Origin of the sequence: Mesorhizobium sp. BR1-1-6 (assembly GCF_020165355.1) — a bacterium.
Taxonomy (GTDB): domain Bacteria; phylum Pseudomonadota; class Alphaproteobacteria; order Rhizobiales; family Rhizobiaceae; genus Mesorhizobium.
The window spans coordinates 1-115,343 of the sequence record NZ_JAIUHZ010000004.1 but is presented as its reverse complement, the minus strand read 5'-3'; the positions used below and the strand labels follow the sequence as shown (position 1 = coordinate 115,343).

At 64.6% G+C, this 115,343-nt stretch carries 96 protein-coding genes and 1 riboswitch (1 of these 97 running past the window's edge); of the genes, 48 read left to right on the top strand and 48 right to left on the bottom strand.

Annotated elements, in window-relative coordinates; genetic code table 11:
- The 8 genes from LB545_RS10510 to LB545_RS10475 form a co-directional block, all read left to right on the top strand.
- Positions 1–1,042 carry the 3' portion of an FMN-binding glutamate synthase family protein gene (locus LB545_RS10510; protein ID WP_140514697.1) on the top strand. It extends 287 nt beyond the left edge of the window, so only the last 1,042 of its 1,329 coding nucleotides appear in the window; the start codon falls outside the window, past its left edge; the stop codon is at positions 1,040–1,042.
- A gap of 63 nt (positions 1,043–1,105) precedes the next feature.
- Positions 1,106–2,413, top strand: coding sequence for a type III glutamate--ammonia ligase (gene glnT, locus LB545_RS10505; protein WP_140497861.1), 1,308 nt, complete (start codon positions 1,106–1,108; stop codon positions 2,411–2,413).
- A 35-nt stretch (positions 2,414–2,448) separates the two neighbouring features.
- Positions 2,449–3,702: a sarcosine oxidase subunit beta family protein gene (locus tag LB545_RS10500; RefSeq protein ID WP_224704999.1), complete on the top strand. Its 1,254-nt coding sequence runs from the start codon at positions 2,449–2,451 to the stop codon at positions 3,700–3,702.
- A gap of 10 nt (positions 3,703–3,712) precedes the next feature.
- Positions 3,713–3,988 carry a sarcosine oxidase subunit delta gene (locus LB545_RS10495; protein ID WP_140520863.1) on the top strand — a complete coding sequence of 92 codons (276 nt, stop codon included), beginning with the start codon at positions 3,713–3,715 and terminating at the stop codon, positions 3,986–3,988.
- A 235-nt stretch (positions 3,989–4,223) separates the two neighbouring features.
- The gene (locus LB545_RS10490; protein ID WP_411971079.1) at positions 4,224–7,202 is read left to right on the top strand and encodes a sarcosine oxidase subunit alpha; all 2,979 of its coding nucleotides are present in this window, start codon (positions 4,224–4,226) and stop codon (positions 7,200–7,202) included.
- Positions 7,195–7,821, top strand: coding sequence for a sarcosine oxidase subunit gamma (locus LB545_RS10485; protein ID WP_224704997.1), 627 nt, complete (start codon positions 7,195–7,197; stop codon positions 7,819–7,821). Before LB545_RS10490 ends, LB545_RS10485 begins: the two co-directional genes overlap by 8 nt.
- Positions 7,822–8,128: 307 nt before the next feature.
- On the top strand, positions 8,129–10,498 hold the full coding sequence (locus LB545_RS10480; protein ID WP_224704996.1) for a DUF1989 domain-containing protein: 2,370 nt from the start codon (positions 8,129–8,131) through the stop codon (positions 10,496–10,498).
- A 251-nt stretch (positions 10,499–10,749) separates the two neighbouring features.
- A complete protein-coding gene (locus LB545_RS10475; protein WP_224704995.1) occupies positions 10,750–12,459 on the top strand; it encodes an APC family permease in 1,710 nt (569 codons plus the stop codon).
- A gap of 77 nt (positions 12,460–12,536) precedes the next feature.
- Here the strand turns inward: LB545_RS10475 and LB545_RS10470 are convergent, their stop codons facing one another.
- From LB545_RS10470 to LB545_RS10455, 4 genes are all read right to left on the bottom strand, one after another.
- The gene (locus LB545_RS10470; RefSeq protein ID WP_224704993.1) at positions 12,537–15,686 is read right to left on the bottom strand and encodes an efflux RND transporter permease subunit; all 3,150 of its coding nucleotides are present in this window, start codon (positions 15,684–15,686) and stop codon (positions 12,537–12,539) included.
- A 248-nt stretch (positions 15,687–15,934) separates the two neighbouring features.
- Positions 15,935–17,080, bottom strand: a complete 1,146-nt coding sequence (locus LB545_RS10465) for an efflux RND transporter periplasmic adaptor subunit (protein ID WP_224704989.1) — start codon at positions 17,078–17,080, stop codon at positions 15,935–15,937.
- A 56-nt stretch (positions 17,081–17,136) separates the two neighbouring features.
- Positions 17,137–17,745, bottom strand: coding sequence for a TetR family transcriptional regulator (locus tag LB545_RS10460; RefSeq protein ID WP_140497843.1), 609 nt, complete (start codon positions 17,743–17,745; stop codon positions 17,137–17,139).
- Between the two features lie 413 nt (positions 17,746–18,158).
- Entirely contained in the window at positions 18,159–19,811 is a 1,653-nt protein-coding gene (locus LB545_RS10455) for an acyl-CoA synthetase (RefSeq protein ID WP_140672580.1), read from the bottom strand.
- Between the two features lie 193 nt (positions 19,812–20,004).
- Here LB545_RS10455 and LB545_RS10450 point away from each other — a divergent pair, with 193 nt between their 5' ends.
- The 4 genes from LB545_RS10450 to LB545_RS10435 all read left to right on the top strand — a co-directional run bounded on the left by LB545_RS10450 (position 20,005) and on the right by LB545_RS10435 (position 23,715).
- Positions 20,005–20,970 carry a sugar-binding transcriptional regulator gene (locus tag LB545_RS10450; RefSeq protein ID WP_224704987.1) on the top strand — a complete coding sequence of 322 codons (966 nt, stop codon included), beginning with the start codon at positions 20,005–20,007 and terminating at the stop codon, positions 20,968–20,970.
- Between the two features lie 79 nt (positions 20,971–21,049).
- The gene (locus LB545_RS10445; protein ID WP_224705078.1) at positions 21,050–23,104 is read left to right on the top strand and encodes a bifunctional aldolase/short-chain dehydrogenase; all 2,055 of its coding nucleotides are present in this window, start codon (positions 21,050–21,052) and stop codon (positions 23,102–23,104) included.
- An 84-nt stretch (positions 23,105–23,188) separates the two neighbouring features.
- Complete coding sequence (locus tag LB545_RS10440) at positions 23,189–23,446, top strand: type II toxin-antitoxin system RelB/DinJ family antitoxin (protein WP_140497837.1); 258 nt, start codon at positions 23,189–23,191, stop codon at positions 23,444–23,446.
- A gap of 59 nt (positions 23,447–23,505) precedes the next feature.
- Positions 23,506–23,715 (top strand): type II toxin-antitoxin system YafQ family toxin, encoded by a 210-nt coding sequence (locus tag LB545_RS10435; RefSeq protein ID WP_404926805.1) that lies wholly within the window; start codon positions 23,506–23,508, stop codon positions 23,713–23,715.
- A 74-nt stretch (positions 23,716–23,789) separates the two neighbouring features.
- On the opposite strand, the gene LB545_RS10430 is transcribed toward LB545_RS10435, so the two are convergent.
- The 3 genes from LB545_RS10430 to LB545_RS10420 all read right to left on the bottom strand — a co-directional run bounded on the left by LB545_RS10430 (position 23,790) and on the right by LB545_RS10420 (position 27,482).
- Entirely contained in the window at positions 23,790–24,842 is a 1,053-nt protein-coding gene (locus LB545_RS10430) for a substrate-binding domain-containing protein (RefSeq protein WP_140555459.1), read from the bottom strand.
- Between the two features lie 40 nt (positions 24,843–24,882).
- Complete coding sequence (locus LB545_RS10425) at positions 24,883–25,878, bottom strand: ABC transporter permease (protein WP_140520875.1); 996 nt, start codon at positions 25,876–25,878, stop codon at positions 24,883–24,885.
- A gap of 92 nt (positions 25,879–25,970) precedes the next feature.
- A complete protein-coding gene (locus LB545_RS10420) occupies positions 25,971–27,482 on the bottom strand; it encodes a sugar ABC transporter ATP-binding protein (protein WP_140520876.1) in 1,512 nt (503 codons plus the stop codon).
- A 135-nt stretch (positions 27,483–27,617) separates the two neighbouring features.
- On the opposite strand from LB545_RS10420, the gene mtnK reads away from it, so the two are divergent.
- Both mtnK and mtnA read left to right on the top strand, forming a co-directional pair.
- Positions 27,618–28,889, top strand: a complete 1,272-nt coding sequence (mtnK, locus tag LB545_RS10415; RefSeq protein WP_224680868.1) for an S-methyl-5-thioribose kinase — start codon at positions 27,618–27,620, stop codon at positions 28,887–28,889.
- Positions 28,886–29,980 (top strand): S-methyl-5-thioribose-1-phosphate isomerase, encoded by a 1,095-nt coding sequence (gene mtnA, locus LB545_RS10410; protein WP_224704985.1) that lies wholly within the window; start codon positions 28,886–28,888, stop codon positions 29,978–29,980. The genes mtnK and mtnA overlap by 4 nt, the downstream gene beginning before the upstream one ends.
- A gap of 36 nt (positions 29,981–30,016) precedes the next feature.
- Here mtnA and LB545_RS10405 read toward each other — a convergent pair whose 3' ends face one another.
- The 4 genes from LB545_RS10405 to nanR form a co-directional block, all read right to left on the bottom strand.
- Entirely contained in the window at positions 30,017–30,817 is an 801-nt protein-coding gene (locus LB545_RS10405; protein ID WP_140555467.1) for a sugar phosphate isomerase/epimerase family protein, read from the bottom strand.
- 57 nt (positions 30,818–30,874) lie between these two features.
- Entirely contained in the window at positions 30,875–31,720 is an 846-nt protein-coding gene (locus tag LB545_RS10400) for a phosphogluconate dehydrogenase C-terminal domain-containing protein (RefSeq protein ID WP_140655663.1), read from the bottom strand.
- 46 nt (positions 31,721–31,766) lie between these two features.
- On the bottom strand, positions 31,767–33,029 hold the full coding sequence (locus LB545_RS10395; RefSeq protein ID WP_181169532.1) for a ribulose-bisphosphate carboxylase large subunit family protein: 1,263 nt from the start codon (positions 33,027–33,029) through the stop codon (positions 31,767–31,769).
- Positions 33,030–33,133: 104 nt separating this feature from the next.
- Positions 33,134–33,847: a transcriptional regulator NanR gene (gene nanR, locus LB545_RS10390; RefSeq protein ID WP_140497819.1), complete on the bottom strand. Its 714-nt coding sequence runs from the start codon at positions 33,845–33,847 to the stop codon at positions 33,134–33,136.
- A gap of 360 nt (positions 33,848–34,207) precedes the next feature.
- On the opposite strand from nanR, the gene LB545_RS10385 reads away from it, so the two are divergent.
- From LB545_RS10385 to LB545_RS10340, 10 genes are all read left to right on the top strand, one after another.
- Complete coding sequence (locus LB545_RS10385; RefSeq protein WP_140520883.1) at positions 34,208–35,230, top strand: ABC transporter substrate-binding protein; 1,023 nt, start codon at positions 34,208–34,210, stop codon at positions 35,228–35,230.
- A gap of 74 nt (positions 35,231–35,304) precedes the next feature.
- Complete coding sequence (locus LB545_RS10380; RefSeq protein WP_224617727.1) at positions 35,305–37,788, top strand: ATP-binding cassette domain-containing protein; 2,484 nt, start codon at positions 35,305–35,307, stop codon at positions 37,786–37,788.
- The gene (locus tag LB545_RS10375; protein ID WP_140663145.1) at positions 37,785–38,849 is read left to right on the top strand and encodes an ABC transporter permease; all 1,065 of its coding nucleotides are present in this window, start codon (positions 37,785–37,787) and stop codon (positions 38,847–38,849) included. The genes LB545_RS10380 and LB545_RS10375 overlap by 4 nt, the downstream gene beginning before the upstream one ends.
- Before the next feature lie 95 nt (positions 38,850–38,944).
- On the top strand, positions 38,945–39,772 hold the full coding sequence (locus LB545_RS10370) for a phosphogluconate dehydrogenase C-terminal domain-containing protein (RefSeq protein WP_140663148.1): 828 nt from the start codon (positions 38,945–38,947) through the stop codon (positions 39,770–39,772).
- Positions 39,773–40,048: 276 nt separating this feature from the next.
- Positions 40,049–40,990, top strand: coding sequence for a D-ribose ABC transporter substrate-binding protein (locus LB545_RS10365; RefSeq protein WP_140497809.1), 942 nt, complete (start codon positions 40,049–40,051; stop codon positions 40,988–40,990).
- A gap of 78 nt (positions 40,991–41,068) precedes the next feature.
- Entirely contained in the window at positions 41,069–41,713 is a 645-nt protein-coding gene (locus LB545_RS10360; protein WP_224704983.1) for a DUF2291 family protein, read from the top strand.
- A complete protein-coding gene (locus tag LB545_RS10355) occupies positions 41,710–43,257 on the top strand; it encodes a sugar ABC transporter ATP-binding protein (RefSeq protein ID WP_224704981.1) in 1,548 nt (515 codons plus the stop codon). The genes LB545_RS10360 and LB545_RS10355 overlap by 4 nt, the downstream gene beginning before the upstream one ends.
- Positions 43,257–44,321 carry an ABC transporter permease gene (locus tag LB545_RS10350; protein ID WP_140497803.1) on the top strand — a complete coding sequence of 355 codons (1,065 nt, stop codon included), beginning with the start codon at positions 43,257–43,259 and terminating at the stop codon, positions 44,319–44,321. Before LB545_RS10355 ends, LB545_RS10350 begins: the two co-directional genes overlap by 1 nt.
- A 2-nt stretch (positions 44,322–44,323) precedes the next feature.
- Positions 44,324–45,358 carry a Gfo/Idh/MocA family protein gene (locus tag LB545_RS10345; RefSeq protein ID WP_224704979.1) on the top strand — a complete coding sequence of 345 codons (1,035 nt, stop codon included), beginning with the start codon at positions 44,324–44,326 and terminating at the stop codon, positions 45,356–45,358.
- On the top strand, positions 45,355–47,193 hold the full coding sequence (locus LB545_RS10340; protein ID WP_140555482.1) for a hypothetical protein: 1,839 nt from the start codon (positions 45,355–45,357) through the stop codon (positions 47,191–47,193). The genes LB545_RS10345 and LB545_RS10340 overlap by 4 nt, the downstream gene beginning before the upstream one ends.
- 2 nt (positions 47,194–47,195) lie before the next feature.
- Here the strand turns inward: LB545_RS10340 and LB545_RS10335 are convergent, their stop codons facing one another.
- Positions 47,196–47,909, bottom strand: coding sequence for a transcriptional regulator NanR (locus LB545_RS10335; RefSeq protein ID WP_140514647.1), 714 nt, complete (start codon positions 47,907–47,909; stop codon positions 47,196–47,198).
- A gap of 282 nt (positions 47,910–48,191) precedes the next feature.
- Here LB545_RS10335 and oiaX point away from each other — a divergent pair, with 282 nt between their 5' ends.
- Together oiaX and LB545_RS10325 are read left to right on the top strand one after the other, a co-directional pair.
- Positions 48,192–49,442 carry a 3-oxo-isoapionate-4-phosphate decarboxylase OiaX gene (gene oiaX / locus LB545_RS10330; RefSeq protein WP_224704977.1) on the top strand — a complete coding sequence of 417 codons (1,251 nt, stop codon included), beginning with the start codon at positions 48,192–48,194 and terminating at the stop codon, positions 49,440–49,442.
- Positions 49,443–49,450: 8 nt separating this feature from the next.
- Positions 49,451–50,773 carry a four-carbon acid sugar kinase family protein gene (locus LB545_RS10325; RefSeq protein WP_140739396.1) on the top strand — a complete coding sequence of 441 codons (1,323 nt, stop codon included), beginning with the start codon at positions 49,451–49,453 and terminating at the stop codon, positions 50,771–50,773.
- Positions 50,774–50,831: 58 nt separating this feature from the next.
- Here the strand turns inward: LB545_RS10325 and LB545_RS10320 are convergent, their stop codons facing one another.
- Together LB545_RS10320 and LB545_RS10315 are read right to left on the bottom strand one after the other, a co-directional pair.
- Complete coding sequence (locus LB545_RS10320) at positions 50,832–51,644, bottom strand: class I SAM-dependent methyltransferase (RefSeq protein WP_140555490.1); 813 nt, start codon at positions 51,642–51,644, stop codon at positions 50,832–50,834.
- Positions 51,645–51,798: 154 nt separating this feature from the next.
- Positions 51,799–52,338 (bottom strand): Lrp/AsnC family transcriptional regulator, encoded by a 540-nt coding sequence (locus LB545_RS10315; RefSeq protein ID WP_140514639.1) that lies wholly within the window; start codon positions 52,336–52,338, stop codon positions 51,799–51,801.
- A 49-nt stretch (positions 52,339–52,387) separates the two neighbouring features.
- Here LB545_RS10315 and LB545_RS10310 point away from each other — a divergent pair, with 49 nt between their 5' ends.
- The 4 genes from LB545_RS10310 (at position 52,388) to dhaL (ending at position 56,121) form a co-directional block, all read left to right on the top strand.
- Complete coding sequence (locus LB545_RS10310) at positions 52,388–53,578, top strand: MFS transporter (RefSeq protein ID WP_140555492.1); 1,191 nt, start codon at positions 52,388–52,390, stop codon at positions 53,576–53,578.
- Positions 53,579–53,637: 59 nt separating this feature from the next.
- Positions 53,638–53,840: riboswitch (FMN riboswitch) on the top strand.
- A 76-nt stretch (positions 53,841–53,916) separates the two neighbouring features.
- On the top strand, positions 53,917–54,390 hold the full coding sequence (locus LB545_RS10305) for a 6,7-dimethyl-8-ribityllumazine synthase (protein WP_224704975.1): 474 nt from the start codon (positions 53,917–53,919) through the stop codon (positions 54,388–54,390).
- Positions 54,391–54,467: 77 nt separating this feature from the next.
- Positions 54,468–55,475: a dihydroxyacetone kinase subunit DhaK gene (locus LB545_RS10300; protein WP_140555496.1), complete on the top strand. Its 1,008-nt coding sequence runs from the start codon at positions 54,468–54,470 to the stop codon at positions 55,473–55,475.
- Positions 55,476–55,485: 10 nt separating this feature from the next.
- Positions 55,486–56,121: a dihydroxyacetone kinase subunit DhaL gene (gene dhaL, locus LB545_RS10295; RefSeq protein ID WP_181170887.1), complete on the top strand. Its 636-nt coding sequence runs from the start codon at positions 55,486–55,488 to the stop codon at positions 56,119–56,121.
- Here the strand turns inward: dhaL and LB545_RS10290 are convergent.
- From LB545_RS10290 to LB545_RS10280, 3 genes are read right to left on the bottom strand one after another with little or no spacing between them, the layout of a single operon-like run.
- A complete protein-coding gene (locus tag LB545_RS10290) occupies positions 56,118–56,561 on the bottom strand; it encodes an RpiB/LacA/LacB family sugar-phosphate isomerase (RefSeq protein ID WP_140497783.1) in 444 nt (147 codons plus the stop codon). The two genes, dhaL and LB545_RS10290, sit on opposite strands and share 4 nt — an antisense overlap.
- A 34-nt stretch (positions 56,562–56,595) precedes the next feature.
- The gene (locus LB545_RS10285; RefSeq protein ID WP_140555498.1) at positions 56,596–57,354 is read right to left on the bottom strand and encodes a triose-phosphate isomerase; all 759 of its coding nucleotides are present in this window, start codon (positions 57,352–57,354) and stop codon (positions 56,596–56,598) included.
- 18 nt (positions 57,355–57,372) lie between these two features.
- The gene (locus LB545_RS10280) at positions 57,373–58,143 is read right to left on the bottom strand and encodes a DeoR/GlpR family DNA-binding transcription regulator (protein WP_140555500.1); all 771 of its coding nucleotides are present in this window, start codon (positions 58,141–58,143) and stop codon (positions 57,373–57,375) included.
- 263 nt (positions 58,144–58,406) lie between these two features.
- On the opposite strand from LB545_RS10280, the gene fba reads away from it, so the two are divergent.
- Positions 58,407–59,471: a class II fructose-bisphosphate aldolase gene (gene fba, locus LB545_RS10275; protein WP_140497777.1), complete on the top strand. Its 1,065-nt coding sequence runs from the start codon at positions 58,407–58,409 to the stop codon at positions 59,469–59,471.
- 21 nt (positions 59,472–59,492) lie between these two features.
- Here fba and LB545_RS10270 read toward each other — a convergent pair whose 3' ends face one another.
- The 14 genes from LB545_RS10270 to ftsZ all read right to left on the bottom strand — a co-directional run bounded on the left by LB545_RS10270 (position 59,493) and on the right by ftsZ (position 75,924).
- A complete protein-coding gene (locus tag LB545_RS10270) occupies positions 59,493–60,284 on the bottom strand; it encodes an aspartate/glutamate racemase family protein (protein WP_140555502.1) in 792 nt (263 codons plus the stop codon).
- Positions 60,281–61,642, bottom strand: a complete 1,362-nt coding sequence (locus LB545_RS10265; RefSeq protein ID WP_224704974.1) for a dicarboxylate/amino acid:cation symporter — start codon at positions 61,640–61,642, stop codon at positions 60,281–60,283. The genes LB545_RS10270 and LB545_RS10265 overlap by 4 nt, the downstream gene beginning before the upstream one ends.
- 2 nt (positions 61,643–61,644) lie before the next feature.
- Positions 61,645–62,478, bottom strand: coding sequence for a substrate-binding periplasmic protein (locus LB545_RS10260; RefSeq protein ID WP_181167654.1), 834 nt, complete (start codon positions 62,476–62,478; stop codon positions 61,645–61,647).
- Positions 62,479–62,705: 227 nt separating this feature from the next.
- Entirely contained in the window at positions 62,706–63,647 is a 942-nt protein-coding gene (locus LB545_RS10255) for a sugar phosphate isomerase/epimerase family protein (protein WP_140555506.1), read from the bottom strand.
- Positions 63,648–63,695: 48 nt separating this feature from the next.
- Complete coding sequence (locus LB545_RS10250; RefSeq protein WP_224704973.1) at positions 63,696–65,213, bottom strand: glycerol-3-phosphate dehydrogenase; 1,518 nt, start codon at positions 65,211–65,213, stop codon at positions 63,696–63,698.
- Positions 65,214–65,259: 46 nt separating this feature from the next.
- A complete protein-coding gene (locus LB545_RS10245) occupies positions 65,260–66,300 on the bottom strand; it encodes a 2-hydroxyacid dehydrogenase (protein WP_224704972.1) in 1,041 nt (346 codons plus the stop codon).
- Between the two features lie 10 nt (positions 66,301–66,310).
- Positions 66,311–67,864 (bottom strand): FGGY-family carbohydrate kinase, encoded by a 1,554-nt coding sequence (locus LB545_RS10240; RefSeq protein WP_224704971.1) that lies wholly within the window; start codon positions 67,862–67,864, stop codon positions 66,311–66,313.
- Positions 67,864–68,988: an ABC transporter ATP-binding protein gene (locus LB545_RS10235; protein WP_140497763.1), complete on the bottom strand. Its 1,125-nt coding sequence runs from the start codon at positions 68,986–68,988 to the stop codon at positions 67,864–67,866. Before LB545_RS10235 ends, LB545_RS10240 begins: the two co-directional genes overlap by 1 nt.
- On the bottom strand, positions 68,985–70,103 hold the full coding sequence (locus LB545_RS10230) for an ABC transporter ATP-binding protein (RefSeq protein ID WP_140497761.1): 1,119 nt from the start codon (positions 70,101–70,103) through the stop codon (positions 68,985–68,987). The genes LB545_RS10235 and LB545_RS10230 overlap by 4 nt, the downstream gene beginning before the upstream one ends.
- Before the next feature lie 4 nt (positions 70,104–70,107).
- A complete protein-coding gene (locus LB545_RS10225) occupies positions 70,108–70,965 on the bottom strand; it encodes a carbohydrate ABC transporter permease (RefSeq protein WP_140497759.1) in 858 nt (285 codons plus the stop codon).
- A 12-nt stretch (positions 70,966–70,977) separates the two neighbouring features.
- Positions 70,978–71,901 carry a carbohydrate ABC transporter permease gene (locus LB545_RS10220; RefSeq protein ID WP_013896837.1) on the bottom strand — a complete coding sequence of 308 codons (924 nt, stop codon included), beginning with the start codon at positions 71,899–71,901 and terminating at the stop codon, positions 70,978–70,980.
- Between the two features lie 160 nt (positions 71,902–72,061).
- On the bottom strand, positions 72,062–73,507 hold the full coding sequence (locus LB545_RS10215; RefSeq protein WP_140497757.1) for an ABC transporter substrate-binding protein: 1,446 nt from the start codon (positions 73,505–73,507) through the stop codon (positions 72,062–72,064).
- Between the two features lie 45 nt (positions 73,508–73,552).
- Positions 73,553–74,527 carry a sugar-binding transcriptional regulator gene (locus LB545_RS10210; protein ID WP_181165158.1) on the bottom strand — a complete coding sequence of 325 codons (975 nt, stop codon included), beginning with the start codon at positions 74,525–74,527 and terminating at the stop codon, positions 73,553–73,555.
- Positions 74,528–74,886: 359 nt separating this feature from the next.
- Positions 74,887–75,924, bottom strand: a complete 1,038-nt coding sequence (ftsZ, locus tag LB545_RS10205; protein ID WP_140497755.1) for a cell division protein FtsZ — start codon at positions 75,922–75,924, stop codon at positions 74,887–74,889.
- Between the two features lie 474 nt (positions 75,925–76,398).
- Between ftsZ and LB545_RS10200 the strand changes: the two genes are divergently transcribed.
- From LB545_RS10200 to fhuB, 5 genes are all read left to right on the top strand, one after another.
- Entirely contained in the window at positions 76,399–77,754 is a 1,356-nt protein-coding gene (locus LB545_RS10200) for a glutamine synthetase family protein (protein WP_140514618.1), read from the top strand.
- Between the two features lie 124 nt (positions 77,755–77,878).
- Positions 77,879–78,763 (top strand): helix-turn-helix domain-containing protein, encoded by an 885-nt coding sequence (locus LB545_RS10195; RefSeq protein WP_181169536.1) that lies wholly within the window; start codon positions 77,879–77,881, stop codon positions 78,761–78,763.
- A gap of 137 nt (positions 78,764–78,900) precedes the next feature.
- Positions 78,901–81,090 (top strand): TonB-dependent siderophore receptor, encoded by a 2,190-nt coding sequence (locus tag LB545_RS10190; protein WP_224704970.1) that lies wholly within the window; start codon positions 78,901–78,903, stop codon positions 81,088–81,090.
- A gap of 22 nt (positions 81,091–81,112) precedes the next feature.
- Positions 81,113–81,988 (top strand): iron-siderophore ABC transporter substrate-binding protein, encoded by an 876-nt coding sequence (locus LB545_RS10185; protein ID WP_263493816.1) that lies wholly within the window; start codon positions 81,113–81,115, stop codon positions 81,986–81,988.
- An 11-nt stretch (positions 81,989–81,999) separates the two neighbouring features.
- On the top strand, positions 82,000–83,994 hold the full coding sequence (fhuB, locus tag LB545_RS10180; protein ID WP_224704967.1) for a Fe(3+)-hydroxamate ABC transporter permease FhuB: 1,995 nt from the start codon (positions 82,000–82,002) through the stop codon (positions 83,992–83,994).
- Between the two features lie 15 nt (positions 83,995–84,009).
- Here the strand turns inward: fhuB and LB545_RS10175 are convergent, their stop codons facing one another.
- A complete protein-coding gene (locus LB545_RS10175; protein WP_140497745.1) occupies positions 84,010–84,870 on the bottom strand; it encodes a MurR/RpiR family transcriptional regulator in 861 nt (286 codons plus the stop codon).
- Positions 84,871–85,039: 169 nt separating this feature from the next.
- On the opposite strand from LB545_RS10175, the gene murA reads away from it, so the two are divergent.
- From murA to LB545_RS10130, 9 genes are all read left to right on the top strand, one after another.
- Positions 85,040–86,296: a UDP-N-acetylglucosamine 1-carboxyvinyltransferase gene (gene murA, locus LB545_RS10170; RefSeq protein ID WP_140520902.1), complete on the top strand. Its 1,257-nt coding sequence runs from the start codon at positions 85,040–85,042 to the stop codon at positions 86,294–86,296.
- A complete protein-coding gene (locus tag LB545_RS10165; protein ID WP_140520903.1) occupies positions 86,293–87,177 on the top strand; it encodes an N-acetylglucosamine kinase in 885 nt (294 codons plus the stop codon). The genes murA and LB545_RS10165 overlap by 4 nt, the downstream gene beginning before the upstream one ends.
- A gap of 174 nt (positions 87,178–87,351) precedes the next feature.
- Positions 87,352–88,284: an N-acetylmuramic acid 6-phosphate etherase gene (murQ, locus tag LB545_RS10160; protein WP_140520904.1), complete on the top strand. Its 933-nt coding sequence runs from the start codon at positions 87,352–87,354 to the stop codon at positions 88,282–88,284.
- A 140-nt stretch (positions 88,285–88,424) separates the two neighbouring features.
- Positions 88,425–89,939, top strand: a complete 1,515-nt coding sequence (locus LB545_RS10155; RefSeq protein ID WP_140818409.1) for an ABC transporter substrate-binding protein — start codon at positions 88,425–88,427, stop codon at positions 89,937–89,939.
- A gap of 145 nt (positions 89,940–90,084) precedes the next feature.
- Complete coding sequence (locus LB545_RS10150) at positions 90,085–91,044, top strand: ABC transporter permease (RefSeq protein WP_140555522.1); 960 nt, start codon at positions 90,085–90,087, stop codon at positions 91,042–91,044.
- A complete protein-coding gene (locus tag LB545_RS10145) occupies positions 91,044–91,883 on the top strand; it encodes an ABC transporter permease (RefSeq protein WP_140623654.1) in 840 nt (279 codons plus the stop codon). Before LB545_RS10150 ends, LB545_RS10145 begins: the two co-directional genes overlap by 1 nt.
- Positions 91,880–93,628: an ABC transporter ATP-binding protein gene (locus LB545_RS10140; RefSeq protein WP_224704965.1), complete on the top strand. Its 1,749-nt coding sequence runs from the start codon at positions 91,880–91,882 to the stop codon at positions 93,626–93,628. The genes LB545_RS10145 and LB545_RS10140 overlap by 4 nt, the downstream gene beginning before the upstream one ends.
- Before the next feature lie 220 nt (positions 93,629–93,848).
- Positions 93,849–94,850, top strand: a complete 1,002-nt coding sequence (locus LB545_RS10135; RefSeq protein ID WP_224704963.1) for a serine hydrolase domain-containing protein — start codon at positions 93,849–93,851, stop codon at positions 94,848–94,850.
- A complete protein-coding gene (locus LB545_RS10130) occupies positions 94,850–95,965 on the top strand; it encodes an anhydro-N-acetylmuramic acid kinase (protein ID WP_140649018.1) in 1,116 nt (371 codons plus the stop codon). Before LB545_RS10135 ends, LB545_RS10130 begins: the two co-directional genes overlap by 1 nt.
- Here the strand turns inward: LB545_RS10130 and LB545_RS10125 are convergent, their stop codons facing one another.
- From LB545_RS10125 to LB545_RS10115, 3 genes are all read right to left on the bottom strand, one after another.
- Entirely contained in the window at positions 95,966–96,394 is a 429-nt protein-coding gene (locus tag LB545_RS10125) for a GNAT family N-acetyltransferase (RefSeq protein WP_140555529.1), read from the bottom strand.
- 65 nt (positions 96,395–96,459) lie between these two features.
- Complete coding sequence (locus tag LB545_RS10120; RefSeq protein WP_224704961.1) at positions 96,460–97,851, bottom strand: sigma-54-dependent transcriptional regulator; 1,392 nt, start codon at positions 97,849–97,851, stop codon at positions 96,460–96,462.
- On the bottom strand, positions 97,848–99,653 hold the full coding sequence (locus LB545_RS10115) for a sensor histidine kinase (protein WP_224704959.1): 1,806 nt from the start codon (positions 99,651–99,653) through the stop codon (positions 97,848–97,850). Before LB545_RS10115 ends, LB545_RS10120 begins: the two co-directional genes overlap by 4 nt.
- A gap of 323 nt (positions 99,654–99,976) precedes the next feature.
- Between LB545_RS10115 and LB545_RS10110 the strand changes: the two genes are divergently transcribed.
- Positions 99,977–101,305, top strand: a complete 1,329-nt coding sequence (locus LB545_RS10110) for a dicarboxylate/amino acid:cation symporter (RefSeq protein ID WP_140497716.1) — start codon at positions 99,977–99,979, stop codon at positions 101,303–101,305.
- A gap of 120 nt (positions 101,306–101,425) precedes the next feature.
- Here LB545_RS10110 and LB545_RS10105 read toward each other — a convergent pair whose 3' ends face one another.
- The 6 genes from LB545_RS10105 to LB545_RS10080 are packed head-to-tail and all read right to left on the bottom strand — an operon-like array spanning position 101,426 to position 106,705.
- On the bottom strand, positions 101,426–102,436 hold the full coding sequence (locus tag LB545_RS10105; protein WP_224704947.1) for an ROK family protein: 1,011 nt from the start codon (positions 102,434–102,436) through the stop codon (positions 101,426–101,428).
- Positions 102,433–103,155: a ribulose-phosphate 3-epimerase gene (locus LB545_RS10100; RefSeq protein ID WP_224704946.1), complete on the bottom strand. Its 723-nt coding sequence runs from the start codon at positions 103,153–103,155 to the stop codon at positions 102,433–102,435. The genes LB545_RS10105 and LB545_RS10100 overlap by 4 nt, the downstream gene beginning before the upstream one ends.
- Positions 103,152–103,985, bottom strand: coding sequence for an alpha/beta fold hydrolase (locus tag LB545_RS10095; RefSeq protein ID WP_140878810.1), 834 nt, complete (start codon positions 103,983–103,985; stop codon positions 103,152–103,154). Before LB545_RS10095 ends, LB545_RS10100 begins: the two co-directional genes overlap by 4 nt.
- Positions 103,982–104,803: a sugar phosphate isomerase/epimerase family protein gene (locus tag LB545_RS10090; protein WP_224704945.1), complete on the bottom strand. Its 822-nt coding sequence runs from the start codon at positions 104,801–104,803 to the stop codon at positions 103,982–103,984. Before LB545_RS10090 ends, LB545_RS10095 begins: the two co-directional genes overlap by 4 nt.
- The gene (locus tag LB545_RS10085) at positions 104,803–105,879 is read right to left on the bottom strand and encodes a Gfo/Idh/MocA family protein (RefSeq protein ID WP_140675127.1); all 1,077 of its coding nucleotides are present in this window, start codon (positions 105,877–105,879) and stop codon (positions 104,803–104,805) included. The genes LB545_RS10090 and LB545_RS10085 overlap by 1 nt, the downstream gene beginning before the upstream one ends.
- Before the next feature lie 4 nt (positions 105,880–105,883).
- Positions 105,884–106,705 (bottom strand): sugar phosphate isomerase/epimerase family protein, encoded by an 822-nt coding sequence (locus LB545_RS10080; RefSeq protein ID WP_140497704.1) that lies wholly within the window; start codon positions 106,703–106,705, stop codon positions 105,884–105,886.
- 175 nt (positions 106,706–106,880) lie between these two features.
- On the opposite strand from LB545_RS10080, the gene LB545_RS10075 reads away from it, so the two are divergent.
- Together LB545_RS10075 and LB545_RS10070 are read left to right on the top strand one after the other, a co-directional pair.
- A complete protein-coding gene (locus LB545_RS10075) occupies positions 106,881–108,029 on the top strand; it encodes a Gfo/Idh/MocA family protein (RefSeq protein ID WP_224704944.1) in 1,149 nt (382 codons plus the stop codon).
- Between the two features lie 8 nt (positions 108,030–108,037).
- Positions 108,038–109,003 carry an alpha/beta hydrolase gene (locus tag LB545_RS10070; protein ID WP_411971078.1) on the top strand — a complete coding sequence of 322 codons (966 nt, stop codon included), beginning with the start codon at positions 108,038–108,040 and terminating at the stop codon, positions 109,001–109,003.
- On the opposite strand, the gene LB545_RS10065 is transcribed toward LB545_RS10070, so the two are convergent.
- The 7 genes from LB545_RS10065 to LB545_RS10035 form a co-directional block, all read right to left on the bottom strand.
- Positions 108,991–110,025 carry a LacI family DNA-binding transcriptional regulator gene (locus LB545_RS10065; RefSeq protein ID WP_224704942.1) on the bottom strand — a complete coding sequence of 345 codons (1,035 nt, stop codon included), beginning with the start codon at positions 110,023–110,025 and terminating at the stop codon, positions 108,991–108,993. The genes LB545_RS10070 and LB545_RS10065 overlap by 13 nt on opposite strands.
- A 288-nt stretch (positions 110,026–110,313) precedes the next feature.
- Positions 110,314–111,105, bottom strand: a complete 792-nt coding sequence (locus tag LB545_RS10060) for a sugar isomerase domain-containing protein (RefSeq protein ID WP_140520921.1) — start codon at positions 111,103–111,105, stop codon at positions 110,314–110,316.
- 40 nt (positions 111,106–111,145) lie between these two features.
- Complete coding sequence (locus tag LB545_RS10055) at positions 111,146–111,916, bottom strand: GntR family transcriptional regulator (RefSeq protein WP_140520922.1); 771 nt, start codon at positions 111,914–111,916, stop codon at positions 111,146–111,148.
- The gene (locus LB545_RS10050) at positions 111,913–112,788 is read right to left on the bottom strand and encodes an ROK family protein (protein ID WP_140497694.1); all 876 of its coding nucleotides are present in this window, start codon (positions 112,786–112,788) and stop codon (positions 111,913–111,915) included. The genes LB545_RS10055 and LB545_RS10050 overlap by 4 nt, the downstream gene beginning before the upstream one ends.
- On the bottom strand, positions 112,785–113,522 hold the full coding sequence (locus LB545_RS10045; protein ID WP_140497691.1) for a PIG-L deacetylase family protein: 738 nt from the start codon (positions 113,520–113,522) through the stop codon (positions 112,785–112,787). The genes LB545_RS10050 and LB545_RS10045 overlap by 4 nt, the downstream gene beginning before the upstream one ends.
- Positions 113,519–114,376, bottom strand: a complete 858-nt coding sequence (locus LB545_RS10040; protein ID WP_140781611.1) for a carbohydrate ABC transporter permease — start codon at positions 114,374–114,376, stop codon at positions 113,519–113,521. The genes LB545_RS10045 and LB545_RS10040 overlap by 4 nt, the downstream gene beginning before the upstream one ends.
- The coding region (locus tag LB545_RS10035) for a carbohydrate ABC transporter permease (protein WP_224671972.1) at positions 114,373–115,343 on the bottom strand (971 nt) is incomplete at its 5' end. The genes LB545_RS10040 and LB545_RS10035, both read right to left, overlap by 4 nt.

Here is a 115,343-nt window from a genome sequence, read left to right as displayed (position 1 = left end):
CTTCGGCTCGCTGTCGGGCCCGGCCAAGGAAGCGCTCGGGCGCGGCGCGACGCTGTCGGGCACCTCGACCACGACCGGCGACGGCGGCATGACCGAGGAAGAGCGCGGCCATTCCAAGCAGCTCGTCTATCAATATCTGCCGTCGCGCTATGGCATGAATCTGCGCGACCTGCGCCGCGCTGATGCCATCGAGGTCGTCGTCGGCCAGGGCGCCAAGCCCGGCGGCGGCGGCATGCTGCTCGGCCAGAAGATCTCCGATCGCGTCGCCGAGATGCGCACGCTGCCCAAGGGCATCGACCAGCGCTCGGCCTCGCGCCATCCCGACTGGACCGGGCCGGACGATCTCGAGATCAAGATTCTCGAACTGCGCGAAATCACCGACTGGGAAAAGCCGATTTACGTCAAGGTCGGCGGCGCCCGCCCCTATTACGACACAGCGCTGGCGGTGAAGGCCGGCGCCGACGTCGTCGTCGTCGACGGCATGCAGGGCGGCACGGCGGCGACGCAGGAAGTGTTCATCGAGAATGTCGGCCAGCCGACGCTCGCTTGCATCAGGCCGGCGGTGCAGGCGCTGCAGGATCTCGGCATGCATCGCAAGGTGCAGCTGATCGTCTCGGGCGGCATCCGCAACGGCGCCGATGTCGCCAAGGCGCTGGCGCTCGGCGTCGACGCGGTCTCCATCGGCACGGCTGCCCTTGTCGCGCTCGGCGACAACGATCCCCGCTGGGAGGCGGAGTACAACGAGCTCGGCACCACATCAGGCGCCTATGACGATTGGCACGAGGGCCGCGACCCGGCCGGCATCACCACGCAGGATCCCGAACTGATGAAGCGGGTCGATCCGGTGGCCGCCGGCCGCCGGCTGGCGAACTATCTCAAGGTGATGACGCTGGAGGCGCAGACCATCGCCCGCGCTTGCGGCAAGAACAGCCTGCACAATCTCGAACCCGAGGATCTCGTCGCGCTCACGATCGAGGCCGCCGCGATGGCCGGCGTGCCGCTGGCCGGCACCAACTGGATACCGGGGAAGAACGGCTTCTGATCAACAAAGGGCCGAAGGCCATATGCTCTAGGGCCAACAATCGACAAAAAATGGGGAACTTCCGTGACAGTTGATCTTGCAGAGTTCGCAAGGGCGAAAAACGTCAAATATTTCATGATCTCCTACACCGACCTGTTCAGCGGGCAACGCGCCAAGCTGGTGCCGGCGCAGGCGATATCAGATATGCAGAAGGATGGCGCCGGCTTCGCCGGTTTCGCTACCTCGCTCGACCTCACGCCGGCACATCCCGACATGCTGGCGGTGCCGGATCCGAATTCGGTTATCCAGCTGCCCTGGAAGCCTGACGTCGCCTGGGTCGCCGCCAACTGCATCATGGACGACAAGGAGGTCGACCAGGCACCGCGCAACACGCTTAAGCGACTGATCGCGGAAGCCGCTAACGACGGCATGCATGTCAAGACCGGCGTCGAGGCGGAATTCTTCCTGATCTCGCCCGACGGCAAAACGATCTCCGACGAATATGATACGGCGGCGAAACCATGCTACGACCAGCAAGCGTTGATGCGCCGCTACGACGTCATCGCCGAGATCTGCGACCACATGCTGGCGCTCGGCTGGGGCGCCTACCAGAACGACCACGAGGATGCCAACGGCCAGTTCGAGATGAACTGGGCCTTCGACGATGCGCTGGCGACCGCCGATAAGCATTCTTTCTTCAAGTTCATGGTCAAGTCGATCGCAGAGAAACACGGCCTGCGCGCCACCTTCATGCCCAAGCCCTTCCAGGGACTGACCGGCAATGGCTGCCATGCGCACATCTCGGTGTGGGACAAAACAGGCAAGACCAATGTCTTTGCCGACAATTCGATGGAGCTCGGCCTGTCGGCCAAGGGCAAGAACTTTCTTGGCGGCATCATGAAACATGCCTCGGCTCTCGCCGCCATCACCAACCCGACCGTCAACTCCTACAAGCGCATCAACGCCCCGCGCACCATTTCAGGCGCCACCTGGGCGCCAAACACGGTGACCTGGACCGGCAACAACCGCACCCACATGGTGCGCGTGCCCGGCCCCGGCCGTTTCGAGCTGCGGCTGCCTGATGGCGCGGCCAACCCTTATCTGCTGCAAGCCGTCATCATCGCCGCCGGCCTCGACGGCATCCGCTCCAAGGCCGACCCCGGCAGGCGCTACGACATCGATATGTACCAGCACGGTCACACGGTGGAGGGCGCGCCGAAATTGCCGCTCAACCTGCTCGACGCGTTGCGCGAATTCGACAATGACAAATCGCTCAAGACGGCGCTGGGTGAGGAATTCTCGTCGGCTTATCTAAAGCTGAAGCACCAGGAATGGAATTCCTATGCTTCGCACTTCACGCAATGGGAGCGCGACCACACGCTGGACATCTGACCGGCGCAGCGTGCGAGCGACCTCGGAATGAACGTATGAAATATTCGATCTTCTCGCTCGCCCGCGCCGCCTTCTCCGGCCACAAGAACTGGCAGCGCACCTGGCGCGACGCCAGCCCGAAGGACCGCTACGACGTGGTGATCATCGGCGGCGGCGGCCATGGCCTGGCCACCGCCTGGTTCCTCGCCAGCGAGTACGGCATCAGGAATGTGGCCGTGCTGGAAAAGGGCTGGATCGGCTCCGGCAATGCCGGCCGTAACACCACCATCATCCGTTCCAATTACGGCCTGCCCGGCAACACCGGCTTCTACGAATTATCGATGAAGCTGTGGGAGCGGATGGAGCAGGACCTCAACTACAACACGATGGTCAGCCAGCGCGGCGTCATAAACCTCTATCACTCCGACGCGCAGCGCGACGCCTATGCGCGGCGCGGCAACACGATGCGCATCAACGGCATCGATGCCGAATTGCTCGACCTTGCCGCGGTCAAGAAGATGATGCCGTTCCTGAATTTCGACAATGCGCGCTTTCCCGTGCAAGGTGGGCTCTTGCAGCGGCGCGGCGGCACGGCGCGGCACGACGCGGTGGTCTGGGGCTACGCCCATGCGGCGAGCGCGCTCGGCGTCGACATCATCCAGAATTGCGAAGTGACGGGCTTCGTGCGCGACGCCAACGGCAAGGTGACCGGCGTCGAGACCTCGCGCGGCAAGGTCGGCGCCGGGAAAGTCGGCATGGCCGTCGCGGGCTCCTCCTCGCGCGTCGCCGCGATGGCGGGCCTGCGCCTCCCGATCGAAAGCCATGTGCTGCAGGCCTTCGTCTCCGAGGCGATCAAGCCGCTCATCCCCAATGTGATGACGTTCGGCGCCGGCCATTTCTACGTCAGCCAGTCGGACAAGGGCGGCCTGGTCTTCGGCGGCGACATAGACGGCTACAATTCCTACGCCCAGCGCGGCAATTTGCCTGTGATGGAAGACGTCTGCGAAGGCGGCATGGCGCTGATGCCGATGATCGGCCGCGTGCGCCTGCTGCGCCAGTGGGGCGGCATCATGGACATGTCGATGGACGGTTCGCCGATCATCGACAAGACGCCGGTCGACGGGCTCTACCTCAATGCCGGCTGGTGCTATGGCGGCTTCAAGGCGACGCCGGGCTCAGGCCTCGTCTTTGCCCACCTGCTGGCCCGCGACCAATCCCACAAGGAGGCCGCCCGCTTTCGCCTCGACCGGTTCCGGTCTGGTGCGATGATAGACGAAAAGGGCCAGGGCGCCCAACCGAACCTGCACTGAAGGCCCTGCCATGCGCATCACCTGTCCCTTCTGCGGCGAACGCGACCTCGGCGAGTTCACCTATCTCGGCGACGCCAAGCCGATGCGTCCGGAGGCTGGCGCTTCGGAGGACGACGTCTTCGACTACGTTTACCTGCGCGACAATGTCGCCGGCGTGATGGACGAGAATTGGTACCACGGCGGCGGCTGCCGAGCGTGGCTGAAGGTCACCCGCAACACGCTGACGCACGAAATTTCGGCCGTGGAGCCGGCGGCGGGCGCCGGGGCGAGGCAGGTTGCGAAATGAATTTTTCTGTCCAGCTCAGCGCCGCGGTGAAGGCCGGTACGTCTTTACCTCCCCCTTGTGGGGAGGTCGGACCGCAAGTCCGGGTGGGGGTCGGCGCCGCGGGGGGGGGCGGGGGGGGGGGCGGCGCCGCCCCCCCACCCCGCTGCTTCGCAGCGACCCTCCCCACCAGGGGGAGGGTAAGAAGCGGCAGGGCGATGAGGGGCAGCGCGACGCCAGTGCATGGGGCTGCATCGTGATTTCCTCCCAGTCCAATCGTCTCTCCACTGGCGGCCTCGTCGATCGTTCGTCACCGCTGAGCTTCCGCTTCGATGGCAAGACGTTCTTCGGCTTCGAGGGCGACACGCTGGCGTCGGCGCTGATCGCCAACGGCGTCAAGCTGGTCGGCCGCTCGTTCAAATACCACCGTCCGCGCGGCATTCTGACCGCCGGCTCGGAAGAGCCCAACGCGCTGGTCGAACTGCGCACCGGCGCACGCCGCGAGCCGAACACCAAGGCCACGACCGCCGAGCTCTATGAAGGGCTCGAGGCCGCCAGCCAGAACCGCTGGCCGTCGCTCCATTTCGACGTGATGTCGGTCAACCAGCTCTTCGCGCCGATCTTCGTCGCCGGCTTCTACTACAAGACCTTCATGTGGCCGGCCAAATTCTGGGAGGCGATCTACGAGCCGGCGATCCGCCGCGCCGCAGGCCTCGGCCGCGCCGCCGGCGTTGCCGATCCCGACCACTATGACAAGGCCTGGGCGCATTGCGACGTGCTGATCGCCGGCTCCGGCCCGACCGGGCTTGCGGCGGCCCTTGCCGCCGGCCGCTCCGGCGCCCGCGTCATCCTGTGCGAAGAGGATTTTATTCCCGGCGGCCGCCTGCTCCCGGATGGCGGCACGATCGACGGGCTGCCGGCAGCCGAGTGGCTGTCGCGAACCCTGGCGGAACTCGAGGCAATGCCCGATGTCCGCATCATGACCCGCACGACGCTGTTCGGCGTCTACGATGGCGGCACCTATGGCGCGATCGAGCGGGTCAACGACCATCTGCCCTCGCCGCCCGAGCACCAGGTGCGCCAGCGCATGTGGCGCATCGTGTCCAGGCGTTGCGTCGTCGCGGCCGGCGCCCTCGAGCGGCCGGTCGTCTTTGCCGGCAACGATACGCCCGGCGTGATGATGGCTTCGGCCATGCGGACCTATGTCGCGCGCTATGCCGCCGCGCCGGCAAAACGCATCGCGCTGTTCACCAACAATGAGGATGGCTGGCGCACGGTCGAGACAGTACTCGGCGCAGGCTTGCAGATTGCGGCGGTCATCGACGCACGGCCTGACGTCTCGCCCGCCCATCGTTCGCTCGCCTCGAAGAGCGGCTTCCCGGTGCTGCATGGCGCCGTCAGCCGTGCGGACGGCGGCAAGGACGGTGTGAGGAAAATCTCCGTCTCTCTCACCGGCGGCGCGCGAGCCGAAGTGGAAGCGGACGGGCTTGCCGTCTCCGGCGGCTGGAACCCGGCGGTCGGGCTCACCTCCTATCATCGCGGCCGGCCGAAATGGCGCGACGACATCGCCGCCTTCGTGCCCGACGGAGCGCCTCCCGGCATGGTCGCCGCCGGTGCAGCCAATGGCTCGTTCGGTCTCGGCGCCTGCCTGGCGGGAGGGTTTGCAGCAGGCGCGGCGGCCGCGCTCGACGCCGGGCGCTGCGGCAAGGCCGGCACAGCGCCGACTGCCGATGACGAGGCGTTCTCGTTGACGCCGCTCTGGCATGTCGCCGGCAAGGGCAAGGCGTTCGTCGACCAGCAGCACGATGTCACAGCTTCCGACATCGAACTCGCACAGCGTGAGGGCTTTGAATCGGTCGAGCATCTGAAGCGCTACACGACGCTCGGCATGGCGACCGACCAGGGCAAGACCTCCAACGTCGCCGGCCTCGCCATCATGGCTGCGGTGTCGGGCAAGTCCATTCCCGAAACCGGCACGACGATCTACCGCCCGCCCTATATGCCGGTCGCGATCGGCGCCTTTGCCGGCCATCACCGCGACGAGACTTTCCACGCCACAAGGCTGACGCCCTCGCATCACTGGGCCGCCGAACAGGGTGCCGTCTTCGTCGACACCGGCCTGTGGAAGCGCGCGCAATGGTATCCGCGCACGGACGAGAAGGACTGGCTGGAATCCGTCACACGCGAGGTCAAGACGGTGCGTTCCGGCGTCGGCTTCTGCGATGTCTCGACGCTCGGCAAGATCGACGTGCACGGCCCCGATGCCGGCGCCTTCCTCGACCGCGTCTACATCAACACCTTCTCCAGCCTCGCCGTCGGCAAGGCGCGCTACGGGCTGATGCTGCGCGAGGACGGGTTCGTCTACGACGACGGCACGACCTCGCGGCTGGCCGAGGATCATTATTTCCTCACCACCACCACCGCCAAGGCCGGACTGGTGATGCAGCATCTCGAATTCTGCCGGCAGGTGCTGTTCCCGGAACTCGATGTGCAACTGACCTCGGTCTCCGACCAGTGGGCGCAGTTTTCGGTCGCCGGGCCGAAGACGCGTGATCTGCTGAAGGAGATCGTCGAGCCGGCCGAGGACCTGTCGAACGAGGGCTTCCCCTTCATGGGTGCACGCGAAGTCGCGCTGCGCGGCGGCATCAAGGCGCGGCTGTTCCGCATCTCTTTCTCCGGCGAAATGGCGTTCGAAATTTCGGTGCCGGCGCGCTATGGCGAGGCGCTCGTGCGCAATCTGATGCTGGCCGGCAAGCCGTTCGGCGTGACGCCATACGGCACCGAGGCTCTTGGCGTCATGCGCATCGAAAAGGGCCATGTCGCCGGACCGGAACTGAACGGCACGACCACGGCCGCCGACCTCGGCCTGGGCAAGATGATGTCGACCAAGAAGGATTTTGTGGGCCGCGTCATGGCCGGGCGCGAGGCACTGGTCGCGCCGGACCGGCAGGTCGTCGTCGGCATCAAGCCGACCGACAAGGCGCGGCGGCTGCGCTCCGGCGCGCACATCGTTCCGAAGGGCCAGACGCCCGGACCTGATAACGACCAGGGCTATGTCACCTCAGTCTGCTTCTCGCCGACATCGGATCAATGGATCGGGCTTGCTCTCGTGGAACGTGGTCGCGAGCGTATCGGCGAGGCCGTGCGCGCGCACGATCCGCTGCGCGCAGAGGAGTATGATGTCGAACTGTGCAATCCCGTCTTCTACGACCCGGATGGAGGGCGCCAGCGTGGCTGAATTTACCTGGGATGCGCGCAGCCCTCTCGACCGCACGCTGGTCGTCGGTCCGCGTGGCGCGCAGGGCGATACCGGCGTTTCGCTGACCGAGATCCGCAATTTCGACCTCGTGCAAGTGATGGCACGCCGCGGCAAGGCGGGTGACCTGACCAGGGCTGCGACGGCGTGTTTCGGCATTGCCGGTCCGGATGCGCCCAAGGCGGTGCGGATTGCGGACGCCACGCTGATCTGGTCCGGGCCGGATCAGTTTTTCGTGCTGTCGAAGAGTGGCAAGCACGGGATGAAGGCGCTTGCTCCTCTGCTTGCCGGATCGGCTTCGCTGTCCGACCAGTCGCATGCGCGGGCGCTGATCAGCATCTCCGGTGACAAGGCGCGGGCGATGTTGGCCAAGCTTTCATCGCTCGATCTGCATGCCGGTGTGTTCGCGGTCGGCTCTGCCGCCGCAACCTCGATGGATCACACCAGCGTCACGCTCTGGCGTGGGAATGATCGGGCGGACGGACAGGCGGTGTTCAACGTTCTGGTCTTCGCGACCTTTGCCGAGAGCCTGTGGCACACGATGCTCGATGCGGCGGCGGAATATGGTGTGGATATCAGCCATTCCGAGGAAGTGACGTAGCTTTGCGCACGCCCTTCCCTTCTCCCCTTGTAGGAGAAGGTGGCCTCGCGGAGCGAGGTCGGATGAGTGGCGCTCCAGCTTGGCAATGACGGCACGCCGTCACCCACCCCCTCAACCGTCTCGGCGCCGGGCACTGATCCACCGCCCTGGGGCGAGCCACGAATCTCGCCCCGTCCTTCGGACCCCACAAGGGGAGAAGGAAGAACCTGCCCCACCACCGCCTTGCCAAACCCACCCGCACTGCTATTCTTGCTGCTAAAATAATTTCACACACAGGCAAACTTGTTTCTCGAACCGCAAGGCTGAGATGAGCCAGTCGCCCTACCCTGCCGTCGCATCCGGACCACCCCGGCCGAGCCTGATCCTGCGGCCCGGCCAGATCGCGCTGCCGCCGGGCATGGAGCGCTATACGGTCCAGGGCAATGGTGCGGTGCTGATCGAGGTCGAGGCCGGCGACACCATCACGGTGCGCAATGTCGAGGGCGGCCAGGCTTGCGAACTGCTGGCATGGGATCGCACCGGTGCGACCGATCCCTCCATCCTCGGGGAAAAATCCAACAGCAATGCCGCCGGCATCAAGGCACTGCTTGCCGAGGGCGATGACAGCCTCGCGTCCCTGCGGCGCGGGCTCGCGCGCCGGCAGGTGCGGCTCGACCAGGCCAAGGCGGTGCGCGTATTCGGCGGCGCCACGCCGGCCGGCACCGAACAGGCTTTCACCATCGTGCGCGTCGGCTCGGTGGTGATTGCCGCGCCCGGCGGGCCGATGCTGGTCGACGGCCATGATACGGCGACGCCGCTTACCGTGATCGTGCGGCGTGCCACCATCCGTCCGGCGGCGAAGTCGCTATTGGCTGACCCGCTCGCCGATCCGGTGCTCGATTTGCGCGTCCATTCGGCGACGGCGGAATCCTACTTCGTCAAAGCCGGCGACTATCTGCAGATCATCGACGTCGACGGGCGCCAATGCACCGACTTCCAGTGCTTTTCGGCGCGCAAGCTGGACAAGGGGCTCGACCATCCGCTCGATGTGACGACGACACGCACGCTGATGGGCGCGAGCTATCCGACGCCGGGGCTGCACTCGAAATATTACGACCAGGACATGGAGCCGCTGGTCGAAGTGGTGCAGGACACATGCGGCCGGCACGACGCCTTCGCGCTCGCATGCGCCGCCAAATATTACGATGACATCGGCTATCCCGGCCATGCCAACTGCTCGGAGAACTTCAACCGCGCGCTGTCGGACAAGGGCGTCACGCCACGCGCCGGCTGGATGGCTATCAACTTCTTCTTCAACACGGCAATCGACGCGCATGGCGTCATGGTCTCCGACGAGCCATGGTCGCGGCCAGGTGACTATGTGCTGCTGCGGGCGCTGACCGACATCGTCTGCGTGTCCTCCGCCTGCCCCGACGACACGACGCCGGCCAATGGCTGGGACCTGACCGACATCCATGTGCGCACCTATTCCGGCCAGCACAAATTCTCGCGTGCGATCGCCAGACGCATGACGCCCGATTCGGAACCGAAAATGACCCGCGAGACCTCCTTTCATTCGAGCTTTGCCAAGCACACCCGCGACTTCGTCGAGTACAGGGGCTATTGGCTGGCCAATTCCTTCGCCAGGGAAGGCGCGATCGCCGAGTACTGGGCCTGCCGGCAGGACGCCGTGATCATGGACCTGTCGCCGCTGCGCAAATTCGAGGTCACCGGCCCGGATTCCGAAGCGCTGCTGCAATACACGCTGACCCGCGACGTCAAGAAGCTCGGCGTGGGCCAGGTCGTCTATTCCGCCATGTGCTACGAGCATGGCGGCATGATCGACGATGGCACGCTGCTCAGGCTCGGCAAGGACAATTTCCGCTGGGTCGGCGGCGACGATCTGTCCGGCGAATGGCTGCGCGAGACGGCGACAAAGCTCGGCCTCAACGTGCTGGTGCGCTCGTCCACCGACCAGATGCACAATATCGCCGTGCAGGGGCCGAAGAGCCGCGACATCCTGAGGAAGGTGATCTGGACCTCGCCGCTGCAGCCGTCGATCGAGGAACTGGAATGGTTCCGCTTCGCCGTCGCGCGCATCGGCGGCGGCAATGGCGTTCCGGTCGTCGTCTCGCGCACCGGCTATACCGGTGAACTCGGCTACGAGATCTGGTGTCATCCGCGCGACGCCGAAAAGGTCTTCGACGCGATCTGGGCCGCCGGCCAGCCGCATGGATTGAAGCCGATGGGCCTGCAGGCGCTGGACATGGTGCGCATCGAGGCCGGGCTGATCTTCGCCGGTTACGAGTTCTCCGACCAGACCGACCCGTTCGAGGCCGGCATCGGCTTCACCGTGCCGCTGAAGTCCAAGACCGACGACTTCATCGGCCGCGAGGCGCTGATCCGGCGCAAGGAGAACCCGCAGAACAAACTGGTCGGGCTCGACATCGATGCCAACGTCGCGGTCGGCCATGGCGATTGCGTGCATGTCGGCCGCGCCCAGATCGGGGTCGTCACGTCGGGCATGCGCTCGCCGGTGCTGAACAAGACCATCGCGCTGGCGCGGCTCGATGTCACCCACGCCGCCATCGGCGCGCGAGTTGAAATCGGCAAGCTCGACGGCCACGCCAAGCGGCTGCCGGCGCGAGTCGTGGCCTTCGCCCATTACGATCCGCAGAAGACCAGGCCGCGTTCCTGACCGCGGCCTTCCGGGCATACGGGATTGCCCATCGGCGGCGCCGCGGGGCACATTTGTGCGCCCGCCCGCAAGCGTGATGTGCACGGCGCGACAAAACGCTTGACGTGAAAGCGCGCCGGATCAATCTTCACTCCTAAGAAAAAAATACGACTGAGTGGAAACACTGAAGTCGCGGCGATATTGGCCGGGAGCAAGCTTCGCACAGCCGAGGCGTCGCCGGCGGGGAACATCAAAAAGGGGAATTCACCGACATGAGCACCATAAGCACAGTCCTGGACCAGCCTGCCGAAAGCAAGCTGCTCAGGCATATCGACTGGCGCGGCGCCTTCTGGGTGGCGAGCGGCGTCCCGGCCCTCGTCCTGTTCTCGATCGGCGGCATTGCCGGCACGACCGGGACGCTCGCTTTCCTGATCTGGACGGTGTCCATGGTCATGGGCTTCCTGCAATCCTTCACCTATGCCGAGATCGCCGGCCTGTTCCCGAACAAATCGGGCGGCGCCTCGATCTACGGCGCCACCGCCTGGCTGCGTTACTCCAAGTTCATCGCGCCCTTGTCGGTATGGTGCAACTGGTTTGCCTGGTCGCCGGTGCTCTCGCTCGGCTGCTCGATCGCCGCCGCCTATATCCTCAATGCGCTGGCGCCGGTGCCGATCTTTACCGACACGTCGCCCGAGGTCGCCGCCTATATCGCGGCACATGCCGGAACGAGCGCCGGCGACGCCATTACCGCGGTGACCGCGGCGGCGACCCCGGCGATCCGCACGTGGTCGGCGTTCAGTCACACGCTGGGTCCGGTGTCCTTCACCTTCAACGCCACCTTCTTCATCGGCGCCGTGCTGATGCTGATGATCTTCTCGATCCAGCATCGCGGTATCCTGGGCACCGCCAATGTGCAGAAATATATCGGCCTGCTTGTCATCGTCCCGATGCTGATCGTCGGCGTCGTGCCGATCTTCACCGGCCAGATCAACTGGGCCAATTTCTCGCCGCTGGTTCCCTTGGCCGCCGCCTATGCGCCAGAGCCCGGCGCCTGGAACATCGCCGGCTGGACGCTGGTGCTCGGCGGCATGTTCATCGCCGCCTGGTCGACCTACGGCTTCGAGACCGCCGTCTGCTACACGTCCGAGTTCAAGAACCCGGGCACCGACACCTTCAAGGCCATCTTCTATTCCGGCCTGCTCTGCATGCTGCTGTTCATCCTGGTGCCGTTCACCTTCCAGGGCGTGCTCGGCCTCAACGGCATGCTGGCGACGCCGATCGTCGACGGTTCGGGCGTGGCGGATGCTCTCGCCGGCATGGTCGGCGGCGGCGGGCTTATCCACAGCCTGCTGGTGATGCTGATGGTCCTGGCGCTTGTGCTGTGCATCATGACGGCTATGGCCGGCTCCTCGCGCACGCTCTACCAGGGCTCCGTCGACGGCTGGCTGCCGCGCTACCTCAGCCATGTCAACGAACATGGCGCGCCGACGCGGGCGATGTGGACCGACCTGTGCTTCAACCTGATCGTGCTGGCGATCGCCTCGGCCGATGCGACGAGCTTCTTTTTCATTCTCGCCGTATCCAATTGCGGCTACATCATCTTCAACTTCCTCAACCTCAATGCCGGCTGGATCCATCGCATCGACAACGGCCATATCGCGCGGCCATGGAAGGCCCCGACGTGGCTCTTGGGGATCGGGGCGGTCTTCGCCTATGTCAACGCGATCTTCATGGGCGCCGGCGCCAAGGTGTGGAACCCGATGGCGCTGTGGGCCGGGCTGATCACCGCGGCGTTGATCATCCCGGTGTTCTGCTTCCGCCATTACATCCAGGACGGCGGCAAGTTCCCCGACCACATGCTGGCCGACCTCGGCATGGCGGGAGCGGACCTCTCGGTGAAAAAGGCGGGCATGCTGCCCTATCTGACGCTGGTCGCCGGAGTGGCGGTAATGCTGATCGCCAACTGGTTTTTCGTCATCTGATTGCCTGACGGGCAAGCGGCCTTCGGCTCCGCAAGAACAGAAATCGGCCGGTCTCAAATGAGACCGGCCGATTTGGTTCATTCAGCCGCCAAAGCGAGTTGCGGCCTCTCGACGCCTTCGACGGTTTCCGGTTCGGGCGTCTGTTCGTCGGTCGGCACCTTCTTTCGCTCACGGCCGAAGAACAGGGCGTAGCCAGCGGGCAGCACCAGGATGGTGAGCACGGTTGCAACCAGAATGCCGCCCATCATGGCGTAGGCGAGCGGCCCCCAGAACACGCCGCGCGAGATTGGGATCAGCGCCAGCACCGCGGTCATTGCCGTCAACACGATCGGCCGGAAACGGCGCACAGCCGAGCCGATGATCGCTTCGGAGCGTTCCATGCCTTTCGCGATGTCCTGGTCGATCTGGTCGACGAGGATGATGGAGTTTCGCATGATGATGCCGAGCAGCGCGATGACGCCGAGGATGGCGACGAAGCCGAACGGCGCGCCGCTGATCAAAAGGGCCGCGGCCGCACCGATGATGCCGAGCGGACCGGTGGCCAGCACCAGCATCGCCTTTCCGAAATGCTGCAGCTGGACCATCAGCAATATGACGATGACGGCCAGCATGATCGGCGCCTTGGCGGCAATGGAAGCCTGGCTTTCCGCCGAATCCTCGGCACCGCCCTGGATCTCGATCTTGTAGCCGGGCGCCAGACCATCGCGCAGGCCCTTCATGTCGTTGTACATCTTGGTGACGACGTCGTTGGACTGCACGCCGTCGGGCAAGGTCGCCCGCACGCTGATGGTCGGCAAGCGATCGCGCCTCCACTCGACGCCTTGCTCCAGCACCGGCACAACCTTGGCCACCTGCGACAGCGGCACGAAGCCACCGAAATCGGTCGGGATGTAGATGGAATCGACCGAGGACAGCAGCGCGCGGCTGGCATCTGGCTCGCGGGCGACGATGGACACCGTTTCTTCGCCGTCGCGGAAGTCGCCCAGCGGCGCGCCGGACATGGACGCCTGCAGCATCTGGCGGATGCGCTGCGAGGTGACGCCCAACGCACGGGCGCGGTCCTGGTCGATGACCAGCTTCATCGCCGGCACAGGTTCCAGCCAGTCGTCATGGACGGCGCCGAGCAGCGGGTTGGCCTGGAATTTCGCCTTCACCTGGTCGGCAATGCGCCGCACTTCCTGGCGGTCCGGGCCCATGACGCGCATCTGCACCGGCCAGCCTGTCGGCGGGCCGAGGAACAAGCGGTCGACCTTGCCGCGGATGGAGGGGAAGTCCTGCGCCAGGATGGTACGCAGCTTGACGATCAGCCGCTCGCGCGCCGGCTCGTCATTGGCCATCACAAGAAGCTGGGCGAAGTTCGGATTCCTGAGCTGCTGGTCCAACGGCAGGAAGAAGCGCGGCGCGCCTTCACCGATATAGGTGGCGATGAAGCGCTTGTCCTTGTCGTCCATCATCTTGGCTTCCAGCGCCTTGGCCTGCGTCTCGACTTCCTTGATGCTGGTGCCTTCCGGCAGCCAGAGATCGACGAGGATTTCCGGGCGCGACGATTGCGGGAAGAAGTTCTGTGGAATGAACTGGAAGGCCCACAGGCTGGTGGCGAAGGTCACCAGCGTCATCGTCAGCACGATGATGCGATGGCGCACGGCCCAGGTAACGGTCGAGCGAAGCCGGCGATAGAAGCTGGTGTCGAAGACGTCGTGGTGGGAGCCGGCATGCTTGCGCTGCTTGAGGATCATATAGCCCAGCCATGGCGTGAAATAGACCGCCACGAACCAGGACACCACGAGCGCGATGCCGACGACGTAAAACAGCGTGCGGACATATTCGCCGGCGGTGGAGGCGGCGAAGCCGACCGGAATGAAGCCGGCGGTGGTGATCAGCGTGCCGGTCAGCATCGGGAAAGCGGTCGAGGAATAGGCGAAACCCGCCGCCTCGATCTTGACCAGCCCCTCCTCCAGCTTGCGTTCCATCATCTCGACGACGATCATGGCGTCGTCGACAAGCAGGCCGAGGGCGATGATCAAGGCGCCGAGCGAAATGCGCTGCAGGTCGATGCCGATCTCGTACATGATGGCGAAGGTGGCGGCCAGGACCAGCGGAATGGCGATGGCAATGACAAGTCCGGAGCGCCAGCCGATCGACAGGAACGAGACGACGAGCACGATCAGCAGCGCTTCGCCGAGCGCATGCATGAACTCGCTGACAGCGTCCCTGACGACCTCGGGCTGGTCCGATATCTGGTCGACGGAGACGCCATACGGCAGCGCCTCCTCGAAGCGCTTATAGGTCGCCTCGACGTCCTTGCCGACATCGGTGACGTTGAAGCCCTTGGCCATGACGACACCGAGCTGGACACTCTCGTGGCCATTGAACCAATACTTGCGCTCGAAGGGATCCTCCAGCCCCGAGCTCACGGTCGCGATATCGCCAAGGCGCGTTACCTGGTTGCCGGCGCGCAAGCGCAGCTCGCGAATGTCGGCGGCGCTGGTGACATCGCCCTCGACCGAAATGCGGACCGAGCGCAGGCCGGTGTCGACAGAGCCTGCCGGGTCGACATTGTTCTGTCCCTTGATCGCGTTCTGCAGGTCAGTCAGCGTCAGGCCGCGCTCGGCCAGCGCCTTGGACGAGACGTCGATATAGATCTTCTCGGGCTGGTCGCCGATGATGACCGCCTTTTCGACGCCGGGCGTCGTCAGCAGCATATCGCGGGCCTGGATGGCGAACTTCTTCAATTCGGGATAGCTGAAGCCATCGCCGCTGATCGAATGCAAGGTGATGAAGGTGTCGCCGAATTCATCGTTGAAATAGGGGCCGAGCAGGCCCTGCGGCAGATCGCCTGCTATGTCGCCGACCTTCTTGCGCACCTGATAGAAGGCGTCGTTGACCTGGGCAGCATTGGTGTCGCCCTTGATCTGAACCGTGATGATGGCGCTGCCGGCGCGCGTATAGGAGCGCACGAAGTCGAGATGCGGCGTTTCCTGTAGCTTGCGTTCGATCTTGTTGACGACCTGGTCTTCCATCTCCTGGATCGAAGAACCCGGCCAGATCGCCTGCACGACCATGACGCGGAAGGTGAAATCGGGATCTTCCTTCTGGCCCATGCGCATCAGGCCGAGCGCACCGGCAAGGATGATCAGGCCGAACAGGAAACGTGCGATGCTCGGATGCCCGATCGCCCAACGCGAGAGGTTGAAAGGCCGCTTTTCAGTGTTGCTGTCGGTGGTCATGGCGCCAGTCCAGTCCAATTGATCTGCAGGGCAGGTTCATCATGCCGTTCATGCGTACTTCGTCTGGCTTCCGGGCGGCGAAGCTCCCTCAAGCGGAGAGACTCGCATCGCGTGTGACGCGACAATGATGCGGGGGAGCCATCTTGCCGGCGTCTCGACGATTGGGCGCCTGCCGCCCGGAAACCATGGCCTGCCCGGTCTTGCGGCTCGCGCCGCCAAGACAGGGGGGCTTTCGTAGTGCCTGGCTGTCAGCGCAGGCTGCTGGTGGCAGCGTCGTCCGCCGCCGAGGCGGACTGCTGGAGACTGTCGCCGGACAGCTTGACCTTCAGATCGTCGGTCATGAACTGGGTGCCAGCGGCAACCACGACGTCGCCCTGCTTGAGGCCGTCGGCAACCGCGACGCCATCGGCGGTGAAGTTCGCGATCTTGACCGGACGCGAATGCACGGTGTCGCTGCCGCGGTCCACGGCCCAGACGATCTTCTGGCCATCCTTTTCAGCCAAGGCGCTAAGCGGGATCGAGACGAGCTGGGTCTTGCTGTCGACCGTCGCCTGCACGTTGGCGGTCATGCCGAGCAGCACGCGCGGATCGTTGGGAAGCGAGACGCGAACGGCGAAGGTACGCGACTGCGGGTCGGCGCTGCCGGCCACTTCGCGGACCTTGCCGGCAAGCGTCAGCGCATCGTCCGCCCAGAAGCTTGCCTTGACCTCCTTGCCCGGCCTGAAGCCGGCAATATCCATTTCCGGTACCGCGATCAGCACTTCCTTCTCGCCATCGACGGCAACCGTCATCACGGGCGTGCCGGCACCGACCACCTGGCCGACATCGGCACTGACCGCGGTGACGATGCCGTTCTCGCTCGCCTTGAGGTCGGTATAGTGGACCTGGTTCTGAGCCTGGGCGAGGGTCGAGCGGGCGGCATCGCGCGCCGCGACCGCCTGGTTGTAGGCCAGCGTCGCCTGCTCGAGCTGCGATTTCGGCGCGAAATTCTTGGCATAAAGCTGCTCGGCGCGCTTCCTGGCGAGATCCACCGTCTCGACCTGGCGCTCGGCGGCGTCAAGGCTCGCCGCGGCGCTTTTGACCGAAAGCTCGTAATCGGAGGGATCGATGCGGGCGAGGACGTCGCCCGAGGTGACATGCTGGCCGATGTCGACGAGCCTCTCGGTGACCTTGCCGGCAACGCGGAAGCCGAGATTCATCTCGGTGCGAGCACGCACCGAGCCGGAGTAATCGAGCTGGCGGGTGGTCTGCGCCGCGCCGATCTCGACGACCTTGACGGGGCGGATGATATCCCTGACCTCCGCCTTCTCCTGGGAACAACCGGCCAGGCCGAGTGCCGCGACGATCAGGCCGGCAACCGGCAGCCAGCGGATAATGGAATTGGACGAAGACACCTTAGCACTCCCAAACTGGAGATTGATTGTCGTTGCCGGCGCCCGGCGGGCGGCGGCTATTTCTTCAAGGCCTTGATCGCATAGTCGATGAGGTCGTCGGGCATCGCCCGGTTGGTCTTGGCAAGACACTGGGCCACCATCTGCGGGTGGCACAAAATGACAGTGGCGGCGCCGAAGCAGCGCGACGCAATCACCGGATCCTGCTCCCTGAATTCGCCAGCCGCGATGCCCTCGCGGATCACCTCGGCAAAAAGATCGTGGATACTGTCGACATGCTTGTCGATGACGCCCCAATCGCGCTCGAGGGCGACGATGACCATCTCATGGACCTTCTGGTCGTCGAGCATGACCTCCATGGTCATCTTGTACTGCGCGTGCACGTAGCGCCGCAGCCGTTCCTCGGCGCTGATCGGCAAATGCATGATCTCGTAGGCCATCCTGTAGCTGGCCCCGAGCATCCGGCCGCAGACCGCCTGGTGGATTTCGACCTTGGACGCAAAGAAGCGATAGATGTTGGCTGGCGACATGCCGAGTTCGCGGGCAATGTCGGCGACATTGGTCTTGCCGTAGCCATAGTGCCGGAACAGGCGCTCGGCGCAATCGAGAATGCGCGTTACATTCTCCTGGCGAGCGGCATCGGCGACGAGGTTGGCGGTTTCGGACATAGCCTCTTTCGATTTACTAGTGATGAATTTTAATTTTCGTCACTCGTAAATCGAAAGGAACGCGATGTCAACGCGGATTCGGCGTACGCGTACAAAATGGTGACAGATGGTGACAGTCGCAGGTGTGCAATGACCGACGTTGCCGATTGCGAATGGCGCTCATCCCGTCATCATCAAGGGCGTAGCAAGGAGCGGAGCGACGCGCAGACTCTCAGAATCCATGCTGCGACCTCTGTCGAAAAAAATAAATCGGCTCAAAGGGTTAGGCCGACCAGCATCCACAATCTTGGAAAGCCATTGTCGGCCGTCGGATCACGGCTGCCGGGTCGCGGCATGGAGCCTAGGGCTCCGCGACGGAGCTTCGCTCCTGCAACGCTCTGGGATGACCAACTCGCGGATGCTGGTGCAAACTGCTACGAGTTGGCGCTGCCACTCTTCGCCATCTCCCTTAGCCGGAATTTCTGGATCTTCCCCGTCGAGGTCTTGGGAATCTCGGCGAACACCACCGCTTTCGGCAGCTTGAAGCGGGCAAGCAGCGCACGGCAATGCTCGATGATCTCGGCCTCGGTCGCTGTCTTGCCGGGCTTCAGCTCGACATAGGCGACCGGCACCTCGCCCCATTTCTCGTCCGCCCGCGCCACCACGCCGCAAGACGCAACGGACGGGTGCTTGTAGAGCGCGTCCTCGACCTCGATCGAGGAAATGTTCTCGCCGCCCGAAATGATGATGTCCTTGGAGCGGTCCTTGAGCTGGATATATCCATCCGCATGCATGACGCCGAGATCGCCGGAGTGGAACCAGCCGCCGGCGAACGCCTCGTCGGTGGCCTTGCGGTTCCTGAGATAGCCTTTCATGACGATGTTGCCGCGAAACATGACCTCGCCGATGGTCTGGCCGTCGGCGGGCGTCTGCGTCATCGTTTCGGGATCCATCACCGTGAGGCCTTCGAGCGCGGCGTAGCGGACGCCTTGCCTGGCCTTCCTCGTGGCCCTCTGCCCCTTCTCCAGATGATCCCACTCATTGTGCCATTCGTTCACCACCGCCGGGCCGTAGGTCTCGGTCAGACCATAGAGATGCGTGACGGCGAAGCCGGCATCGGCCATGCCGGTGAGCACCGCTTCCGGCGGCGGCGCGGCGGCCGTGTTGAAGGTGACGGCTTGCGGGAACTGGCGCTTGTCCTCATCCCTGGCGTTGATCAGCACCGACATGACGATCGGCGCGCCGCACAGATGGGTGACGCCATGGTCGGCGATGGCGTCGTAGATCTGCTTCGGCCGAACCCAGCGCAGACAGATATGGGTGCCGGCCTGGACGGCCAAGGTCCACGGAAAGCACCAGCCATTGCAGTGGAACATCGGCAGTGTCCACAGATAGACCGCGTGCTTGGCCATGCCGGCATGGACGGTGTTGGCGTAGGCCATCAGGGCAGCACCCCGATGATGGTAGACGACGCCTTTCGGGTTGCCTGTCGTGCCCGAGGTGTAGTTGAGCGAAATGGCGTCCCACTCGTCGTCTGGCATCGACCAGGCGAAATTCTCCTCGCCCTCGGCGACGAAGGCCTCGTAGTCAAGCGTGCCGATGCGACCGCCCTTCGGATAGGGAGCGTCCGCGGCGTAGTCGGGATCGTCATAGTCGATGACCAGGGGCTTCACCTTGGCCAGGTCGAGCGCTTGCCGAACCACTTCGGAGAATTCGCGATCGACGATGAGCACCCTGGTCCCGGCATGGTCGAGCTGGAAAGCGATCACGGCGGCGTCGAGGCGAGTGTTGAGCGAATGCAGCACCGCCTTGGTCATTGGCACGCCGAAATGCGCCTCCAGCATCGGCGGCGTGTTCGACAGCATCACCGTCACCGTGTCGCCCTTGCCTATGCCGCGCCTGGAGAGCGCCGAGGCGAGCTGCAGCGAACGCCGCCAGAAATCGCGATACGTCACGCGCTGCCGGCCATGGATGATGGCGACATGATCGGGATAGGTCTTGGCTGCCCGCTCCAGATAAGTGAGCGGCGTCAGCGGCTGGTGGTTGGCAGCGTTCCTGTCGAGATCCTGTTCGTAAGGGTTGCCCATCCTGTCCTCCCCGTATGTCCCTTTGCCGACATGTTCTAACCACAGGCTCGGGCCGCGTCACCAGCAACGATGCCACGACAAAGCGCGTCTGGCGCAATGATGGTCTAGATTTGGCGCGCGTAAAGGCATTGCGTACCTCCGCGCGGTTTGACTTTTGTCGAGAGCCGTGACTAATGTCAGCCGAGGAGAAGGCATGGCAATCCGACCGGCAGAACAACTTATCCACAAGGCCGCCTGGCTCTATTATGCGCATGGCCTGCGCCAGGACCAGGTGGCGAGCCAGCTTAACATTTCCCGCGCCTCGGTTGCCATGTATCTGCGCAAGGCGCGAGAGACCGGCATCGTCAACATCTCGACCTCGACCCAGCTTTTCACCGACGACGTCATGGCGCGCAAGCTCGAGGATGCACTCGGTCTCGACGCGGTCTGGATCGCGCCGGAAAACGGCCATATCGCCGATCCCGCCACCGACATCGCGGTGCTGGCGGCGAGCGTCTTTCTCGAACTGGTGAAAAAAGGCGACCGCATCGGCGTCGCCTGGGGACGCACCGTCTACATGATCGCCGACATCATGTCCTACGCCGATCTCCAGGATGTCACCGTGGTGCAGCTCTGCGGCAATCTCGGCGCGCCCTATTCCTATCGTCCCGACCAATGCACGATGGAGATCGCCCGGCGGCTCAACGCCAAGGGCATCAATTTCTACGCGCCGCTCGTGCTGACCACCGAAGAGCTGGCGCGCGGCCTGCGGGCCGAGCCTGTAATCCGCGAACAGCTGTCGAACATCCACGAATGCGATCTGGCGCTGTATTCGGTCGGCGCCGTCGATGCCGACAGCCATCTGGTCAAATGCGGCGCGCTGACATCAGACGAAATGGCCGACCTGCGCAAGGCGGGCGCGGCCGGCGTCATTGCCGGGCAGATCATCGATGCCGAGGGCAAGGTGCTCGACTGCGGCTACAACCGGCGGGTGATCTCGGCGGAGCTTTCCTCGCTGCGCGCCATTCAGAAGCGGCTGATGGTGGTGCAGGAGAACAGCAAGTTCGAACCCCTGCTCGCTGCGATCGCCGGCGGCCTTTGCACGCATCTGGTGGTCGGCGCCGATATGGCGCAGCGGCTTCTGGATCATGCCGGAGCGCCAGGCAAAAAGGTATCCTAGAGACCATTCCTGCCGCGCCCGTCATCAAGGCGTCGTGGCATTCCTGTTTCACCACTATGACAGCAACTGGACGAAGCTAATGAAGAACCTGTGGAATGACGGCGACGCGGAGAAGATGGTTGCCGACTATGCAAAGAAAGGCGTCGGACGCGATCTCGCGCTGCGCGTCTACACGACGCGCCTGCTGGGCGGCGAACCGCGACTGGTGCTGCATGGCGGCGGCAACACTTCCTGCAAGACCAAGGCGACCGACCTCGTCGGCGACGAATGGGACGTGCTGTGCGTCAAGGGCAGCGGCTGGGACATGGCCGTCATCGAGCCGCAGGGCTTGCCGGCGGTGAAGATGGGCGCGCTCATCAAGGCGCGCGCGCTGAACAAGCTCTCCGACGAGGACATGGTCGCGCTGCAGCGGGCGAACCTCATCGATCCGTCCTCGCCCAATCCTTCGGTCGAGACTTTGCTGCATGCCTTCCTGCCGCACAAATTCGTCGACCACACGCACTCGACCGCCATCCTGGCGATCGTCGACCAGGAGGACAGCAAGCCGCTGGTGAAGACGGTGTTCGGGGCCAAGATGGGTTACGTGCCCTACATCATGCCGGGCTTCGACCTCGCCAAGGCGGCGGCCGATGTTTTCGACGCCGACCCTGATGTGGAAGGACTGATCCTCGACAAGCACGGCATCTTCACCTTCGGCGACGACGCCAAGCAGGCCTACGACCGGATGATCCATTATGTGAATGTCGCCGAGGAGTATGTTGCCAGCCACGCCAAGCCGAGGGCGGCAAAGGCCGCGCTTCCGGCGAAGCTCGCGACGCCGGCTTCCATCGCTCCTATGTTGCGCGGCGCCGTGGCGGTGGCACGCGGCGAAGGCCGCTTCGACCGCATGATCAGCGATTTCCGCACCTCGGATGCGATCGTCGATTTCATCAATTCGGCCGAGATCGCCGACTACGCCGCGCGCGGCGTGTCGACGCCGGACCTGTCGATCCGCATCAAGACCGGGCCGATGGCGGTGCCGGCGCCAGATGCGGACAAGGCCGGCGACTACAAGGCCGTCATCAAGAGCCATGTCGACGCCTTCGCCAAGGAATACCGCGCCTATTTCGAGACCAATGACGCGCTCGACGACGTCAAACGCACCATGCTCGACCCGATGCCGCGGCTGACGCTGGTGCCGGGGCTCGGCATGTTCGGCCATGGCCGCACGCTGAAGGATGCCAGGATCGCTTCCGATGTCGGCGAAATGTGGATCGAGGCCGTGCGTGGCGCCGAGGCGGTCGGCCGTTTTCATCCGCTTTCCAAGGCCGACCTGTTCCCGCTCGAATACTGGTCGCTGGAACAGGCCAAACTCGCCTCCAACAAGCCGAAGCCGCTGACCGGCCAGGTCGTGCTGATCACTGGCGGAGCCGGTGCGATCGGCGCCGCGACAGCCAAGCTTTTCGCCGACAATGGCGCCCATGCGGTGGTCGTCGATCTCGATGGCGAAAAAGCCGCTGATGCGGCCAAGAAAGCGGGCAACAATTCGATCGGCGTCGCCGCCGATATCACCGATCCGGACCAAGTGCGTGCAGCCTTCGACAAGGCGGTCGCCGTGTATGGCGGCGTCGACATAATGGTGTCCAATGCCGGTGCCGCTTGGGAAGGCCGGATCGGCGAACTTGACGACGCGCTGCTGCGCAAGAGCTTCGAGCTCAATTTCTTCGCCCACCAGTCGGTGGCGCAGAACGCGGTGCGCATCATGCTCGAACAGGGTACCGGCGGCGCTCTCCTGTTCAACACCTCCAAGCAGGCGGTCAATCCGGGTCCGAAATTCGGCGCCTACGGCGTGCCGAAGGCGGCGACGCTGTTCCTGTCCAGGCAATATGCACTGGATTACGGCGCGCATGGCATCCGTTCCAACGCCGTCAATGCCGACCGCATCCGCTCCGGGCTGTTGACCGACGCCATGATCGCCAGCCGATCGGGCGCACGCGGCGTGTCGGAAAAAGAGTACATGTCCGGCAATCTGCTCGGCCAGGAGGTGACGGCGCAGGACGTGGCGCAGGCTTTCCTGCACCACGCGCTGGCCGACCGCACAACCGCCGACGTAACGACGGTCGACGGCGGCAATATCGCGGCGGCGCTGCGGTAGCACGGTCACGCACAGCGCAGACGGCAGGCTTGCAAGAACACCCGTTTGTAGCTACATTGTGGCTCAACAGTAAGGAGTCGCAACATGGCTACGGATACGGTTGTCCGCGCTCGAATTGATGCCGCGACAAAGGACCAGGCTACCGAAGCCCTGGCGGCAATGGGACTGTCGGTCTCCGACGCCATTCGCCTGCTGCTGGTCCGCGTCGCCGCCGACAAGGAATTTCCCTTTCCGGTGAAGGTGCCGAACGCAACCACCCAAAAGGCCATGGCCGAATTGGAAAAAGGCAAAGGCAAGCGTTTCGCGTCAGCCGACGAATTGTTCAAGGATTTGGGCATCTGACATGCCGACGCCCGTTCACTCCGGGCAATTCCGCAGGGACGTTAAGCGCATGGAGAAGCGTGGCAAAGACCTCGCTAAATTGCGCGAGTTGTTGGGCCTGCTCATCGCCGGACTGCCGGCGCGTTATAAGGATCACCCCTCTAAAAGGCGACTGGAAAGACTATCGGGATGCGCATGTAGAACCGGATTGGCTCTTGATCTACCGCATTGCCGACGATGAGCTGCGGCTTGCCCGCACCGGCTCCTACTCCGATCTGTTCAACGAATGAAGACAGCAAAAAAGCCGCCTGCAGTTGCTGCAAGCGGCTGTTCCAAGTGTGAGCGAATTGCAATATCGATTGGCCTACTTCGCGTTCGGGTTCGGCATCCAGGCCGGCATCGCGACATCGGCGTGGGCGAACTGCGGCAGCTTGGCCGACAGGTCCTCCATATTCTTGATGTCCTTGTCGAGAAGGTCCTTCTGGGTGATCAGCGTCGGCGGCACGACGACGTTGTGGCCTGGGTCTTCGCCGGCCAGCAGCTGCGCCAGCGCACGCACCGAGACCTGGCCGACGACGGCCGGGTTCGTGGCCGCGGTTGCCGCCCAGGCGCTGTCGGGCTCGCGCATCGCCGCAATGTCGGAGGTCGAGATGTCGGCCGAATAGATCTTGATGTCCTTGTTCAGGCCCGCCTCGTCGACGGCGATCTTCACGCCCTTGGCGAACTCGTCATAGGGAGCAAACATCACCTTGATGTCCGGATGGGCGGTCAGCACCGAGCGCGCCTGGTTGGCGACCGAGTTGGCGATCGGGTTGTCCAGCGTGCCGAACATGGCGACTTCCTTGATGCCCGAGTATTTCTTCTTCACGTCGACCCATGTCTCATTGCGGCGGTCGAGCGGGGCGATGCCCGCGACATAGACATAGCCGGCCTTCCAGCTCTCGCCATTATCCTTGACCGCCTGCTCGAGCGCGAGGCGCGCAAGGTCGCGGTCTGACTGCTCGATCTGCGGGATCTTGGGGTTTTCGACGTTGACGTCGAAAGCGACCACCTTGATGCCGGCGTCGACCGCGCGCTGGGCGGCGTCCTTCATCGATTCCGTCAGGCCGTGCTGGATGATGATACCCTGCACGCCGAGCGCGATGGCCTGGTCGACCATGTCGGCCTGGAGGGCGGCGTCCTGGCGGCTGTCGAGCACGCGCAGGTCGACGCCAAGGGCCTTGGCCTGCGCCTCGACGCCGGACAGATAGGCCTGGAAGAAATCCCCGGTCGAGAGATAGCGCACCAAGGCGATCTTGACGCCTGGCTTGTCGAACGGCGCCGGGCGATCGGCAGCCAGGGCCGTCCCTTGCACCAGCAACGCCGCGCCGGCGAGCCCGAGTGCTGCCTTGCCCAAAAGTCTTCTTGTGATGTTCACGTCGTTTCCTCCACTTGTTGAAATGCAACCCAGCCGAAATCTATGTCCTGCCCCTGCCGGAAAGAGCGAAGGTGAAGACAAGGGCGACGACCAGAACGGCGCCCTTGATGAAATCCTGCGTGTAGTACGGCGCGTTCATCATCGTCAGGCCCTGCAGCAGGACACCGACGAAGACGGCGCCGACAGCCGTGCCGAACGCGTTCGGCTTGGCGGCGCCTAGCACCGCGTAGCCGATGAGCGCCGCGGCGACGGCGTCGAGCAGCAGATTATTACCCGAGGCGATGTCGCCGCGTCCAAGCCGGGCGGCGAGCAAAATACCGCCGATCGAGGCAAAAACTCCTGAAATGATATAGGCCCAGATTTTGTATGCCTTGACAGGCGCGCCGGCGAGTTCGGCGGCGCGCTCATTGGAGCCGACTGCATACATCATGCGGCCGAAGCGGGTGTATTCGAGGAAGAACCAGATCAGCACCGCGAGCACCGCCAGGACGACGACCGAGACCGGAACGAGATTGGGAATGAAGAAGTCGAAGCGGTGGCGGCCGAGCGCCAGGAACGCCTCGCCGAACTTGCCGTTGGCGACCGAGCCATCGGGCATGGTCATGCCGGTGGCGATCGAGCGGCCTTCGGTCGGGATACGCTGCAGGCCGACCAGCAGGAACATCATGCCGAGCGTCGCCAGCAGGTCCGGCACGCGCATATAGACGATCAGCCAACCATTGATGAGCCCAACGATAACGCCGATCAGCAGGCAGACGATGACCGCGATGACAGCGTTCTGCTCCAGCACGACCATGACATAGGCCGCCGCCATCATGGCTGACGTGGCGACCGAGCCGATCGACAGGTCGAAACCCCCAACGACCAGCGTGGCGGTGACACCAAGCGCCAGCACGCCGGTGATGGCGACCGACTGGAAAATGAAGACCGCACTTTGCGGCGAAACGAAACCGTCGGCGGCGATCGCGAAATAAGCGACGAGCCCGAACAACAGGACGATGAAACCGTAGCGGATGGCGTGGTTGCGCTGCGTCATTCAGCGCCCCCACGCGCCGCTGCCGTTTTTACCCAACTCGAACCCATGCTCTCCATTCCAATTGTCATCGTCAGCTCTTCAATTCCAGCCGGTCAAGCCGCGCGGTGCGGCAGCCCGCCGGCCACCTCGGCCAGCAGGCGATCGAGATCGATGTCCGCGTTGCGGTGTTCGCCGACGATGGTCTGCTCCGACATCACCAGGATACGGTCGGCCGTCTCCAGCGCCTCGTCGAGTTCGGTGACGAACAAAAGCGTCGCGCGGCCATTGGCGCTTGCCCTCAGCTTGGCGGCGATGTCGCGCCTCGCCGAGATGTCGACGCCCTGAAACGGCTCATCGAGAATGAACAGGCTTGCATCCTGCGCCATCCAGCGGGCGACCATCACCTTCTGCTGGTTGCCGCCGGACAATGCCGACATCTCGTCCTTCTCGGAGCGGCAGACGATGCCCAGTTCCTGGATCTGCCGGCGCGCCGTGGCGCGTTCGAGGCGGCGCTTGAGCACGCCCAGGTTCGACATCCGCCTCAGGAACGGCAGGCTGACATTGCGCTCGATGTTGAAGCCGCCGACGATGCCGCTGGTGGCGCGATCCTTGGCGATGAGGAAGACGCCGGCGGCGATCGCATCGCCGGCCGAGCGCGGCGCGTAGGGTTTGCCGTTCATCGTCATGGTGCCGGCGATCGGCCTGCGCACGCCGAATAGCGTCTCGGCAAGCGCTGTCTTGCCGACGCCGACCAGCCCGGTGACGGCAACGACCTCGCCGTCGCCAAGGGTCAGCGAGATCGGCCTGGCGCCCTGGGCGATGCGCAGGCCTTCGACGGTCAGCACCGCCTTGGCCGAGTGCCTGGCGACGATCTGGTCGAGGTGGATCTTGCGGCCGAGCATGGCATTGACCGCACCTTCGTAGTCGAGCGGCTTCTTGTCGAAGACGCCGGACACGGCGCCGTCGCGCATCGAGACGATGCGGTCGGCAAGCCGCCTTATGTCGGACATGCGGTGCGAGATATAGAGGATCGCCACGCCTTGCGCGCGCAGCCTGTCGACCAGCGCAAAAAGCCGATCGGCTTCGGCGCTCGATAGCGATGAGGTGGGTTCGTCGAGGATCAGCACTTTCGGCTGATGTGCCAGCGCGCGGGCAATCGCCACCATCTGGCGATCGGCCAGCGAGAGATCGCTGACGCGCGCCTTCAAGTCGATCGCCAGGTCCATGCGGTCGGCAACCGCCTTGGCCTCGCGACGCACACGGACCGGGTTGAAGAGCACCGGGGCGCCACTGCCGCTCAGCCTGTCCAATGTCAGGTTGGTGGCCACGTCAAGGTCGGCGACGACACCGTCATTGATGTTCTGGTGAACGGTGACGACGCCAGCGCGGATCGCTTCCGCCGGTCTTCCCGGCGCAAAGTCCTGGCCGGCCAGGGTCATGGTGCCGCCGTCGCGCTCGTAGACGCCGCTGACGATCTTGACGAGGGTGGATTTGCCGGCGCCGTTGGCGCCCATCAGGACGGTCACTTCACCGGCATGGAGTTCGAGCGAGACGCCGCCAAGCACCTCGTTGCGGCCAAAGGATTTCCTCAGTCCCTCTACGCGGAACACGGCATTGCCGACCATGCGTTCCTCCCTGACGGTGACGCTATGGGCTACATCGGCAATTGTCAACACGATTGACAATTGCCAGAGCGCTACCTAGCTTGGCCCCGCCGCCGTAGCTCCGCTATTATGGGGGGACGAGCAGGAGAGGTGAGGATGATCGGGAAGACGCCGTTCGAAGCACTGTCGGTGGAGACGCTCGCCACGCGGCTCGGCAGCAACGAGGCGCTCATCCAGCGCATCGGCGAGGACACCAGCCGCTGGAAGGTGCGCGAGGTCGGCGATGGCAATCTGAACCTCGTCTTCATCGTCGAGGGTGATAAGGGCGCGGCTGTCGTCAAGCAGGCCCTGCCCTATGTCCGGCTGGTCGGCGACAGCTGGCCGCTGCCGCTGAAGCGTTCCTTCTTCGAATATCACGCGCTGACACGGCAGGAGGCGCGCGCGCCGGGCTCGGTGCCGGCCATCTACCATTTCGACGAGACCCAGGCGCTGATCATCATGGAGTATCTGTCGCCGCACATCATTTTGCGGCGGGCGCTGATCGAGGGCCGGCAATTGCCGAACATCGCCAGGGATATCGGGCTGTTCATGGCCCGCACCCTGTTCCGCGGCTCCGACTTCTCGATGGTGACCAAGGATCGCAAAGCGGATCTGGCGCTGTTCGCCGACAATGTCGAGCTGTGCGACATCACCGAGAATCTGGTGTTCTCCGACCCCTATTTCGACGCCAAGATGAACCGGCACACTTCGCCGCAACTCGACGCCCTGGTCGCCGAGTTGCGCGCCGACCGCGACCTCAAGGTGGAAGCGCAGCGCCTGAAGCATCTTTTCGCCGCCAATGCAGAGACATTGCTGCATGGCGACCTGCATTCCGGCTCGATCATGATCACGGATACAGAGACCAGGATGATCGACCCTGAATTCGCCTTCTACGGGCCGATGGCGTTCGACGTCGGCATGTTGCTCGCCAATTTCTGGATGGCCTTCTTCTCGCAGCGGGGTCATGAGCAGAGCGGCAAGCGCGACGCCATGCGCGCTTATCTGCTCGATGTCACAGCGCAGACATGGTCGGTGTTCCGCACCGAATTCTCGCATCTGTGGCGCACGGAACGCAACGGCATGCTTTATCAAAAGAGCCTGTTCGAGGATCAGGGCGACAGGCTCGGCGCCGAGCAGGCGCTCGACCATGTGCTGCACCAGATCTGGGACGACCTCCTCGGCTTTGCCGGCATCGAGGTGCACCGGCGCATCCTCGGCCTCGCCCACAATGCCGATTTCGAAACCATTGCCGACGAAGACCTGCGCGCCACATGTGAAGCGAGGGCGCTGGAGTTCGGCCGCCACATCGCCGTCAACAGGCGTCATATTCACAGCATCGACGAGGTCAACAACCTGGCCGCGCTAATCGAACAGGAGAACCGCATTTGAACGTCGGCGAGCGCCACTATCGCACCATCTGGCTGAGCGACGATGGGCGCTCGGTGGAGATCATCGACCAGCGCTGGCTGCCGCATGACTTCCGTGTCGTGAAGGTCGACACCGTTAATGGCATCGCCACCGCCATCCGCGACATGTGGGTGCGCGGCGCGCCGCTGATCGGTGTCACCGCTGCCTATGGCGTTGCCATGCAGATGGCGGACGATCCGGCGGATGCCGCGCTCGATGCCGTCTGGGAGACGCTCCACGAGACGCGTCCGACGGCGATCAATCTGCGCTGGGCGCTGGATGAGATGCGGCGGTTCCTGCGGCCGCTGCCGACGGAACAACGCGCCGCAGCCGCCTATCGTCGCGCCAGCGAGATCGCCAACGAGGATGTCGGGCTCAATCGCGCCATCGGCGAGAACGGTCTCGCCATCATCAAGGACATCGCGGCGCGCAAAAAGCCGGGCGAAACCGTCAACATCCTGACCCATTGCAACGCCGGCTGGCTGGCTACCGTCGACTACGGCACGGCCACCGCGCCGATCTACCTGGCAACGGAGGCCGGCATTCCGGTCCATGTCTATGTCGACGAGACGCGGCCGCGCAACCAGGGCGCCCAGTTGACGGCCTGGGAGATGGCCGGCCACGGCGTGCCGCATACGCTGATCGTCGACAATGCCGGCGGCCATCTGATGCAGCGCGGCGCAATCGACATGGTCATCGTCGGCACCGACCGCACGACGGCCGACGGCGACGTCTGCAACAAGATCGGCACCTATTTGAAGGCACTCGCCGCCGCAGACAACGACGTGCCGTTCTATGTCGCGCTGCCTTCGCCGACCATCGACTGGACGGTGGGCGACGGGCTTGCCGAAATCCCGATCGAGGAACGCTCGGGCGACGAGGTTTCGCTGGTGTGGGGCAAGACCGCGAGCGGCGAGATCGCCCAGGTGCGCGTCTCGCCGGAAGCGACGCCCGCGGCAAACCCCGCCTTCGACGTGACGCCGGCGCGGCTGGTCACCGGCCTGATTACCGAACGGGGCGTCGCCAAGGCCTCGCGCGCGAGCCTAAAGGAGATGTTCCCGGAGCGGGGATAGCCGGCTCTCGCAAAGGCCAGGAACCACCTTTCGCGTTCAGAAGGTGCTGCTCTTTGCGATCTCCAGCGAGTTGACGAAATCCAGTGAACGCCGCAGCGCGCTCCGAATGGTGGCCATATCCACCGGCGCGCTCCGCCGTTGGGGATCACGGCGCTGCGGGCGCCGCAGCCGCAATGGCAGTTCGATGCTGACCGGCAGCGTCGCGGGAAGCGTTGCCCAGTACGGTCCGTAGCCCATCGAGCCGTCGCCGATGGCGCAAAATGTCCATCCCTCCCCGGTGCTGACGACATCCTTCAGATGGGCATGCCCAACGGCATCGATGGCATCAGCGATATCTTGCGCCGGCTGCACCGTCTCGTTGCTGTAGGTAAAGACATTTCCGGCGTCGTGGTTCAGGCGCACGTGTCGCGATCCGATGTCCCGAATGAAGCTTGCCCCCATCCGGGCACTGCCGAGCAGATCGCCTTGGCCATGTCCGGGGTTTTCAAGCGCCAGGACGATGCCGACTTCCTCCAGCCTCGGCAGGAGGGCGTCAATCGTTTTGCGGATCGCCGCGCTGTTTCTCGCCGGGCCGGCATTGGTAATCAGGAAGGACGCGCCAAGACCGGCGGCAAAGCCGATGCGGCGGGACAAGGCGTCGACGGCATCGGCCCCCGACAGGTCGAGATGAGCCGACACGGCATTGATCCCCAGCCCGGCATGTTCCGCTGCCTGGCGCAACTTCGCGGCGTGCGCAGCCGCAAACATGCCTTCGTCGAAATCGACATAGCCGCGGATGAAGGCCGGCTCGACATGGAGGGCGCCGGCCGCCGCAATCTCCTCGAGGGCCAATTCCATGGGATAGCCATCGAAGAGCGCGGTCGATACCGAGGTCCGGCGCGGCGAAGGCAGGGCTCAGGCTCCCTTGCCGTAGACGATCAATTCCGAGGCTTCCTTGACCTTGGCAGGAGACAGCGCTTCGCGCCAATCGTCACGGACCACGACGCCCTTGGCGAACCGCATCAGGCGTAGCGCCGCATCGGACGGCACTTTCGGAGAGAAGCCGAACCACATGGCAATCTCGACGTTCAGATGGCCTATCAGGAAGTCCATCGCGGCCTTCCTGGGAATGCCATATTTGCGTTCGCACTCCTCGACAGCCTCGACCATGGTGTCGACGAAGGGCATGGCCACCATTTCGGACAGGCCCGGCTCCAGGATCGCCAATTGTTCGACCGTGACGCGATGGCTGTCGATGATCGGCGACCACATGGCCCTGCACACTTCCTCGCCAAGCGCATAGTGCTCTTCCGGACCTTGCATCAGGGCACAGACGATCGATTGCCTGGCGATGCCGCCATGGTAATCGCGACGCGCGGCCCATTCCGTCTCTTCGCCGAACAGTGGCGGATGGCAGGGATGGCCGACGAAATAGGTGAGATCCGGCCGATCCGCGGGCAAGTCGCCGGCATAGGGCGCTGCCGCATCCAGAATGAGGATCATGGTGCCCGCGGCAAGCATCGGCGAGATCTGCCGCGCCACCTGGCCGATGATATTGTCCGGCAGGGCCATTACCACCACCTTGGCGCCGGGAATGCCCTCGTCCATGGCGACGGCGCCGATATCGGCCTCTCCCAGCCGCTTGCGGCCGGCCTCGCCGATCTCCACGGCGCGGACATCGTAGCCCGCTTCGATCAACTTGCGTGTCACGCGGAAGCCCATCTTCCCTCCGGCCCCAAGCACCGCCACGGATGTCGTCATTTGCTTTCTCTCCCATTTGCCTTGATGGCGCGCCGATGGCGCAGATTCAGCCGAACGCTTGCAGCGCGGCTTCGAGCTCCGGATGCGTGGCGGCATAGTCGCGTGCGGGAATCCCTGCCGCCGCGGCTTCGAAAGCATCATGCAGGCTTCGAACGCCGGCGGCCGGCCCGCCTGGATGCGCCATGATCCCGCCGCCGCAGCAATAGATGAAATCGTCCGAGCCGAGCCTCGTATAAGTCTCGGCTGCCTGCACAGCGGTCTGCCCGGACGAAAACACCGGCATGACCGTATCGGGACGGCCAGCCCGCTCGAACATCGGGGTGAGACAGCCATGGGCCGACGCCATCACCGATTCGTCCGGCTCGCAGAACTTGTTGGACAGCCCGTTGACGTGCATGTGGTCGATGCCCGCCAGACGCCAGAATTTCTGATAGGCGAGATAGCTCATGCCGAGATCGGGAGAGCGGCTGAAGAGGCCCCAGCCGGCCCGATGGCCGTGCAGCGCAACGGCGGAGTGGCGACGCATCTCGATGACGGCGGACAGGCCGACGGAATTCAGGACCAGCATGGCGCAGGTCCCGCCACGGCGCTCGATCAGATCCAGCTGGCGACGCATGGCGTCGATGTCACCGGAAATGTTGGCCGCATACATGACCTTGCGCCCGGTCCTGTCGGCGTGCCTGTCTATCACCGCCATGACCGCTTCGAACCGGTGTTCGAACGGCGAATGCGGAGGGTCTCCCATCAATTCGTCGTCCTTGATAAAATCAAGACCCGCGGCAATCAGCGTGTCGGCCAGGGCTGCCGTCTCCTGCGGGGTAAGACCAACGCTCGGCTTGACGATGGTGCCGATCAGCGGGCGCCCTTCGACGCTTGTCAGGCGACGCGTTCCCTCGACGGCGAAGGCCGGCCCTGGATAGGCATCCGCGAAGGCATCGGGAAAGGTAACGTCGAGGAGACGCATGGCCGAGAAATGATGCAGCTCGAACAGATTGCCGAGAACCGTCGACCAGACCGAAGCCAGCACTGTCCCCGTATTCTCGATGTTCCAGGAAAGGCCCACCTTGGCCCGGTGCGGCCTCACGGTCGCATTTTTTGGCGAGCGCGAGAACGGCAACGCCTCGCTGTCGACCTCGGCAACATCGCTGATGAATTCGACGCGGGCTCCGAACCTGCGCAGCAGCTCCGGCGTTTCTCCGGGTATGGCGCGGAAAGTCCCGCTTGATTGTTCGCCCGCCATCGCAGCCGCGGCAACCTCCAGCGGGTAGCGGGTTTCGATCAGATAGGTGGCGCGGAGGCGACCGGACAATGCAGGCTTCCCGACTGGAATGACGTTCACGGAGTGACCGTTAGCACCAAAAAGAAATCATGTCATCATATGAGTTTTCCCGGGCAAAAAATTTCGGCGGCCGCTCAGCCGGCGCCGCCGCCGGCCAGTTTCGAATAGAGCTCGTTGGCGCGGCCAATGTGGTCGGCCATTGCCGCGCTCGCGCCTTCCGGATCGCCGCCGGCGATTGCCTTGTAGATCCGCTCATGCTCCTCGACCGTCAGCCGCTCGGCGCCTTTCATCGCCACCAGATCCCGCTTGAAACGGGACAGCCATTCGAGCATTCCCTTCGCCACCGCCGCTATCATCGAATTGCCGCTCATCTCCGCAATGACGGCGTGGAACTCCATGTCGGCAGCTACAAACCGGGCTTGGTCGCCCTTTGCCTCGCGCAAATGACGCAAGGTCTCCGCGAGGCGTTCCAAACTCTTGGCCGTAGCGCGCCGCGTGGCTATCCGAACCAGGCCGGTTTCCAGCAAGAGCCTGACTTCCTTGAGTTCTTCAAGCCCGCGAGAGTTCGTCGCCAGCATCATGACCATCGCCGCTGAGACCTGATCGACGATGACATCAGGCGTCGGATTGATGACGCGGGCACGTTCTCCGTGCGAGATCCTGATAAGTCCCATCTGCTGCAGCGACAGCATCGCTTCCCTGATCGAGGGCCGGCCGACGCCGATCATCGTCATTAGTTCCTTTTCCGACGGCAATTGAGAGCCGGGCGGGAATTCGGACGTCGAGATTGCCGCCATCAGCCGGTCAAGCACCTCCACATACAATTTCTTTTTCTGGACCGGCTCCATCTGTCCCTCCCTGGGGTGTTCGCGGAACAATCGATCCCGAGTCGCGTCGGCAGACAAGGGTCGCGCCATCGATTGACATTACATATATGATGACCTAACGTCCGTCTACGGCCGACTTTGGACTGGTCACCAGTTGCTGGAGCAGGCCGGCTCCGTTTGGCCAAGGAAGAACGAAGCTGACGGCCGAGCTTCGTCTCGTCCTTAAATCGAAGGAGGTTTCGGCAATCGAGGTTCCGGTGCCCGCTTGCCTATTTGGTATGCTGGTATAACATGTAGCTGGTATGGCGTCTTTCGGAGGACGTCGTAACGGAATGGCAGAAGGCCGACGTATCGGCCGGTGTTTTTTGGGAGGAAAATATCATGAAGTTTTCAACCGTGGCGGCGCTTGCCGGCGCCGCGCTGGTCAGCGTCTCGGCTGTGCCGGCAATGGCGTCACCGGATGCGCCGGTGATCGCGCTCGCCAACGCCTATTACGGCAACACCTGGCGGCACCAGATGGTGGAGGCTTTCGAAGCCTCGGCCAAGGAAGCCAAGGCGGCCGGCCAGATTGCCGACTACATCGTCATGAACGGCGACGGCTCGGTGGCGCAGCAGAACAGCCAGATCGCCGAGCTGATCCTCAAGAAGGTCGACGTGCTCGCCGTCGATGCCGCATCGGAAACCGCGGTCAACGGGATCATCGAAAAAGCCTGCAAGGCCGGCATCATCGTCGTTTCGTTCGATTCGGTCGCCTCGGCGCCCTGCAACTACCAGCTCAACTTCGACTTCAAGGGCTACAAGGCAGCCCAGGCCGAGGCCGTCTTCAAGATGATCGGCGGCAAGGGCAACGTCATCCAGGTGCGCGGCGTCAAGGGTTCGGCGCCCGACAACGACATGTTCAACGCGCAACAGTCGGTGCTGGCCAAATATCCCGATATCAAGGTTGTCGCCACGGTCTACGGCCAGGCGACCGCGTCGGTCGCACAGGCGGCCATCGCCAACGTGCTGCCCTCGCTGCCGCATGTCGACGCCGTGCTCGCACAAGGCGGCAGCGACGATGTCGGCATCGCCCAGGCGTTCGTCCAGTATGGCGGCGACTATGCCGGCAAGATGCCGATCATCGAAGGCGGCGGCGGCACCGACTTCGTCAAATGGTGGGCCGAGGAGAACGCCAAGAACGGCTACCAGACGGTCTCGATGAACACCACGCCCGGCATTGGCGGCGCCGCGTTCTGGCTCGGCCTGTCGCTGCTCAAGGGCGCCAAGGCACCCAAGATGATGATCATGCCGGTAGCCACCGTCGATGCCGGCAACCTCAAGGAATATGCAAAGCTGCCGGGCGGCCAGATCATCAGCCCCAGCTATTCGCTCGACTGGGTCAAGCAGAACCTGCTGAGCAAGTAAGGTTGGCAATGCCAGGGACCGGGCGCCGCGGAACGGCCGCGCCCGGTCCCTGCCCGTGAAGAAACGGAGGACGAATGTCCCATCTCGCCGTAGCCGCCCCGGAAGGCGCAGCCGCCGCGGTGCTCGCCGATCCGGCCCGGCAGAGCGTTGTTTCGCTTTCCGGGATCACCAAGAGCTTCGGACCGACGCTGGCGAATGCAGAGATCGACCTCGCCGTCTCCGCCGGCGAGATCATCGGGCTGGTCGGCGGCAACGGCGCCGGCAAATCGACGCTGATGCGCATCCTGTGCGGGGCGATGTGGCCGACTCTGGGCTCGATTTCGTTTGCCGGCCAGAATATCGGCTTCGCCGGCTACGACACGGCGGAGGCACAGCGCCGCGGCATCCGCATGGTGCACCAGGAATTGTCGCTGTGCGCCAACCTCTCGGTGGCCGAAAACTTCTTCCTGGAAATTCCGGCGGATGCCGCCAACCGGCCGGGCTGGCGGGCACTCTACAGGGCGCGCGCCCGCTCGGCGCTGGACGCCGTCTTCCCCGTAAACGGCATCGATGTGAATGCCGAAGTCGGCCACCTCTCCATCGCCGAACGGCAAATGGTCGAGATCGCGCGCGCCGCCGCGACACCTGGCGTCAAGCTGATCGTTCTTGACGAGCCGACCTCCTCGCTCGATCTCGATCGCTCGAGACAGTTGCGGGCCTTCATCCGGGAGCGGGCCAAATCCGGCCTCGCCTTCATCTTCATCAGCCACAAGCTTCAGGAAATCATCGACATCGCCACCCAGGTGGTCGTGCTGCGCAATGGACGCACCGCCTGGCGCGGCGATGTGGCCGAGACGTCGATCGGCAGGCTGGTGCAGCTCATGGGGGGCGACGCCAACTCGATCCACCAGCATGGTACCGCCACCACCGGCAGCCGCGAAGCGCTGGTGCGATTGTCCGGGTTCCTGACGGCCGAACTCGGCCGCGACATCGAGATCGGCCGCGGTGAAATCATCGGATTGGCAGGCCTCGAAGGCAGCGGCCAGAAGGAGTTGCTGCACGCAATCTTCAAGCCCGATTCCGGAACGGATGCGGCCGTCGCCAGGAACGGTGAAGCCGGTTTCATCGCGGGCGACCGCCAGAAGGAAGGCGTGTTCCCCTTGTGGAGCGTGCTTGGGAACATCAGCATCGGCGCCCTGGCACGCCGCCCGGCGCTGGGCCTGGTCTCGGACCGCGCCAACCGCGCGGCAGCGGCGGATGCCGCCGGCCGGCTGCGGCTCGACGAAACCCGCTTCGGATCCAACATATTGGAGCTCAGCGGCGGCAACCAGCAGAAGGCGCTCGTCGCCCGGGCGCTCGTCGCCGACACGCCGATCGTCCTGCTCGACGACCCGACACGCGGCGTCGACATCGCCACCAAGCAGGACTTCTACCGCCTCTGCAACGACATTGCGCGAGGCGGGCGCACGCTCATCTGGCACACGACCGAAGATGCCGAACTCCTGGCCTGCGACCGCGTGCTGGTGTTTTCAGGCGGCTGCATCGTCAAGGAACTGGCCGGCGAGGCGATCACGGAATCAGCCGTCGTTGGAGCGTCCTTTGCCCAGCAGACGGACAAAGCCGCCAGTGCGGGACGCAGCGGCGCTGCCGGCGCCGGGCTTGCCCGCAGGCTGGTGAATGCTGCCCCCTTCATCGGCCTCGCCGCCGTGCTGGCGGTGATGATCTCGGCCAATCCGGCGGTCGCCTCCATTTTCGGGCTCGACCTCTTGCTGATGCCGGCGCTGTCGCTGGTACTGGTGACCGCGGCGCAGATGTTCATCGTCGGCGGCAGCGAGATCGACCTCGGCGTCGGCGCGTTCGCGGGGCTCGTCAGCGTGCTCAGCGCCACGCTGCTCTACGACCAGCCGTGGCTCGGCGCGCTGGCGCTGGCTGCGGCGATCGCCGCCTATGCCGGCCTCGGCGGCCTGATCCAGGCGCGCAAGATCCCGGCCATCGTCGTCACGCTGGGCGCGTCCTTCATCTGGGTCGGGATAGGCTATGCGCTGCAGCCGACGCCGGGCGGCGCCAGCCCCGAATGGCTGTCGGCAATGTTCAACTGGTCGCTCGGCTTCGTGCCAACCTCGATCATCCTCATCGCCGCGGTGGCAATCGTGGTGTTCGTGATCGACCGGCTGCCGCTCGGCGTGGTGCTGCGCGGTTTCGGCAACAATCCGACCGCGATGATCCGTTCCGGCTGGTCGCCGACGCGCTACGCGCTGGTGCGCTACCTCGTCGCCGGGCTGTTCGCCGCCGCCGCCGGCCTGTCGCTGACGGCGATCAATACGGCGAGCGACATCAATTCCGGCAATTCATTCACCCTGCTCAGCGTCGCCGCCGTGGTGATGGGCGGCTGTTCGCTGTTGGGCGGCGTCATCTCGCCGGTCGGCGCCGTCGCCGGCGCGGTCACGCTGGCGTTGATCGGCGCCCTGCTCGGCACGCTGAGCGTGAGCAGCGACTTCAATGCGGCGACGCAGGGATTGATCCTCATCGCCCTGCTGACCTTGCGCAGCCTGACCGCGGACCGCAGGAGCGAACAATGAACGCGCTTGCCGCCTTCAGCCCTTGGGCGCAGAAAAACCGCTGGATCTGGTCGGCGATCGGGGTGCTGCTGCTCTGGCTGGTGCTGTCCATCGTCACCAACCGCTTCAGCCTCTCCAGCCTGTCGGGCATCGTTCTGTCGGCCTCGTTCCTAACGGTCGTCGGCATCGGCCAGATGTTCGTCGTCACCACCGGGCGCGGCAATATCGACCTTTCCGTGGCCTCGGTGATCACGCTCAGCGCCTTCGTGGCGCTGCTGACCATCAAGGGCCAGGACGCCAACCTCGCCGTCGGCGTCGGCGCCGCGATCCTGCTCGGCCTTGCGGTCGGCGCTCTCAACGCGCTGCTCGTCGTCGGGCTGAACATACCGGCCATCATCGCCACGCTGGCGACGGGCTATGTGCTGGCAACCGCAACGCTGCTGTCGAACCGCGCGATATCGGGCTTCGCCGTCAGTCCGCTGTTGAAGACGCTGGCGACGGGCCGTGTCGCGGGCGTGCCGATCATGGCAGTCATCGCCATCCTGGGCGTCGCCGCAACGTCGTTCGTGCTACGCTATACCGTTTACGGACAACTGCTCTCGGCAGTCGGCCAGAACCGCGCGGCGGCGCGACTAGCAGCGATCCGCAACAACCGGGTCATCGCCTCGGCCTTCATCATCTCCTCGGTGCTGGCCTCGCTCAACGGGCTGCTGCTGGGTGCCTATATCGGCGGCGCCTTTCTTGAAATGGGCCAGCCCTATCTCCTGCAATCCATCGCCGCGGTGGTGCTGGGCGGGACACTGATCTTCGGCGGCTCCGCGACGGCGCTCGGCACATTGTTCGCCAGCATCCTTTTGATCCTCATCGTCACGACCATGCAGATCATCGGCCTGCCGCCCGGCGCGCAGGACATCGTCCAGGGCATCGTGGTCATTTTCGTTCTGGCACTGGCCGGCCGGCAGGTGCTGTCGCGGCGCGCCGCCGTCGACCCCGCCGCCCTCGACCCCGCCGCCCTCGAGAGCGCAGCCGGCGACGGCACGGCGAAACCTAAGGCGGGCGCTGCGGCAATCAGGCCGCAGTGACAATGATTTCTCTTGCCAAGATGGTAGAGTGATCATACCAGTATATAAGGTGACGATTGGCGAGACCATCGTTCAATATTTAGGAGCAAGGCTAGATGACGACGATCGCGCTGTTCGGTGCCGGCGGCAAAATGGGTTACCGCCTTTCGACCAATTTCCGCGGCTCGCCCTATACGATCCGCCATGTCGAGGTCAGCGAGGCCGGGCGCGAGCGGCTGAAGACCGGGCTGGGCTTCGATACGGTCGGTGCCGACGAGGCGCTGGAAGGCGCCGAGGTGGTGATCCTGGCGGTTCCGGACACCCATATCGGCAAGGTCGCGGCAAGCATCGAAAGCAAGCTTGCGCCGGGCACGATGGTGATCGTTCTCGATGCCGCGGCGCCGTTTGCCGGCCATTTGCCTGATCGTCCCGACCTGACCTACTTCGTCACCCACCCCTGCCATCCGCCGATCTTCAACGACGAAACCGACATGGCGGCCAAGAAGGATTATTTCGGCGGCGTCAAGGCCAAGCAGCACATGGTCAGCGCACTGATGCAGGGACCGGAAGCGGACTACGCCAAGGGCGAGGCCATCGCCAAGATCATCTGGGCGCCGGTGATGCGCTCGCACCGCGTTTCCGTCGAGCAGATGGCGCTGCTCGAGCCCGGCCTTTCTGAGACCGTGTGCGCCTCGCTGCTGGTGGTGATGAAGGAAGCTGTCGACGAGGTCGTGGCGCGCGGCGTCGACCAGCAGGCGGCCCTCGATTTCCTGCTCGGCCACATGAATGTGCTCGGCGCCGTAATCTTCGGCGAAACCAAGGGCGTGTTCTCCGACGCCTGCAACAAGGCCATCGAATTCGGCAAGCCGGTGCTGATGCGCGACGACTGGAAGCGGGTCTTCGAACCGGAAGAGATCGCAGCCAGCATCCAGCGGATTACCTGAGCGGGCCGCCGCTTAGATACAGATCACCTGAATTAGTGGTTGACTCATTATACCAGTTAGCTTTAGCTGTTCCCGGACTCGGATCGGTCATGCTTCGTTGGAAGTTTAAAGTTGATGCGAGTGGAGGACGGCGGGAGCGGAGCGAGGAGCAGTTCGGATGACAGCCGGCGATCGGCTCTGAAATCCGGGCGGCGCACTGCCGGCCCTGCCTGACGAATTCAATAGTAGATAGAGGCCTCGAAACGATCGAGGCATGGGTTTCAACGGGAGGACTTCATGAAACTGACACGCAGAATGACGCTTGCCGCCTTCGCAGGCGTGCTGGCACTCGGCACGGCGATGCCCGCCTACGCGGCGGATCTCATCGCCATCATCACCCCATCGCACGACAATCCATTCTTCAAGGCGGAAGCCGTCGGCGCCGAAGCCAAGGCCAAGGAATTGGGCTACGAGGCGCTGGTGCTGGTCCATGACGACGACGCCAACAAGCAGTCCGAGCTGATCGACACTGCGATCGGCCGCGGCGCAAAGGCGATCATCCTCGACAATGCCGGCGCCGACGCCACCGTCGCCGCCGTACAGAAGGCCAAGGACGCCGGCGTCCCCTCCTTCCTCATCGACCGCGAGATCAACGCCACCGGCGTCGCGGTGGCTCAGATCGTCTCCAACAACTACCAGGGCGCCCAGCTCGGCGCGCAGGAATTCGTCAAGCTGATGGGCGAGAAGGGTAATTTCGTGGAGCTGGTCGGCAAGGAATCCGACACCAATGCCGGCATCCGCTCCAAGGGCTATCACGACGTCATCGACGACTATCCGGACCTGAAGATGGTCGCGCAGCAGTCGGCCAATTGGAGCCAGACCGAGGCCTATTCCAAGATGGAATCGATCCTGCAGGCCAATCCTGACATCAAGGGCGTCATCTCCGGCAACGACACGATGGCGATGGGCGCCTATGCGGCGCTTGCCGCGGCCGGCCGCAAGGACGTCATCGTCGTCGGCTTCGACGGATCGAACGACGTGCGCGATTCCATCACCTCGGGCGGCATTAAGGCGACGGTGCTGCAGCCTGCCTACGCACAGGCGCAGATGGCGGTCGAACAGGCCAACGACTTCATCAAGAACAAGAAGTCGCCCGAGAAGGAAAAGCAGCTGATGGACTGCGTGCTCATCAATGGCGACAATGCCGCCAAGCTGGAAACCTTCGCGCTCAAGAACTGAGCCGGCGCAACGCGAACAGCGGGGGGGCGAACCGAGGTTCGTCCCTCACTCCTTTTCACCAGGATGCCCTTGACCGCCATGGAGAAAAAGCCGAGTTGGCCGATCCTTGCCCTGACCGCCGGCATCGCGCTCAGCGCCTGCAAGATCCTTCCGACGCCATCGGCGCAAGGCGACGGCAATGCCTCCGCCTTCAACCCTGACGAGATAGTCGAGGACATCTGGGCGGCGAAAGTCATTCCCTATCTGCAGCAGAAGGCTGGACCGTTCGCCGAGGTCCATGCGCTGGCAAAGACCGATCCGGCCGCGGCCGGCGCCAAATACGGCAATCCGAAGAAGCAGGCGAATTCGCCATGGACGTTCGCCGTGCGCGTCGAGGGCAAGATCGTCGCGGCAAACACGCAGTCGCGCGCGGCCACCATCGATGTCGACGCCGACGGTGACGGCAAGGCGGACGCGCGCGTCCAGATTGGGCCGGCGATGCGCGGCACGGCACTGCGCGACAGCCTCGACTTCGTCCAGTTCAACGACTTCACCAACCAGATCGACTTCGCCCAGTTCGGCAAGGCTTTCAATGCCCATGCCGCCAAGACGGTGCTCTCCAAGCTGCCGCGCGAGGCGCTGGAAGGCCGCACCGCCAAGGTGCTCGGCGCCTATACGATCGAAGGCGGCCAGGACCTGCCGCTGGTGACGCCGGCGGAGGCCGAGATCGGGCCGAAGCCATGAGCCAGGCCAATGGCCATGACGTCATCCTCAAGCTGGAGGATGTCTCGAAAGTCTATGCCGGCACGGTCGCGGTCAAGCAGGCGAATTTCGAAGTGCGCAAGGGCGCGGTCAACGTGCTGGTCGGCGAAAACGGCGCCGGCAAGTCGACGCTGATGAAGATCATCGCCGGCGTCGAGCAGCCGACCTTAGGGCGCATCTTGCTCGAAGGCGAAGAGGTTTCGTTCTCGTCGTCGGGAGACGCGGTCGACCGCGGCATCGGCATGGTGTTCCAGGAGCTGAACCTGTTCGGCAACCTGTCGGTCGCCGAGAACATCTTCGCCACGCGCGAGATCACCAACCGCTTCCGCAAGATCGACCGCAAGGCACAGGAGCAGCGGGCCGGCGAATTCCTGGAGCGGCTGGAAGCCGGCATCCGGCCCGACATGCTGGTCGAGGATCTGCGCATCGGCCAGCAGCAACTGGTCGAGATCGCCAAGGCGGTTTCGCTCGACGCCAAGATCCTCATCATGGACGAGCCGACCTCGGCGCTGAGCGCTGCCGAAGTCGAGATCCTGTTCAAGGTGATCGCCGACCTCAAGGCGCGCGGCGTCGCCATCGTCTACATCTCCCACCGGCTGGAGGAACTGATCCGCATCGGCGACTACATCACCGTGCTGCGCGACGGCCGCATCACCGGCCAGGAGGAGATGAAAAACGTCGATACGCAGTGGATCGTGCGGCAGATGATCGGCTCGGACGCCAAGGACTTCGCCAAGGCCGACGGCCATGTGCCGGGCGCGGAAATCTTCCGCGCCGAGGAGATCTGCCTGCCACGCGTCACCGGCGGGCTGGCGGTCGACCACGTCTCGCTGTCGCTGCGCGCCGGCGAGATTCTCGGCATATACGGGTTGATGGGCGCGGGGCGCAGCGAGCTGTTCGACTGCATCATGGGCCGTCACGGCCATGCCAGCGGCAGGATCTTCATCGCCGGAAAGCAGGTGAAGGAGCGCGACACGACGCGCCGCATCCAGCGAGGCCTGGCCTTGATCCCAGAGGACCGCCAGCGCGAGGGCCTGGTGTCGATCCTGTCGGTCGCCAGCAACCTGACGATGGCGAGCCTGTCGCGCTTCGTGCGCCTGTTTCACATCCGCGGCGGTGCCGAGCGGCAAGCCGTGATGCAGATGGTGCGGGAACTCGCAATCAAGGTCGCCGACCCGGCGCAGGAGGTCTCGTCGCTGTCGGGCGGCAACCAACAGAAGGTGGTGATCGGCAAGGCGCTGCTCACCGGACCGAAAGTGCTTCTGATGGACGAGCCCAGCCGCGGCATCGATGTCGGCGCCAAGGCCGATGTCTTCCGCACCATGCGCAAGCTTTCGCGCGACGGGCTGGGCATCCTGTTCGCCACCTCGGACCTCGACGAGGTGATGGCGCTGTCCGACCGCATCGCGGTGATGAGCAATGGCAGATTGACCGGCATATTCGACCGCGCCGAAGCGACGGAGGCGGCGATCGTCGCCGCGTCGGCGCTGGGCCACGGACCGGCCGCACATGGGGAGCAACGCTGATGACTGACATTCCGGCCAAGGCTGCCGCTTCCTCCGCCTCCAGCGGCTCGGCGCTGCTGACGCTGATGAAGCTCAGAACCTTCATTGCGCTGATCGCCGTGCTGGTGTTCTTCTCGATCGCGGCGCCGAACTTCCTGTCGGCCGCCAATCTGATCCTGATGGCCAAGCACGTGGCGCTCAATGCCTTTCTCGCCATGGGCATGACCTTCGTCATCATCACCGGCGGCATCGACCTTTCGGTTGGCTCGATCGTCGGCCTGTGCGGCATGGTGGCCGGCTACCTCGTGCTCAACGGCATCGACCTGCAGATCGGCTACACCATCTATTTCAATGTCGTCGAGATCGCCTTGATCACGCTCGCGGTCGGCATGCTGATCGGCGCCGTCAACGGGCTGCTGATCACCAGGCTCAACGTCGCGCCCTTCATCGCCACGCTCGGCGTGCTCTATGTGGCGCGCGGCTTCGCGCTGCTTTCCTCCGACGGCCGCACTTTCCCCAATCTCGTCGGCAAGCCGGAACTCGGCACCACCGGCTTCGGCTTCCTGGGTGCCGGCCGGCTGCTCGGCCTGCCGGTCTCGATCTGGATCCTGATCGTGGTGGCGCTGGGGGCAGCCTATCTCGCCCGCTACACGCCGCTTGGCCGCCACATCTTCGCCGTCGGCGGCAATGAGCGCGCCGCGCGCATCTCGGGCGTGCGCGTTAATATGGTCAAGATGTTCGTCTACATGTTCTCCGGCTTCTGCGCGGCAATCGTCGGGCTGATCATCTCGTCGGAGCTGATGGCCTCGCATCCGGCGACGGGCGAGAGCTTTGAGCTCAACGCCATCGCCGCGGCGGTGCTTGGCGGCACTTCGATGTCGGGCGGCCGCGGCACGATCGGCGGCACCATCGTCGGCGCCTTCGTCATCGGCATCCTTTCGGACGGGCTGGTGATGATGGGCGTGAGCTCGTTCTGGCAGATGGTGATCAAGGGCCTCGTCATCATCGTCGCCGTCGTCGTCGACCAGGCGCAGCGCCGGCTGCAGCAGCGCGTTACCCTGATGCAGATGGCAAAGGCGGGCTGAGCATGGCGGAGTTGCGTGGAGCGCTGATCGGTTGCGGCTTCTTCGCCGTCAACCAGATGCATGCCTGGCGCGACATAGAGGGCGCCTCGATCGTCGCCATCTGCGACCGCGATCCGGAGCGGTTGCGGATCGTCGGCGACCAGTTCGGCGTGGTGCGGCGCTACAACGATGCGGCGGAACTTTTCGCCGCCGAGACCCTCGACTTCGTCGACATCGCCACCACTGTCGGCAGCCATCGACCGCTGGTCGAGATGGCGGCAGCGCATGGCGTTCCCGTCATCTGCCAGAAGCCGTTCGCGCCGACGCTTAGCGATGCCAAGGCGATGGTCGCGGCCTGCGCCAAAGCCGGCGTGCCGCTGATGGTGCATGAGAACTTCCGCTGGCAGTCGCCGATCCAGGCGGTGCGCGCTGTGCTCGACAGAGGCGAGATCGGCACGCCGTTCTTCGGCCGCATCTCCTTCCGCTCCGGCTACGACGTGTTTTCCGGCCAGCCCTATCTGGCAACGGGAAAACGCTTCATCATCGAGGACCTCGGCATCCACATCCTCGACATCGCCCGCTTCCTGCTCGGCGACGTCACGAGCCTGACCGCGCGGACCACACGCATCAACCCCGCCATCGCCGGCGAGGATGTGGCGACGATGCTCATGGATCATGCCGGCGGCGCCACGTCGGTTGTCGATTGCAGCTATGCGACGAAGCTTGCCACCGAGCCGTTCCCGGAAACACTTATCGAACTCGACGGCGTCGACGGCACGATCCGGCTGGCGCAGGGCTACCGGCTGACCGTCACCGGCAAGAGCGGAACCAGAGTGAGCGATGTCTCGCCGCCGCTCCTGCCCTGGGCCTCGCGGCCATGGCACAACATCCAGGAAAGCGTGCTGGCCATCCAGCGGCACTGGGTCGACTGCCTTGTCGGCGGCAAGGAGCCGGCGACCTCGGGCGCCGACAATCTGAAGACATTCGCCCTGGTCGAGGCCGCCTATGCGGGTGCTGCGAGCCGCGAACCGGTGCAGATCGAAGCCTTGCTGCAATGACGGCCGACGTGTTCGATCTTTACGGCACACGGGCGGCCGAAGCGGCACCGATCCTGCTGCAGGCGGGCGCGCTGAGTGCCGAGCTGGTCAATGGCAATCTGCGCACAATCCGGCATGCCGGCACCGAAGTGCTGCGCGCCATCGCCTATATCGTACGCGACCGCGACTGGGGCACTTATGAGCCGGAGCTCACGGACCTGACCATCGACCAGAAGGTCGACCGTTTCTCGGTAAGCTATGAGGCGAATTGCACCGGCCCGGGCGGCAGCAGCCTGCGCTTCCACGCGACGATCGAAGGCTCCGCCGACGGCAGGCTGGTCTTCGATGTGACAACGCTGCCGGAGAGCGATTTCGAGACCAACCGCTGCGGCTTCTGCATCCTGCATCCGATCGCCGGCCTCGCCGGCAGCCCGGTGACGGTGGAGCACACCGATGGCAGGGTGGTGGACACGGAACTGCCTGATCTGATCGACCCATGGCAGCCCTTCAAGGACCTGCGTGCCATCACCCATGCAGTGCGTCCCGGCGTCAGCGCCGAATGCAGGATGGAAGGCGATACTTTCGAAATGGAGGACCAGCGCAACTGGTCGGACGCCTCCTACAAGACCTATGTGCGGCCGCTGGCCTTGCCGTGGCCCTATGTGCTGCCGGCCGGCGAACCGCTGCGCCAGACGGTGAGCCTGCGCCTCACCGGCGGCGCCGGGATGCCCGCCGCGACCGCGAGTGCCGAACCGGTCCGCATCGAACTCGGCGAGACCGGGCCGAGGCTGCCCGATGTCGGCGTGATCGTCTATCCCGAGGACGTAGAGGCAACGCTGGCCGAACTGCCGATGCTCGCAAGGCTCGGTCCGCAGCAACTCCTGTTCCACTTCGATCCGACGCGCGGCCACGGCCTGGACGCGCTGCGCGCCCATGCCCGGCTCGCCGCGGCGCATCCCGCCTCGACCACGCTCGAATGCGTGGTGGCCTGCACGGGCGACCTCGATGCCGAATTCTCCGATGTCGCCGATATGGTGCGCCGGGTCGGCCTGCGGCTCGATGCGGTTGCCGTCTCGCCTTCGGTCGACCGCCAGTCGACGCCGCCGGGCAGCGCCTGGCCGGCATGCCCGCCGCTGGAAGAAATCTATGCCGCGGCGCGGCGCGCCTTTCCCGGGATCCGCCTCGGCGGCGGCATGTTCAGCTATTTCACCGAGCTCAACCGTAAGCGCGTGCCCGCCGACCAACTCGATTTCGTCACGCACTGCACCTGTCCGATCGTTCACGCCGCCGACGATCTCAGCGTCATGCAATCGCTGGAGGCGCTGCCCTTCATCACCCGGTCGACACGGGCGATCTTCGGCGACAAGCCTTACCGGATCGGCCCGTCGACCATTGCCATGCGACAGAACCCCTATGGCGGCGCGACCAAGGACAATTTTGCCGGCCAACGCATTGCCATGGCGAACCGTGATCCCCGCCATGCCGCGCAGTTTGCCGCCGCCTGGACCATTGGCTATGCCGCGCGCGTCGCGCCGGCCGGGCTGGAGATGCTGACACTGTCCAGCATCACCGGACCATTCGGCGTGCTGGCCGCATCCGGCGAACCTGTCGCCGAGGGATCGCCGCGGCCGATTTTCCGGGCCGTCCAAGGGCTTTGCGAACTGGCTGGGCTCGCGCATGTTGCCGCGAAAACAAGCGACGAGACGCGTGTTGCGGCGCTGGCCGGTCGCGCCGCCTCAGGCGACATTGTCGTCTGGCTGGCGAACCTGACGGCGAACGACGTCCCGGTTGATGTTTCGGCACTGGGTCAGGGCCATCTTACGATGTCGCCCTACGCCATTGTCCGGGTTGGCTAGAGCTACTTATCGGAATTCATCACATAGAGCGCACGCGAGCGTTCGAGATGCTTGATCATCGCCTTTTCGGCGCCGTCGGCATCACGGTGCTCAATGCGGTCGATGATCTCCTCATGCTCGGTAAGCGTGTATTGTTCCTTGCCGGTCCAGATCAGCATCTCGGTGTGGTATTCCTTCAGCCAGCCGAGCGTGGCTTCGCTGACGGCGACATAGATCGGATTGCCCGATATCGCCGATATCTGGGTGTGGAACTTCATGTCGGCGGAGATGAAGGCTTCGGAATCACCGCGCGCGGCGCGCTGCTCGGCCACCGTTGCCCTGAGCCGCTGCACATCCTCGGCGGTCGCCTTTTCCGCGGCTTCCCTGACCATGCCGCGCTCGAAGAAGATGCGCGCCGTCTTCAGGTGCTCCAGCGTGTCCCTCGATGAAGACAGGATGATCTTGGCCGCGCCGTCGACCTGCTTGATGATCGATTTGGCGGTTAGTTGCAGCACCTTGGCGCGCTCGCCATGCGAGATGGCGACCAGTCCCATATTGCTCAGCGCCTGCATGGCCTCGCGGATCGCCGGCCGGCCGACCTCGAAGCGCTCCATCAACTCGCGTTCGGACGGCATGTCGTCGCCCGGCTGCAGCTCGCCGCTGGTGATCAGCCGCTTCAGCCTTGCAAAGACTTCGTCGGAAAGTTTGCGCCGGACGATCGGCTCCGAACGGTTCATCGTGACGAATCACTCCCTGGCCCGGTTCCTGTTTAGCATTCCAGGCAGGATTACCGGAATGCCTGCGCCTGGAGCGGTCCCGCGATTTCATGCAATCGCCAAGCCGCGCCAGCTGTTTGTTCCAGGCATTCCGAACGAAAAACGCCGCTCATTTCCCGGAATTGCCGAAGCCGGCCCTCTTGCCGAAGTCGGGATATTGCTTGCAATACTTAGGTACTCATTATACCAGATTTCCTGCGCGACAAAACTTTTTTCGAACCCTTTTCAAGCGGCCGACAGACCATGATCACGCTTACCTATCGCATCGAAACCTCTGGCAGCATCGAAGCGCTGGCGGCCAAGATCGCGAGCGACCAGTCGACCGGCACCTTCGTCCCACTGCCCGGCGAGACCGAGGAATTAAAGGCGCGTGTGGCGGCTCGTGTGCTGGCGATCAGGCCGCTGCCCGATGCCGAGCAGCCGTCGCTTCCCGGATCCGGGAACGGCCCCTTCCGGCGCGCCGATGTCGATATCGGCTTCCCGTTCGACGCCATCGGCACCGACCTGTCGGCGCTGATGACGATCGCCATCAGCGGCACCTATTCGATCAGGGGCCTGTCCGGTATCCGGGTCATCGACATGAAGCTGCCGGAACAATACCGGGGCGCCCATCCCGGCCCGCAATTCGGCGTTGCCGGCAGCCGCAGGCTGACCGGGGTCGAGGGCCGTCCCATCATCGGCACCATCGTCAAGCCGGCGCTTGGCCTCAGGCCGCACGAGACAGCCGCGATGGTGGGCGAACTGATCGAAGCCGGCGTCGATTTCATCAAGGACGACGAGAAGCTGATGAGCCCGGCCTATTCGCCGCTCGCTGAGCGGGTGAAGGCGATCATGCCGCTGATCCGCGACCACGAGCAAAAGACCGGCAAGAAAGTGATGTACGCCTTCGGCATCTCGCATGCCGATCCCGACGAGATGATGCGCAACCACGATCTGGTGCTGGAAGCCGGCGGCAATTGCGCGGTCGTCAACATCAACTCCATCGGATTCGGCGGCATGGCTTTCCTCAGGAAGCGCTCCGGGCTGGCGCTGCATGCGCACCGCAATGGCTGGGACATTCTCACCCGCCATCCCGGCCTCGGCATGGATTTCAAGGTATGGCAGCAATTCTGGCGGCTGCTCGGCGTCGACCAGTTCCAGATCAACGGTATCGGCTCGAAATACTGGGAGCCGGACGATTCTTTCATCCGCTCTTTCGAAGCGGTGACCACGCCGCTGTTTTCATCATGCGATTGCGCGCTGCCCGTGGCCTGCTCCGGCCAATGGGGCGGCCAGGCGCCCGAGACCTATGAGCGCACCGGCCGCACGGTCGATCTCCTCTATCTCTGCGGCGGCGGCATCGTCAGCCATCCGGACGGGCCCGGCGCCGGGGTGCGCGCGGTGCTGCAAGCGTGGCAGGCCGCGGTCGAGGGCATTGCCCTCGACGAATTCGCGCGCGACCATGCCGAGCTGGCACGCTCGATCGAGAAATTCAGCGACGGCAAGGCGGCCTGAGCGAAGCCATGCAGAACCTGCTCCTGAGCTATTATGGCGACGACCTCACCGGCTCGACGGATGTCATGGAGGCGCTCGAGCTCGGCGGCGTGCCGACGGTGCTGTTCATGCGTCGGCCCGATGAGCGCCTGCTGGCGCGATTTTTCCATTGCCGCGCCGTCGGACTGGCCGGCACCAGCCGAAGCGAAACGCCGCAATGGATGGAGCAGAATCTGGCGCCCGCCTTCGAATGGCTGAAGAGCCTCGAAGCGGCGATCTGCCATTACAAGATCTGTTCGACCTTCGATTCCAGCCCGACGGTCGGCAATATCGGCCGCGCCATCGAGATCGGCCGGCGCATCTTCGGCCAGAGTAGCGTGCCGATGGTCGTCGGCGCGCCGCAGCTCAAGCGCTACACGGCCTTCGGCAATCTTTTCGCGGCGTTCCGCGGCGAGTATTTCCGCATCGACAGGCATCCGGTGATGAGCAGGCATCCGGTGACGCCGATGAACGAAGCAGACCTGCTCGTGCATCTCTCGCGCCAGACCAGTCTCAGCTCCGGCCTTGTCGACCTGGCTGCATTGCAGACCGACGATCTCGCGCAAACGGTCGACCAGGCCGTGCAAAACAGGGCGATCATCCTGTTTGATGTCGAAAGCCGCCAGACACAGAGACGCGTCGGCGAACAGATCTGGCGCATCCATGACCAAGGCCATGGCTTCGTCGTCGGATCCTCGGGCGTCGAATATGCCTTGCTTGCCGAATGGGCCGGCAAAGGCATTGCCTCCGGGCAGGCGTCGTTCGCGCCGCCGGGACCGGTAGACCGCCTCGCGGTGGTCTCGGGCAGCGTGTCGCCGACCACCGAAAAGCAGATCCGCCACGCCCTTGCCCACGGTTTCGACGGCGTCGAGATGGATGCCATGCAACTGGTCACGGAGGGCGCCAAGGAGGCAATCGAGCGCGCCGTCGCGAGCGGATTGGCAAGCCTGGCTGCGGGGCGCAGCGTCATCCTCTACACCGCGCTTGGCCCACAGGCCGACCGTAGTGCGGAGATCGACCATATCGAAGGGGCACGCAACAGGCTGGGCCGGGCGCTGGGTGACATTCTGCGCCGGCTGGTCGTCGAGAAGAAACTCAAGCGCGCGGTGATCGCTGGGGGCGACACCTCCAGTCACGCGCTCGGACAATTGGCCATCGACGCGCTGACCGTGCGCATGCCGTTGCCGCAATCGCCGGGATCACCGCTCTGTGTCGCCCATGGCGGCGGTGCGATCGATGGACTCGAAATCGCGCTCAAGGGCGGCCAGGTCGGCACCGACGCCTATTTCGAGACGATCCGGCTGGGAAGCTAGATGTTTGTTTTTGCGCAATTCCGGACGGAAAACCGTACACACTTTTCCTGGAATTGCTCTAAGCCGTTGCCATGATGACGTGAGCCTGAATTTTGGCGGCCACCGCGCCGCTGCCATGTCTGTCTGCAATCGCGGATGCGGCGTAGTCGGTCGCGGCTTGCAGTTTCCCGGCCTCCCGGGCCTCGATTTCGGTGCGAAGCACAGTTCCCTGGCAATAAGCGACGGCGGGAAGGCGCGGCGAGGATGCACGGCTTTGTTCGGCTCTCGTCTCGATCATTACACCGGAGAACCCAGCATCCTCCAGCTCGTGACGGATCACTGCCTTGTCGTGGTAGCCATGGGGTGTGCGTGCCAGAAAGCGCGGCGGATCGTCGGGGAAGATCCTTGCGAGAGCATTCGTCACATCATCGGCAAAGACGTTCTCCTCGATGCGATCCCATACGCTGAACAGGAAATGTCCGCCCGGCCTCAGGACACGCCTGGCTTCGCGGTAGGCCGATGGCCGGTCGGGAAAGAACATCGCACCGAACTGACAGCAAACGAGGTCGAAGGTCGCATCTTCAAACGGCAGCGCCAAGGCGTCCGCTTGACGCCATGTGATGCGACCGTCGGGAGGTTGTCGCGAAGCGGCATAGTCGAGCATCGGCTGGTTGAGGTCGGTTACCGTATAGCTTGCGCCGGGAGACAGTTTCGGCGCCAATGCACGGGTAACGACCCCGGTGCCGGCGGCCGTCTCCAAAACGGCGGCGGGCGACAGGGACGCTGCTCGTCCTGCAATATCCGCAGCGAAGGGCTCGAAAATCAACGGCACCATATAGCGGTCGTAGTTTTCCGGTATGGAGCCAGCGAATACCTTGTCCGTTTCCAGCATTGCCACCACCCGCCCTCTGCCTAGAGGCTCGGGAGATTAGCATATCATTCCTTGTTTTGCGGCGTTTTCGGCGGAGGCGGCGAGTCCAGCTCCAAATCAAAGAGATAGAGCATGATGTCGTCCGAAAACCGCTTCGCGCTTATGGCATCAGGCCTTAGTACAGAGGCTCGGCCATGTGCTTGGGCGCCGGCCACTGCGTCGTGACGCCGGGCTGCACCGGCCGCTCGAGATAGGTCGACAGCACCACGTAGCTGCGCGTCGAGGTGACGCCGGGTGTCTCGTAGAGGCGCGACAGCAGGCCTTCGAGCGCCCGTGTGTCCTCCGTGCGGACCTTCAGCAGCATGCAGGTGTCGCCGGCAACCGTGTGGATCTCCTCGACCTCCGGATATTGCGAAACCGCCATCAGCTCCGGCGTCTTGCCCCAGCCCTTGGTGTCGATATGCACGAATGCCAGCAGCGGCTTCTTGACCGCCTTGGGGTCGATGATGGCAGCCGTGCCGCGAATGGCGCCGCTGCGCCGAAGGCGCTTGACGCGCTCATGCGCGGCGGGCGGCGAGAGGCCGACACGATCGCCAAGCTCAGCATAGCTGACCGTGGCGTCGTCGACGAGAACGCCTAATATCTTTCTGTCGATCGCGTCGAGATCGCGGGGCGCCGGCCTGTTCTGCGGAATGCCATTTGTTTCTTCGTCCATAGTGGAAATTCCCGATTGCAGCCGAATAAAATACGGCCATTATGAATATATGTCGAACAGCGATCAAGCAGTAACCTTGGGTGCGAATGCCCGGCCGCCCATTCCGGCGCTGGCCTATCTCTTGACCGGATGCATCGCCGTCATCGGCTCGAACTCCCTGGTGCTGGGTCCGATTGCTCCCGCCGTGGCCGTGTCGTTCGCGACCAGCGTGCCTGTCGTCATGATGGCGGCCGCCGCGTTCGGCCTCGGCACCTCGGCGAGCGCCCTGTTCCTGGCACGCTACATCGACCGGGTCGGCGCGCGCCGGATGCTTCAGGCGGCCTTGCTGCTGCTGACGTTGGCGCTTGTCGCAAGCGCGGTGGCGCCGACGGTGACGGCGCTGGTCGCTGCGCAGCTTCTCACCGGCATCGCCGCCGGCGTCGCCATGCCGGCAATCTATGCCAGTTCCGCGGCGATTGCCCCACCTGGACGGGAAAGCGGAACGATCGGCGTTGTGCTGACCGGATGGACGCTGAGCATGGTGGCCGGCGTTTCGCTGTCGGCGGTGCTTGCCGATCTCGTGCACTGGCGGGCCGTCTTCGCCGCCGTGGCGCTGCTGGCGGCGCTGGCGCTTGGCAGCCTTACCGCGTCGTCACTCCCGGATGTCAGAAAGGCCGGCCCGGCTCCAGCGCCGCTCGAGGCGCTCGGCATTCCCGGCATCGTGCCGCTTCTGATCGCCTGCGGCGCTTTCATGACCGCCTTCTACGGTGTCTATGGCTATCTTGGCGACCATCTGCACAGCGGGCTGGGCCAGCCGGTCAGCGCCAACGGCCTGGCCGCGCTTGCCTATGGCGCCGGGTTCGGCACGGCGGCGCTCTTCGACGGCATCATCGATCGCCTGGGGGCCCGCCGCGTCATGCCCTTCGCTTACCTGCTCGTCGCCATCGTCTATGTCGCGATCGCCGCAACAAGCAACAGCTATGGCCTGACGCTCGCCATGGTGGCGGCCTGGGGTCTCGCCAATCATTTCGGATTGAACGTGCTGGTGATGCGCCTGTCGGCGCTCGATCCGTCACGGCGCGGCACGATCATGGGCCTGAACAGCGCGGTGACATATCTGGCGGTCTTTATCGGCACCACCGGTTTCGGGCCGCTATATTCGGATTTCGGTTTTGCCGCATCGGCAATGGTGGCGGCGTTGCTGATGCTGGTCGCGGCTTCGGCAGCGGCATGGCGCACGCGCCAGCCACACAGGACGTGATGGGCCACCAGCCTTCGCCTGGTTGACAGCCGCGCCCCTGCCCTTCCATACAAAGCCGTTAATGTTCTCAGGGCGGGGTGAAAGTCCCCACCGGCGGTAAGGACTCCTGATTGCGCATGGTTTCTTTCCGAAAACCGGTCCGGTTTTCGGGGTCATGCGCGGGACCCAAGCCCGCGAGCGCTTTCCGGCAAAACCGGAAGGGTCAGCAGATCCGGTGTGATTCCGGAGCCGACGGTTACAGTCCGGATGGAAGAGAACGAAACGGAAGACGGACCGCCCCGGCGGCCGGTTTTCGTATCGTGCGTCCTGATTCTGGTTCGAAACGGAAGGATGGACCCATGAATCAGCAATCCCGCAGAGACTATGAAACGACCCGCGTTGCCGTTGTCAGGGCACGCTGGCACGCGGATATCGTCGACCAGTGTGTCGCTGCCTTCGAGGCAGAGCTTGCAGCAGTGGGCGACGGCCGCTTTGCCGTCGAAATCTTCGACGTGCCCGGTGCCTACGAGATTCCGCTGCACGCCAAGACATTGGCCGAGACTGGTCGCTACGCCGCGATCCTCGGCGCTGCCTTCGTCGTCAATGGCGGCATCTACCGGCATGAGTTCGTCGCCGGCGCCGTCATCGACGGCATGATGAATGTGCAGTTGACGACCGGCGTGCCGGTGCTTTCGGCGGTACTGACGCCGCACAATTACCACGACAGCGCCGAGCACCACCGCTTCTTCCTCGAGCACTTCCAGGTGAAGGGCAAGGAAGCGGCCGGCGCATGCCTCCAGATCCTGGCGGCGCGAAAGCACATCGCCGCCTGAAACAGCCGAGAGCGGGGTAGAAATCTCGGTAACAGCCTGTAGTATCTCGGGAAAATGCCGAGTTCGGGAGGATGCCGGTGCAGACCAAGAAGATCATCAATGACGGCAACCGTGCCGTCGACGAGATGCTAGAGGGGATTCTGGCCGCGCATCCCAGCCATCTCAGGAGCGTGGACGGCAACCCGCGCTCGATCATCGCCCGCAACGGACCGCGTCCCGGCAAGGTCGGGCTCGTCGTCGGCGGCGGCTCGGGCCATGAGCCGACCTTTCTCGGTTTTGTCGGCAAGGGCCTGGCGGACGCGGCGGCGATCGGCAATGTCTTTGCCTCGCCGCCACCCGATCCCATCCTTGAATGCGCCAAGGCGGCGAACGGCGGCGCCGGCGTCCTGTTCACGTACGGCAATTATGCCGGGGACGTGATGAATTTCGACATGGCGGCCGAAATGGCCGCCATGGACGATATCGAGGTGCGCACGGTGCTGACCACCGACGATGTCGCCTCGGCACCGCGCGACCAGCGGCAGAAGCGCCGCGGCGTCGCCGGCAATTTCTTCGTCTTCAAAGCGGCCGGCGCGGCCTGTGATCGCATGCTCTCCTTCGACGAATGCGAGCGCATGGCGCGCAAGGCCAACGACCATACCTTCACCATGGGCGTGGCGCTGTCGCCCTGCTCGCTGCCGCAGACCCGGCGGCCGAATTTCGAGATCGGCGCCGACGAGATGGAGATCGGCATGGGCATCCATGGCGAGCCGGGCATCGCGCGCGGCAAGCTCGGGACCGCCGACGAGATCAGCGACGAGATGCTGGACAATATCCTTGCCGAGATGGCGCCTTCGCGTGGCGACAAGGTTGCGGTGCTGGTCAATTCGCTGGGCTCGACACCGTTGATGGAGCTCTACATCATGAACCGTCGCGTCAAGCAGCGTCTCGACGACATCGGCGTTTCCATCCATGCGACCTGGGTCGGCAATTACTGCACGTCGCTCGAAATGGCCGGCGCCTCGGTGACGCTGTTCCATCTCGATGGCGAGTTGCAGACCATGCTCGACCATCCGTGCGACTGCGCCATGTTCCGCGCCGGCTGAGGAGTGACCCGTGAGCATCGATAGCGCTGACCTGAAGAGAATGTTCGATGCGATCGCGGTGGCGATCGAAGCCGACAAGGACCGGCTCTGCCAGCTCGACGGCGTCATCGGCGACGCCGATCACGGCATCGCCATGGCGCTCGGCTTCAACGCAGTGCGCGACGCGCTGGCGCCACTCGACCTGACGGCGACCGAGCCGACCGCGCTTCTCAACATGGCGGCTAAATCGTTCCTCAACGCGGTCGGTGCGTCGTCTGGCCCGCTCTATGCCACCGCCTTCATGCGCGCCGCCGCTGCCGTCAAGGGCAAGACCACGCTAGCTGATGCGGATGTCGTCGCGCTGTTCCAGGCGATGGCGCAAGGCATCCGCGATCGCGGCAAGGCCGAGATCGGCGAGAAGACGATGATCGACGCCTGGTTGCCGGCGGCGGAAGCGGCCGGCGCCAGCAATGCGGCGGGAAAAGGTCTTGCCGAAAGCCTCGACGCGGCAGTGGACGCGGCGCGCCTGGGGGCCGAGGCGACCAAGGACATGATCGCCGTCAAGGGCCGCTCCTCGCGGCTCGGCGAACGCTCGCTCGGCCATATCGACCCCGGCGCCGCCTCGGCCGTGACCGTCATCGAGGCTTTGCGCGACAACCTGGCTTAGGCCTGCTTCGCTTCATCGAGCTTGTTGATCGCCTGGACATTGCCGGCCGACGGTCCCTTCTCGTCGAACTCCGAGGCCAACCAGGTATCGACGATCGCCTTGGCGAGTTCCGGGCCGATGACGCGGGCGCCCATGGTGATGATCTGCGCGTTGTTGGATTTGGCGGCGCGCTCCGCGGAATAGGTGTCGTGGGTGAGTGCCGCCCGGATGCCAGGCACCTTGTTGGCCGAGATCGAGACGCCGATGCCGGTGCCGCAGAACAGGATGCCGCGGTCGTTCTCGCCGTCGATGATCGTCTGGGCGAGCTTTTGTGACAGGTCGGCATAAAAGCCGGCCTGGCTGAGGTCGCTGACGGTGAGGCCGGATTTTGTCGCGAGATGCGCGGCGATGACATCAAGCAACGGCTTGCCGGCGCTGTCGGCTCCAATGGCTATTTTCATGGTCGTGTCCTTTCTTGAATGAGATTTCGTTCGTTCAGATCGCCGCCGAGGCGCGCCTGAGGATGTCGATGTAGCCCTCCGCCTGCCAGGCCGAGCGGCCGATAAAGAGGCCATCGATGCTGGGCTGGCCGATCAGCTCGGCCGCGTTGCCGGGATTGACGCTGCCGCCATAGAGCACCGGCGGGATGGACGGCAGCAGGCCGCCGGCCACTTTCTTGATCAGCGCCTGCTGTTTTTCGGCATAGGCGGAGCTGGCCGGAATACCCTTGTCGCCGATCGCCCAGACCGGCTCATAGGCAAACAGGATTTTTGCCGCCTTCGCCTCGCCTTCGAGGAACAGCAGCGCACCCTCGACCTGGCCGGTCAACACCGCATCCGCCTTGCCGTTTTCGCGCTCCGCCAGCGTCTCGCCGACGCAGATCAGCGGTATCAGTCCGTGCTTGACGGCGGCCGCCGTCTTCAGGCCGACGGTGCGATCGGCCTCGCCGAAATGCTCGCGCCGTTCGCTGTGGCCGAGTTCGACCATGTCGAGACCGCAGTCGCTCAGCATCAGCGGCGAGATCTCGCCGGTCCAGGCCCCGGCATCGGCCCAGTGCATGTTCTGGGCACCGACCTTGACCCGCGTCGACGACAGCGCCTGCTTGACCTCGCGCACCGCCGTGAACGGGGGGATGACGAAAGGCTGGATGCGCTCGTCGAAGCCTGGCACGAAGCCGGCCAATGCCCCGGCGAAATCCAGCGCCTCGGCGAGCGTCTTGTTCATCTTCCAGCTTGTACCGACCCAATAAACCACGCCTGCGCTCCTTGATCCTCAATCCTTGTTGGCGACCACCGTCAGCGAAACGCCGGCGGCATCCAGTGCGGCGCGCATTCCGGGCTCGGGCGCGCGACCGGTGAAGACGGCATCGAACGCCTCGAGTTCGGTCAGGAAATGCAGCGCCGTGCGGCCGAACTTGCCGTGATCGACCAGAAGGTATTTGCGGGTCGCTGCTTCCATCATCAGCCGCTTGATCTGCACCACCTCCTGGTCCTGGTGGAAAGCGGAGGCGCCGTGGATAGCCGATGACGACAGGAAGGCGACGTCCGCGCGCAGCGATCTCAGCGAAGCCTCGGCAAGCAGTCCGAAGAAGCCGTGGAACTTCTTGCTATACTGGCCGCCGAGCGCAATCAGGTCGATGCCCCCGGCGCCGGCCAGGTCCTGGATGACGGCCAGATTGTTGGAGATCACCGTCAGCGGCCTGAAATCGGCGAGATGCCGTGCGATGCCGCCAGCCGTCGAGCCGTCGTCGATGATGACAGTCTGGCCGGGTTCGATCATCGCCACGGCGGCCGCCGCAAGGCGCTGCTTTTCCCCTGTCGCCTGCTTTTGCCGGTAGCGAAAATCGCTTTCGAAGAGACCGCTCGGCTGGATCGAAGCGCCGCCACGCACCTTGCGCAGGAAACCGCTCTCCTCAAGGTCGTCGAGGTCACGATGCACCGTCATCCTGGAGACGCCAAAGCGTGAGGCAAGATCGTCGACGCTCACCGCGCCGACGTCCATCAGAAAGTCCATGATGCCTTGACGCCTGTTATCGCTCTTCATTGCTGCCGATGTCCGCCAACCGACGCTGGCTCCTCGATAAGATAACATATTTCTTCCTGAAACTATCATGGTTTCTGTGATAATGAGATGTTTTCCTGGGATATTCCCGTGGCTTTCATCACGGCCCTGTAACAAGAATTGCTGCCGGGACGGTGTCTGACGGTTGCGGTTGCGCGGAAATCCGGCCAGAAGCATCGGTGGGCTGGACGATGCGCGGACAGCCAGCAAGCACAGGTTCGAAACCAGATACGGGAGACTATTCGTTGGCTCGCATCACACTGAGACAATTGCTCGATCACGCCGCCGAATACGGCTATGGCGTGCCGGCCTTCAACATGAACAACATGGAACAGGGCCTCGCCATCATGGAGGCTGCGGAGGAGACCAAGTCGCCGGTCATCCTGCAGGCAAGCCGCGGTGCGCGTGCCTATGCCAATGACGTGGTGCTGGCCAAGCTGATCGATGCGCTGGTCGAGATCCATCCCGACATCCCGGTCTGCATGCACCTCGACCACGGCAACAACGAGGCTACCTGCGTCACCGCGATCCAGCATGGTTTCACCTCGGTAATGATGGATGGATCACTCAAGGAGGACGGCAAGTCGCCGGCCGACTACGCCTATAATTCGGGCATCACCAAGCGCGTCGTCGACATGGCGCATTGGGGCGGCGTTTCGGTCGAGGGCGAGATCGGCGTGCTGGGCTCGCTGGAGAGCGGCGGCGGCGAGCAGGAGGACGGCCACGGCGTCGAAGGCGCGATCAGCCACGACCAATTGCTCACCGATCCGGTGCAGGCCGAGCAGTTCGTGCGCGACACCCATGTCGACGCGCTGGCGGTTGCAATGGGCACCAGCCACGGCGCCTATAAATTCTCGCGCAAGCCGGATGGCGCGGTGCTGGCGATGAACGTCATCGAGGAAATCCACCGCCGCCTGCCGAACATGCACCTGGTCATGCATGGTTCGTCCTCGGTGCCAGAGGATCTGCAGGAGATCATCAACAAATATGGCGGGCAGATGAAGCCGACCTGGGGCGTGCCGGTGGAAGAGATCCAGCGCGGCATCAAGCATGGCGTGCGCAAGATCAACATCGACACCGACAACCGCATGGCGCTGACCGGCGCGATCCGCAAGGTGCTGACGGAAAATCCCTCGGAATTCGACCCGCGCAAATATCTGACGCCGGCGATGGCGGCGATGAGGAAGCTGTGCAAGGAGCGTTTCGAGCAGTTCGGCACCGCCGGCAACGCGCCGAAGATCAAGCCGCTGCCGGTCTCGGAAATGGCCAAGCGTTACAAAGCGGGCAGCCTCGATCCGAAATTCGGCTAAACGACCAGTTCCCGGAGCGGTTCAGTGTTGGATAGAACCGCCGAACCGCTCCAGCTCTTTACGGGATGAGAACACCGGCCGAGGTCGCGGAACGTCCTGCGCGGCGAAGCCCAACCGTGTCAAACAGGCTCGCGCCAAGGCTGCATTGCTGTCGATGACGACCAATCCGTTCGTAGGGTTGAGGCTGGCGGCCACCACCGACAGTTCGGTGCAGCCGAGAACGGCCGTATCGGCGCCGGCCGATCGCGCGATTTCAAGCGCGCGCTCGGTTTCGCTCGCCGCCTCCGCGATCGAACCACCCTTGACCAGGCCGATCGCGCTATCGACGCGGCCCTGGAATTCCGTGACGGCGGGAAAGCAGAGCTCAAATCCCGCCGCCGACATCCTGTCCCGATAGAAGCCGGAGACCAGCGTGCCCTGCGTGGCGAGGATCGTAACCTTGCCTCGGCTCAGGCTACGATGGGTTTCAGCCACGACCGCGTCGGCGATATGGATGATCCGCGCCTGCGAGCTCGCCGCCAGCTGCTCATACCAATGATGGGCGGTGTTGCACGGCATCGCGATACAGGCAACGCCGAGCGCATTGAGCGTCGAGACCGCGGCTTTCAAAGACGCCAGCGGACCGTCATGGCCGGCAAGGATCGCCTCGGTCCTGTCAGGCAGCTGTGGCACGCTGAGGATGACGGCGGGCACATGCTCATTGTCCCGGAACGCCTGGGTCATTCGGGTCAGCTTGAAGTAGAAGTCAGCCGATGCCAACGGCCCGAGGCCGCCAATGACGCCGAGCTGGAGGCTGATGCCATGGTCGATCATCGAGCGGGCTCGGCTTCGAGCTGTTCCGACGCCGCTTCGACAGGCTGCATTGTCTCCCTGTGGCTGGGCGCGATCATTGCGGTGCTCGCCGCCACGGTGCAGACGCTGGACAGCGTCATGAACGTGTCGACGGCCGCGTCGACGGCGACGAACAGGGCGAAAGCCGCCTCGAAGGGAATCCTCAGGTAGCCACAGACGATCGACATCTGGGACAGGATGAGCAGGCTGCCCATGCCGCCGGTCGTGAGCGCGAGAAGCGCCGAGGTGATGCCGACGAGCAGGAGGTCGGGAATTGCCAGCGGACGGCCGTAGAGCTGGGCGATGAAAAGAACACCAGACGTGTAAAGCAGCGCCGGGCCTGTCCGCAGCAATGCCGCCTGCAGCGGCACGAGCAGTTCGACGACCACGAGGCTGAACCGCAGACGCTCGCTCAGCAGGTTTATGACCCACGGAAGCGAGGCGACGGTAGAGCGCGTGGTGATGGCGACCATGAGAAGGGGCTGACAGGTCTTGATCGTGGCCCAGTAGCTTCGCCGAGAGCGGATGGCGATAACGGCAAATGCGCCGGCGATGAATGTGAGGCAGGAAAGACCCATCACCAGCAGATAACCGCCCATCAGCGTGAGCGGCTTGGTTCCGGTCGACGCGGTCTGATCCGCGATCAGGATGAAGGTTGCAAACGGCAATCCCCAGATGAACCAGTTGGTAAGGACCGTGCAGGCCCGGTAAACCGCGTTCAGCGCCTGAGACAGGCTCATGGACGAAGGCTGGGGAATCTTGCCCATCGCGAGCCCGAAAAGCAGGCAGAACAGCAGGACCTGGATGGTTTGACCGGAGGCCAGCGCGCTGAAGACGTTGTTCGGTACAAGATCGAGCAGTATCGAACGCCCGGTGTCGGATCCCTCATTGGGTGGTGGTTGGTAGGGGAATGCGAGATCGGTGGATACACTGCCCTGCGAATTGATGAACTCGCCAAGCTCGATGCGCGATTGAGGATTCTCGATCTGGCCCGGCTGAAGGACAAGCGAGTAGGTGCCACTCACCAATACGCTCAGGAACGACACGACCAGCACCGCCATACCCACGCGGCCCAGGTAACGGACCGAGTTCGGATCCTGAACCATCGACATGATCGAGAAGATGACCGACGAGACCAGGTAGGGCAGGACGACCATCTTGAGGAAATTCAGGTAGAGCTGCGCCACAGGGCTGATCGCATGGGCAAATGCTGGATAATAGAGGCCGCAAAGGATTCCCGCCCCGATCATCGCAATCGTCGTCGCGGGCGAGCGCAATATGCGCCTCGCCGCCAGGCGCCAATCGAAAGCCAAGGGTCCGGCTGCTTCCGTGACGGCCATCGTCAGGCTTTGCTCCCCAACCGGTAGCGCGCGATGATCTCGTCAGTGTTGAGAACCTGCTGACCGCGCGCGAGATCGAGGTAAAGGTCGATAAACGCCGCGAGATGCGGATTGTCCGGTCGCACACCGATTGCGATCGTGTCTACCTTGTCGGTCAGCGTGATCGAGCGCGCGGCGACCGTCATCGACGGATCGTCGACCATCAGCTTCTTGATCTCGAAATCGTCGCGATACGCCATGTCGATCGTCCCATCGCGGATCGCATCGACAACCATGTCCCAGCCTGTAAAACGATGAACTTGTGCATGCGGGAAGGTCGTCGCCGCATAGGTTGCGAATGAAGAGCCCTCGATCACGCCGAGATCGCCCGAGAAATCGCGGATGATCTGCTCGGGTGGTTTGCCTTGCGCGATGCGCGCCAGGTTGAGGCGATTGGCGATGAGGCCTTGGTGCAGCATGGCATAGGGCCGGGAATAGAGGATTGAGCGGCCACGGCGAAGGGTTCGGCTGAGCTTGCCGATGGCTATGTCCGCCTGGCCGGAAGTCAGCTGTTTCACCATGCCGTCGAACGTTGCGGCGGATCGGTCGAACACCGGCTCGACGCCGAGCTCCGCTGCTATGCCGCGGGCCAGTTCCATGTCTATGCCGCTGTTCCCCGATCCATCGGCCGGGAAGAATGGATCGGAGGCAAAGGCCGGCATTGCAATGCGAAGCGCATTGTCGCCGACGACGGGAGCGATCTCCGCCTGCTGTCCTGGAGTATTGGCCGCCCGAGCTTGCGCGACCAGCAAGCCGACGCTTCCGGCCGTGAGCAGCGTACGACGTGTAACCGACATGCGGATTCTCTAGTTCGCGAGGGAAGCCGGACAAACAAATCGGACCAATTCGCAGTATGCATGGCGAAGTTAAACAAAAGTATCTTTCGCATTGTACTTTTATAGCAATCAGCAGCGCAGGCTGCCGCAATACTCGCATTATCTAATATGTCATCTGGTTGCTTCGCTGGCGGGCCAACCGGTTGGACGTCAACAGCGCGAGTGGCATCGGCTCCCCACTCCGACCTCTACCCGTTTTTCGGCAGCAGGTCAGGCCTGCCCGTGTCGATAAAGGGCGCCCAGTAGTCGACCGATTCGCGGATCATGGCGACCACCTGGTGGTCGACCGGTTCGCGCTCGCGAAACGACAGTTCGAGGCAGATCTCGTTGTCGGTGCCGCCGCCGCGCCGCACCGTCTCCAGCAGCTTTTCAGGCGTGATGCGGCCGTCCCTGTTGTGAGCCGCGGTGAACGGCCAATGGCCACCCTTGTTCATCGACGATTGCTTGATGTGGATGATCGGCGACTTCCTGGGGAAAGTCTCGGCCCAGGCATAGGGATCGATATCGGCCGGGTTGCTGGAGGTGACGTCGCCATGGTCGATGTCGACCATCATCTCCAGCGGAATGGCCATCCCGGCCGCGTCGATCGCATCCTGCAGCAGCCGGCAATTCTCGATCGTGTGGCCGAACTCGCGGCCGACCGACATCGGCTCCCAGAACAGGTAGTTAAGCCCGGCCGCGCGGGCGTGTTCGGCGACCTCGCGCCAGCATTCCAGTGCAATGTCGAACAGGCGCGCGCGGCGCGCGGGATCATCATAATCGCGATGGGTGAAGATCGCGAATTGGGTACCCATGCCGCCGGCGCCAAGCTCGGCCGAGATGTCGGCAAAGGTCTTGAACCAGTCGACATAGTAGCGGCGCACATCCGCGTCTGGATGGCCGAAATGGTTGAGCCGGCCGTAAGGACCGGTCATGCCCGAGGTCACGCGCACGCCCGTGCGGGAGAGTGCGCCACGAAACAGGCGGACGAATTTCACGATCGTCGCCGCCGGCCAGCCCGGATTGACGAATTCATGCGTGAGCTGAATATCCCTGATGCCGATGTCGTAGGCGATGGTATCGACCAGGTCGTCAGGCTCGGCAAAGCGATTGACCAGCGGATTGGTGTTGAGGGAGAGCGTGAATGCCACGATCGCGATCCTCTCAGCCCTGTCGCGCTACATTGGCGATGATTGCCATCACCCTGCCCTCGCCAGCCGGCTCGCGCACCAGTGTTCGAAGGCCGATCTCTCCTCGGCGGAAAGATGCAGGCCGTGCTTGGTGCGCCGTTCGAGAATGTCGGCCGGTGTCTCAGCCCATTCCAGCTCGAACAGGTAACTGGCCTCGCGCTCGAAGAAATCCTTGCCGAAACATCGCCCGAGTTCCGCGAGCGAACGGGCCGCGCCGACCACAAGACGTGTCCTGGTGCCGTAGAGCCGACCGTAATGCTTGAGCAGCGATGCCGGCATCCATGCATACTCCCGCCCGAGATCTCCTAGAAACTGTTCGAAATCGGCATTGGCGATGTCGCCGCCAGGCAGATGCGCCTTCGCCGTCCAAGGCTTGCCCATCAGGGGGAAGAACGGAGCGATCCTGTCCAGCGCATGCTCGGCGAGCTTCCGGAAGGTGGTGATCTTGCCGCCGAAGACGGACAGCAGCGGCGCCTCAGCATCCGGCGCGTCGAGTTCGAAAATATAGTCGCGGGTCACGGCACTCGGGTTGTCGGCATTGTCGTCATAGAGCGGCCTGACGCCGGAGAACGAATAGACGACATCGCCGCGCGCGAGGCCGCGCTTGAAATAGCGGTTGACCACCCTGATCAGGTATTCGATCTCGCTCTCATCCGCCGCCACGTCCTCGGGTCGGCCGTCATAGGGAATGTCGGTGGTGCCGATCAAGGCGAGATCGCCCTGATAAGGATTGATGAAGATCACCCGCTTGTCGCTGTTCTGGATGAGGTAAGCTTGGCGGCCCTCCCAGAATTTGGGCACGACGATATGGCTGCCCTTGACCAGGCGGACATTGCGCGTCGAGTTCTGGCCAGCAACGCGGTTGATGATGTCGTTGACCCAAGGGCCGGCGGCATTGACCAGCGCCCGCGCCCGCACGGTGGTTTTCACGCCGGTCTTGCCGTCGCGCATCTCCACCGACCAGAGGCCGCCTTCCCGGCGGGCGGCGGTGCAGGCGGTTCGGGTGAAGATCTTCGCTCCGCGCTCGCGCGCATCCAGCGCATTGATCAGCACGAGACGGGCGTCGTCGACCCAGCAATCGGAATATTCGAAACCGCGCTTGAACTCGTCCTTGATCGGCGCGCCCTCGGGCGCGGTGCGCAGGTCGAGCGTGCGGGTGGCCGGCAGCCGCTTGCGGCCGCCGAGATGGTCGTAGAGGAACAGGCCGAGCCGCACCAGCCAGGCCGGCCGGTCGTCAGGACTGTGCGGCAGCACGAAGCGCATCGGCCAGATGATGTGCGGTGCCGATTCCAGGAGTACCTCGCGCTCGATCAGCGCCTCGCGCACCAGGCGGAACTCGTAATATTCGAGGTAGCGCAGGCCGCCATGGACGAGCTTGCCCGATCGCGAACTGGTGCCTTCCGCCAGATCGTCCTTTTCGCACAGGATGACGGAGAGGCCGCGGCCTGCTGCATCGCGGGCTATGCCGGCGCCGTTGACGCCGCCGCCGATGACGAAAAGATCGACGATTTCGGATCCGCCGCTCATCTCGTCACGATCTCGCTACAGGATTTGCGCACCATGGCTGCCGCTCTCAGCACGGATTGACCGGCGGCAGCCCGGCGATATAGCGGCGCACCTCCTCGGCGGCCTGCTCGGCCGCATAGGTCACGGTGCGCACCGAAGCACCGGCAATATGCGGCGTCAGCGTCACGTTGGGGAGCCGCAGCAAGGGCCAGTCCGACGGCACCGGCTCGACCGCGAACGTCTCCAGCATGGCGCTGGCGATCTGCCCTGAAACGAGCGCCTCATAGAGCGCCTCATAGTCGACCAGCGGCCCGCGCGCCGTGTTGACGAAGATCACGCCGGGTTTCATCCGCGCGATGGTGTCCTTGCCGATCAGGCCGCGCGTCTCCTGCGTCACCCGCGAATGCAGCGTGACCACATCGGAACGGGACAAGAGATCGTCCAGCGCGACCAGTTCGACGCCGGCGTTACGATCCTCGGCGCTTAACTGCACATAGGGGTCGCTGACCAGAACGTGACAGCCGAAGGCGCGCAGCAGCCTGACCACTTTCGTGCCGATATTGCCATAGCCGACGACGCCGACGGTCATTTCGCTAAGCTCACGGCCGGTGCGGTCGGCGCGGTAGAGATCGCCGCGCCATTCGCCCCTGCGCAGCGCTTCGTGGCCGACCCGGATCAGCCGTGTTTCGGCCAATATCGCGCCGATGGTGAATTCGGCCACGGCGGTCGCGTTGCGGCCGGGCACATTGACGACAGTGATGCCATGTGTGCGGGCCGCTTCCATGTCGATGTTGATCGGGCCGCCGCGCGAAACCGCGACGAGCTTCAGCGCCGGCAGGCGCCGCATCATGCCTTCCGACAGCGGCGCGAGCTGGGTGACGAGGATCTCGGCGTCGCCGATGAACTCGACGACCTCGTCGGGACGGCCGAAATACTCCTTGACCTTGTCGAGGCCGAGCGCCGGATCGCCGAATTCCATCGGCTCGTCGGGCCAGGCGGTCTGCAATGTCCTGACATCGAGGTCACCGCTCGCGACCTTCTCGATTTTGGCGCGAAACACCTCCGGAAGCATGAAGTTGTCACCAATGATCGCTATTTTCCTGGGCATACTCGACTTCTCAATTTGCCTGCACCGAAGCCATCGCGCGCCAGACCGGTCGCAGCGCCTGGTGCGCCAACACGTAGGACGGGGTCATCCTGTCGTAGATCGCGGCGAGGTCCCGATCACTCGGCTCCGCCTCGCCAAGCAGCGGCGTCACCCATTCCGCGACGCATTCGTCCATCGACTTGTACAGGCCGACGCAGACCGCGGCTATCATCGCCGCGCCGGCCGCCCCGGCCTCCTCGCGCTGGCTGGTGCGGATGTCTGCGCCGACGGCGGCTCCGAGGATCTTGCGCAGCGCCGGGCTTCGGGCGGCGCCTCCGGTCAGCCGGATCTCGCGCGGCAATGGCCCCATGGCGGCGTAGCAATCGCGCGCGGCGAAGGCCAATCCCTCGAAGACGGCGCGCACCAGGTCGGCATAGCCGTGGCGCGAGGATATGCCGACGAAGCCGGCCCTGGCATTGGCATCGACGAACGGCCCCCGCTCGCCGGCCTCGGACACATAGGGCTGGTAGAGCAGCGAGGCGGGCTGCGAGGCCGCGATCCAGGCATCGACGAGCGCGATCATCTCGCCATTGCTGCGGGTGATGCCTTGCGAGGCGAGGATGCCGGAGGCAAGCCCAAGCACCCAGTCGATGTTGAGCGTCGCCGCCATGTTGGACTGCATCTGCGCGAACACGCCGGGCGCCGGCATGGCCATGGTATAACCGGTCGCGGCCTCGTTGAGCTGCACGTCGTCCGGCGTCTCGGCCAGCCGCATATGCATGCCGGTGGAGCCGATGATTGTGCAGCCGGGCTTGCGCTCGCGGTCGAGCAGGCCGGCGCCAAGCGCGGTGCAGACGACGTCGACATAGCCGAGCACGACCGGCGTGCCGGCAAGCATGCCGGTGGCGGCGGCCGCCGCTGGCGACAGACCGGCGCTGTGCCTGGTGCCGTCGGTGACCGGCGGCAGGAGATGCCGGAGGTCCGCGACGCCGAGCACGTCGAGCACATCGTCGCTATAGTCGCGGGTGCGGAAATCACCAAAGGTGAAGGTTCCCTCGGAAGGATCGGTGGCGCGTTCGCCGGTCAGCTTGAAATAGAGCCAATCCTTGCAATGAAACGCCGTCGCCGCCTTGTCGAGCATTTCAGGCATGTTGCGCTTCATGAACACGAACTGCGAGCCCTGCTGGCAGGCGGCGAGCCCGCTGCCGGTCTTTTCGAAGCGCAGCCGGTCCTCGGGCCGCGCGCGGATCTCCTCGACGACGCCGGCGGCGCGCGCGTCGAGCCAGAGCCAGCCCTTCGCCACCGGCTCGCCCTTGCCGTCGATCAGCCAGGTGCCGTCGCCCTGCCCGGTCACCGCGATGGCGATGGTCCGGCCGGCGAGATCGGGCACTTTCTCGGCGAGCTGGCGCAAGGTCGCCGCCGCATCCGCCCATGTGCGCGCAAGATCCTGTTCGGCGCCGCCGCCCGGCCGCGTCTCGTAATGGTTCGGCGTTGCCGCGGCGGCGATCTGCCGGCCTTTCGTGTCGAAGGCGATGGACTTGATGACGGAAGTACCGGCGTCGATACCGATCAAGAGATCACGCATCAGGCGAGCTCCATGCCGTGCGAAATGGCCTCGCCGCTCGCCTGGTCGAAGACATGCAGGTTCTTCGGGTCGATGCTGACATTGATCGGCGCGCCAAGGTCCAGCCGGGTGCGGTCGTGCTCGACCAGGACCAGCGAGCCGCCGGCGAAATCGGCCGCTATATGGGTCTGGTCGCCAAGCCATTGATTGGCCGAAACCCTGGCGGGGACCCCTTCCTTCGAGCGCCGCACCGCGTAAGGCCTGATGCCGATGACGACGCGCTCGCGGCTGAGCAACTGGTCGCGGACGGGAGCGCTGAAGGCGTCCTTGTCGTAGTCCAGCGACAGCCCGTCGGGAAGCCTGAGATTGATGCGCCCGGCGGTGGCGCCGACATAGGCCTCGAAGACATTCATCGGCGGCTCGCCGACGAAGGTGCCGGTGAACAGGTTCGCCGGACGCTCCTTGATCCTGTCCGGCGTATCGAACTGCTGCAGCACGCCGCCTTCCATCACCGCGATGCGGTCGGCAAGCGCATTGGCCTCGGTCTGGTCGTGGGTGACGAGGATCGCGGTCAAGCCGCGCTCCTTGATGAAATGCTTGATGCGGCCGCGCAGCACGGCGCGAAGCTGCGGTTCGAGCTGCCCCATCGGCTCGTCGAGCAGGTGCAAATCGGCGTCGCGGATCAGTGCCCTGCCAAGACTGGCGCGCTGCTGCTGGCCACCGGAGATGGAGCTGGGGTAACGCTCCAATATATCCTCGATCTCGAGCAGCTTGGCGATGCTGGCGACCCTGGCCTCGACCTCGCTTCTGGGCAGCCGGGCCGCCTTGAGCGCGAAGGCCATGTTCTCGCGCACCGTCAGCGGCGGGTAGAGCGAATAGCCCTCGAAGGCCATCGCCACATTGCGCCTGACCGGCGGCAGCGTGTGCACCTGGCGGCCGGCGACCGAGATCGCGCCGCGCGACACCTCCTCGAAGCCGGCGATCATGCGCAGCGTCGAGGTCTTGCCGCAGCCGGACGAACCGAGCAGCGCCACGATCTCGCCCTTGCCGATCTCCATCGTCAGCTTCTTGACGGCGTGGACGCCCCGGTCGATCGGGCCATAGAATTTGTCGACCCCGGAAATGGTGAGTGCGCTCGCGCTCATGCGGCTTCTCCGTTGCGCAAACTGACGACATTCTTCGAGCCGATGCGCTCGCCGCCGGCGCGATCGAACAACAGGGCGCTCTTGCCGTCGACGGCAATGTGGGCCTTGCCTTCGCTGCGGCCCGGTGTTCCGGCCGGCCGCGAAACCAGGATCTCGCGGCCGCGCAACGTGCGCACCAGCGTGACGATCTTTTCGTTGAGCGGGGTTTCGGCCTCGACCGTCACCGGAATGGCGCCGGGTTCATTTTCTCCGACGAAATGCAGTGCTTCCGGCCTGAGCCCGATGATGCAGTCGCGGCCGACCGCGGTCTCGGGAGCCCCGCCGAGATGGACCTGCACATTCGACAGGGCGACATGGATTCCCTTGGCGCCAAGCGCCGGCTTGACGTCGAGCAGGTTGATGGTCGGGTCGCCGAACAGCCGCGCGATCTCGATGTTGGCCGGCTCGCGATAGATCTGTTCGGGCGTGCCGAGCTGGCTGATGACGCCTTGCGACATCACCGCGATGCGGTCGCCGAGCGCCATGGCTTCCTTATAATCCTGGGTGACGTAGACGACGGTGGCGCCGCGGTCGGCTAGCAGGCGCGGCAGTTCGAGACGCATCTCGAAACGCAGCTTGGCATCGACATTGCGCAAGGGATCGTCGAGCAGCAGCAGCGGTGGCGAGCCGACCAGCGCACGGGCAAGCGCGGTGCGCTGCTTCTGGCCATTGGAGAGCGCACGCGGCTTGTGGGAGAGCACATGGGCGATCTTCAACAGCTTGGCGACGCTCTCGACGCCGGCCTTGATCGCGCCCTGCGACGACCGCTTGGCCTCCAGCGGCGTCGCGATGTTGTCGAACGCGCTCATATGCGGAAACAGCGCGAAATTCTGGAACGCCATGCCGACGCCACGGAATTCGGCGTCGACGTCGGTCATGTCCTCGCCGCCGATGAGGATCTTGCCTTCGTCGGGGTCGATGACGCCGGCGACGAGGCGCAGCAGCACCGTCTTGCCGGCGCCGGAGGGTCCGAACAGGACCAGCGTCTCACCGTCAGCGACGGTCAGCGAAAGATTGTCGAGCACGGTCTGGCTCTTGTAGCGCTTGACGAGGTTTCTGAGTTCGAGGCTGGCCATGGAACTACCCCTTCACCGCGCCGAGCGACAGGCCTTCGACCAGATAGCGCTGTGCATAGAGGGCGAGCGCCAGCGTCGGCGTGATCGACAGGACGATGGCCGCCGAGATCTGGCCGTACTGGATGCCCGAGGAGGTGATGAAGGCGAGCGCGCCGACCGTCACCGGCTGCTTGTCGGCCGAGGCCAGCACCAGCGCGAAGACGAAATTGTTCCAGGCGAAGATGAAGGCAAGCAGGCCGGCAGCGGCGATGCCGGGGCCGGCGAGCGGCAGCGCGATCTTGCGGAAGGTGGCAAACCAGGAATGGCCGCCGATGCGATAGGCATATTCGATGTCGGCCGGAATATCCTCGAAATAGCCGCGCACGATCCACAGGATCAGCGGCAGGCAGATCAGCTGGTAGACCCAGATCAGCCCGATATAGGTGTTGGCCAGCCCGAGCTTCTGGAAATAGAGCGTGAGCGGCAACAGCACCAGCAGGGCCGGCGCGAACCTGAACGACAGCAGCGTGAAGGCGATGTCCTCCGAGCCGCGGAACTTGTGCCGCGCGAAGGCGTAGGCCGCCGGGACGCCGAGCAGCAGCGAGACCGCCACCGAGGTCACCGACAGGAACACCGAATTCCACAGGTTGCGCATGAAGGCGATGTCGAGCGTGCCGGCGGCGGTCGTCAGCTTGCCGGTGATCAGCGCTGTGTAATTGGCAAGCGTCGGCTCGAAGACCAGCTGCGGCGGAATGCGCAGGATGGTCTCGTTGGTCTGGAACGACATCATCAGGATCCAGACGATCGGGAACATGAAGAAGATCACGACCAGCGTGAGTGCCGCGCCGCGCAGGGTGCGTTCAAGCAAGGAGGTGTGTTCCATGGCTGCCTCCTCCTATGCCTGGCCACGGGCGCGCTCGCGCAGCCTGAGCCAGTTCTTGATGAAGATGTTGGAGAGGAAATAGGTGATCGCCCACAGGATGATCATCAGCGCCGCCGAGCGGCCGACATTGGTCGACTGGAAGAAGTTGAGATAGGCCTCGACCTGGAAGACGGTCAGCGTGTCGCCCGGTCCTCCTTGCGTCATGGCGTAGATGATGTCGAACTGCTGGATGGAATCGAGCAGGCGGAACAAAGTCGCCGTCAGGATATACGGCGTCAGCATCGGCAGCGTGATGCGGAAGAAGACGAAGCTCCTCGGCACGCCATCGAGGGCCGCGGCCTCGAAGGGCTGCGTCGGCAGGCTGCGCAGGCCGGCAAGCAGCAGGATCATGATGAAAGGCGTGTAGACCCAGATATCGACGAGAACGACGGTGAACAAAGCCGTCGACGGCGACGAGGCCCAGCGGAAGTCCTGTAAGCCGATGAGGCTGGCAAGATAGCTCAGCACGCCGAAGCCGGGATTGGTCATCAGCTTCCACATCAGCGCGGCCAGTGCCGGCGCCGTCATCAGCGGCATCAGCAGCATGATCGAGATGAAGTTGTTCAGGGTCGAGCGCTTCTGCAAAAGCAGCGCGATGGCGAGGCCGAGAAGCAGTTCCAGCACCACCGTGGTGCCGGCATAGAGCAGCGAGATCTTGAGCGTGTTCCAGAACTTCGGATCGGTGAAGAAGGAGATATAGTTGTCGCCCCAGTTGAACTGCCGCGCCCAGGGCTGGCTCAGCCGATAGCGCTGGAAGGAATAGACGACGGAGGTCAGGAACGGAATCAGGATGCCGATGCAGACCAGCAGAGCCGGCAGGCTGAGCACGTAGGGCAGCACTCTCTTGCTGATCCTGAAGCCCGAGGGCTTGGGCCTTTGCGATACCACCGCAGTCATCGTGCTGCTCCGTTGTCCCTGTCGCTCCGCCCTGCCGGCCGCCCAAGGAAGCAAGGCGGCCGGTCGGGCGAATTGGCGGCCACCTTACGGCCCCGCGTCGCAATCTTGAAAAGGTCAGGTGAGGACCGGCCTGCCAAGGCTGGCCGGTCCTCTGTTACATCTAGCCGAGGCCGGCTTCCTTGAGCTGGCCGTTGATGCTTTCGGCCAGCTTATCGAGACCCTCGTCCACCGGCACTTCCTTGGCCACCATCTTTTGCAGCGTCGCCGCCCATTCGGTGGTGAGATCGAAGAACAGCGGCTGCGCCGTGAACTTGATCGAGGCGCCCGGCGCCGAGGCGTCGAACATCTCGACATAACCGGGATAGCTCTTGTTCAGCTTCTCGCGGAACGTCTCATCCTTCCAGACCGACTGGCGGACCGGATTGACGAAATCCATCTTGGTGGCGCCGAACAGAGCATGCTCGGGTCCGGAGGCCCACTGCATGAAGTACCACGTGGCGTCCTTGTCCTTGGAGAAGTTGGACATCGACAGCGACCAGATCCAGATGTTCGGCGTTGGCGCCTTGGCCTCCGGGTTGGCCTTGAAGGCGGCAAAGGCAAGCTTGCCGGCCATCTTGTTGTCGCCGCCATTCATGAAGTAGCCGAGGATGTCGGCGTCGAAGATCATCGCCGAGGCGCCGGCGCCGAGATCGGCGCCGACCTGGTACCAGGTGTAGGTCGACCAGTCCTTCGGACCGCTTTCCTGGATCATCTGCACCCATTGCTTGTGGAAAGCCTTGGACTGGGCGGTGTTCATGGCGGCCGACAATTTGCCGTCGGCCGACACGTTCAGATCCTTCTGGTCGAAATTGGCGTAGGCCGAAAGGAAACCCGGATGGATCGTCGCCCAGGAGCGCGACCCGCGCACGCCAATGCCGTAGACGCCGCCGCCGACATCCTTGGTGAGCTTGGCGGCCGCGGCCACCATCTCGTCCATATTGCCGGGAACCTTGACGCCCGCCTTGTCGAACATCCCCTTGTTGTAGGTGATGTTGTTTTGCTCGAAGCCCCACGGAATGCACCATTGCTTGGCGTCTTCGGAGCCCAGAGCCCCGCCCGGCTTGCCGTTCCAGGCGCAGGAGTTCTTGACGCCGGGCAGGAAGTCATCCCAGGCATAGTTGGGGTTGGTCTTGGCCGGATCCTTGATCCATTCATTGAGGTCGGTGATCCAGCCGGCTGGGCCGTAGGTCCAGGTCATATAGGCGCCGGTCATGAAGGCATCGTATTCGGGCGAGCTCGCCGACAACGCGGCCGTGACCTTGTCGAAATAGACGTCTTCCGGGAACACGTCGTAGACGACATTCATGCCGGTCAACTGCTTGAAGTTTTCGAGGTTGGCGATCATCGCATCCGCATAGGGATGCTTGTTGAGCAGGAGCTTGATGGTCTTGCCCTGGTGCGCCTTCCAGTCGAAGTCGGCGGCCAGCGCCCGGGTCTGCCCAAGATTGAGCAGCGTACCGGCCGTGCCGGCGGCAAGGCCCATCGCACCCAGGCCCTTGATCAGCCCACGACGGTCGACTTGTCCGCGCAGGAAAGCGTCAATGAGGTCTTTCTCTTTCTCATGCATTTGGTCTTCTCCTCCACAGGGTAGTTTTAACTGAACCGACGCCGGCTACCCGACTGGCGTCTCCTCCACGAGCGATCGCGCTGTCCGCTCATCAGTTATCAGGCCCTTGAGATAGCGGCCCTCCAGCACCGCTTTGACGGCTCGAACCTTGACCTTGCCGCCGGCGACCGCGACGATCCGGCGGCTGGCGATGTCCTCGCGCGCCAGCGCCAGCGCCCGATTGGAAAGGGTTGTCGCCACCGCTTTGCCGGCATCGTCGAAGAAATGGCCGAGCAATTCGCCGACGCCGCCATTGCGGCGGATCTCCTCCATCTCGCCCTTCTCGATCATGCCGGTGGCGACGAGCGAGGCTTCGCGTTCGGCCGTGCCGATGCCGGCAAACAAAAGGTCGGCGGATCTTGCGAGATCGAAAACCTCGCTGATGCCCTTCTGTCCCAGCAACACCGCGCGGTCGTCCACCGTGTTGGCGAACATTGGCACCGGCATCACATAGGCTTCGGCGCCGGTGCGCTCGGCGAGGCGGTGAATGACGTCATGCGGGTTGGCCGAGAACTTCCGCGTCAAGCCGCCGAGCAGCGAAACGAAGCGGATCTTGTCTGTCGAGCTGCGCGGCAGGTATTCCACGCAGGCGGCGAGCGTGCGGCCATGGCCGACGCCGATCAGCGCCTGCTCGCCGCGTTCGATCTCACGCTTGAGGAATTGCGCGCCGGCGATGCCGAGCGCCTTGAGCGGCAACTCCTCGGAATCGAAATCGGGAACCACCTCGCAATAATCGAGGCCGTAGCGGCGCGACAGCTCGTCCTCGAGCTCGACGCATTCCGAGACTTCGCCGTCGATATAGACCTTCACCAGCCCTTCCTGATTGGCCTTGGTGATCAGGCGGTGGGCCTTGAGGCTGGTCAGCCCGAGGCGCTTGGCAACCTCGGATTGGGTCAGGCCGCCGGCGTAATGAAGCCAGGCGGCGCGTGCCGCCATGCCGGTTTCATCATCGCGCAAGAGGCCGTTTCCAAATCCAACCACGTTCCGCCCTCTGATATTTTTTTCAGTTTCTGCAAAATTTTTCACATGGACGCATCGGAGTCAAGCGCCAAGCGCCTGCAAACGCTGATTTTCAACGAGAATGGACGAGCGAACACCGGGCGTGGCACCGGTCAGGGTCACAGCGGCAGCGAAAGAAAGCGGTGTCGACTTACGTTTCGCACAGGAACTCGATCACCATCGTCGCCGTCCAGGCGAAGCGGCGGCGCCCAGCATTCGCCGGTGAGCGGATCGCACCATTCGGCAAGCCGCTTTCGGGTGATCAGGTCCAGGCTGAACTTGGTGGTGCGCCGGCGACGTCGAGGTGCCCGGCAGCGGCCAAGGCCGCCGGCGAGCAGCGCCTATTGCAACGTCCGCGCCGCGAATGGCATGGAATGGTCGTGCGCCATGCCGGCATCGGCATCTTCCACGCCGAGCCCACGGTCGAGGCCGGTGGCCACCACCGAAACCCTGAACCGGCCTTCCATGCTCTTGTCGAAGATGGCGCCGACGATGATGTCGGCGTCCTCATAGACCTCTTCACGAATCCTCGTGGCGGCCTCGTCCACCTCGAACAGGGTCATGTCGCGGCCGCCGGAAATCGAGACCAGCACGCCCTTGGCGCCCTTCATCGACATCTCGTCCAGCAGCGGGTTGGCGATGGCGGCTTCCGCCGCCTTCATCGCCCGGCTATCGCCTGACGCCTCGCCGGTTCCCATCATGGCGCGGCCCATGCCGCGCATCACCGATTTGACGTCGGCGAAGTCGAGGTTGATCAGGCCTTCCTTGACGATGAGATCGGTGATGCAGCTGACGCCAGCATAGAGCACCCGGTCGGCGATGACGAAGGCATCGGCGAATGTGGTCTTGGCGTCGGCGATCCGGAACAGGTTCTGGTTGGGGATGACGATCACGGTGTCGGCGCTTTCGCGCAGCCGCTCGATGCCCTCTTCGGCCATCTGCATGCGGCGCCTGCCCTCGAAAGTGAACGGCTTGGTGACGACGCCGACCGTCAGGATGCCTGCCTTGCGCGCCGCCTGGGCGATGACCGGCGCGGCGCCGGTTCCGGTGCCGCCGCCCATTCCGGCGGTGACGAAGCACATGTGGGTGCCGGCCAGATGGTCCATAATCTCGTCCAGCGATTCCTCGGCCGCGGCGCGGCCGATCTCGGGAAGCGATCCGGCGCCCAGCCCTTCGGTCACATGCGCGCCGAGTTGGATCAGCCGCGTCGCCTTGGACATGGTGAGCGCCTGTGCATCTGTGTTGGCGGCAATGAATTCGGTGCCCTGAAGCTGCTCGGCGATCATGTTGTTGATGGCGTTGCCGCCGCCGCCGCCGACGCCGACAACGGTGATCTTGGGTCTCATCTCGGAGATCTCGGGCTTCTTGAACTCGGCCATGCGTCTTCTCCTTCGCCAGTCGCTCGCGCTTCACGCCCCGCCAGATCGATCACACCGCAAAACGGCAATCGACGCAGAGCGGCGTGACGAATCAGTCCGCTCGGATGGGTGTCCCAAAAAGCCAGAGAGCGGCCAGAGGTGCAAGTGCGGGGAAGGTCAAGATTTGTGATAGGGACGTTTCATATCCCCACGACGGCCGCGCATGCCCGAGAGTGATGCCGGCATCCCGGCTTCACCCTGCGCGCGCCAAGCCCGATGCCGAGCCTTGGCTTTCCACGCTCTTGCCTCTATGTTTCGGTCGCAGATCGCGCAACTGGTTTTGAAATGCCTCCCGACATCCCAGCTAATGACTTGAATAAATAGGGAAACATCCGGCTGCGGCCAGATATGGATCCCGAAAACTCACAAGCCATTTTTACCAGGGACAGCGCGGCCGATCAGGGCTCGGGCACCTTCGAAACCAGAGGTTGGAAATTGGGCGATGCAATTGCGGACGTTCTGAGCTGGCTTGAGAGCCGAAACGACATCCAGAGCCTGAGGGCCGCGGTGTGCGACCTCAACGGCATCATGCGGGGAAAGCGCATCCCCGTCGAGCAGGCGCGCAAGGCACTGGAGGGCAAGCTGCGCATGCCCTATTCGCTGATCGGGCTGGACATCTGGGGCGAGGATATCGAAGGCAACGCGCTGGTGTTCTCGACCGGCGACGCAGACGGATTGTGCCAATGGACCGGCCGCGGCATCCTTCCGGTGAACTGGACGGCGCATCCGACCGCCCTCATCCCGCTCTGGCTCGCCGACGAAGGCGGCGCACCGTATCTCGGGGATCCCCGGCGGGCACTGGCCCGTATCCTCGACCGCTACAAGGCTTTGGGCCTGACGCCTGTGGCCGCCACCGAGCTCGAATTCTATCTTGTCGACCCGCAATCGCAGCGACCGGTCGGGCCTGTCTCGCCGGTCACCGGGCGGCGTCTGGATTCCGACGCGGCACTGTCAATCGACGAGATCGACGACTTCGAAGCCTTCATCCACGACATCTACGAAGCCTGCCGAGCACAAGGCATTCCCGTCGATACCGCCATTGCCGAGAACGGCGTCGGCCAGTTCGAGATCAATTTGAACCATGTCGCGGACGCGCTGCGGGCGGCCGACGACGCCGTCCTGTTCAAGCGCACGGTGAAGGGCATTGCCCGCAAGCACGGCTTTGCCGCCTGCTTCATGGCCAAGCCTTATGGCGACCGAGCCGGCAACGGCTTCCACGTCCATTTCAGCCTTGTCGACGCCAACGGGCGCAACGTCTTCGACGACGGCACCGACCAGGGCTCCGGCATTATGCGCCACGCTGTCGGCGGACTGCTGGCGGCGATGGCCGAGAGCACGCTGGTGTTCGCGCCGCATTTCAACTCCTACCGCAGGCTCCGGCCGAGATCCTACGCGCCGACCGCCGTCGCCTGGGGTTACGAGAACCGCATGGTCGCGATCCGCATTCCCGGCGGCCCGACTGGTGCGCGCCGGATCGAGCATCGCGTGTCGGGAGCGGACGCCAATCCCTATCTTGTGCTTGCCGCCATACTGGGCGCGGCACTGGTCGGCATCGAAAGGCAGATGTCACCGGGCGACCCAACCGGGAACGACGGGCAAGGCCTTGCCCCGGCCAAGCTGCCGCCGGACTGGGCATCCGCGATCGCGGCCTTTGAAAGCGGGACGCATGTGGCGGAGATCTTCCCGGCGATCCTGCGCCACTCTTTCATCGCCTGCAAACGCCAGGAACTGAATACGTTCGCGCTCAACGTCAGCGACTTCGAGATCGAGACCTATCTCGAAAGCGTCTGAGGCTGCGCTGACCGACAGCAGCGGCGTCGGTTCAGCACGACCTTCGACGCAAGGGCTTGCGGTGCTGTCGCTGACCGGGCATAACATGATAGTTTCTATCATGTTATGCCCGGGATAAGCAGAATTGACCTTCGTCGCGCGCATGGAGAGCCGGATTCAGGGATTTGCCGTAATTGGCGACCTGAAATGGCACGTCTGGGACGGCGTGGTCGCCGACCTCTGGGACGTCTCATGCGGTGACAATGCCGAGGGTTACTACATCTCTCCCGACCCCCGGCTGTTCGTCGCTCTCGATATCGACGGCGACGGTGCCTTCGTCGTCGAAGGCGCCCAGGGCGAACCGCGCCGCCACAACCAGGCGTTTTCCGCAGCCTATATACCGGCCGGGGTGCCGATCCGCGGCCGCGTCGAGGGACTCAAACGGATCAGGCATCTCGACCTGCATTTCGACGCGGCGACACTGACCCGCCGCTTCGGCCGCAGCCTCGATCGCGATGCCTTGCAGATCTCGCGCCTCCAGTTTCGCGATGATCGGATCGCTACGCTTGCCGGCCTTATCGCCGCTGAATGCGGCAGCGAGTGGAACCTGCATGATCTTTATGGCGAAGGTCTGCTCAACGCCTTGTTCGCATGCCTTTTCCGGATAGACCGGCCAAGTGCCGCCAGGCGCCGGTCGCCCCTGCCCCGCCGCAAACTGCGCCTCGTCACGGATTACATCGACGCCCACTGCCTGGACAGGATCCGCCTTGCTGATCTTGCCGCGCTGACCGGCCTGTCCGAAACCGCGATGAGCCATGCCTTCAAGGCGGCAACGGGCGTGCCGCCGCACCGCTGGCACATGCAGGTGCGGATCGACAGGGCAAAGGCGATGATGGCGCATGAGGCTGCCTCGCTTGGCGACATCGCCCAGGCCACCGGCTTCTTCGACCAGGCGCACCTCACCCGCGTGTTCAAGTCCGTGGTCGGATTGACCCCGGGTGCGTGGATGAAGAGCGCCGGCCGCCGGTGACATTTCCGCAACACGGCACCGCGATATCAGTGGTTTGGACAAGAATGGACAAGCCGCCCAAATCAGTCCAATGACCCGTTGATAAGTTGAGGTAAACCATCAAGTATCTCAACGACGACAGGCGGGGACTTTCCTGAATGAGCAGAATTTACCGGATCAAGGCGCTTTTGGCGGCTGGCGTCGCAGCTGCCGCGATGATCCCGCCAATGCCGGCGTTCGCGCAGACGGCGCAATCCAGCACCCAGCTCGAACCGGTCGTGGTCGAAGGCGAGGCCGGAGACAGCGCGACCGGGCCGGTCGACGGCGTCGTCGCCAAGACGACCAGAACCGGCTCCAAGACGGCGACCGACATCAAGGAGGTCCCGCAATCCGTCTCGGTGGTCGGACGGCAGGAGATCGAGGATCAGGGTGCACAGAAAGCTGACGAGGCGCTGCGCTACACCGCCGGCGTCTTTGCCCAACCCTTCGGTCCCGACAGCGACACCAACTGGATGTACATTCGCGGCTTCGATGCAACGGCCACCGGCACCTACATGGATGGCCTCCAGCTGTTCAGTTATGGTTTCGGCGGTTTCTATGTCGACAGCTTCGGCCTTGAGCGCATCGAAGTGCTGAAGGGGCCGGCCTCGGTGCTTTATGGCGGCAGCAATCCGGGCGGCCTGGTCAACTATGTCAGCAAGCGCCCGGACTTCGAACGCACGCGCTATGTCGAAACCGGCGTCAACGATGCCGGCAATGTCTATCTCGGCTTCGACATCGGCGACGTCGCCAACAACGGCACGGTCAGCTACCGGATGACGGGCAAGGTCGCCGGCGGCGATACCTACAGCGACCTGCAGAACGGTTGGCGCGGCTTCATCTCGCCGAGCATTAGCTGGAAGCCAGACGAAGCGACCACGCTGACCATACTGGCCAATTACAGCCACATCGACGAGAACCATAACGGCGGCAGCTTCCTGCCCTATGATGGAACCGTGACCGATCACATTGTCGGCGGCGTGAACTATGGCCGCATCGATCCCGATGCGAACTTCACGGAACCGAGCATCGACCTCTACAAACGCGAGCAGGGCTCGCTCGGCTACGAGTTCGAGCACACGTTCGACAATGACTGGACCGTTCGCTCCAACGCCCGTTTCACCGCCGCCGACATCAACGAGGTCAGCGTCTATCCGAACGGCTGGTCAACGATCGGAGGGCCGACCGAGCTGGCGCGCATCAATTTCGATCACGACACCACGGCCAAGACGTTCCTCGCCGACAACCAGATCGAAGGCAAGGTGGCGACCGGAGCGATCGAACATACGATCCTCGCCGGCGTCGATTTCAAATATTACAACATCGACCAGGTACAGTCGTCCGGCCTCTACGATCCCAGTTATGACAATCCGATCGACGCTTTCGATCCGGTGTACGGTTCGCCGCTGACGCCTCGCGTCAGCTATCTCAATCAGGACCTGACGCAGAAGCAGCTTGGCTTCTATGCACAGGATCAAATGCGCTTTGGCGACGGCTGGCTGGTGACACTGAACGGCCGCTACGACCGTGGCTGGCTCGAAGCCGACAACCGCCCGACCTATTACTCGGCGGGCTCCAGCACGCAGAGCAGCACGGTTGGCGACTTCTCCGGCCGCGCCGGCCTGGCCTATGAGTTTGCCAACGGCGTAACCCCCTATGCCAGCATCGCCACCTTCTTCAATCCGATCATCGGCACCGATGCGATGGGCAATCTGTTCAAGCCGGAAGAGGGCACGCAGTACGAAGTCGGCGTGAAGTACGTGCCGACTTTCGTCGATGGCCTGTTCACCCTGTCGCTGTTCGACCTGACCCGCCAGAACGTGCCGTCGAATGTCACTCCCTTCACCCAGATGCAGACCGGCGAGGTGCGTTCACGCGGCGTCGAGCTCGAAGGCAAGGTGAACGTGACCGAGGATTTCCGGCTTACAGGTGCATTCACAGCTTACGACATCGACATCACCAAGGACGCCAACCCGGCGCTCATCGGCAAGACGCCTTTCATCGTGCCGGAAGTGATGGCTTCCGCATCGGTCGATTACACCTTCCGTGGCGACTGGTATGACGGCATCTCGATTGGCGGCGGTTTGCGCTATATCGGCTCCTCATGGGCAGACAATGAGAATACATCGAAGGTTCCGGCGGTAACGCTGGCCGACCTGAAGCTCGGCTACGAGAAAGAGAACTGGGGCGTCGACCTCAACATCACCAACCTTTTCGACAAGAGCTATGTGTCGAGCTGCCAGACAACGCTCACCTGCTCCTACGGCGAAGGCCGCTCCTTCAAGCTGAAGGCGCACACGAGTTGGTAGTCATGGACCGAACCCACCGGCGATGATCCATCCGCCCAACAGACGGCAGGTGCTTGCGCTAACGGCCGCGGCCTTGCTGCCGCCGGTTGCCGGCAGGACTGCGACCCCAAATGTTGCCGCGATCGATTGGGGCATGCTGGAAACGCTTCTGGCGCTCGGCGTCGAGCCGGCGGCGGCGACCGAACTGATCCAGTTCCGCAGGATTGCGGTCGAGCCTGCCGTTCCCCAAACCGTGACCGATCTCGGACTGCGCGGCACGCCCAACTACGAGCTGTTGCGCATCGTCGCGCCGGACCTGATCGTCATCTCCAATTTCTACGAGTACCAACGCCCGATTCTGGAACGCATAGCGCCGGTGTTCGCGCAAACCGTCTACGAGGCCGGAGTGCCGCCCTACGCACTCGCCGAGGCAGCGACGCTGGCCTTGGGCGAAAAGCTCGGACGACCGGCCGAAGCGAAGCGTTACGTCGGCGACACCGCCGACGACATCGCGCGGCGTCGCGCCGCCATGCCAACCAGGTCCGCACGGCCGGTCTTTGTCATCAGCCTCGGCGATTCCAGGCACTTCCGCGCCTTCGGCCGCGACTCCATGTTCGGTGACGTGCTCACACGGCTCGGCCTGGTCAATGCCTGGTCCGAAGAGACAAGTTACAGCGCGGCAGCACCCGTTGGCCTGGAGGCGCTGGCGCGGGTGCCCGAGGCCTCCATCCTGATCGTCTCGCCCTTGCCGGCGGATGTCGGGCGCTCGCTTCCCACCAATGCGTTGTGGAACGCGCTGCCGGCCGTGAGCAAAGGCCGCGTCGCGGTGCTCGAAGCGATCAACCATTTCGGCTGCCTGCCGTCGGCGCGCCGCTTCGCGCGGCTGGCGACGGCGGCGCTTGCGGGTCATGCTTCGTGACGGAGCGCGCTGTGGCCCGAAGCGAGATACCTCACCGCACCATCGGCGGCGCGCTGTCGCCCATCATCCTGTGGGGCCTGCTCGCGGGGCTGGCCACACTCTTGTTCGCATGGCGCGTCGGCATGCAGCAGCCGGCATCGGTGCCGGGCGATCTCCAGCATGTCATCCTGTTCTACAGCTCGCTGCCGCGCGCCGTCGTAGCGGGGCTGGCGGGCGCCGTGCTCGGCCTGTCCGGCCTGCTGTTGCAGTATGTGCTGCGCAATCCGCTGGCGGAACCATCGACGCTCGGCATTTCGGGCGGCGCGCAACTGGCGATGACGCTCGCCTCGCTTTACGCGCCGTTGCTGATGGAGCGATCGCAAGGGCTGGTGGCCTTTGCCGGCGGCAGCGCCGCTGTGCTGCTGGTGCTGGCGTTGACCTGGCGGCGCGGGCTGGAGCCGGTGTCGGTCGTGCTCGCCGGAATGATGGTGGCGCTGACCGCGAGTTCCGTCAGCGCCGCGCTGATCCTCGCCAATGGCGACTACCTGTTCTCGCTGTTCATCTGGGGCGGCGGGTCGCTGGTGCAGCAGGATTGGCAACCGGCTATCGCCCTGACGATCAGGCTGGCGGCCGGCGCCGCCGCGGCGCTGATGCTGCTGCGGCCGCTGACCATCCTTGGCCTCGACGACGCCTCGGCGCGCGGCCTTGGCGTTGCCCGCCACACCAGCCGCTTTCTCATCATCGCGCTTGCGGTGTGGATGGCAACGACTGTCGCGGCGCAGTTCGGCGTCATCGGTTTCGTCGGCCTTGCCGCGCCGGCGCTCGCCACGCTTTCGGGCGCGCGCACCCTGCGGCAGAAGCTGGTCGCCGCGCCGCTGATCGGCGCAGTACTGCTGTGGCTGACGGACGGGCTGGTCCAGCTCGCCGCCGGAGCCGGCGGCGAGCGCATTCCGACCGGCGCGGGAACCGCGCTTCTGGGCGGCCCACTGCTGCTGTGGCTGCTGCCGAGGCTGCGCATGTTCGAATGGCCGCATCTCGGTTCCAATGGCGCGGCACCGCGCAAGGCTCGCCGGCCATGGCTCATCATCTTCGTCCTGCTTGCGCTCACATTTGCCGCCGCCGCCTTGGCTCTCGTCGTCGGGCGTGGACCGGCAGGGTGGTCGATCGCCGGCTGCGACCTGCTGGCCGATCTCGTCTCCTGGCGCGCGCCGCGTGTCGGCGTGGCCGCGGCCGCCGGCGCGATGCTCGCGGCGGCGGGCGTGGTCATCCAGCGCGTTACCGGCAACCCTCTGGCGAGCCCCGAAGTGCTTGGCGTCGGCACCGGCGCGGGCGCCGGTCTGACCGCCGTGCTGACGGTCAGCGCAACGACCGGGCTCGGCTGGCAGCTCGCCGGCTCGGCCGCGGGCTCACTGGCGGCACTGGCCGCCATGCTGGCCATCGCCGCCAAGGCAAAGTTCGGCGCCGACCGATTGCTGCTTGCCGGCATTGCCATGAGCGCACTGTGCAGCGCGCTGATCACCGCGACGATCGCGATGGGCAATACACAGTCCTATGTGCTGTTGCGCTGGCTGAGCGGTTCGACCGGCCAGGCGACCGCCCTGGACGCAGCCGTTGCACTGGCCTGCCTGTTGCCACTGACGCTGCCGCTTTTTCTTGCCGCGCGCTGGCTGGACATCCTGCCGCTCGGGGCCGACAGCGCGCGCGGACTTGGCGTGCCCGTAGCCGGCGGGCGGCTGATGCTGGTCGTCGTCAGCGCGCTCCTGACCGCGCTGGCCGCTTTGATCGTCGGCCCGTTGAGCTTCGTCGGCCTGATCGCGCCACACCTTGCCCGGCTCCTCGGCTTTTGGCGCGCACGCATTCATCTTGCCGGGGCGATGCTTCTGGGCGCCTTGCTGATGACCATATCGGACTGGCTGTCGCGCATGGCGGCCTTCCCGTACGAACTGCCTGTCGGCCTGTTCGCCTCACTGCTCGGCGGGCCGTATCTCGTCTACCTGCTTGCCAAGGGCGTGCCTCGTCAGGGCTGACGCGGTCCGGGCATGTCAGGAAGACCATTCGGCCTTCAGCACCGAGACCGCCGCCTCGCTGTTGTGGACGTAGTCATTGGCGTCCGGCTGCTTCTGCACCAGGAGGATGAACAGAAGGTCGGTCAGCGTCAGCTGCGCATCGCGCGCGGTGATGGACGATGAGCGCGCACGCTCCTCGTCGGCGATGGTGTAGAGGCAGATATCGGCAACGCGGCTCAGCGGATTGTCGTGCAGGCCGGTGACCGCGATCACCATGGTGCCGCGCTTGCGGGCAAGCTCGGCGATGCGCAGAGTTTCGATGCTGGCGCCCGAATGGGAGAGCGCGAACAGCACATCGTCAGGCCCGAGCGTCGAGGCATTGGCCATCTGGATATGGCTGTCGCTGTCATGCAGCACATTGCGGCCAAGCTTCATCAGCTTGTAGGAGAAATCACGCGCCACCAGCGAGGAGGCGCCGACACCGGCCAGATGTATGCGGCGCGCACCATCCAGCAGTTCCAGCGCCCTGGAGATGATCCGCTCGCTGTTGGCGGCGACGGTCCGCTCCATCGACAGAAGCTTGCTGCCGATCAGCTTCTTCAAGATGACCTGATAGCCGTCGCCGACCTCGATCGAACCGTGGATCATACCGGCCGGCACCTGCCATTCCCGCGCCTTGGCTTCGCTGACGGCGAGCTTGAGTTCCTGGTAGCTGGCATAGCCGAGCTTCTGGCTGAATTTGACGACGCTCGACTGGCTGCGCCCGATCTCAGCCGCAAGAGCAGCCGTCGACAGCCGCAGCATCTCCTCGGGATTTTCGACGATGTACTGGCCGATCTCACGATCGCCGGGCGCCATGCCGTCGAGCTTGGCATTGATCCTGTTCAGAACGGACATGATTCCCCTTGCGCTTTGGCGTCCAGCCGCACGGCCAAGGAATAATTTATTCCAATTTCGATTGACAGCCAAGAACGCGGAATTAATTCTCAAGCGGGCCGGATTGAGCTCGGGAACAGCTTTCGAGAGCGCCGCGCCCGGACGCGGCCCGGCGCACAAGGTTTCAGCCATGGACAGACTGCGCATCGTCGGCGGGCAAAGACTGCAAGGCGCGGTCACCATATCGGGCGCCAAGAACGCCGCTCTGCCGCAGATCGCGGCGGCGCTGCTCAGTCCCTACCCGCTCGAACTGACCAACCTGCCCGATGTGACCGATGTCGAGAACATGCTCGGCGTGGTGCGGCTGCACGGCGCCGAGGTGACGCGATCGGCCCATGCCGCGACGATCGACACCAGTGCCGCCGTTTCCAGGGAGACGTCCTACGACACCGTCAGAAAGATGCGCGCGACGGTGCTGGTGCTGGCGCCGCTGCTCGCCCGTTTCGGCCATGCGCGGGTTTCGCTGCCCGGCGGCTGCGCGATCGGCGCGCGGCCGGTCGACATGCATGTCGCCGCACTCGCGGCGCTGGGCGCCCGCATCGCCATCGAGAACGGGCTGATCGTCGCCTCGGCGCCAAACGGGCTCACCGGCACGCGCATCGTGCTGAGCTCGCCATCGGTGGGGGCGACGGAAACCGCCATGATGGCGGCGGCCACGGCCAAGGGCGAAACCGAAATCCTCAACGCGGCGCGCGAGCCGGAGGTGGCCGACCTCGCCGCTTGCCTCAACGCGATGGGCGCGCGCGTCGAAGGCGCCGGCACGCATCGCATCCTGATCGCCGGCGACACGGACTGGCGCGCGGCCAGGCACGACATCATTCCGGACCGGATAGAGGCCGGCACCTATGCCATCGCCGCGGCGATCACCGGCGGGCAACTGGAACTGACGCATGCCCGGCTCGAGCACATGGCCTCGGTGGTGCAACTGCTGGAGGCGACCGGCGTCGGCGTCTGGCCGGGCGACCGCGGGCTCATCGTGTCGCGCGAGCGGCCGCTCAAGGCCGCCGACGTCACGACGGAACCCTATCCGGGCTTTCCGACCGATCTCCAGGCGCAGTTCATGGCGCTGATGTGCTGCGCGCAGGGCGCGTCGCTGCTGCGCGAAACCATTTTCGAGAACCGCTTCATGCATGTTCCCGAACTGATGCGGCTCGGCGCCAACATCAAGCTGCAAGGCACCACCGCGCTGGTGCGCGGCGGCGAGAAACTGCATGGCGCGCAAGTCATGGCCACCGATTTGCGCGCCTCGGTGTCGCTGGTGCTGGCGGCCTTGGTCGCCGAGGGCGAGACGACCATCAACCGGGTCTATCATCTCGACCGTGGCTATGAGCAACTGGACCGCAAGCTGCGTCTGTGCGGCGCCGACATCGAGCGGCTGAGCGCATGAACAACGGCCGCTCCGATTATTTTCTCGGTGTCGACGGCGGCGGGACCGGCTGCCGCGCCCGTATCGAGGACGCCGAAGGAATCGTGCTGGGACAAGGCCTCTCCGGTCCGGCGTCGACGCGGCTCGGCATCGACGCGGCCTGGGCGTCGGTTGCCAAGGCCTTTGACGTGGCGATCGAGGAGGCAGGATTCGGAGCGGCGGAAAGCGCCCGGATTCACGCCGGCATCGGCCTTGCCGGGATCGGCCGCAAGGGCGCGCTGGAGGCGCTGCGGGCGATCGCGCATCCCTTTGCCAGCATCGATTTCGTCAGCGATGGCGTCGCCGCCTGCCTCGGCGCGCATTCGGGCCAGGACGGCGCCATCGTCATCGCCGGCACCGGTTCGATCGGCCTCGGCTTCGTCGAGGGCCGCGACCTGCGCGCCGGAGGCTATGGCTTTCCGATCTCCGACGAAGGCAGCGGCGCCGATCTCGGGCTGAAGGCCGTGCAGCTGGCGTTGCGCGCCCATGACGGCCGGCATGAGCGCACGGCACTGCTGGCGGAAGTCATGCAGCGTTTCGAGAACGACCCGATGCAAGCCGTGGCCTGGATGGACCGCGCCAGCGCCACCGACTATGCGGCCCTGGCGCCGATGGTGATGCGCCACGCCGACCAGGGCGATCCGGCAGGGCGGCGCATCGTGCAAAAGGCCGCCGAACAGATCGACACGCTGGTGCGGGTTCTGTTCGAAAAAGGCGCGCCGCGCGTGGCCCTGCTGGGCGGGCTCGCCAGTCCGCTCGAACCATGGCTCGCACCCGACGTTCGCCGGCGCCTGAAAGCCGCCGATGGCGACGCGGTTTCCGGGGCGATCATTCTTGCCCGCAGGTCACTCGGCAAGCATTAGCGCGGAAGGAATAATTTATTCCATCTTTCCGTTGACGGAACGAATATTGAATTCTAAGACGTTAACGAAACGGGGTAGCATAACGAAATACGCGTGTGCCGGAGCCAAAGAGGAACCACTTCCGAACAGGCTGAGCGGCCTGATTTTTGAAAGCACTGATTTGAAAGCACTGGGATGAGCGAGCAAGGTTTGATGTCCGAGCTGGACCGGCTGGTTTCCGAAGGCCGGAATCCGCGGACTATGGACATCGACCTGCTGCCGACGATCGATGTGCTGCGCAAGATCAACGACGAGGATCGGGTGGTCCCGGCAGCGGTCGAAAAGGTGCTGCCGGACATCGCGGCCGCGGTCGACTGCATCGTCCTCGCCTTCCAGAAAGGCGCTCGGCTCGTCTATATGGGCGCAGGCACCAGCGGCCGGCTCGGCGTACTCGATGCCTCGGAATGTCCGCCCACTTTCGGCGTGCCGGAAGGCATGGTCGTCGGCCTGATCGCCGGCGGGCCCGACGCGCTGGTGCGCTCGACCGAAGGCGCCGAGGATGATCCCAAGAGGGGCGCCAGGGCCTTGCAGGACATCAAGCTCACTCCGGACGACGTGGTGGTCGGCATCGCGGTCAGTGGGCGCACGCCCTATGTGATCGGCGGGCTGAACTATGCCAAGCAGGTGGGAGCAACGACGGTCGCCCTGTCCTGCAATCCGGCATCGACCATAGCGGGCATTGCCGACATCGCCATCTCGCCTGTCGTCGGTCCCGAGGTGCTGACCGGCTCAACGCGGCTGAAATCCGGAACGGCGCAGAAGCTGGTGCTCAACATGCTGAGCACGGCCTCGATGATCCGCATCGGCAAGAGCTACCAGAACCTGATGGTGGACCTCAATCCGTCCAACAGGAAACTGGTCGCCAGGGCAACCAGGATCGTGATGCAGACCACAGGCTGCACGGCGGCGCAGGCGCGCCAGGCGCTCGGCCGGACCGGCAGCGACGTGAAGCTGGCGATCCTGCTGACCATCACCGGGCTTGAGGTCGAGGAGGCGCGCGCAGCCCTCGCCAAGGCAAGGGGTTTCCTGCGAAAGGCAATCAGCGACGAGACGCATGAAGGCGCTTGAGACCAGACGGCGTGAAGCTGCTTTACACAAGACGGCGCGAGGCCGCATAGACTGGGCCGATAGTCCAAAGCGCGTGTGTCTTGGAAGCGGTCCGCAGAAACTGCAAGGGCATCGGGTTCAAGCAAAGATGGGAGACGAGAATGGTTCACCTCACAAGAAAGCTGCTGTCGGGCATCACGCTGGCAGCCATGCTCGGCATCGCCACGGTCTCGACGCAGGCGGCGACGCTGCACATGGCCTGGTCGCAGGATGCAACGGGACTTGATCCGCACAAGCAGACGGCCTTTTCCTCGCTGCGGCTCCTGGAGCTGATCTATGAGCCGCTGGTGCGGGTCGATGCCAGCCTGCAGATCGTCCCGGCCATCGCCACCTCCTGGGAATTCTCCAAGGACGGCAAGGAGTTGACCTTCAAGCTCGATCCCAAGGCGAAATTCCAGGACGGCGCTGCCGTGACTCCGGCCGACGTCAAGGCATCGTTCGAGCGCATCCTGGACGAGAAGACAGGCGCCGCCGCCCGCGCCAACTTCCTGTCGATCGCCAGCATCGACACGCCGGACGTTGGAACCGTCGTGTTCCATTTATCGCAGCCCGACGCGCCGATCCTGACGGCGATGAGCGACATCAACGCGGCCATCGTGCCGGCGGCCGAGATCAAGGCCGGCTCGATCGGCACCAAAACGGTCGGCTCCGGCCCGTTCAAGCTCGATAAATGGGATCCCAACGCCAAGGAAGTCTTGAGCGCCAACAAGGAATGGGCCGGCGGCGCGACCGGCGTCGACGGTATCGAAATCAGCGTGCTGCCCGATGAAGCGGCGATCCTCGCCGCCATGCGCACCAAGCAGGTCGATTTCGCGCTGCTCAACGATCCGCTCGTCGCCACGCTGGTGCCGAAGGAGGCTAGCCTGCAACTGAACCGCGCGCCGGTGCTGGCCTATAACGTGCTGCAGCTCAATCCGTCACGCAAGCCGATGACCGAACTCAAGGTGCGCCAGGCGATCTCCTGCGCCATCGACCGGCAGGAGGTTCTGGACACCGCCGCGCTCGGTGAAGGCAAGGTCACCGGACCGCTGACCATCCCAGCACTTGCGACCGATCCAAGCCAGCTCTTCTGCTACAAGCGTGATGTCGAGAAGGCCAAGAAGTTGATGGCGGAGGCAGGCTTTGCCGACGGCTTTTCGGCGACCGTGATCGGCGCCACCGGCGAGCCGCCGACGGCGGCGGCAGAAGCCCAGGTCATCCAATCGCAGCTCGCCGAGATCGGCGTCAAGCTCGACATCAAGATGATGGAGCTCAACGTCTATGTCGACGCCTGGCTGAAGGGCGATTTCGACATGGCGATCGCGCTCAATGGCGGCCGCGCCGACCCCTACACCATGTACAACCGCTACTGGACCAAATCAGGCAATCTGCAGAAGGTGGCCAACTACATCGACGATACGCTGGACAGCCTGATGCAGAAAGGCCGCGCCGAGACCGATCCGGCCAAGCGCAAGGCGATCTTCACCGAGTTCGAGAAGCACCTCGCCGAAGTCTCGCCCTGGATCTGGCTCTACACGTCCTACAGCTATACCGCCCAGCAGAAGAACGTCGCCGGGTTCGTGCCGACGCCGACGGGCACGCTGTTCAGCCTCAGCAAGGTTACCATCCAGCAGTAGCCGTGGGCGGCCCTGGAGACGGATGATTTCAGGTTGAATCGACCTGAAATCTGAATCCGCCTCCAGATCAAAGGGATAGAGCATGATGTCGTCCGAAAACCGCTTCACACTCGGCATCATGCTCTAGACGAGAGGTCTTCTTCGCGTGAACTATCTGATGCGACGACTTGCGGCGTTTCCTCTCGTCCTGCTTGGCGTGTCGATCCTGGTCTTCGTGGCGATCCGGATGGTGCCGGGCGATTCGATCACCGCGATGCTGGGCACCGAAGCCGGCCTGCTGACGCCGGCACAGCGCGATGCGCTCGCCGCCTATTTCGGCATCGACCAGCCCTGGTTCGTCCAGTACTGGCGCTGGATCGGCGGCATCCTGCACGGCAATTTCGGCATCTCCGTCACCTATGGCAGGCCGGTATTGGACGTCATCCTCGAGCGCTTCCCGCTGACGCTGGAACTGGCCGTGCTGTCGATGATCATCGCACTCGCCGCCGGCATGCCGGCGGGCATCTACGCCGCCACGCATAGTGAGAAACTGTCCGACCTCGGTGTGCGCGTCGTCGCTATGATCGGCCAGTCGACGCCGAGCTTCGTGCTCGGCCTTTTGATCATCTACGCGCTGTCGGCCGGCTTCGGCGTGCTGCCGGCCATGGGCGAATTCGCGCCGCTCTGGCAGGATCCCTTGCGCAATCTCAGCCAATTGATCCTGCCTGCCATCACGCTCGGCTTCGCCTTCGCCGCATCGGTCACCCGCATCTCGCGCTCGGCCATGCTCGACGTGTTGAGCGACGACTATGTGCGCACCGCCCGCAGCAAGGGCGCCTCGGCGCGCAGCGTCATCTGGCGGCATGCGCTGCCCAACGCGCTGATCCCCGTGGTGACGCTGAGCGGCATTGAATTCGGCTATCTCCTGGGCGGCGCGGTCATCGTCGAGCAGATCTATGCCCTGCCCGGTCTCGGCCGCATGGTGCTCGACGCCATCCTCCAGCGCGACTACGCGCTGGTGCAGGGCAGCGTGCTGTTCATCGCCTTCAACTTCATGATCGTCAATCTCCTGGTCGACCTCGCCTATGTCGCGCTCGATCCGCGCATCCGGCTGGGCGAGCAGTGATGCGCATGCTGCGCGCCATCCTCGGGCACGGCAGCGGTCGTATCGGCGGCGTGATCGTCGGCGTCTATCTCCTGGTCGCCATCCTCGGTTTGCTTGGACTGACGCCGCACAATCCGATCACGCAATACCGGATCGACCGGCTGCACGCGCCCAGTGCCGCCTACTGGATGGGCACCGACCTGTTCGGCCGCGACGTGGCGAGCCGGCTGATGGCGGGCGTCGGCCAGTCCTTCACCGTTGCCTTTCTTTCGGTCGCCTTCGCCGCGCTTGCCGGCACCGTGCTTGGGCTCGCCGCCGCTTGGCTCGGGCGTCGCTGGGACGGCGTGCTGATGCGGATCATGGATGTGCTGCTGGCTTTTCCTGCCATTCTTCTGGCGCTGCTGATCGTCACCGTTGCCGGACCGGGCACATGGACCAGCGTGGTCGCCATCGGCATCGTCTATACGCCGATCTTCACACGAGTGGTGCGCGGCCCTGCTTTGTCGCTCAAAGCGCGCGAATTCGTCGACGCCGCGCGCACCTTCGGCAGCAGCTCCAGCTACATCGTCACGCGGCACCTGCTGCTCAATCTGGTCGCGCCGCTGACCATCCAGGTGACGCTGGCGCTCGCCTGGGCATTGCTGACCGAGGCCGGCCTGAGCTTCCTCGGTCTCGGCACGCAGCCGCCGGCCGCTTCGCTCGGCCTGATGCTGAGCGACAGCCGCAATCTGATGGAAACCGCCCCATGGCTGATGATCTTCCCCGGCCTGGCGATCATGATCAGCATTCTGGGCTTCAACCTCTTGGGCGACGCCTTGCGCGACATCCTCGATCCGAGGATGCGGAGAGCGCTCGCATGATCCCGCTTCTGTCGGTCCGCGACCTGAACGTCGGCTTCGGCCGCGACCCGAAAGCCAATGAGGTGGTGCGCGGCGTCAGCTTCGACCTCGCCGACGGCGAAACGCTGGCCATCGTCGGCGAAAGCGGCTCGGGCAAGTCGGTCACCGCGCTGTCGATCAACCGTCTCATCGATTTCGGCGGCGGCCGCATCACCGGCGGCGCCATGACGCTGAAACGGGCCGACGGCAGTCTCTTCGACCTGACGACCGCGACCGAGCCGCAACTGGCCGGCATTCGCGGCGCGGAGATCGGCATGATCTTCCAGGAGCCGATGACCTCGCTCAATCCTGTGCTGACGATCGGCACGCAGATCGAGGAATCCTTCCGGCTGCATCGCGGCCTGACCGGCCGGCAGGCCACGGCGGCGGCCAGGGACGCGCTCGACCGAGTGCGCATCCCCGATGCGGCAAGGCGGCTGAAATACACACCCAACCAGCTGTCGGGCGGCATGCTGCAAAGGGTGATGATCGCCATTGCGCTCGCCTGCAATCCGCGTCTGCTGATCGCCGACGAACCGACCACGGCGCTCGATGTGACGGTACAGGCGCAGATCATGGCGCTGCTTGCGGAGCTCAAGCAGGAAAGCGGCATGTCGATGATCTTCATCACCCACGACATCGGCCTTGTCGCCGGGATCGCCGACACGGTGATGGTGATGCAGAACGGGCAGGCCGTAGAACAGGGCGAACTGAACCAGGTCCTCGACAGGCCGCAGCACGCCTACACGCAGCATCTGTTGCAGGATGTGCCGCATTTCGCCCACGGCCGCGCGACACGCACGGACGGGCAGCGCGACAAGAACGCAAGGAAGGACCCGGCCCTTGAGGTCAAAGGCCTCGTGGTGCGGTTTCCGCTCAAGAGCAGTTTCTTCAGCCATGCCAGCGGCGCGGTGCACGCCGTGGATGGCATCGACTTCGACCTGATGCCGGGAGAGACACTGGCCATTGTCGGCGAGAGCGGCTCGGGCAAATCAACCACCGCGAAAGCAGTCCTTGGGCTGGTGCGCTCGACGCGCGGCAGCTTCTCGGTGGGCGCCCGGACGGCCTCGGCAAAGCACAACGCCAAGCCCGTGCAGATGGTTTTCCAGAATCCCTACGCTTCGCTCAACCCGCGGCTGAGCATCGAGAGCATCCTGGCGGAGCCGGTGATCGCCAATGGCGGCCGGGCGGACGCCGAAACGCGAGCCAGGATGGCGAGCCTGCTGGAGCGCGTCGGCCTGCCGCAGAACAGTTTGCAGCGCTATCCGCACGAATTCTCCGGAGGCCAGCGGCAAAGGCTGTGCATCGCCCGCGCGCTGATGCTCAACCCGTCGGTCGTCGTTCTGGATGAAGCGGTTTCCGCCCTCGATGTTTCAGTGCAGGCCAAGGTGCTGGAGCTGCTGGTCGACCTGCAGCGCGAGTTCGGGCTGGCCTATCTGTTCATCTCGCACGATATGGCTGTCGTCGAGCGGGTCGCTCATCGCATCGCCGTCATCTATGCCGGCCAGATCGTCGAGATCGGAGACGCGGCCTCGGTGCTGTCGGCACCGAAACATTCCTACACGAAGAAGCTCATATCAGCGGTTCCGGCCATCGACCGGCGGCATGAGCGTTTCGAGATCGACACACGCCAGGTGCCTTCCCTGGTGCGCCCGCAAGGGTTTGAGCCGGCGCCGGCGAGATGGGAGCGGTTTGGCGGGGATCATGTGGCGAGGGTGGAGGCGTGATGGCCCTCGGATATCTCAGGTTGGCGGGACAGCACCCCCCTCTGCCCTGCCGGGCATCTCCCCCGCAAGGGGGGAGATCGGATGTCGCCTCGGCCTTCGCCAATCTCCAATGGTGGAAGGCTGGCGGGACATCAACTCTGCCAATCTCTCCCCTTGCGGGGGAGATGCCCGGCAGGGCAGAGGGGGGTGTGACGGAACTCGGCCTTTCAGGAGGCCCGCATTGACCAACCTCGCCCAGATCTTCGACCGCGCGTTCCAACCACTCGCAGCGGCAGTTGCCGCCAAGCGCATCCCCGGTGGCGTGCTCGGCATCGTTGACAGGAATGGCGACCGCATCACCAGGGCGATCGGCTCAGCCCAACTCGTGCCTAAGCAGCGACCGATGCGTGAGGAGAGCTGGTTCGACCTGGCATCCCTGACCAAGGTGATCTTCACCACGCCGCGCATTCTGACGCTGGCTCAGGACGGTGCCATCGATCTCGACGCACCACTCGTCTCGGTGCTGCCGGACCTTCGCCAATATGACGCGAGTGCCTGGGAGCGGAAGGTGACGTTTCGCCAGTGCCTCGGGCACCAGACGCCCTTCCCGGCCGTCGAACCGATCTACACTTACGGGCGCGACCCCGACTTGCTGCGCGCCTTCATCCTGCAACGGCAATGGCGGGCCCGCGATCCGGTCTATTCCGACATCAATTTCATCCTGCTCGGCTTTGCGCTCGAACGGCTGTCGGGAAAAAGCATCCGCGACATGGAGCCCGGCCCGGGCTTTGCGTGGTCTGCCGAGCCAGATCTCGCCGCGGCAACAGAAGACTGCACCTGGCGCCATCGCGTTCTGTCCGGCGAGGTTCACGACGACAATTGCGCGGCGTTGCAAGGCGCCGGCCATGCCGGCCTGTTCGGCACGGCCGCCTCGGTGCTCGATTTCGCCCAAGGGCTGCTGACCGGCGCATCCGAACGGTCGATCGCGCCGATGCGCACGCCCTTGTCCGCCACCCGCACCCATGGCTGGGAGCGTCCCTATGACGGCTGGTCCGGCGGCGCTTTGTGCGGCCCCGGAACGATAGGCCATACCGGCTTTACCGGCACGGGGCTGTGGATCGACTTCGACAGAGGCAAGGCCTGGACCTTGCTTACCAACCGGATCCATCCGACACGTCACTTCGACAGCGGAATCGTCGCGCTTCGCCAAGCGGTCGGCGATCTCATCAATGGAGTTCGATAATGGAATCCATCTGGGCCGTCGGCCTGATGACCGGCACCGTGCTGGACGGCAACATCGATGTCGCCCTGATCAAGACAGATGGCGAGCGCATCGACGATTTCGGCACCTACCGGCTGATGCCCTACCCCCCGTCGATCCGCTCGCTGCTGGAAGAGACGCTTAAGCAGGCGCGGGGCTGGAATTTTGCCGGACCGGAGCCGGCGATCTTCCGCGAGGCCGAGGAGGCGCTGACGCGCGCGCAATCGGCGGCGGTCAAGGAGCTCGTAGAAGATTATGGGATGACGATGGCGGATATCGGCGTCGTCGGCTTCCACGGCCAGACCGTACTGCATCGCGCGCCGCAAATCGGCCGGCTCGGCCAGACCCGGCAGCTTGGTGATGGCGAATTGATGCATGCGATCCTCGGCACCAAGGTTGCCTATGATTTCCGCTCTGCCGACATGCGCGCCGGAGGACAGGGCGCACCGTTGGCGGCCGCCTATCACACCGCGCTGATGCGCAGCGCCGGCGCCAGCGGCGAGGTGGCCGTGCTCAACCTCGGCGGCGTCGCCAACATCACCTGGTGGGACGGCGGCGACAATGTCGTTGCCTTCGACACCGGCCCCGCCAACGCGCCGCTCAACGATTTCATCAAGTCGAAGGGGCTCGGCGAAATGGACCGCGACGGCGCGCTTGGCCGGGCGGGAACGGTCGACGAAGCCCGGCTCGCCAAGCTGCTGCAACACCCCTATTTGACCAAACCCTATCCGAAATCGCTGGACCGTTTCGACTTCGGCGCCACCATGGCGGATGGCCTGAGCGCCGAGGACGGCGCCGCGCTTTTGACCGCCTTCACCGCCGCCGCGGTCGGCAAGGCACTCGATCTTCTGCCGAGCCGGCCGAAAAGACTGGTGGTCAGCGGCGGCGGCCGCCACAACCCGACGATGATGGCAATGATCGCCAGCCGCGCCGGTGTCGAGGTGGTGCAGGCCGAAAGCCTCGGCTGGAGCGGCGACGCGGTGGAGGCGGAGTGTTTTGCCTTTTTGGCGGTGCGCGTGCTGCGCGGCCTGCCGATCAGTTTCCCCAGCACGACGGGCGCGCCGCAGCCGATGCGCGGCGGACGGTTGGCCGGTTGATCAGCCCGCCGACAGTTTTTTCTGCAGGAAGACGCGGCTGCGGCCGACGGGGAAATCGGCGAGTGTTCCGAAGGGCTGATAGCCCTGGCGCCGATAGACCCTGGCGGCGTTGGGGTTGAAGGTGTCGATCCAGGCGTTCTGGCAGCCGCGCGCCATCGCCTCCTTCTCAGCCGCGTCCAGCATCGTGCCGGCCATGTGCCGACCGCGCAGCCTTTCGTCGACCCACAGCCATTGCACGTAGAGCCAGCCCCAGGCGGTGTAGCCCGAAGTGCCCGCGACAATCGCGCCGGCTTCATCACGCACGAACACCGCAAGGGCCTTCCTTTCGGAAGCGCCGACATCGCCGTCGTTGAACGCCATCAACCGCTCGCCGAGAAAGGCGAGCTCCTCGGGCAAGGGGGTTGCCGTCGTTTCAAGTGTCGTGATCATGGCTCATCCGAAATGCGCAACGGGAGATGAACAGAGTTACGAAGGCCGGAGCGCCTGCGCAACGCCTATATCCGTCCCCGAACAGGGTGCTGGTCCGGGGCGCCACCATTGCGGAATTCGGAGGCGGAAATGCCGTAGCGCTTGAGCTTGTCATAGAAAGTCTTGCGCGGCACGCCGAGTGCGTCGATGGCCCCGCGCACGTCGCCGGCATGATCGCGCAAAGCCTCGCGGATGAGTTGCGCCTCGTAGCGGCCGACCCGTTCGGGCAGCGCCGCCGAGGGCTCCGGCAAGCGCGCGGACGTTGCCCTGGCCTCCTCGTCGGGCCCGAGGCCAAGCGCGACCCGGTCGGCAAAATGCGCGAGCTCGCGCACATTGCCGGGCCAGTCATGCGACTGGAGATGGTCGCTCACCGCGGCATTCACGGCCGCGACAGGACGGCCGAAACGCTGCGAGGCGTTACCCAGGAAATGCCCGAACAGCAGCGGGATGTCGCCGCGCCGCTCGCGCAGCGGCGGGATGCGTAGCGTCACGACGTTGAGGCGGAAATAGAGATCCTCGCGGAAATCGCCGCGCTGGTCCGGCCGGCCTAGATCGACCTTCGTTGCCGCGACGACCCGCAGATCGAGGCGGCGCGTTTCGTTGGAGCCGAGCGGGGTGAGGCTGCGCGTTTCCAGCACCCGCAGCAGCTTGACCTGTAGCGGCGGCGGCATGGATTCGATTTCGTCGAGGAACAGCGTGCCGCCGCTCGAATGCTCGATGCGACCGATTCGCCGCCGCTGCGCCCCGGTGAACGCGCCCGGCTCGTGGCCGAACAGCTCGCTCTCGATGACGGTCTCCGGCAGAGCGCCGCAATTCAGCGCCACGAAAGGCTTTGCGCGGCGCCGGCCCCATCGGTGCAGGAGATCCGCCACCACCTCCTTGCCGGTGCCGGTCTCGCCTTCCACCAGCACGTCGACATCCATGTCGGCGATCTGACGCAAGGTCTCGCGCAGGCGGCGGATGGCGGGCGCCTCGCCGATCAGCGGCAGGCCGTCGGCGGCCTGCGCGGCGGCCTCGTGCAGCCTCCGGTTCTCCATCACCAGCCGCCGCTTTTCGCCGGCCCGATTCAGCGCCTCGACAAGGCGTTCGCCCGCATAGGGTTTCGGGATGAAATCGTAGACGCCGTCCTTGAGCGCCGCCACCGCGAGATCGACATCGCCATGCCCGGTGACCAGGATCACCGGTATGTCGATGTCGATCGCCCTGATACGATCGAACAGCTGCAAGCCGTTCATGCCGGGCATGCGGATATCGCTGACAACCACGCCCTGGAAATCCCGGTCGACGGCGGCAAGCGCTGCCTCCGCGGCCTTGAACGCGATCACGCCGAAGCCGGCAAGCTCGAGCAATTGCGTGGTGGCGTGAAGCATATCCGCGTCGTCTTCGACGAGCGCGACCAGCCCTGATCCCTCAGTCATTCAATTCGCCTCAGGTCGATGGTGAAGGACGCGCCTTTTTTGCTGTCGGGGTCGAGGCGCAGCGTGCCACCCAGTTCCTGAGCGATCTCCTGCGAGATCACCAGCCCGAGGCCAAGCCCCTTCTCCTTGGTGGTCTGGAACGGCATGAACAAATTGCCGGCCGCTTCCGGCCCGAGGCCAGGTCCATTGTCGCGCACCGAAACCAGCACCCTGTCGTCGCGCTCGGCAAGCTCGATCTCGATGCGCGGATCGGGCCGGTCCTTCAGGGCATCCAGCGCATTCTGCAAGAGATTGACCAGGATCTGCTCCAGCCGGATGCGGCTGGCCATGACCGCCGGCGAGGCGGTGCCGCGCGGCTTGACGACGGTCACGCCGGAATCGCGGATGCGGCCGGACAGGAGCGACAGCGCGCCGTCGATCGCTTCGCGCACCGGCAGCGGCGAGGCGGCGACGCCTGGCCGCCGCGCGAAACTGCGCAGCGTGCTGGTGATGGCGCCGATGCGCTCGGTCATCGACACGATCGATGTCAGGTTGCCCGAGACGGATTCGACCTTGCCGCCATGCAGGAAGCGGCCGGCATTCTCGGCGTAGGTGCGTATCGCCGCCACCGGCTGGTTGATCTCATGCGCGACACCGGCGGCGATCTGGCCGAGGATGGAAAGCCGGTTGGCCTGGGCGAGGTCGTCGCGCAGTCGGCGGACCTTGGCCTCGGCGTTTTCGCGCTCGGCGATCTCGCCGGCAAGGGCGGTGTTGGAGCGGGTCAGTTCCGCCGTTCGCGTGCTTACCCTGCTCTCCAGTTCAGCATTCATGCGCGCCAGCGCTTCCTGCCTCACGCGGCGCGCACGGCGGCGCCTGAGAAGCACGTAGGCAAGTAAACCCGTGAACAGCAGCGCCAGCAGCGTGGTCAGGCGTGCCGTGTTGGCGGCCGACGTCAAAGCGGCATCGGCAGGCGTGAGCAGCCACAGACGCCAACCGGGAACGGCGCCGGGCAGGTCCTGCGCCACTTCGACGAACTGGCGCGATTTTCCGGCATTGTCGATTGTCGCCAGGCCGTCACCGGCACCGCGTCGTATCGGCAGCGGTTCGAAGCCGGTTTCGGCAAGTTGAAGCTGCGCGTGAGCTGTCGCGGCATCCGCGGCCGAGAGCGGCGCAAGCGCGTGGAACCGCCACTCGGGCCGGCTGGTCGCCAGCACGACACCGCGCTCGTCGGTGACGAAGACGACAAAGCCGCTGGAGCGCCAATTGGCTTCGACGCCGTCGAGTTCGACCTTCAGTACGGCAACGCCGAGCGGCGTCTTGCCGTCATCGACGCGGCTGGCGAGATAAAGTCCCGGCCTGCCGCTGATCGTGCCGAGGCCATACTGGCTGGCGGCGCCCTTGGTCATGGCGTCGGTGAAATAGTGGCGGAAATTGTAGTCGATGCCGACGAAGCTGCCCGGCTCGCCGGCGTTGCTGGCCGATATCGCGATGCCTGCCGTGTCGATGACATAGATGGCGGATGCCGAGGCATCGGCGGCAATGGCCCGGAGCTTGTCGTCGAGCGCCGTCTCTTGCGTTTTGCCGGCCCGGCGCAACGCGTCGCGCACGGCATCGTCGCGTGCCAGCACCAAGGGAACGAGACGCTGCTTTTCGATTTCGCCGGTCAAGGTGCCCGCCGCCAGCGGCAAGGCTGCCAGTGCTCCGTCGCGCAGATCGCCGGCAGCCTGGTTGGCGGCAAGGCGCCCGGCAATCGCGACCGCTCCCGCCAGCATTGCCAGGCCGACCAGGAGAATGAGCCAGCGGCCGTCACGCAGCCTGGCCATCGCTTCGCGCAGCAGGTCGCGGCCGGCGAACTCCGGGGATGCGCTATCGGTGCCTGCCTGCGGCGTCTGCCCTCTCCACCGTTCGCTGTTCAGCAGCCACTGTAATGCGAAACTCCGCCCAGGCAAACAAGGGCGAGTGCGGAAATCCGCACAGGCCTCCATCGAAGCGGGGACAAAACTGCCGGGAATCCAGGGTTCCGGCCTTTTCTCGATCTGGCACGGCGCTTGCAAAACTCCCGACAGCGGCGAGCGACCGGAGCGCCGCGATGGGAGAAGTCTTGCGGAGCGGCGCGTGCCGTTCCCTCCGGCCAGGGAGATAGCAGATGCACATGGCAGACCAATCACGCGCGCCCGCCGCGCAGCGCAAGCCGCTCTACGCCCAACTCTACGTGCAGGTGCTGGTGGCGATCACCGTCGGCATCCTGCTCGGCCATTTCTATCCGTCGCTCGGCGAGAGCATGAAGCCGCTTGGCGACGCGTTCATCAAGCTGGTCAAGATGATCATCGCCCCGGTTATCTTCCTGACCGTCGCCACCGGCATCGCCGGCATGAGCGACCTGCAGAAGGTCGGGCGCGTCGCCGGCAAGGCGATGCTCTACTTCCTCACCTTCTCGACACTGGCGCTCATCATTGGCCTGATCGTGGCCAATGTCGTGCAGCCCGGCGCCGGCTTCAACATCGACCCGGCGACGCTCGACGCCGCGACCGTCAACAGCTACGCCGCCAAGGCGCACGACCAGTCGGTCACCGGCTTCCTGATGAACATCATCCCGACGACCATCGTCGGCGCCTTCGCCGACGGCGACATATTGCAGGTGCTGTTCTTTTCAGTGCTGTTCGGCATTGCGCTGGCGCTGGTCGGCGACAAGGGCGCGCCGGTGCTCAATTTCCTGCAGGCGCTGATGGCGCCGATGTTCAAGCTGGTCAGCGTGCTGATGAAGGCAGCCCCCATCGGCGCCTTCGGCGCCATGGCCTTCACCATCGGCAAGTACGGCATCGGCTCGGTCATCAACCTCGCCATGCTGGTCGGCACCTTCTACATGACCGCTTTCCTGTTCGTGTTTATCGTGCTGGGCGCCGTCTGCCGCTACAACGGCTTCTCCATCCTGTCGCTGATCCGCTACATCAAGGAGGAGCTGCTTCTGGTGCTGGGCACCTCGTCTTCGGAAGCGGCACTGCCCTCGCTGATGGAGAAAATGGAGAAGGCCGGCGCGAAGCGCTCGGTGGTCGGGCTGGTCATCCCGACCGGCTATTCCTTCAACCTCGACGGCACCAACATCTACATGACGCTGGCCGCGCTGTTCATCGCGCAGGCGACGAACATCCACCTCTCCTTCGGCGACCAGATCCTGCTGCTCCTGGTGGCGATGCTTTCCTCCAAGGGGGCGGCCGGCATCACCGGCGCCGGCTTCATCACCCTTGCCGCCACGCTTTCGGTGGTGCCGGCCGTGCCTGTCGCCGGCATGGCGCTGATCCTCGGCGTCGATCGCTTCATGTCGGAATGCCGGGCGCTGACCAACTTCGTCGGCAACGCGGTGGCGACGCTGGTGGTGGCGCGCTGGGAAGGCGAACTCGATGAGGCCAAACTGGCCAGGGCGCTGGCGGGAACGGCCGACGACAGCCTGCCGGCGGACATCGTTCCAGCCGAGTAATCGCAGCGGCCGCATAGCGATAGCAAATGGCCGGAGGCATCGCTGCCTCCGGCCATTTTTCGTGTGTTCACCGTGTGAGGCGGCAGGACTTGCGCACGCCGCGCAGCTTGAGCTCGACCATCAGTGTCCGTCCTCGTGTCCGGGATATCTGCTCGGCCCGTCGACAGGCAGGCGGGCCGTGCCATCGGCGAACAGGACAAGGCTTGCCGCGCCGATCAGCCCGGCGTGGCGGCCGAGCTGGGCCTGAACCACCGGCACGTCGCGATAGGCGCGCATGGCGCGCTGGCGGATTGTCGCCTCTATTGCCGGAGCCATCAGATCGAGGCCATTGGCGATGCCGCCGCCGACGACCAGCACGTCGGGCGAATAGAGATGCAGGAGGTTGGTGAAGCCGACGCCGAGCCAGCGCGCTTCCTCCTCGAGCAGGGCCAGGGCGAGATCGTCCTGCAGCCGCGCTGCATCGACGACATGGCGGCCCGTCACCTCGCCGTTAGCCGAGAGGCGGCGCAGCGTCGAGCCGTCGAAGGCCGACGTCGCGGCATTGGCGCGGCGGCCGAGCGCGGTGCCCGAGGCGATGGCCTCGAAACAGCCGACGACGCCGCATATGCAGCGCTCGCCTTCGTTGGTTATGGTCATGTGGCCGATCTCGGCGGCAAGACCCCGGCGGGCATGCAGGATGCGCCCGTCGACGACGACGCCGCCGCCAATGCCGGTCGAGACGGTGACGAAGACAAGCGAACGGGCACCGTGGCCGGCGCCGAAGCGCCACTCGCCAAGTGCCGCGGCATTGGCGTCGTTCTCCAGCCGCACCGGCAGGCCGAGCCGCCGCTCGAGAATGTCGGCGAGCGGCACGTCCAGCCAGCCGGCAAGCGTCGGCGGCCCGACGGCGATGCCGGCCAGCGGATCGAGCGGTCCCGGCGCGCCGACGCCGACGCCAAGGATGGCGAGCGCCGGCGCCTCGGCATGGATGGTCGCGGCGAGAGCCTCGATCTGGCCGATCACCACTTCGGGACCGGCCTGCGCCTGCGTCGGCACCGCCGCGAACGCCAGTATCTTGCCATCACGGTCGACCAGGGCGGCACGAAGCTCGGTGCCGCCCAGATCGATCGCGAGAGCGGCCTCGTTGCTCATGCCGCGACTTTCAGCCCGTGCAGCCAGCCGATGCGGCCGGCCAGATCCTTGTCACCGAAGGCGAGCGAACCAAGAACGACGGTCTCGGCGCCCGCGGCACGCAGCAGCGGCACCGTCTCGTGGCGGATGCCGCCGTCGGCGGCAAGAACCACGTCCGCCTCGCGGCCGGCTTTCCTCAGGATGGCGCGGGCAGCGCCCAGCCTGTCACAGGCTTTCTCCGAAAGGCCTTGCCCCTTGACGCCGATCGCGGTTCCCAGAAGCGTGACGAACGCGACTTCGGACACGAAGGGCCTCACCGCTTCGACCGGCGTTTCCAGCCGCAGCACGACGCCGGCTTCGGCGCCAAGTTCGCGCGCCAGCCGCACAGCGCGCAATCCTGCTTCGCCATTCTCGGCATGGGCGCTGATCATGTCGGCGCCGGCCTCGATGAATTGGCGCGTCTGTTCCTCGACGATTGTCCCGTCGACCATCAGATGGACATGGATGGGCTTGGCCGTCAGTTTGGCAATACGGGCGACCAGATCGGGGAAGAACAGGAAGGACGGCGCGAAGTGGCCGTCAGCGACATCGATGTGGTGAAGGTCGACATAGGGTTCGATGCGCTTCAAGTCGCTCTCGAAATTGGCGAGATTGGCAGACCAAGACGAGAATTCAGCGATCAGACGATCGCGCGGCAATGCGGCGATAGCGGCCGGGCCTGACAGGGGTTTCGAGATCATGACTGGTCCTGGTTGTTGAAATTTTTATCGAGAAAGCCGCCGATCGCGGCACGGATTTCGGCGAAGTGGCGATCCCTGTCGGTGGCCTTCGGTGTCACCTCGGTGAAGATCGCGTTGAGGATTGTCTTCACCAGTTCGCGGGCAGTCGCCAAGGGATGGACGAGGTCGACGCCGCTTCCGACGACGAGTGTGGGGATTGAGAGCGCAGAGGCTGCGGCCCGCGAAACGCCGGGCCCATCGCCAGCGATTGCCTGCATCATTTCGGCGAAGTCCGCTGCATTGTTGCGCTCGAAGAAACCGAGAAGGGAAGCCAGATTGTCGGGTGCCTCGGCGCGGAACCGGGCGGCCGTGGCCGAAGCGGCAAAGACGGCGCGCGCCTCGTTCGGCGGACGGTTTCGGATGAGCTCGGCCACTTCCGCATAGGGACGCATGTTTTCAGGGGCCGCGTCGAAGGCCCAGGCCGGACGGACCAGCACCAGGCCGGTGACGCGCTCGGGATGCCGGACGGCCAGGCGCAGCGCGATCGCCGCACCCATCGAGATGCCGCCGGCGACGAAGCGTTCGATGCCGGCCGCATCGGCGGCGGCCAGCACGTCGTCGGCGAACATGGCGATCGAAAAGGGGCGCTTATGGCCGGCACCGGAGCCGCCTTGCGCCCGGCATTCGACGGTGAGCCGGCGTCGCGACGGGCCGTCGGGAAAACTCTGCGCCACCTGGGCGGCGTCACCGCCGAGACCGTGCTGGAAGACGACGGGAAGCCTGCCTTGCTCCGTGTCGAAGACACGAAGCGCCGCATCGTCGCGAAGCATGGTCGTCGGTGCGACGCTCATCGGAGCAGGCGGCGCAGAAAGGCGGCAACGGCGGGAGCTTCATCGGCCGACAGTCCGTGCGTGACAAGCGGGCCATCGAATTTCACAGTGTTCAGCCGCGCGACGAAATCCGGAAAATCGACAATGCCCTCCCCTGTTGTGGCAAAGCGGCCGTCGGCATGCCGGTCCTTGGCATGCGCCATGGCTATATGGGCAGCGGCCTCGTCGATCGCCGCCGCGACGATGGCGCGCGCCTCGCCCGGCGTCGCATGCTCGAACAGGTTCGCCGGATCGAGCACGACCTTCAGATGCTTCGAGCCCATGTCGGCGATCAAGCGGGTGGCATCCTTCGCCGAGGTGACGATGTTGGCCTGTTCGGGCTCGATGCCGAGATCGACGCCTGCCCCTTCGGCCAGCGCCAGCGCCTTTTCCATCTCAGTGGCCATGTCGGACCAGGCGGCCGGTGTGGCGTTGTCGGGATGATAGGCCCATTGGTCGGCTGCATTGCGCGAGCCGGTGCAGAGCGTGACCAGCGGAATGTCGAGGGCGGCGGCTGTATCGATGACGACGGCAAGGCGGCAAAGACCATCGTCGCGCACCGCCTTGTCTGGATGCGCCATGTTGTAGGTGCCTGACAGGGCGGCGAGCGATACGCCTGTTGATCGGGCGGCGGCGCGAATGGCCGAAATGGCTGCGTCAGGCACCGCATCGGGCATCGACGGCAGGCCGGCGCAAGCGAGATTGAATTGCGTCGTCTCATAGCCCGCCTGCCGCACTGCTTCCAGCACAACAGCCGGCTCGGTGCCCGCAAAGGTCTTGGCGAAGATGCCGAGACGCATCAGACCGCACCCGAGACCGAAGCGAGCTCGATCCGCTCGCCGGTCTCGACGGAGCGGGCAATGGCGACCATGGCGCGGATCGAGGCAATGCCGTCCTCGACATTGGCACCGCGCATCGGCGCGCCGTTCAGCACCGTGTCGGCGAGACCTTCCAGCTGGCGGCGGAAGAAATGGCCGTCGGCGCCGAGCGGTTTTCGCGAGGTCGCGTCCTTCTCATGGAAGATATCGACCTCGCTGGCGCGAAAGTACCAGGGATTGAACGTCTTGGCGATGACGGAGCCGTTCTCGCCATAGAGCTGGAAACCCTCGTGCCAGTCCATGCGTACGGCGACGGTGAGATCGAGATGGCCGAGCGCGCCGCTGGCGAACTCGGTCTCGACGAACCAGCAATAGGCGCCGAAGCGTTCGTTGAGACGGGCGCGTACGGCCGTGATCTCGCCGCAGAGGAAGCGGGCCGTATCGACCAGATGCGAGCCGTGCGCCAGCATGAAATACTGCCGGAGATCCGCCTTCGGATTGCCGGACGGTTTCTTCGCCAGCTTGCTGGTGACAGGCAGCGGCTGCACCGCATCCGTGTTGGTGTAGCGGTGGGTGGAATCGCAATACCAGGCCTTCAGCGCCAGCACCTCGCCCATTTCGTCGCGGACGAAGTCGCGCGCCGCCTCCAGCGCCGGATCGAAGCGTTTCATGTGGCCGACCTGCAGGATCCTGCCGGAGCGTTTCACCGCCGCCGCCAGCGCCTCGCCTTCCTCGACCGAAGTTCCGATCGGCTTTTCGCACAGCACATGCTTGCCGGCGTCGAGCGCCTTGATCGACATCGGCACGTGATAGGCGTCCGAGGTGGCGACGATGACCGCTTCCAGCTCCGGATCGGCGAGCATCTCGTCATAGTCGGCATACATCTTCCGCGGCTCATAGCTGACGCCCATGCGGGCGAGCAGGTCGGGTGCGGCGTCGCAGATGGCGTAGAGGTCGGCATTGCCTGCCTTGACGCAGGATTCCAGATGCGCGAACTGCGCGATGGGGCCGCAGCCGAGCACGCCGACCCTGAGGCGCCTGTCCTGTTTCCTGATCATCGTCTCAGGCTCCGTAGCCGCGCATCGTCTGGCGGTTGGTCTTGACCGCGCCGGCAGGATCGGCGGCGGCCGTGTCGGATTCTTCCTCAAGCACCAGCCAGCCGTTGAAGCGCGGCGCCCTACCGACGATCTCGATCACTTCACGGGTGTCGCAGACGCCTTTACCCAGCATCGCCCAATCGCCCTTGGCGTCGACGTCCTTCAGATGGATGTAGCGGATGCGGTCGCGGTAGGTGGTAAGCGTATCGGCCATGTCCTTGTGGCCGCGCAATATGTGGCCGGTATCGGGCACCCAGCCGACCAGGTCGGGTTCGAGCAAGGCAAAGATCGCGTCGTAGTCGGCGCGGTCGAACAGCAGCGTGTTGTGGTGCGAACTCGGATGCACTGCGACCTGGACGCCGGCCTTTCGCCCGATCTCGCCGGCCCTGTTGTAGACCTCCGCGGCGATAGCGAATTTGTCGTCGCGCGAGCCGTTGGAGACCACGGTCGCCGAGCCCATCGAGACTAGCGCACCTGGGAAGGCGGCAGCGAAATCGATCCAGCGCCTCGCGGCTTCGAGGTCGGCGCCGATCTCGTCCTTCAGCGTGAACCCGCTTTTCGAACCGAAGGCGAAGGAGACCAGCGTCAGGCCGGATGCTCCAAGCGCCGCGGCGAACTCCGTCGGTTTGCCTGCATAGCGGCCGATCATGGTGTCGGTGATCTCGATGCCGGCATAGCCGCCATCGGCGATCGCCTTCAGGAGATCGTTGGGGCCGCCGGTCCAGGCCTTGCCGAGCATCTCCCAGGTGAAGGTCTGGCAGCCGACCTTGAGCTTCGTCTTCGTCATGTCGTTCATTCCTTGACGCCGCCCTGGGTTTCCTTGGCGCCCCTGGGTTTCGCATGGTCTATAAAAATTTTACGCGCGTCAATATTCAATATGTTGTATAGCGGCTGCGAGGAATGATCCATTGGCGGGCAACGGATCGGGCAGAGCGTGGCCGCATCGGAGGAACGACAAGAAAATGCACGGACAATCGAAGACGAAGCTTGGGATCGGCGTCGTCGGATGCGGCAACATCTCGATGACCTACCTGCGCAATGCCGCGCTTTTCGGCGGCATCGAGCTGCGCGCCTGCGCCGACATCTCGGCCGACATGGCTACCTTGCGCGCCAAGGAATATGGCATTCGTGCGCTCGGCGTCGATGCGATGCTGGCCGATCCCGAGATCGATCTCGTCCTCAACTTGACCATCCCGGCGGCACATTTCGACGTCTCGTTTTCGGCGCTTTCGGCGGGCAAGCATGTGTTCACCGAAAAGCCGCTGGCGACCTCGGCCAGCGACGGGCGCCGCTTGGTGTCGGAGGCGGCCAAGCGGGGGCTGCTGCTCGGCTCGGCCCCCGACACTTTCCTCGGCGCCGCCGGCCGGCGGGCGCGCCGCCTGATGGACGATGGCGCCATCGGCCGCGCCGTGACCGGCACAGCCTTCATGATGGGCCGCGGCATGGAGCACTGGCACCCCAACCCACAATTCTACTACCAGCCGGGCGGCGGCCCGGTGTTCGACATGGGCCCCTACTATCTGACCATGCTGGTCAATTTGCTCGGTCCCGTCCAACGCGTCATGGCAATGGCGACGCTGGGCCAGCAGGAGCGGCTGATATCAGCCGAGGGACCGTTCAAGAACACGACCTTCAAGGTCGGCACGCCGACCAACGTGCTGTCGCTGCTCGAATTCCGGTCGGGCGCGACAGTCACCTTCGGCGCCTCATGGGACGTTTTCAAGCACTCCAACCATCCGATCGAACTGCATGGCACGGAGGGCTCGCTGCGCCTGCCCGACCCCGACACGTTCGGCGGCACCGTGTCCTTGTCCGAGCGCGGCGCCGAGTGGAAGGATTTCCCCAGCGAGGGCGAACTCTACGGCGCCCGCAACTGGCCCTATGCCGCGCCCGACCGCGCCAATTATCGCATGCTCGGCGTCGCCGACCTCGTGCGTTCGCTCGCGACAGGTGCCACGCCCCGCGCTTCCGGCACTCTGGCGCTGCATGTGCTGGAGATCATGGAGGCGATCCTGCGCTCCGGCGAAATGAAAAGCCCGGTCGACATCGCTGGCGATGTCGTCCAGCCGACCCTACTCTCGGAGGACGAGGCGCGCGGCCTGCTCGCCTAGATGCAATCATGACGGAGATTGCGATGACGCTCGATCCTGATGCTCTGCGTGCCTTGGAAATCGGCCGCGCGGCCGGTGGTGAGCCGTTCGAGAACGGCAGCGTGGCGGCGGCGCGGGCCGCCTACAATGCTTCGTTCCCGGCGCAGCAGGGCAAACATGAGCCGGTCGCGGCGACGTCGCAGCGGCAGATCGACGGACCGAACGGCCCGGTTCCGATCCGCATCCATCGCGGCATCGGCGCACCGCGAACCGGCGCGCGCGCCGTGCTCTATCTGCATGGCGGCGGCTGGGTCATCGGCAATCTCGATTCGCATGACGAGATCTGCCGCTGGCTGGCCAATCTGGCCAATGCCGTCGTCGTCTGCCCCGCTTATCGACTGGCACCAGAGCACAAGTTCCCCGCCGGGCTCGAGGACTGCGCGGCAGCGCTTCGCTTCATGGCGCAAGACGCCGGGGAGCTCGGCATCGATCCGGCCCGTATCGCCGTTGCCGGCGACAGCGCCGGTGGAAACCTTGCCGCCGTGCTGGCACTGCTCGCCCGCGACGGGCAAGCACCGCCGCTTGCCGCCCAGATCCTGATCTATCCCAACACCGATGCCCGCCAGACGGCGGACAGCTACCGCCGTTTCGGTAACGGGTTTGGACTGACCGCCGCCACCATGGCCTGGTTCCGCGACCACTATGTGCGCACCCCGGACGACATCAAGGACTGGCGCGTTTCGCCGCTGCTGGCACCGAGCCTTGCAGGCGCGGCGCCGGCGTTTGTCCTGACCGCCGGTCACGATATCCTGGCCGACGAAGGGACCGCCTATGGCGAACGCCTGCTTGCTGAAGGGGTGCCGCTGGTCCTGCGACACTGGCCGGGCCAGATCCACGGCTTCGTCTCGATGGGCCGCTACATTCTCGCCGCGCGGCAAGCGATGAGCAAGGCCGCGGCCTGGCTCCAATTGCAGTCGCGCGCTCAGGCCGACTGACGCATCACCAGGGTCGCGCCGAGCTTGACGTTTCGCACGAGGTCATGCGCGGACGGGCGGGCCTCGTCGAGCAAGGCCAGCAGGATCTCGACGCTGCGGCCGGCCATTGCGGCGAAGTCCTGCGCCATGGTGGTGAGCGGCGGACAGGTGTAGCGGCTCAACGGGTGGTCGTCATGGGCGGCGACACGGAAGTCGCAATCGGGCTTGCGGCCGATCTTCAGCCCGCGCGTGAAAGCGGCCGACATGATGCCGAAGGCGAGCCGGTCATTGGCGCACAGGATCGTGCGACCAGGCAGGCCTCCCTTGTCGAGCGTACTTTCCATCCATTCATGGCCGATCCGCTCGAAGTCCCAGGTGTAGTCGCGCGCCGCGTTGATGACGACAGGCTCAAGGCCGCCGGCCCGCATAGTCTCGATATAGCTTTGCAGTCGCTCGCCCGAATTGTGGTTGACGTGCGGGATGTCGACATACACCGGCGGCGCGCCGGACCGGCAGAGATAATCGACCATGATCGACGTGCTCTGGTGGTTGTCGTTGCCGACGAAGGGCGTGTCACCCTCGATATAGGTGTCGAAATAGACGATCGGGATGTCTTTGCCCATCCGTTCGAAGACGCCCGGCTCGGAGACCGATCCCAGCGGGGCCACGACGGCGCCGGCCACCTTGAGCGAGGTGAGCGTCTTGACCGATTTCGACTCAAGCCTGGGCGAACCGTGCGAGGAGATGACGATCGGCCAAAAACCCTCGTCGCGGCAGCGCAGTTCAATGCGGCTGACCATCTCGGCATAGAACGGATCGGTAATCGCCGGCACGACGATGCCGACATTGCGGGTGCGCTTGCGGTTGAGATTGCGGGCGAAGAGGTTCGGCTGATAATCCGAGGAGCGAAGCGCGGCCTCGATGCGGGCGCGCGTCGCCGGCTTGACGCTTGCCGGATCATCGAAATATTTCGACAGGGTCGGCCGTGACACGCCGCACGCCCGGGCGAAGTCATCCATCGTGCGGTGCGTCTTTTCCGCCATCGATATTCAGGGTCCCTTGCCCTCGCCCGCCGCCCCGGCCGACACGAGTCACGCGGCCGTTGCCTGGAAGCAGCAATGCTCGACCGAACTTGTCCAGTCAAGTTTTAACGGTTCCCAATAGATCTCGGAGTCATTACGCGCGTCAAATTATTTATTGACGCTTTCAAAGCGACACTGAAGCTTCGGAAGGAAGCCAAGGGGATAGGCCCGGTCTTGCATCGACGATGATAAGTTCGTCTTGGGCGCATCCATGGCGGGAGGCGTCCGCGACGCCTCCCGCCCCGAACATCATTCGCCCCGCATCGTCGCCTGGAAGGCCGGCAGGTGCTTTTTCTGTGCTTCCAGCATGCGTTCGCGGTAGACGCCGTAGATGACATCGGTGTCGTGCAGGGTCACGCCCGCGATCGTCGGCGAGGCGAAGACCGGCAGTTCGATGCCGCGCTTGGCGAGCTGCTCGGCGGTACGCGCGATCAGCTCATGCGCCAGGATCATGGCGAGCACCGTCGAAGAGCCGGAGACCGGACGGCTCCAGCCCTCGACCGGCACGATCGCATCCTCTATCGGCGAGCAGGTGTCGATGACGAGATCGGCCGCGTCGGCCAGTCGCTTGCCGGAGGAGTGCGTCGCGGGCTTGTCGAGATTGTTCTTGCTGGTGACCGCAACGACGAAGATGCCGCGCTTCCTGGCATAGAGCGCCGTATCGATGCCGGAAGAGTTGCGGCCGCTGTGGCCGAAGATGATGATGGAGTCACCCTTGTTGAGCGGCTGATGATCCAGGAATTTTTCGGCGTATTTCTCGGTGCGCTCCAGCCACAGCAGCTCACGCACGCCGCCGGCGCCGAGCACATTGTGCCACATCACGCGCGGGTCCGTCAGCGGGTTGAAACCGACATAGCTGCCGTAACGCGGAAACACTTCCTGCACCGGCAGCACCGAATGGCCTGAACCGTAGAGATGGATCAGACCGCCGCCTTCAAGCGAGTCGGCAAAGCGGCTGGCTGCCTGGCCAAAGGCCGCTTCATTGGTTTTCGCTGCCTGGTCGATGAGGGCGGCGAGACGGTGAATGTAGAGGTCGGACACGTGGGTACTCCTGTTAAGTGTCTGCTTGGGTGATGATGGATCAGCTTCGCGGATTTGACGGGACGCGCCCGGCGCGCAGCGTCGAGCGTATCTCGTAGCGGTCGCCACGCATGATGGAGACGGTGAACTCGAACGGACCGCGCTCGTCGGTGGCGATACGCTCGACCACGAAAGCCGGACTGCCGACCGGCAGATCGAGCAGCTCGGCATCCGCCGCGCCAACCGCGCCGACGCGATAATTCTCGCGCGCCGCCACCGGCACGATGCCGTAGTGGCGCTCCAGCGCCTCGTACAGCGATCCCTGCAGCAGGCCGGCGTCGAGGAAGCCCGGCACACGTGCGGCTGAGAGCTGCGCCGTCTGGATGCCGATCGGTTCGTTGTTGCCGAGCCGCAGCCGCCGGATGCGCACCACCGGGTCACCCTCCTCAATCTCCAGCGCGCCGGCCGCCGCCGCATTGGCGATGGTGAGGCTGCAATCGAGCAGGCGCGAGCCGGCAACGACGCCGATATTGCCCATCTCCTGAGTGAAGCTCGTCAGTTCGCGGGTGCCGGCGACGAGCGTGGTGGAGCGCACGAAGGTGCCGCGTCCGTGTTCGCGGCGCAGCAATCCGCTTTCCTCCAGATTGCGCAAAGCGTGGCGCAGCGTGATGCGGCTGACCCCGAACAGCGCGCCCAGCCGGTCTTCGGCCGGGATCTGGTCGCCCGTCGCCCATTCGCCGCTCTTGACGATGGCGCGGATGGCCTCCTCGACCTGATACCAGAGCGGCTCGGGCCTTCTGCGATCCGGCTGCTGAAAACTGGCTTCACTCATCGGATCTGTCTCCACCCGCTTCCGGCCTGCCCGGCCACTGCCGCACCGACCAGGCCTGCGCCAGGGCCGAACGCGCCAGCCTTGAGAGAAATGCCGCGCAGATGCGGCGGCAGTTGGCGCCGCAGCGCGGCAAGCAGCGGCGGTCCGATGACGTCAAGCGCATCGGCAAGGCCGCCGGAAACCAGGATCACCTGGGGGTCGAGCAGCGCGACGGCGCCGGCAAGCGCGGTGCCCAGCCGGCGCGCCGGCAGCTCGAGCAAGGTCTGTGCCGCGAGTTCGCCCGCCTGGGCAGCCGCGATCAGCTGGCGGCCGCTGGCAAGGCCGACCTGACCGGCAAGCGCGTCAAGCGCACGGCCCGATGCAACGCGCTCCAGCCAGCCGCTGCGCTCCTCGCCATGGTCCTTGATGTCGGCGCAGGCCCAGCCGAACGAGCAGGCGCCGCCATGCGTGCCGGCGACGATGCGGTGGTTGGCGAGCACCGCCGAGCCTATGCCCGTGCCGATTGCCAGCAGGATCGCATCCGACATGCCCTTCGCGCTGCCTTCAACGGCTTCCGCCAGCAGGGCGATCTGCGCGTCATTGCCAACGGCGACGCGCAATTGCGGGAACAGCGCCGCGATGTCGACACCGTCGAGCCAAGGGAGATTCGGGATCCAGCGGCAGACCGACCCCTCGACGAGACCTGGCACCGCCAGGCCCAACGCCTTGACCGCGCCAGCCTCGGCGCAAAGCGCCGCGATACGGGCGACGAAGGCATCAAGGCTTGCCGGCGCCGGTTCGCGGCTCGGCCTCTCCAGCGCGCTGACATTGCCGGACTGGACGGCGGCGCGCAGATTGGTGCCGCCGAGATCGATGGCCAGAACCCGCGTCATCGGCGCCCTCCGGCAGCCGGCGGCGCGAACAGACCGCTGCCGGCGTTCCAGGAATGCGAGGCCGCCGCGAAGGCCTGCGCATGGCGCGTGCCGCGCAGGCAGCCGCGCAGACGGTAGAGCGCGCTGTAGTAATCGACATAGGGGAAGCTGCTCAGGCCCCGCGCCAGCTCGTATTCATGCACCGCCTCGCTCCACGCCTCGAAGCCGTCGCTGACGTCGACCAAATGCTCGGGGCGGAAACCGTCATCGTCCTCCCAGTTCTCGCCGAACAGCAGCAAGCCCGGCGTAAAGGCGGCATGGTCGCGCGCAACGGTCGGCAAGGCGGCGAAGAAGATGCCGGTCTGCGTCAGCTTGGCTGCGGCGCGATGGTCCTTGTGCCAGCTGCCGTGCCAATGGGTTATGACCACTTCCGGCTTCAGCTCGCGAATGACATCGCACAGTTTCAGCGCCGTCTCGTCATCGGAAGGCAGGAAGGCGTCATGCAGGCCTAGATTGCGCATGGCGACGCCGAGGCGAGCGGCGGCCCTGCCCGCTTCCTCTTCCTTCTGGGCGCAATAATGCTCGGGGATCAGGCACGGATGGCCCTGCTCGCCCATGCTCAGGTGCAGGAACGTCACCGTGGTGCCCCTCAGTACGGCGGCCGCCGCCAGCGGTCCGGCGATCACCTCGGCATCGAAGGCATGCGCGCCGACGACCAGGATGGATTTGGCGGCATAGATCCTGTCCTCGATCATTTCATGCCTCCCCCGGCGCCGACGCCCTCGCGAATCTGGCGGGCGAGCAGACAATACATGATCAGGATCGGCGCCATGGAGATCGCCAGCGAGGCGAACACCAGGCCCCAATCGGTGCGGTACTGGCCGACGAAGACGCTGATGGCCAGCGGCACGGTCTTGTAGCGGTCGTCGAAGATGAAGATCAGCGGGAAGAAGAAGTCGTTCCACACGGCGATCGCCGTGAAGATGGCGACGATCGACACCGCCGGCTTCACCATCGGCAGGATGATCTGGAACAGGATGCGGACCTCGCCGGCGCCGTCCATGCGTGCCGCCTCGTCGAGTTCGGAGGGCAGGACGCGCATGAAATTGGCGACGATGAAGACGGCGAAGGGAATGCGGATCGCCGAATAGACGAGGATCAGTCCGGTCAGGGAATCCAGCAGGCCGAGATTGCGCATCAGCGTGAACAGCTCGACCGAGGCGAGCCTTATCGGCAGCATGATGCCGGACAGGAACAGGCCGAGCATGATGGCGTTCCAGCCCAGCCGGTAACGGCTGAGCGGATAGGCGGCCATGGCCGAGACGACGATGGTGAGGATGACCGTCCCGGCGGTGACGATCAGGCTGTTGATGAAATTGTGGCCGAGGTCGGCGCGCGTCCAGGCGTTGACGAAATTGTCGAAGGCCCAGCTTGCCGGCAGGCCGAGCCGGTTGTCGTAGATTTCGGCCGTCGACTTGAAGCAGGAGACGACGAGGATGTAGAGCGGCAGCAGCACGGCCGCCGTCCACAGGGCAAGCACCGTCCAGCCGGGCAGCCGCGAAAGCCGGCGCGAGATCACGGGATTGCCTGCCATGGTCAGCGCGCTCATAGCTGCACCGTGCGGCGGTCGAAGAAACGCAGCATCAACAGCGTGCCGACGCTGAGGATGAGGAACAGCATGGTGCCCAACGCCAGCGCCAGGCCGATGTCGGTGATGCCGACGGCGCCCTCCGCGCCGAAGGCCAGCCTGTAGAAATAGGTCACCAGCGTGTCGGTCGAATAGCTCGGATTGCCCTGCACGCCTTGCATCACATAGACGATGTCGAACTGGTTGAAGGTGTTGATAAAGGACAAAGTCGTCAGCGTGCCCAGCGCCGGCATCAGCAAGGGCAGCGCGACGGAGAACAGCATGCGCGCATTGCCGGCGCCGTCGAGTTTCGCCGCCTCGAAGATCTGGCCCGAAATCTGCCGCAGGCCCGCCGTGTAGATCAGCACCGGCAGGCCCATCCAGTTCCAGGCGTCGACGGCGACCAGCATGGCCAGCGCGGTGTGGCTGTTGCCAAGCACGGTCAGGCTGCCCTGATGCAGGCCAAGCCCGTTCAGCGCCCATTCGACCACGCCGCCCGGCGCCAACAGCAGGCGCCACAGCGCACCGACGATGACCGGGCTCAGCACCGCGGGGAAGAAAAACACCGACTGGAAGAAGGCCGCACCCCGATCACGCAGGAACAGCAGCCAGGCGAACAGCAGTCCGATGCCGTTCTGGAAGACCATGATGCCGAAGAACCAGGCGGTGTTGTGCCAGAGCGCGCCGTAGAGCCTGGCGCTACTGGGGAAAACGAACAGGCGCGAAAAATTCGACAGGCCGGCGAACTCGGTGATGCGCAGCCCCTTCCAGATGAAGAAGCTGCCCCACAGCGACATCGCCAAGGGATAGAGGACGAACAGGGCGTAGACGGCCAGCGCCGGCAGGATGAAAAGCACGGCCATGCGCTGCTGCGTTCGCTTCAGGCTGCTTTTGCGGCGACGATCGATCATGCGTGGCTTGCCCGGTGGGAGGCCGGCCGCATTGCGGC

Bases quoted from the DNA above. Each gene is read 5' to 3' on its own strand.
- LB545_RS10500 (WP_224704999.1), top strand. From the start codon at position 2,449: ATGAAATATTCGATCTTCTCGCTCGCCCGCGCCGCCTTCTCCGGCCAC.
- LB545_RS10400 (WP_140655663.1), bottom strand. From the start codon at position 31,720: ATGACGACATCCGTGGCGGTGCTTGGGGCCGGAGGGAAGATGGGCTTC.
- LB545_RS10185 (WP_263493816.1), top strand. From the start codon at position 81,113: ATGATCCATCCGCCCAACAGACGGCAGGTGCTTGCGCTAACGGCCGCG.
- LB545_RS10450 (WP_224704987.1), top strand. From the start codon at position 20,005: ATGGCAATCCGACCGGCAGAACAACTTATCCACAAGGCCGCCTGGCTC.
- LB545_RS10315 (WP_140514639.1), bottom strand. From the start codon at position 52,338: ATGGACGAAGAAACAAATGGCATTCCGCAGAACAGGCCGGCGCCCCGC.
- LB545_RS10445 (WP_224705078.1), top strand. From the start codon at position 21,050: ATGAAGAACCTGTGGAATGACGGCGACGCGGAGAAGATGGTTGCCGAC.
- murQ (WP_140520904.1), top strand. From the start codon at position 87,352: ATGAGCGAGCAAGGTTTGATGTCCGAGCTGGACCGGCTGGTTTCCGAA.
- LB545_RS10380 (WP_224617727.1), top strand. From the start codon at position 35,305: ATGTCCCATCTCGCCGTAGCCGCCCCGGAAGGCGCAGCCGCCGCGGTG.
- LB545_RS10090 (WP_224704945.1), bottom strand. From the start codon at position 104,803: ATGCGTCTCGGCATCTTCGCCAAGACCTTTGCGGGCACCGAGCCGGCT.
- LB545_RS10230 (WP_140497761.1), bottom strand. From the start codon at position 70,103: ATGGCCAGCCTCGAACTCAGAAACCTCGTCAAGCGCTACAAGAGCCAG.
- LB545_RS10100 (WP_224704946.1), bottom strand. From the start codon at position 103,155: ATGATCTCGAAACCCCTGTCAGGCCCGGCCGCTATCGCCGCATTGCCG.
- LB545_RS10270 (WP_140555502.1), bottom strand. From the start codon at position 60,284: ATGATCGACCATGGCATCAGCCTCCAGCTCGGCGTCATTGGCGGCCTC.
- LB545_RS10305 (WP_224704975.1), top strand. From the start codon at position 53,917: ATGAATCAGCAATCCCGCAGAGACTATGAAACGACCCGCGTTGCCGTT.
- LB545_RS10495 (WP_140520863.1), top strand. From the start codon at position 3,713: ATGCGCATCACCTGTCCCTTCTGCGGCGAACGCGACCTCGGCGAGTTC.
- LB545_RS10115 (WP_224704959.1), bottom strand. From the start codon at position 99,653: ATGGCCAGGCTGCGTGACGGCCGCTGGCTCATTCTCCTGGTCGGCCTG.
- ftsZ (WP_140497755.1), bottom strand. From the start codon at position 75,924: ATGGCCGAGTTCAAGAAGCCCGAGATCTCCGAGATGAGACCCAAGATC.
- LB545_RS10440 (WP_140497837.1), top strand. From the start codon at position 23,189: ATGGCTACGGATACGGTTGTCCGCGCTCGAATTGATGCCGCGACAAAG.
- LB545_RS10190 (WP_224704970.1), top strand. From the start codon at position 78,901: ATGAGCAGAATTTACCGGATCAAGGCGCTTTTGGCGGCTGGCGTCGCA.
- LB545_RS10130 (WP_140649018.1), top strand. From the start codon at position 94,850: ATGGAATCCATCTGGGCCGTCGGCCTGATGACCGGCACCGTGCTGGAC.
- LB545_RS10310 (WP_140555492.1), top strand. From the start codon at position 52,388: ATGTCGAACAGCGATCAAGCAGTAACCTTGGGTGCGAATGCCCGGCCG.
- LB545_RS10360 (WP_224704983.1), top strand. From the start codon at position 41,069: ATGGAGAAAAAGCCGAGTTGGCCGATCCTTGCCCTGACCGCCGGCATC.
- LB545_RS10420 (WP_140520876.1), bottom strand. From the start codon at position 27,482: ATGGTCGGCAATGCCGTGTTCCGCGTAGAGGGACTGAGGAAATCCTTT.
- LB545_RS10265 (WP_224704974.1), bottom strand. From the start codon at position 61,642: ATGGCCGTCACGGAAGCAGCCGGACCCTTGGCTTTCGATTGGCGCCTG.
- LB545_RS10055 (WP_140520922.1), bottom strand. From the start codon at position 111,916: ATGAGTGAAGCCAGTTTTCAGCAGCCGGATCGCAGAAGGCCCGAGCCG.
- LB545_RS10245 (WP_224704972.1), bottom strand. From the start codon at position 66,300: ATGCCCAGGAAAATAGCGATCATTGGTGACAACTTCATGCTTCCGGAG.
- nanR (WP_140497819.1), bottom strand. From the start codon at position 33,847: ATGGAGCCGGTCCAGAAAAAGAAATTGTATGTGGAGGTGCTTGACCGG.
- LB545_RS10105 (WP_224704947.1), bottom strand. From the start codon at position 102,436: ATGAGCAACGAGGCCGCTCTCGCGATCGATCTGGGCGGCACCGAGCTT.
- LB545_RS10080 (WP_140497704.1), bottom strand. From the start codon at position 106,705: ATGACGAAGACGAAGCTCAAGGTCGGCTGCCAGACCTTCACCTGGGAG.
- LB545_RS10145 (WP_140623654.1), top strand. From the start codon at position 91,044: ATGCGCATGCTGCGCGCCATCCTCGGGCACGGCAGCGGTCGTATCGGC.
- LB545_RS10240 (WP_224704971.1), bottom strand. From the start codon at position 67,864: ATGCGTGATCTCTTGATCGGTATCGACGCCGGTACTTCCGTCATCAAG.
- LB545_RS10045 (WP_140497691.1), bottom strand. From the start codon at position 113,522: ATGATCGAGGACAGGATCTATGCCGCCAAATCCATCCTGGTCGTCGGC.
- LB545_RS10260 (WP_181167654.1), bottom strand. From the start codon at position 62,478: ATGTCGGTTACACGTCGTACGCTGCTCACGGCCGGAAGCGTCGGCTTG.
- LB545_RS10365 (WP_140497809.1), top strand. From the start codon at position 40,049: ATGAAACTGACACGCAGAATGACGCTTGCCGCCTTCGCAGGCGTGCTG.
- LB545_RS10375 (WP_140663145.1), top strand. From the start codon at position 37,785: ATGAACGCGCTTGCCGCCTTCAGCCCTTGGGCGCAGAAAAACCGCTGG.
- LB545_RS10215 (WP_140497757.1), bottom strand. From the start codon at position 73,507: ATGCATGAGAAAGAGAAAGACCTCATTGACGCTTTCCTGCGCGGACAA.
- LB545_RS10250 (WP_224704973.1), bottom strand. From the start codon at position 65,213: ATGAGCGGCGGATCCGAAATCGTCGATCTTTTCGTCATCGGCGGCGGC.
- LB545_RS10070 (WP_411971078.1), top strand. From the start codon at position 108,038: ATGACGGAGATTGCGATGACGCTCGATCCTGATGCTCTGCGTGCCTTG.
- LB545_RS10125 (WP_140555529.1), bottom strand. From the start codon at position 96,394: ATGATCACGACACTTGAAACGACGGCAACCCCCTTGCCCGAGGAGCTC.
- LB545_RS10050 (WP_140497694.1), bottom strand. From the start codon at position 112,788: ATGACGCGGGTTCTGGCCATCGATCTCGGCGGCACCAATCTGCGCGCC.
- LB545_RS10075 (WP_224704944.1), top strand. From the start codon at position 106,881: ATGCACGGACAATCGAAGACGAAGCTTGGGATCGGCGTCGTCGGATGC.
- murA (WP_140520902.1), top strand. From the start codon at position 85,040: ATGGACAGACTGCGCATCGTCGGCGGGCAAAGACTGCAAGGCGCGGTC.
- LB545_RS10280 (WP_140555500.1), bottom strand. From the start codon at position 58,143: ATGAAGAGCGATAACAGGCGTCAAGGCATCATGGACTTTCTGATGGAC.
- oiaX (WP_224704977.1), top strand. From the start codon at position 48,192: ATGATCACGCTTACCTATCGCATCGAAACCTCTGGCAGCATCGAAGCG.
- LB545_RS10165 (WP_140520903.1), top strand. From the start codon at position 86,293: ATGAACAACGGCCGCTCCGATTATTTTCTCGGTGTCGACGGCGGCGGG.
- LB545_RS10340 (WP_140555482.1), top strand. From the start codon at position 45,355: ATGACGGCCGACGTGTTCGATCTTTACGGCACACGGGCGGCCGAAGCG.
- LB545_RS10095 (WP_140878810.1), bottom strand. From the start codon at position 103,985: ATGAGCGTCGCACCGACGACCATGCTTCGCGACGATGCGGCGCTTCGT.
- LB545_RS10345 (WP_224704979.1), top strand. From the start codon at position 44,324: ATGGCGGAGTTGCGTGGAGCGCTGATCGGTTGCGGCTTCTTCGCCGTC.
- LB545_RS10235 (WP_140497763.1), bottom strand. From the start codon at position 68,988: ATGAGCGCGAGCGCACTCACCATTTCCGGGGTCGACAAATTCTATGGC.
- LB545_RS10475 (WP_224704995.1), top strand. From the start codon at position 10,750: ATGAGCACCATAAGCACAGTCCTGGACCAGCCTGCCGAAAGCAAGCTG.
- LB545_RS10225 (WP_140497759.1), bottom strand. From the start codon at position 70,965: ATGGAACACACCTCCTTGCTTGAACGCACCCTGCGCGGCGCGGCACTC.
- LB545_RS10175 (WP_140497745.1), bottom strand. From the start codon at position 84,870: ATGTCCGTTCTGAACAGGATCAATGCCAAGCTCGACGGCATGGCGCCC.
- LB545_RS10480 (WP_224704996.1), top strand. From the start codon at position 8,129: ATGAGCCAGTCGCCCTACCCTGCCGTCGCATCCGGACCACCCCGGCCG.
- LB545_RS10350 (WP_140497803.1), top strand. From the start codon at position 43,257: ATGACTGACATTCCGGCCAAGGCTGCCGCTTCCTCCGCCTCCAGCGGC.
- LB545_RS10065 (WP_224704942.1), bottom strand. From the start codon at position 110,025: ATGGCGGAAAAGACGCACCGCACGATGGATGACTTCGCCCGGGCGTGC.
- LB545_RS10220 (WP_013896837.1), bottom strand. From the start codon at position 71,901: ATGACTGCGGTGGTATCGCAAAGGCCCAAGCCCTCGGGCTTCAGGATC.
- LB545_RS10120 (WP_224704961.1), bottom strand. From the start codon at position 97,851: ATGACTGAGGGATCAGGGCTGGTCGCGCTCGTCGAAGACGACGCGGAT.
- mtnK (WP_224680868.1), top strand. From the start codon at position 27,618: ATGATCGGGAAGACGCCGTTCGAAGCACTGTCGGTGGAGACGCTCGCC.
- LB545_RS10460 (WP_140497843.1), bottom strand. From the start codon at position 17,745: ATGTCCGAAACCGCCAACCTCGTCGCCGATGCCGCTCGCCAGGAGAAT.
- LB545_RS10385 (WP_140520883.1), top strand. From the start codon at position 34,208: ATGAAGTTTTCAACCGTGGCGGCGCTTGCCGGCGCCGCGCTGGTCAGC.
- LB545_RS10290 (WP_140497783.1), bottom strand. From the start codon at position 56,561: ATGAAAATAGCCATTGGAGCCGACAGCGCCGGCAAGCCGTTGCTTGAT.
- LB545_RS10335 (WP_140514647.1), bottom strand. From the start codon at position 47,909: ATGAACCGTTCGGAGCCGATCGTCCGGCGCAAACTTTCCGACGAAGTC.
- LB545_RS10320 (WP_140555490.1), bottom strand. From the start codon at position 51,644: ATGCTGGAAACGGACAAGGTATTCGCTGGCTCCATACCGGAAAACTAC.
- LB545_RS10355 (WP_224704981.1), top strand. From the start codon at position 41,710: ATGAGCCAGGCCAATGGCCATGACGTCATCCTCAAGCTGGAGGATGTC.
- LB545_RS10455 (WP_140672580.1), bottom strand. From the start codon at position 19,811: ATGGGCAACCCTTACGAACAGGATCTCGACAGGAACGCTGCCAACCAC.
- LB545_RS10370 (WP_140663148.1), top strand. From the start codon at position 38,945: ATGACGACGATCGCGCTGTTCGGTGCCGGCGGCAAAATGGGTTACCGC.
- LB545_RS10325 (WP_140739396.1), top strand. From the start codon at position 49,451: ATGCAGAACCTGCTCCTGAGCTATTATGGCGACGACCTCACCGGCTCG.
- LB545_RS10110 (WP_140497716.1), top strand. From the start codon at position 99,977: ATGCACATGGCAGACCAATCACGCGCGCCCGCCGCGCAGCGCAAGCCG.
- LB545_RS10155 (WP_140818409.1), top strand. From the start codon at position 88,425: ATGGTTCACCTCACAAGAAAGCTGCTGTCGGGCATCACGCTGGCAGCC.
- LB545_RS10405 (WP_140555467.1), bottom strand. From the start codon at position 30,817: ATGGAATTGGCCCTCGAGGAGATTGCGGCGGCCGGCGCCCTCCATGTC.
- LB545_RS10425 (WP_140520875.1), bottom strand. From the start codon at position 25,878: ATGACGCAGCGCAACCACGCCATCCGCTACGGTTTCATCGTCCTGTTG.
- LB545_RS10470 (WP_224704993.1), bottom strand. From the start codon at position 15,686: ATGACCACCGACAGCAACACTGAAAAGCGGCCTTTCAACCTCTCGCGT.
- LB545_RS10085 (WP_140675127.1), bottom strand. From the start codon at position 105,879: ATGATCAGGAAACAGGACAGGCGCCTCAGGGTCGGCGTGCTCGGCTGC.
- LB545_RS10040 (WP_140781611.1), bottom strand. From the start codon at position 114,376: ATGAGCGCGCTGACCATGGCAGGCAATCCCGTGATCTCGCGCCGGCTT.
- LB545_RS10140 (WP_224704965.1), top strand. From the start codon at position 91,880: ATGATCCCGCTTCTGTCGGTCCGCGACCTGAACGTCGGCTTCGGCCGC.